The sequence below is a fragment of the Roseibium sp. QJM3NY_11 genome (assembly GCF_056173175.1).
Genome location: NZ_CM149660.1, coordinates 1 through 115343, shown reverse-complemented (window position 1 = coordinate 115343; position 115343 = coordinate 1). Strand labels below are relative to the sequence as shown.

The 115343-nt window shown below is 61.9% G+C and carries 97 protein-coding genes and 1 tRNA gene (1 of these 98 running past the window's edge); 47 read left to right on the top strand and 51 right to left on the bottom strand.

Annotation, left to right across the window (positions count from 1 at the left end; all coding sequences use genetic code 11):
* The 6 genes from AC0VX3_RS00490 to AC0VX3_RS00465 all read right to left on the bottom strand — a co-directional run.
* Window positions 1-1114, bottom strand: the 5' portion of a protein-coding gene (locus tag AC0VX3_RS00490; protein ID WP_475523087.1) for a SulP family inorganic anion transporter. It extends 671 nt beyond the left edge of the window; 1114 of the gene's 1785 nt are visible here — the first part of the coding sequence; it begins with the start codon at window positions 1112-1114; its stop codon lies beyond the left edge, outside the window.
* A gap of 89 nt (window positions 1115-1203) precedes the next feature.
* On the bottom strand, window positions 1204-2874 hold the full coding sequence (locus tag AC0VX3_RS00485) for a bifunctional protein tyrosine phosphatase family protein/NAD(P)/FAD-dependent oxidoreductase (RefSeq protein ID WP_475523086.1): 1671 nt from the start codon (window positions 2872-2874) through the stop codon (window positions 1204-1206).
* 102 nt (window positions 2875-2976) lie between these two features.
* Window positions 2977-3870 (bottom strand): MBL fold metallo-hydrolase, encoded by an 894-nt coding sequence (locus tag AC0VX3_RS00480; protein WP_475523085.1) that lies wholly within the window; start codon window positions 3868-3870, stop codon window positions 2977-2979.
* A 39-nt stretch (window positions 3871-3909) separates the two neighbouring features.
* Window positions 3910-4344 carry a DUF6691 family protein gene (locus tag AC0VX3_RS00475; protein ID WP_475523084.1) on the bottom strand — a complete coding sequence of 145 codons (435 nt, stop codon included), beginning with the start codon at window positions 4342-4344 and terminating at the stop codon, window positions 3910-3912.
* Window positions 4345-4348: 4 nt separating this feature from the next.
* Window positions 4349-4777, bottom strand: coding sequence for a YeeE/YedE family protein (locus AC0VX3_RS00470; protein WP_475523083.1), 429 nt, complete (start codon window positions 4775-4777; stop codon window positions 4349-4351).
* Between the two features lie 256 nt (window positions 4778-5033).
* Window positions 5034-7091 (bottom strand): bifunctional DedA family/phosphatase PAP2 family protein, encoded by a 2058-nt coding sequence (locus AC0VX3_RS00465; protein ID WP_475523082.1) that lies wholly within the window; start codon window positions 7089-7091, stop codon window positions 5034-5036.
* Window positions 7092-7312: 221 nt separating this feature from the next.
* Here AC0VX3_RS00465 and pap point away from each other — a divergent pair, with 221 nt between their 5' ends.
* The 4 genes from pap to AC0VX3_RS00445 all read left to right on the top strand — a co-directional run bounded on the left by pap (window position 7313) and on the right by AC0VX3_RS00445 (window position 10585).
* Window positions 7313-8779 carry a polyphosphate:AMP phosphotransferase gene (pap, locus tag AC0VX3_RS00460; RefSeq protein ID WP_475523081.1) on the top strand — a complete coding sequence of 489 codons (1467 nt, stop codon included), beginning with the start codon at window positions 7313-7315 and terminating at the stop codon, window positions 8777-8779.
* A gap of 129 nt (window positions 8780-8908) precedes the next feature.
* The gene (locus AC0VX3_RS00455; RefSeq protein WP_475523080.1) at window positions 8909-9112 is read left to right on the top strand and encodes a ribbon-helix-helix domain-containing protein; all 204 of its coding nucleotides are present in this window, start codon (window positions 8909-8911) and stop codon (window positions 9110-9112) included.
* Window positions 9105-9365 carry a hypothetical protein gene (locus tag AC0VX3_RS00450; RefSeq protein WP_475523079.1) on the top strand — a complete coding sequence of 87 codons (261 nt, stop codon included), beginning with the start codon at window positions 9105-9107 and terminating at the stop codon, window positions 9363-9365. Before AC0VX3_RS00455 ends, AC0VX3_RS00450 begins: the two co-directional genes overlap by 8 nt.
* Window positions 9366-9466: 101 nt before the next feature.
* On the top strand, window positions 9467-10585 hold the full coding sequence (locus AC0VX3_RS00445; RefSeq protein ID WP_475523078.1) for a DNA-methyltransferase: 1119 nt from the start codon (window positions 9467-9469) through the stop codon (window positions 10583-10585).
* Between the two features lie 10 nt (window positions 10586-10595).
* Here the strand turns inward: AC0VX3_RS00445 and AC0VX3_RS00440 are convergent, their stop codons facing one another.
* Both AC0VX3_RS00440 and AC0VX3_RS00435 read right to left on the bottom strand, forming a co-directional pair.
* Complete coding sequence (locus AC0VX3_RS00440) at window positions 10596-11246, bottom strand: hypothetical protein (RefSeq protein ID WP_475523077.1); 651 nt, start codon at window positions 11244-11246, stop codon at window positions 10596-10598.
* 497 nt (window positions 11247-11743) lie between these two features.
* The gene (locus AC0VX3_RS00435) at window positions 11744-12922 is read right to left on the bottom strand and encodes a pyridoxal-phosphate-dependent aminotransferase family protein (RefSeq protein ID WP_475523076.1); all 1179 of its coding nucleotides are present in this window, start codon (window positions 12920-12922) and stop codon (window positions 11744-11746) included.
* 433 nt (window positions 12923-13355) lie between these two features.
* Here AC0VX3_RS00435 and AC0VX3_RS00430 point away from each other — a divergent pair, with 433 nt between their 5' ends.
* Window positions 13356-14294, top strand: coding sequence for an N-formylglutamate amidohydrolase (locus AC0VX3_RS00430; protein ID WP_475523075.1), 939 nt, complete (start codon window positions 13356-13358; stop codon window positions 14292-14294).
* Window positions 14295-14342: 48 nt separating this feature from the next.
* Here the strand turns inward: AC0VX3_RS00430 and AC0VX3_RS00425 are convergent, their stop codons facing one another.
* The gene (locus AC0VX3_RS00425; RefSeq protein WP_475523074.1) at window positions 14343-15524 is read right to left on the bottom strand and encodes an NAD(P)/FAD-dependent oxidoreductase; all 1182 of its coding nucleotides are present in this window, start codon (window positions 15522-15524) and stop codon (window positions 14343-14345) included.
* 116 nt (window positions 15525-15640) lie between these two features.
* The gene (locus tag AC0VX3_RS00420; RefSeq protein ID WP_475523073.1) at window positions 15641-16858 is read right to left on the bottom strand and encodes an acyl-CoA dehydrogenase; all 1218 of its coding nucleotides are present in this window, start codon (window positions 16856-16858) and stop codon (window positions 15641-15643) included.
* A 160-nt stretch (window positions 16859-17018) separates the two neighbouring features.
* On the opposite strand from AC0VX3_RS00420, the gene gcvA reads away from it, so the two are divergent.
* Both gcvA and yegS read left to right on the top strand, forming a co-directional pair.
* Window positions 17019-17942: a transcriptional regulator GcvA gene (gene gcvA / locus AC0VX3_RS00415; protein ID WP_342891858.1), complete on the top strand. Its 924-nt coding sequence runs from the start codon at window positions 17019-17021 to the stop codon at window positions 17940-17942.
* Between the two features lie 21 nt (window positions 17943-17963).
* Window positions 17964-18872, top strand: coding sequence for a lipid kinase YegS (gene yegS, locus AC0VX3_RS00410; protein WP_475523072.1), 909 nt, complete (start codon window positions 17964-17966; stop codon window positions 18870-18872).
* Window positions 18873-18909: 37 nt separating this feature from the next.
* Here yegS and AC0VX3_RS00405 read toward each other — a convergent pair whose 3' ends face one another.
* The 8 genes from AC0VX3_RS00405 to AC0VX3_RS00370 all read right to left on the bottom strand — a co-directional run bounded on the left by AC0VX3_RS00405 (window position 18910) and on the right by AC0VX3_RS00370 (window position 25562).
* Window positions 18910-19701 carry a cephalosporin hydroxylase family protein gene (locus AC0VX3_RS00405; RefSeq protein ID WP_475523071.1) on the bottom strand — a complete coding sequence of 264 codons (792 nt, stop codon included), beginning with the start codon at window positions 19699-19701 and terminating at the stop codon, window positions 18910-18912.
* Entirely contained in the window at window positions 19698-20528 is an 831-nt protein-coding gene (locus AC0VX3_RS00400; protein WP_475523070.1) for an NAD-dependent epimerase/dehydratase family protein, read from the bottom strand. Before AC0VX3_RS00400 ends, AC0VX3_RS00405 begins: the two co-directional genes overlap by 4 nt.
* A complete protein-coding gene (locus tag AC0VX3_RS00395; protein WP_348142817.1) occupies window positions 20525-21016 on the bottom strand; it encodes an acyltransferase in 492 nt (163 codons plus the stop codon). The genes AC0VX3_RS00400 and AC0VX3_RS00395 overlap by 4 nt, the downstream gene beginning before the upstream one ends.
* Window positions 21013-22254 carry a methyltransferase domain-containing protein gene (locus AC0VX3_RS00390; protein WP_475523069.1) on the bottom strand — a complete coding sequence of 414 codons (1242 nt, stop codon included), beginning with the start codon at window positions 22252-22254 and terminating at the stop codon, window positions 21013-21015. Before AC0VX3_RS00390 ends, AC0VX3_RS00395 begins: the two co-directional genes overlap by 4 nt.
* On the bottom strand, window positions 22251-22796 hold the full coding sequence (gene rfbC, locus AC0VX3_RS00385; protein ID WP_475523068.1) for a dTDP-4-dehydrorhamnose 3,5-epimerase: 546 nt from the start codon (window positions 22794-22796) through the stop codon (window positions 22251-22253). The genes AC0VX3_RS00390 and rfbC overlap by 4 nt, the downstream gene beginning before the upstream one ends.
* Window positions 22793-23839 (bottom strand): CDP-glucose 4,6-dehydratase, encoded by a 1047-nt coding sequence (rfbG, locus tag AC0VX3_RS00380; protein WP_475523067.1) that lies wholly within the window; start codon window positions 23837-23839, stop codon window positions 22793-22795. Before rfbG ends, rfbC begins: the two co-directional genes overlap by 4 nt.
* Window positions 23840-23843: 4 nt before the next feature.
* Window positions 23844-24608: a glucose-1-phosphate cytidylyltransferase gene (gene rfbF / locus AC0VX3_RS00375; protein ID WP_475523066.1), complete on the bottom strand. Its 765-nt coding sequence runs from the start codon at window positions 24606-24608 to the stop codon at window positions 23844-23846.
* Between the two features lie 102 nt (window positions 24609-24710).
* Window positions 24711-25562, bottom strand: a complete 852-nt coding sequence (locus AC0VX3_RS00370; protein WP_475523065.1) for a glycosyltransferase family 2 protein — start codon at window positions 25560-25562, stop codon at window positions 24711-24713.
* A 286-nt stretch (window positions 25563-25848) separates the two neighbouring features.
* Here AC0VX3_RS00370 and AC0VX3_RS00365 point away from each other — a divergent pair, with 286 nt between their 5' ends.
* The 3 genes from AC0VX3_RS00365 (at window position 25849) to AC0VX3_RS00355 (ending at window position 28681) form a co-directional block, all read left to right on the top strand.
* On the top strand, window positions 25849-26619 hold the full coding sequence (locus tag AC0VX3_RS00365) for a sulfotransferase family protein (RefSeq protein ID WP_475523064.1): 771 nt from the start codon (window positions 25849-25851) through the stop codon (window positions 26617-26619).
* Between the two features lie 164 nt (window positions 26620-26783).
* On the top strand, window positions 26784-27524 hold the full coding sequence (locus AC0VX3_RS00360; RefSeq protein ID WP_475523063.1) for a sulfotransferase family 2 domain-containing protein: 741 nt from the start codon (window positions 26784-26786) through the stop codon (window positions 27522-27524).
* Between the two features lie 38 nt (window positions 27525-27562).
* Entirely contained in the window at window positions 27563-28681 is a 1119-nt protein-coding gene (locus AC0VX3_RS00355) for a glycosyltransferase family 2 protein (protein ID WP_475523062.1), read from the top strand.
* 12 nt (window positions 28682-28693) lie between these two features.
* Here the strand turns inward: AC0VX3_RS00355 and AC0VX3_RS00350 are convergent, their stop codons facing one another.
* Together AC0VX3_RS00350 and AC0VX3_RS00345 are read right to left on the bottom strand one after the other, a co-directional pair.
* Complete coding sequence (locus AC0VX3_RS00350) at window positions 28694-29764, bottom strand: glycosyltransferase (RefSeq protein WP_475523061.1); 1071 nt, start codon at window positions 29762-29764, stop codon at window positions 28694-28696.
* A complete protein-coding gene (locus tag AC0VX3_RS00345; protein ID WP_475523060.1) occupies window positions 29754-30701 on the bottom strand; it encodes a glycosyltransferase family 2 protein in 948 nt (315 codons plus the stop codon). The genes AC0VX3_RS00350 and AC0VX3_RS00345 overlap by 11 nt, the downstream gene beginning before the upstream one ends.
* Window positions 30702-30898: 197 nt before the next feature.
* Between AC0VX3_RS00345 and AC0VX3_RS00340 the strand changes: the two genes are divergently transcribed.
* From AC0VX3_RS00340 to AC0VX3_RS00320, 5 genes are all read left to right on the top strand, one after another.
* Window positions 30899-32521 carry a long-chain fatty acid--CoA ligase gene (locus AC0VX3_RS00340; RefSeq protein WP_475523059.1) on the top strand — a complete coding sequence of 541 codons (1623 nt, stop codon included), beginning with the start codon at window positions 30899-30901 and terminating at the stop codon, window positions 32519-32521.
* Window positions 32518-33336 carry an SDR family NAD(P)-dependent oxidoreductase gene (locus AC0VX3_RS00335; RefSeq protein ID WP_475523058.1) on the top strand — a complete coding sequence of 273 codons (819 nt, stop codon included), beginning with the start codon at window positions 32518-32520 and terminating at the stop codon, window positions 33334-33336. The genes AC0VX3_RS00340 and AC0VX3_RS00335 overlap by 4 nt, the downstream gene beginning before the upstream one ends.
* Window positions 33337-33831 (top strand): MaoC family dehydratase, encoded by a 495-nt coding sequence (locus AC0VX3_RS00330; RefSeq protein WP_475523057.1) that lies wholly within the window; start codon window positions 33337-33339, stop codon window positions 33829-33831. It abuts the gene before it with no gap.
* Window positions 33832-33934: 103 nt separating this feature from the next.
* On the top strand, window positions 33935-35170 hold the full coding sequence (locus tag AC0VX3_RS00325; RefSeq protein ID WP_475523056.1) for an acyl-CoA dehydrogenase family protein: 1236 nt from the start codon (window positions 33935-33937) through the stop codon (window positions 35168-35170).
* Between the two features lie 40 nt (window positions 35171-35210).
* Window positions 35211-36242: a phosphotransferase family protein gene (locus tag AC0VX3_RS00320; RefSeq protein ID WP_475523055.1), complete on the top strand. Its 1032-nt coding sequence runs from the start codon at window positions 35211-35213 to the stop codon at window positions 36240-36242.
* A 29-nt stretch (window positions 36243-36271) separates the two neighbouring features.
* Here the strand turns inward: AC0VX3_RS00320 and AC0VX3_RS00315 are convergent, their stop codons facing one another.
* The 3 genes from AC0VX3_RS00315 to AC0VX3_RS00305 all read right to left on the bottom strand — a co-directional run bounded on the left by AC0VX3_RS00315 (window position 36272) and on the right by AC0VX3_RS00305 (window position 39941).
* On the bottom strand, window positions 36272-38386 hold the full coding sequence (locus AC0VX3_RS00315) for a 3-hydroxyacyl-CoA dehydrogenase NAD-binding domain-containing protein (protein ID WP_475523054.1): 2115 nt from the start codon (window positions 38384-38386) through the stop codon (window positions 36272-36274).
* A 183-nt stretch (window positions 38387-38569) separates the two neighbouring features.
* Window positions 38570-39034 carry a tRNA (N6-threonylcarbamoyladenosine(37)-N6)-methyltransferase TrmO gene (gene tsaA, locus AC0VX3_RS00310; protein ID WP_342891763.1) on the bottom strand — a complete coding sequence of 155 codons (465 nt, stop codon included), beginning with the start codon at window positions 39032-39034 and terminating at the stop codon, window positions 38570-38572.
* A gap of 31 nt (window positions 39035-39065) precedes the next feature.
* Complete coding sequence (locus tag AC0VX3_RS00305) at window positions 39066-39941, bottom strand: substrate-binding domain-containing protein (RefSeq protein WP_475523053.1); 876 nt, start codon at window positions 39939-39941, stop codon at window positions 39066-39068.
* Between the two features lie 439 nt (window positions 39942-40380).
* Between AC0VX3_RS00305 and AC0VX3_RS00300 the strand changes: the two genes are divergently transcribed.
* The 16 genes from AC0VX3_RS00300 (at window position 40381) to AC0VX3_RS00225 (ending at window position 59020) form a co-directional block, all read left to right on the top strand.
* A complete protein-coding gene (locus AC0VX3_RS00300) occupies window positions 40381-41475 on the top strand; it encodes an ABC transporter ATP-binding protein (RefSeq protein ID WP_342891761.1) in 1095 nt (364 codons plus the stop codon).
* A gap of 84 nt (window positions 41476-41559) precedes the next feature.
* Window positions 41560-42660, top strand: coding sequence for an extracellular solute-binding protein (locus tag AC0VX3_RS00295; protein WP_348142776.1), 1101 nt, complete (start codon window positions 41560-41562; stop codon window positions 42658-42660).
* 75 nt (window positions 42661-42735) lie between these two features.
* Window positions 42736-44001, top strand: a complete 1266-nt coding sequence (locus tag AC0VX3_RS00290; RefSeq protein WP_342891759.1) for an ABC transporter permease — start codon at window positions 42736-42738, stop codon at window positions 43999-44001.
* A gap of 8 nt (window positions 44002-44009) precedes the next feature.
* Window positions 44010-44864, top strand: a complete 855-nt coding sequence (locus AC0VX3_RS00285; RefSeq protein ID WP_475523052.1) for an ABC transporter permease — start codon at window positions 44010-44012, stop codon at window positions 44862-44864.
* Window positions 44865-45073: 209 nt separating this feature from the next.
* Complete coding sequence (locus tag AC0VX3_RS00280) at window positions 45074-46303, top strand: M24 family metallopeptidase (protein ID WP_475523051.1); 1230 nt, start codon at window positions 45074-45076, stop codon at window positions 46301-46303.
* 362 nt (window positions 46304-46665) lie between these two features.
* On the top strand, window positions 46666-49881 hold the full coding sequence (locus AC0VX3_RS00275) for a DUF2169 family type VI secretion system accessory protein (protein ID WP_475523050.1): 3216 nt from the start codon (window positions 46666-46668) through the stop codon (window positions 49879-49881).
* A complete protein-coding gene (locus AC0VX3_RS00270) occupies window positions 49871-50944 on the top strand; it encodes a pentapeptide repeat-containing protein (RefSeq protein ID WP_475523049.1) in 1074 nt (357 codons plus the stop codon). The genes AC0VX3_RS00275 and AC0VX3_RS00270 overlap by 11 nt, the downstream gene beginning before the upstream one ends.
* A 113-nt stretch (window positions 50945-51057) precedes the next feature.
* Complete coding sequence (locus AC0VX3_RS00265; RefSeq protein ID WP_475523048.1) at window positions 51058-51456, top strand: PAAR domain-containing protein; 399 nt, start codon at window positions 51058-51060, stop codon at window positions 51454-51456.
* A gap of 15 nt (window positions 51457-51471) precedes the next feature.
* Window positions 51472-52344, top strand: coding sequence for a hypothetical protein (locus AC0VX3_RS00260; protein WP_475523047.1), 873 nt, complete (start codon window positions 51472-51474; stop codon window positions 52342-52344).
* Between the two features lie 178 nt (window positions 52345-52522).
* The gene (locus AC0VX3_RS00255) at window positions 52523-53386 is read left to right on the top strand and encodes a hypothetical protein (protein ID WP_475523046.1); all 864 of its coding nucleotides are present in this window, start codon (window positions 52523-52525) and stop codon (window positions 53384-53386) included.
* Between the two features lie 11 nt (window positions 53387-53397).
* Window positions 53398-54240 carry a hypothetical protein gene (locus AC0VX3_RS00250; RefSeq protein WP_475523045.1) on the top strand — a complete coding sequence of 281 codons (843 nt, stop codon included), beginning with the start codon at window positions 53398-53400 and terminating at the stop codon, window positions 54238-54240.
* Between the two features lie 39 nt (window positions 54241-54279).
* A complete protein-coding gene (locus AC0VX3_RS00245) occupies window positions 54280-54894 on the top strand; it encodes a DUF3540 domain-containing protein (protein ID WP_475523044.1) in 615 nt (204 codons plus the stop codon).
* Window positions 54895-55040: 146 nt separating this feature from the next.
* Entirely contained in the window at window positions 55041-56876 is a 1836-nt protein-coding gene (locus AC0VX3_RS00240; protein WP_475523043.1) for a tetratricopeptide repeat protein, read from the top strand.
* 404 nt (window positions 56877-57280) lie between these two features.
* Window positions 57281-57664 (top strand): SH3 domain-containing protein, encoded by a 384-nt coding sequence (locus AC0VX3_RS00235; protein ID WP_475523042.1) that lies wholly within the window; start codon window positions 57281-57283, stop codon window positions 57662-57664.
* 133 nt (window positions 57665-57797) lie between these two features.
* Window positions 57798-58217, top strand: a complete 420-nt coding sequence (locus tag AC0VX3_RS00230) for a hypothetical protein (protein ID WP_475523041.1) — start codon at window positions 57798-57800, stop codon at window positions 58215-58217.
* A 29-nt stretch (window positions 58218-58246) separates the two neighbouring features.
* A complete protein-coding gene (locus AC0VX3_RS00225) occupies window positions 58247-59020 on the top strand; it encodes a MinD/ParA family ATP-binding protein (RefSeq protein ID WP_342891746.1) in 774 nt (257 codons plus the stop codon).
* 58 nt (window positions 59021-59078) lie between these two features.
* Here the strand turns inward: AC0VX3_RS00225 and AC0VX3_RS00220 are convergent, their stop codons facing one another.
* The 4 genes from AC0VX3_RS00220 to tssD all read right to left on the bottom strand — a co-directional run bounded on the left by AC0VX3_RS00220 (window position 59079) and on the right by tssD (window position 65898).
* Complete coding sequence (locus tag AC0VX3_RS00220; protein ID WP_475523040.1) at window positions 59079-60635, bottom strand: serine/threonine-protein kinase; 1557 nt, start codon at window positions 60633-60635, stop codon at window positions 59079-59081.
* Between the two features lie 56 nt (window positions 60636-60691).
* Window positions 60692-62317 (bottom strand): sigma-54-dependent Fis family transcriptional regulator, encoded by a 1626-nt coding sequence (locus AC0VX3_RS00215; protein ID WP_475523039.1) that lies wholly within the window; start codon window positions 62315-62317, stop codon window positions 60692-60694.
* A gap of 85 nt (window positions 62318-62402) precedes the next feature.
* Window positions 62403-65144, bottom strand: coding sequence for a type VI secretion system ATPase TssH (tssH, locus tag AC0VX3_RS00210; RefSeq protein WP_475523038.1), 2742 nt, complete (start codon window positions 65142-65144; stop codon window positions 62403-62405).
* Between the two features lie 163 nt (window positions 65145-65307).
* Entirely contained in the window at window positions 65308-65898 is a 591-nt protein-coding gene (gene tssD, locus AC0VX3_RS00205) for a type VI secretion system tube protein TssD (protein WP_475523037.1), read from the bottom strand.
* Between the two features lie 491 nt (window positions 65899-66389).
* On the opposite strand from tssD, the gene AC0VX3_RS00200 reads away from it, so the two are divergent.
* The 3 genes from AC0VX3_RS00200 (at window position 66390) to AC0VX3_RS00190 (ending at window position 70144) form a co-directional block, all read left to right on the top strand.
* Window positions 66390-67919 (top strand): type VI secretion system Vgr family protein, encoded by a 1530-nt coding sequence (locus AC0VX3_RS00200; protein ID WP_475523036.1) that lies wholly within the window; start codon window positions 66390-66392, stop codon window positions 67917-67919.
* Window positions 67920-68030: 111 nt separating this feature from the next.
* Complete coding sequence (locus tag AC0VX3_RS00195) at window positions 68031-68390, top strand: hypothetical protein (protein WP_475523035.1); 360 nt, start codon at window positions 68031-68033, stop codon at window positions 68388-68390.
* Window positions 68387-70144, top strand: coding sequence for a type VI secretion system contractile sheath small subunit (locus AC0VX3_RS00190; RefSeq protein WP_475523034.1), 1758 nt, complete (start codon window positions 68387-68389; stop codon window positions 70142-70144). Before AC0VX3_RS00195 ends, AC0VX3_RS00190 begins: the two co-directional genes overlap by 4 nt.
* 139 nt (window positions 70145-70283) lie before the next feature.
* On the opposite strand, the gene AC0VX3_RS00185 is transcribed toward AC0VX3_RS00190, so the two are convergent.
* The 14 genes from AC0VX3_RS00185 to tssA form a co-directional block, all read right to left on the bottom strand.
* Complete coding sequence (locus AC0VX3_RS00185) at window positions 70284-71414, bottom strand: serine/threonine-protein kinase (protein ID WP_475523033.1); 1131 nt, start codon at window positions 71412-71414, stop codon at window positions 70284-70286.
* Window positions 71398-72105 (bottom strand): PP2C family protein-serine/threonine phosphatase, encoded by a 708-nt coding sequence (locus AC0VX3_RS00180; RefSeq protein ID WP_475523032.1) that lies wholly within the window; start codon window positions 72103-72105, stop codon window positions 71398-71400. Before AC0VX3_RS00180 ends, AC0VX3_RS00185 begins: the two co-directional genes overlap by 17 nt.
* A 428-nt stretch (window positions 72106-72533) precedes the next feature.
* A complete protein-coding gene (gene tagF / locus AC0VX3_RS00175) occupies window positions 72534-73304 on the bottom strand; it encodes a type VI secretion system-associated protein TagF (RefSeq protein ID WP_475523031.1) in 771 nt (256 codons plus the stop codon).
* 23 nt (window positions 73305-73327) lie between these two features.
* Entirely contained in the window at window positions 73328-76918 is a 3591-nt protein-coding gene (gene tssM / locus AC0VX3_RS00170) for a type VI secretion system membrane subunit TssM (protein WP_475523030.1), read from the bottom strand.
* A 9-nt stretch (window positions 76919-76927) separates the two neighbouring features.
* Window positions 76928-77848 carry a type IVB secretion system protein IcmH/DotU gene (gene icmH / locus AC0VX3_RS00165; RefSeq protein WP_475523029.1) on the bottom strand — a complete coding sequence of 307 codons (921 nt, stop codon included), beginning with the start codon at window positions 77846-77848 and terminating at the stop codon, window positions 76928-76930.
* A gap of 11 nt (window positions 77849-77859) precedes the next feature.
* The gene (gene tssK, locus AC0VX3_RS00160) at window positions 77860-79194 is read right to left on the bottom strand and encodes a type VI secretion system baseplate subunit TssK (RefSeq protein WP_475523028.1); all 1335 of its coding nucleotides are present in this window, start codon (window positions 79192-79194) and stop codon (window positions 77860-77862) included.
* 117 nt (window positions 79195-79311) lie between these two features.
* Window positions 79312-79803 (bottom strand): type VI secretion system lipoprotein TssJ, encoded by a 492-nt coding sequence (gene tssJ / locus AC0VX3_RS00155; RefSeq protein ID WP_342891732.1) that lies wholly within the window; start codon window positions 79801-79803, stop codon window positions 79312-79314.
* On the bottom strand, window positions 79800-81875 hold the full coding sequence (locus AC0VX3_RS00150; RefSeq protein ID WP_475523027.1) for a type VI secretion system-associated FHA domain protein: 2076 nt from the start codon (window positions 81873-81875) through the stop codon (window positions 79800-79802). The genes tssJ and AC0VX3_RS00150 overlap by 4 nt, the downstream gene beginning before the upstream one ends.
* Window positions 81872-82999 (bottom strand): type VI secretion system baseplate subunit TssG, encoded by a 1128-nt coding sequence (gene tssG / locus AC0VX3_RS00145; protein ID WP_475523026.1) that lies wholly within the window; start codon window positions 82997-82999, stop codon window positions 81872-81874. The genes AC0VX3_RS00150 and tssG overlap by 4 nt, the downstream gene beginning before the upstream one ends.
* The gene (gene tssF, locus AC0VX3_RS00140) at window positions 82996-84744 is read right to left on the bottom strand and encodes a type VI secretion system baseplate subunit TssF (protein ID WP_348142703.1); all 1749 of its coding nucleotides are present in this window, start codon (window positions 84742-84744) and stop codon (window positions 82996-82998) included. The genes tssG and tssF overlap by 4 nt, the downstream gene beginning before the upstream one ends.
* Before the next feature lie 35 nt (window positions 84745-84779).
* Window positions 84780-85193 carry a type VI secretion system baseplate subunit TssE gene (gene tssE, locus AC0VX3_RS00135; protein ID WP_342891728.1) on the bottom strand — a complete coding sequence of 138 codons (414 nt, stop codon included), beginning with the start codon at window positions 85191-85193 and terminating at the stop codon, window positions 84780-84782.
* 98 nt (window positions 85194-85291) lie between these two features.
* Window positions 85292-86770 carry a type VI secretion system contractile sheath large subunit gene (gene tssC, locus AC0VX3_RS00130; protein WP_342891727.1) on the bottom strand — a complete coding sequence of 493 codons (1479 nt, stop codon included), beginning with the start codon at window positions 86768-86770 and terminating at the stop codon, window positions 85292-85294.
* A gap of 66 nt (window positions 86771-86836) precedes the next feature.
* Window positions 86837-87358 (bottom strand): type VI secretion system contractile sheath small subunit, encoded by a 522-nt coding sequence (gene tssB / locus AC0VX3_RS00125; RefSeq protein WP_342891726.1) that lies wholly within the window; start codon window positions 87356-87358, stop codon window positions 86837-86839.
* A gap of 161 nt (window positions 87359-87519) precedes the next feature.
* Complete coding sequence (gene tssA, locus AC0VX3_RS00120; RefSeq protein ID WP_475523025.1) at window positions 87520-89229, bottom strand: type VI secretion system protein TssA; 1710 nt, start codon at window positions 89227-89229, stop codon at window positions 87520-87522.
* A 202-nt stretch (window positions 89230-89431) separates the two neighbouring features.
* Here tssA and AC0VX3_RS00115 point away from each other — a divergent pair, with 202 nt between their 5' ends.
* Complete coding sequence (locus tag AC0VX3_RS00115; protein WP_342891724.1) at window positions 89432-89797, top strand: STAS domain-containing protein; 366 nt, start codon at window positions 89432-89434, stop codon at window positions 89795-89797.
* Between the two features lie 52 nt (window positions 89798-89849).
* Window positions 89850-90287, top strand: coding sequence for an ATP-binding protein (locus AC0VX3_RS00110; RefSeq protein ID WP_475523024.1), 438 nt, complete (start codon window positions 89850-89852; stop codon window positions 90285-90287).
* A 125-nt stretch (window positions 90288-90412) separates the two neighbouring features.
* Here AC0VX3_RS00110 and AC0VX3_RS00105 read toward each other — a convergent pair whose 3' ends face one another.
* Window positions 90413-91339 (bottom strand): PP2C family protein-serine/threonine phosphatase, encoded by a 927-nt coding sequence (locus AC0VX3_RS00105; RefSeq protein ID WP_475523023.1) that lies wholly within the window; start codon window positions 91337-91339, stop codon window positions 90413-90415.
* Window positions 91340-91588: 249 nt separating this feature from the next.
* Here AC0VX3_RS00105 and AC0VX3_RS00100 point away from each other — a divergent pair, with 249 nt between their 5' ends.
* The 7 genes from AC0VX3_RS00100 (at window position 91589) to AC0VX3_RS00070 (ending at window position 97582) form a co-directional block, all read left to right on the top strand.
* On the top strand, window positions 91589-92110 hold the full coding sequence (locus AC0VX3_RS00100) for a ubiquinone biosynthesis methyltransferase UbiE (protein WP_475523022.1): 522 nt from the start codon (window positions 91589-91591) through the stop codon (window positions 92108-92110).
* Entirely contained in the window at window positions 92107-93285 is a 1179-nt protein-coding gene (locus AC0VX3_RS00095; protein ID WP_475523021.1) for a class I SAM-dependent methyltransferase, read from the top strand. Before AC0VX3_RS00100 ends, AC0VX3_RS00095 begins: the two co-directional genes overlap by 4 nt.
* The gene (locus AC0VX3_RS00090; RefSeq protein WP_475523020.1) at window positions 93282-95690 is read left to right on the top strand and encodes a SpoIIE family protein phosphatase; all 2409 of its coding nucleotides are present in this window, start codon (window positions 93282-93284) and stop codon (window positions 95688-95690) included. Before AC0VX3_RS00095 ends, AC0VX3_RS00090 begins: the two co-directional genes overlap by 4 nt.
* Window positions 95691-95762: 72 nt before the next feature.
* Window positions 95763-96239: a slr1658 superfamily regulator gene (locus AC0VX3_RS00085; protein ID WP_475523019.1), complete on the top strand. Its 477-nt coding sequence runs from the start codon at window positions 95763-95765 to the stop codon at window positions 96237-96239.
* A 31-nt stretch (window positions 96240-96270) separates the two neighbouring features.
* Window positions 96271-96609, top strand: coding sequence for a slr1659 superfamily regulator (locus tag AC0VX3_RS00080; protein ID WP_475523018.1), 339 nt, complete (start codon window positions 96271-96273; stop codon window positions 96607-96609).
* A 104-nt stretch (window positions 96610-96713) separates the two neighbouring features.
* Window positions 96714-97184 (top strand): hypothetical protein, encoded by a 471-nt coding sequence (locus tag AC0VX3_RS00075; RefSeq protein ID WP_475523017.1) that lies wholly within the window; start codon window positions 96714-96716, stop codon window positions 97182-97184.
* Between the two features lie 245 nt (window positions 97185-97429).
* Window positions 97430-97582, top strand: coding sequence for a hypothetical protein (locus AC0VX3_RS00070; protein WP_475525256.1), 153 nt, complete (start codon window positions 97430-97432; stop codon window positions 97580-97582).
* Window positions 97583-97652: 70 nt separating this feature from the next.
* Here AC0VX3_RS00070 and AC0VX3_RS00065 read toward each other — a convergent pair.
* Window positions 97653-97729: transfer RNA gene (locus AC0VX3_RS00065), tRNA-Arg, on the bottom strand.
* A 260-nt stretch (window positions 97730-97989) separates the two neighbouring features.
* Here AC0VX3_RS00065 and AC0VX3_RS00060 point away from each other — a divergent pair.
* Window positions 97990-99546, top strand: a complete 1557-nt coding sequence (locus tag AC0VX3_RS00060; protein ID WP_475523016.1) for a cryptochrome/photolyase family protein — start codon at window positions 97990-97992, stop codon at window positions 99544-99546.
* Between the two features lie 395 nt (window positions 99547-99941).
* On the opposite strand, the gene AC0VX3_RS00055 is transcribed toward AC0VX3_RS00060, so the two are convergent.
* Window positions 99942-100346, bottom strand: coding sequence for a septal ring lytic transglycosylase RlpA family protein (locus tag AC0VX3_RS00055; RefSeq protein WP_475523015.1), 405 nt, complete (start codon window positions 100344-100346; stop codon window positions 99942-99944).
* Between the two features lie 354 nt (window positions 100347-100700).
* Here AC0VX3_RS00055 and AC0VX3_RS00050 point away from each other — a divergent pair, with 354 nt between their 5' ends.
* Entirely contained in the window at window positions 100701-102884 is a 2184-nt protein-coding gene (locus AC0VX3_RS00050) for an EAL domain-containing protein (RefSeq protein ID WP_475523014.1), read from the top strand.
* 181 nt (window positions 102885-103065) lie between these two features.
* Here the strand turns inward: AC0VX3_RS00050 and AC0VX3_RS00045 are convergent, their stop codons facing one another.
* Window positions 103066-104385: a glycoside hydrolase family 18 protein gene (locus tag AC0VX3_RS00045; RefSeq protein WP_475523013.1), complete on the bottom strand. Its 1320-nt coding sequence runs from the start codon at window positions 104383-104385 to the stop codon at window positions 103066-103068.
* A gap of 513 nt (window positions 104386-104898) precedes the next feature.
* Between AC0VX3_RS00045 and AC0VX3_RS00040 the strand changes: the two genes are divergently transcribed.
* Complete coding sequence (locus tag AC0VX3_RS00040; protein WP_475523012.1) at window positions 104899-105165, top strand: hypothetical protein; 267 nt, start codon at window positions 104899-104901, stop codon at window positions 105163-105165.
* Between the two features lie 131 nt (window positions 105166-105296).
* Here AC0VX3_RS00040 and AC0VX3_RS00035 read toward each other — a convergent pair whose 3' ends face one another.
* On the bottom strand, window positions 105297-105887 hold the full coding sequence (locus AC0VX3_RS00035; RefSeq protein ID WP_475523011.1) for a TetR/AcrR family transcriptional regulator: 591 nt from the start codon (window positions 105885-105887) through the stop codon (window positions 105297-105299).
* A 52-nt stretch (window positions 105888-105939) separates the two neighbouring features.
* Between AC0VX3_RS00035 and AC0VX3_RS00030 the strand changes: the two genes are divergently transcribed.
* Window positions 105940-106635, top strand: coding sequence for a DUF4336 domain-containing protein (locus AC0VX3_RS00030; RefSeq protein WP_475523010.1), 696 nt, complete (start codon window positions 105940-105942; stop codon window positions 106633-106635).
* Window positions 106636-106825: 190 nt separating this feature from the next.
* On the opposite strand, the gene AC0VX3_RS00025 is transcribed toward AC0VX3_RS00030, so the two are convergent.
* From AC0VX3_RS00025 to dnaA, 5 genes are all read right to left on the bottom strand, one after another.
* Window positions 106826-108436, bottom strand: a complete 1611-nt coding sequence (locus AC0VX3_RS00025) for an ORC-CDC6 family AAA ATPase (RefSeq protein WP_475523009.1) — start codon at window positions 108434-108436, stop codon at window positions 106826-106828.
* Between the two features lie 296 nt (window positions 108437-108732).
* Complete coding sequence (gene gyrB, locus AC0VX3_RS00020; protein WP_475523008.1) at window positions 108733-111186, bottom strand: DNA topoisomerase (ATP-hydrolyzing) subunit B; 2454 nt, start codon at window positions 111184-111186, stop codon at window positions 108733-108735.
* A 132-nt stretch (window positions 111187-111318) separates the two neighbouring features.
* Entirely contained in the window at window positions 111319-112467 is a 1149-nt protein-coding gene (recF, locus tag AC0VX3_RS00015; RefSeq protein ID WP_475523007.1) for a DNA replication/repair protein RecF, read from the bottom strand.
* A 37-nt stretch (window positions 112468-112504) separates the two neighbouring features.
* Window positions 112505-113623: a DNA polymerase III subunit beta gene (dnaN, locus tag AC0VX3_RS00010; RefSeq protein ID WP_342891704.1), complete on the bottom strand. Its 1119-nt coding sequence runs from the start codon at window positions 113621-113623 to the stop codon at window positions 112505-112507.
* Between the two features lie 244 nt (window positions 113624-113867).
* On the bottom strand, window positions 113868-115343 hold the full coding sequence (gene dnaA, locus AC0VX3_RS00005; RefSeq protein ID WP_348142561.1) for a chromosomal replication initiator protein DnaA: 1476 nt from the start codon (window positions 115341-115343) through the stop codon (window positions 113868-113870).

Sequence of the window (115343 nt, the reverse complement as noted above, 5' to 3'; positions counted from 1 at the left end):
CAAGTGTCGCCTGCGGCAGAAAGGTCAGCAGCGGTGTCAGGAACAGGGTCGCCAGCGCGATGCCGACGGCGGTGAAGGCACCGGCTGCCGGCGTCGCCGCGCCCGCATCGAAGTTGACCACGGACCGGGCAAAGCCGCCGGTCACGGGATAGCCGCCGGAGACAGCCGAGGCGATGTTGGAGGCGCCTAGGCCGATCAGCTCCTGGTCGGGTTCGATGCGCTGGCGTTTCTTGGCCGCCAGGGTCTGCGCGACGGAGACCGATTCCACGAAGCCGATCACGGATATCAGCAGGGCGGGCCCGGCCAGGGCCAGCCACAAGTCGCTGTCGAAGGCGGGCAGGTGGGGCATCGGCAGGCCGGAGGGAATGTCGCCGACGATCCGCACACCCTTCTCGCCGAGATCGAAAGCAGCGGAAATCACGGTCGTGACCGCGACGGCGGCAACGGGGCCGGCCTTGGTCAGGATATCGGCCAGGAACGGCTTGAGACCCAGGGCAAGCAACCGTTTTTTCAAACCCTTGCGCACCCAGAAGAGAAAGCCGGTTGCTGCGGTGCCGATCGCAAGGGTGATCCAGTTGATCTCGGTCAGATGCGTGGCGATGGACAGCAGGATTTCATAAAGCGTGTGGCCATTGGCGGGCACGCCGAGAATATGCTTCAGCTGGCTGGAGGCGATGAGCAGGCCAGAGGCCGTGATGAAGCCGGAAATCACCGGATGACTGAGGAGATTGGCCAGAAAGCCGAGCCGGAACAGCCCCATGGCGACGAGCATCAGTCCGGACAGGAAGGCGAGCACGATGGCCGCGCCGAGATATTCCGGTGTGCCCTGCCGGGCGAATTCGCCGACGGCGGAGGCGGTCATCAGCGAGACCACGGCGACCGGACCGACTGCGAGCGCGCGGCTCGTGCCGAACAGGGCATAGGCCACCAGCGGCAGGATCGACGCATAAAGACCGACTTCGGGCGGCAGCCCGGCCAGCAGCGCATACGCAAGCGACTGCGGGATCAGCATGATTGTGACGATCACCGCGGCGACGAGATCGCTGGTCGCGGTTGTCTTGTCGTAGCTTCTGCCCCAGTCGAGAATGGGCAGGTAGCGCTGCAGCCGGATCATTGCATGACCTTTTGATCTGATTGGAACAACGCGAGCCGGGGGTCCGGCTCGCGTTTCAGGTACTGATGGCACCCTTTTTCAGGAAGTGCTTATGCCGCCGAGACTTTTTCCGGCTTGGCCAGCCACTCCTTGCCGCGCAGCATGGCGCGCCAGTAAACGGGCGGCAGGATCCGCTCCTTCAGCAGCCATGCAGTCCGCGTTGGCCTGGTCCCGTCCACCAGCCAACGCGGAAAGCTCGGCAACAGCGTTCCGCCATAGCCGAATTCCGCCAGAACGATCTTGCCACGCTCAACCGTGAGCGGGCAGGAGCCGTAGCCGTCATATTGCGCCGTCGCGCTGTGTCCGCGAATGTCGGAGACGATATTCTCGGCGACAACGGGCGCCTGTTTACGCGCCGCGGCGGCGGTCTTGGCGTTCGGGGCGTTCATCACGTCGCCGAGCGACCAGACATTGTCGTAAGTCGCGTGGCGCAGGGTCGCCTGGTCGACATCGACCCAGCCTGCGGCATCCGCCAGCGGCGAGACCCGGATGAAATCCGGCGCGGTCTGCGGCGGCGTCACGTGGATCATGTCGAATTCCGTTTCGACCCGGCGCACGTCCTTGTCCGGCTCCTTGACCTCGAACACGGCCTTTCTGGCCGGTCCGTCGATCGAAACCAGATTGTGGAAATAATTGAGATCGGCGTCGTAGCGCTTCACGTATTCCATCAGCGCGGGAACGTAATCCTTGACGCCGAACAGCACACCGCCGGCATTCATGAACTGAATGTCGATCTTGTCCAGGCGTCCGCTCCTGAACCAGTGATCCCCCGAAAGATACATCGCCTTTTGCGGCGCGCCGGCACATTTGATCGGCATCGGCGGCTGGGTGAACAGGGCCCTGCCTTCCCGCATGTTCTGAACCAGTTCCCAGGTATAGGGCGCCAGGTCGTAGCGGTAGTTGGAGGTCACACCGTTCTTGCCGAGCGTGTCGACCAGCCCTTCGACCCGGTGCCAGTCCAGTTTCAGGCCGGGGCAGACCACGAGCCGGTCGTATTTGACCACCCGGCATCCGTCCAGGATGACCGCGTTGTCCTTCGGCTCGAAGGCGGCAACGGCGGATCTGATCCAGTGCACGCCCCTGGGGATGAGCGAGCCCATGGTCTTGGCCGTGTCGGCGGCCTCGAAGATGCCGCCACCGACCATGGTCCAGCCCGGCTGGTAATAATGGACGTCCGCCGGATCGATGATGGCGATGTCGAGATCGCTGTCGCGTGACAACAGGCTGGAGGCCACGGAGATGCCGGCCGCGCCGCCACCTACGATCACCACGTCGAAACGCGCATCTTCGGCTGTTTCCGTCGGTGTGCGCCCGCCGTTGGCAATCCGGCGCACGACCCCGCTCATGTCGTATCCGGCGGCCCTGGACTGCGCCAGAATGTCGGACAGGGGCTGCTTGTCTGCCTGGGAGAGCGACCACAGCGTGGCTGACCGCGTTCCGGTCCGGCAATAGGCCAGCACCGGCTTCGGCAGGGTGTCCATCAGCTCACCGAAGGCGTCGGCATCCGCGTCGCGGACCTTGCCCGCGACGATGGGAAGATAGCGCACCTCGAGCCCGAGACGTTTCGCTGCCGCCTCGATTTCCTCGAACACGGGCTGGTCCGCACCTTCACCGTCCGGGCGGTTGCAGATCACGGACCGGAAGCCCTGCTGGGCATAGTCCGCCAGATCTTCGGGACGGATCTGCGGGGCCACCGAGATCTGCGAGTTGATTGCCTTCATGATTGTCTCCCGCCGCTTGCCGGCGCTGATGTGTTCCGGCCGGACCCGGCCGCGGTCCGTCCGCCGAGATGGCGGACGGACCGGTGGTTGCGTTCCGGTCTTCTAGAGGCCGTTGACCGGCACCTTCAGGAAGGTCTTGCCGCTGTCATCGGCGGGCGGCAGTTTCCCGGCGCGCATGTTCACCTGCAGCGACGGAATGATCAGCTTGGGCATGTCGAGCTGGGCATCGCGCTCGGTCCGGAACTTGACGAAGTCCTCCTTCGTCTTGCCGCCACCGACATGGATGTTGTGTTCCTTTTCCGCGCCGACTGTGGTTTCCCACTGGATGTCCCGGCCATTGGGGCCGTAGTCGTGGCACATGAACAGGCGCATGTCGTCCGGAAGGGAGAGCACCTTCTGGATCGAGTCGTACAGCGTTGCCGCGTCACCGCCCGGGAAATCGGCCCGGGCCGAGCCGCCGTCCGGCATGAACAGCGTATCGCCGACAAAGGCGGCATTGCCGATGACATGCACCATGCAGGCCGGCGTGTGGCCCGGCGTGTACATGGCGAAGGCCGTCATGCCGCCGATCTGGTACGTGTCGCCGTCCTGGAAAAGCTGGTCGAACTGGCTTCCGTCGCGCTGAAACTCGGTGCCTTCGTTGAAGACCTTTCCGAATGTGTCCTGCACCACGGTGATCTTGTCGCCGATGCCCAGCTTGCCGCCGAGTGCCCGCTGGATATAGGGCGCGGCCGACAGGTGGTCGGCATGGACATGGGTCTCGATCAGCCATTCCAGCTCCAGATCGTTGGAGCGGATGAAATCGATGATCTTGTCCGCGTGGTCATAGGTGATCCGCCCGGCCGCGTAGTCGATGTCCATGACACTGTCGACAACAGCGCAGGACTGCGAGGCCGGATCCTTGACCACGTAACTGATGGTGTTGGTTGCCGGATCGAAGAATGCGGTGACGTCCGGCTCGAGGGTCATGTCGACCGGGTAATTCGAACTGCTCATGTGAATCTCCCATGTATGTTGCCGGCGAAGGCCGTCTGTTCAGGCCTTGGCCGGGGTGTCGCGATAGGTCTGGGCCATCATCCAGCGGGCGGTCACGATGCCGGCGGCGATGGCAAAAGCCGTGATCAGGGGGTCCGTTCCAAGGCCGATCACCGGAATGAGGCCACCGGGACAGAAGCCGCTCAGGCCCCAGCCGATGCCGAACACTGCCGACCCGCCGACAAGTTTCAGGTCCAGGTCCGTCTTGGTCGGCAGGGTGAAAGCCTGTGCCAGCACCGGCTGGTTCATCCGGAACACCAGGCGGTAGCCGATGGCGGTGACGAGGAGGGCACCGCCCATCACGAAGGCAAGGCTCGGATCCCAGGTTCCGGCGATGTCGAAGAAATTCAGGACCTTGGCCGGATTGCCCATGCCGGAGATCAGGATGCCGCAGCCGAAAACGATGCCGAAGGCGAATGCTGTCAGGAATCTCATACCATTATCCTCCGAACACGTGGCGGGTGAGGAACACCGTCACGACGGCGGTTGCCATGAAGGTCAGGGTCGCGACGATCGAGCGCGCCGAGAGCCGCGACATGCCGCAGACACCGTGTCCGCTGGTGCAGCCGGAGCCGTAGGTCGTGCCGATGCCCGTCAGAAAACCGCCGACCAGCAGAAGCGCCGGCGAGGACGGAACGCTGATTTCCGGAAGCTGTCCTGTCAGTCCGAGCATGACCAGCGGGCTGACCATCATGCCGCCGAGAAAGGCGGCGCGCCAGGCCCAGTCCTGCTTGAACTGGGTTGTCAGGAAGCCGCTGACGATGCCGTTGATGCCGGCGATGCGTCCGTGAACGGCCATCAGGGCGACTGTCGCCAGGCCGATCAGCGTGCCTCCGAGGAAACTGAGTAGGGGTGTGAATTCGGTCATGCTGCGCTCTCAATTATTATATATTCGAATATATGAATATATGACCGGACTTTCAAGGGGCCTGTCCCGGGCGTCAAGCTGACAGGTTGGCAAAAAAGGTCAAGCTGGTGGCTTCACGTAATTTGCGGCCAATTTGATCCGGGCGACGGAAGGCTGGTGACGGGAGGCTGGTGACGGGAGGCTGGTGACGAGGCCGACAAGGTCGGCTCCAGGAGGAATTGCCATCGGGCCTCGCCGTGCCGTGCCTGGCTTCAGGTCATTGCTGATGTTTTCTCTGCGCCCGGGACCTTGGCTTGTCCGCTTCCGCCATCGGGACCGCTGACCGTGACCCGTGCGCCAGAACCACACGTGTTCCGTCCGCTCTTTCGCGCACGACGGCACCCGGCAGCAGCAGGGCCGGGTTGTCCTCCAGGTGGGGAACCTGAAGGTCCGTGCGCGGACCGGAAAATTCGCCCATCGGCCTGAGGATGTCCTCATGGACGACACTGCCGAGATAGAGCGCCCGCAACCTGCCGGTATCCAGGATCTGGTAGCGGCTCGGCCAGAGCCTGAGCACCCAGCGCCCGCCTGCCTCGTCCTTGCGGATCAGGACCAGGTCCGGCTGGCGGCCGTTCTGGCTGCGCGGCAGGATCGGCAGCGAGTCGGGCGGTGTCTTGCCCTCGACAAAGCCGCCCGCGGTGGACAGCGACCATTTCGGCGGCCGTTGCCAGCCGGCCTTTTCGGCGGTGCCGGCAAACCCGTCGAGTGAGCCGCTGTACTGGACCACCAGCGGTTCTTCCCGGTCGCCGTTCAATTCGATCCTCCGGGCCGGCAGTGCCTGCCAGGCGCCGTTCAGCCAGCCGGAGCCGGTGAGCACTTCCTTGTCCGAACGTGGCTCGTAGGTCTGCAGTGCCTTGTCATAGGTGCCGGACAGATGCCAGCCGCCGAAGACGGCAAGCGTTACGACGACAATGGCGGCCAATGTCCTTCGGCCGACTTTCTCGTTGTGGATCGGGCCGAACACGAAGGCGAAAGCCGAGACCATGGCCGTGCCGAACAGAAGACCGGCCAGCACGTCCGACATCCAGTGGGCCCCCAGATAGATGCGGGAAAATCCGATCGTGATCACATAGGCCGCCGTGACGGTGAAGACACTGGCCTTGGCCCACCGGCTGAGGTCGTGGACGATGAGCACTGCGCAGATGCCGAACAGCACCGCGTTCAGCGTCGCGTGGCCGCTCGGGAAACTGTAGGCATGCGCGTCAGAATAAAGCTCCAGCGGACGTGAGCGGTGCAACAGCAGCTTGAACAGCGGCACGAACAGCGCCGTGCCCGCCATGGCGATGATGAAACCGGTGGCGCGCCGCCAGGCCTTGCGCGCGAACAGATAGGCCCCGACGACAAGGGTCACGGCGGTGACCACGATCCCGTCGCCGAGCGAGGTCACGAACACCATGATCCGGTCGCCGGCCGGCGTGCGCAGGCTGTCGAACAGGTTGAGGATGGCCAGATCCGCCCGCACCATCGTTTCGCCCGGGGCAACTTCGCCCATGAGCCAGAAGAAGCTCGGCATGGTGATCAGCAGCAGCAGCGCGGAGGCGAGCATGCCGCTGGACCGCGGGTGCGCCGGATCGAAATTGCGCGCGATCAACTGCGAAATCCGGCCCTGGCGTCTGGCGAAGCCCTTGACGATGGCCGCGTGGGCGTTGGGAAACAGCGGCAGGATGATCAGGATCAGCCAGCGGCCCAGCATCACGATCAGGAAGATGACCAGGAGCAGGGCGCCCAGAACCAGTGCCAGCCGGCCGCTGATCTGGCCGATGGCGCCGAGCGCCGACCCGGCGATGATCCCCGGTCCCATATGGGCGATGGTCCAGGCGATGGCCGAGGTGACATTGACCACCGAAAAACGTGTGAAATTCATGCCCGCCATGCCGGCGATGCCCGGGACGACCGATTTGACGCCCGGCACGAACCTGCCGATGAAAACGCTCTTGCCGCCGTGGCGCTTGAAGAAGGCTTCGCCGCTTTCCACCATGTGGGCATACCGTTTGAGCGGCCACATGTTCTTGAGCTTGTCCTTGAACGTGTAGCCGACCCAGTAGGAAATGGCATCGCCGGCGGTCGCGCCGAGCGTCGTCCAGATGAAGATCGGCACCACATCGAGCTTGCCGAGACCGACCAGCGTTCCCGCGCCGACGAGCACGACCGTGCTCGGGACAAAAAGGCCGACAAGAAAGAGCGCCTCGCCCATGGCGGCAAGAAAACAGATCAGGCCCGCGAGCGACGGGTTGTCCGCGATGAAGGTCAGAACGGGATCTAGAAATTCGGTCACGGATGTCGGTCGGGTTCGGTCTCGAATGCGTTGAACAAGGAACACTGGCCGGGTCGCGGCCCTGCGGTCTGATTCGGGTATCGTTTCATATAGGCGCGCGCTCTTCCATCCAACAGCGAAAAATCCGGTTCTCCCGGATTAGCGCGATGCCGTTCGAGAGATGGTTTTTTAAGCGCGCCTGGGTCAGGATGCATTCAGCGCGTCTTTTACAGGAGATCTTCGTGTTCGAATCCGCCCGCCTGCCGCAGAAGATGACCAAGAAAACCTTCAAGAAGCTTGAACCTGAGCTTCGCGAGGCCTTGCTTGGCGCGCAGCTGCCGGTCATCGAGAAGCAGCCGTTTTCGACCGTGATCCTCGTGGACGGCCTCGACGGCGCGGGCAAGGGCGAAGCGGTCGCCCGGCTCTACGGCTGGATGGACGCGCGCCACCTGGTCTGCAATGCCTATGGCGATCCGATGGACGAGGCCCGCCTGCGCCCGCCGCTGTGGCGCTACTGGCGCGACCTGCCGCCCAAGGGCGAGACCGCGATCGTGTTCGGGAGCTGGTACCAGAGAATTCTCAGGGACCGGATCTACAACAAGATCGACGAGGACGCCTTCGAGAGGGAACTCGCGCGTATCCTGCGGTTCGAGGAAATGCTGGCCAACGAGGATGTGCTGATTCTCAAGTTCTGGTTCTTCCTGCCCAAGCAGGTCCAGAAGGAACGGCTGAAAAAGATCGAGAAGAAAAACGCCGCCCGCCACGTTCTGGCGGACTGGGCGGCGCTCAAGCATCACAAGAAGGCGAGCGAGACCGGCGAGAAGATCATCCTGGAAACCAGCAAGGGGCACGCCCCCTGGTTCGTGATCCCGTCCCAGGACCCGGAATACCGCGACGCCGCGCTGGCCCAGACGGTGGCGAACGCCATGAAGCTGAAACTGAAGGACGGCGAACCGAGATCGGTTGCCGCTCCGCCGGTCATCGGCGGCCTGAAACGCGAAACCGCTGTCGACATGATCGACCTCTCGGAGAAGCTGGACAAGGCCGACTACGAGGAGCAGCGTGACAGGTATCAGCAGCAGTTGTCCGATCTGTCGGACCGCAAGGCGATGTCGAAGACCGGCGTCGTTCTGCTGTTTCAGGGCAACGACGCGGCCGGCAAGGGCGGCGCCATCCGGCGGGTGATCCGTCCGCTCGATCCGCGCATCTACAAGGTCCATCCGATTTCCGCGCCGAGCGACGAGGAAAAGGCCCGGCCCTATCTGTGGCGCTTCTGGCGCCGGGTGCCGCGCAAGGGGCACTTCGCGATTTTCGACCGGTCCTGGTACGAACGGGTTCTGGTGGAACGGGTCGAGGGCTATGCCGGTCACGACGACTGGCTGAGGGCCTACAACGAGATCAACGAGTTTGAGCAGGAACTCACCAACTTCGGCTACATCGTCTGCAAATTCTGGCTGGCGATCTCCGAGGAGGAACAGCTGCGCCGGTTCAAGGCCCGCGAGGACACGGCCTACAAGCAGCACAAGATCACCGACGACGACTGGCGCAACCGCCTGAAATGGGATCAATACGCCATCGCCGCCGGCGACATGGTCGACCGCACCTCCACCCGCTACGCCCCCTGGACGCTCGTCTCCGCCGAAAACAAGAAACACGCGCGCATCAAGGTGCTGAAGACGATTTGCGAGAAGCTTGAGGAGCGGCTGTGAGGGGGAGGGGGGCTCATAGTTTTTGTGAGAAATTGTTAGAAGTGTCATATTTCCGGAACGAAGACAAAACCGATGAAGACACTGACCGTGTCGCTTTCTTCGCACCAGCTGACGTAACTGCGAGAGGCGGTGAAATCGGGTTCCTATACCTCAAACAGCGAGGTGGTCCGGTATGCCTTGCGCCTTTGGGAGCAACGTGAGCAACTGCGGAGGCTCGAAATCGCAAACTTGAAATGCGCCTGTGACGAAGGCATGGCCAGCGGAGAAAGCCGGTCGGTCGACGCCGACACCCTTCTAGCGGAACTGAAAGCCGAAGCCGGGTCCCGTGGCTAGATACATTTCAAGTCTGCGCGCGGAGCAGGACATTCGCGGTATCTGGCACGATATTACAGCTGACAATGAAGCGGCGGCGGACGCTTTGCTGCGGCGCTGCTTGCTGGACAAGGTTGAACTGGCGGTTAGCCAGCCGGAGATACGTGCTTCCAGCCCGGAATTCAGTCTGACTGCCTGTGCACTCGGTGTAGATTGCGTTTCTCCCTACAACTGCAACTGTATTGCCAGCGCCTCCGTGACGCGCGGTCTGTAGGCAGGCGACTTACTATTCTTACTCTTGGAGCATCGAGGTAAAAAAATATTTGACGTCTAGACGTCAAATAGTGCAGATTGATCCAGAACAAAGGGTGAATCATGTCTCTTGCTGTTGGGTTAATTCGGGATTCTATCGTAGGCTTTTTGAGCGGCCTAGGAGGGGAGGCATCAACAGATGAAATCACGCGCGCGGTTTGTGCGCGGGTTGGTCAAGACGTTCCCCCTTCTTCTGTTCGTTCCTATCTAAGACTAAATTGCCCGGCAACATTTGAACGGACCGCAAGAGGCCGCTATCGCCTCGCGAACGCTCAAGTGCTCGCGAAAGTTCCGTCTAATTCTCGGTCTGTAACGGTTGGGCAGGCTAAGCTCTATCACGCTGATTGTTTCCAATGGCTGTCCCAGCAACCTGCACAATCCGTCCATGCCGTGGTAACAGATCCGCCCTACGGACTTGTTGAATATACCGACAAAGAAAAGACGAAGCTTCGACAAGGCAAGGGAGGCATTTGGCGGGTGCCGCCCTCATTTGATGGGCATCAGCGTGCGCCATTGCCTCGTTTCACCGTTCTCACAGACGAAGATCGGCGCGAACTCTACTACTTTTTCAAGAGGCTAGGCGTCCTTCTCAACCGTGTCGCCGTTCCGGGCGCAAACGTTGTCATTGCATCGAATCCGTTACTTACCCATATCGTTAGCTCCGCAATGGTCGAAGCAGGATTGGAACTCCGAGGGTACGTCGCGCGTCAGGTGATGACGATGCGTGGTGGAGATCGGCCAAAGAACGCTCACCATGAGTTCGATGAGGTGTCGGTTATGCCTCGCAGCCAATGGGAGCCGTGGATTGTCCTTCGCACTCTATTGGAAGGACGGGTACAGGACAACCTGCGCAAGTGGGGAACAGGCGGCTTCCGTCGTCCATCTCAAGATAGGCCATTCGGTGACCTAATTCGCTCACACCCAACGCCGACGGTAGAAAAGCGAATTGCACCGCACCCCTCGTTGAAACCGCAACATTTTATGCGACAGATCGCTAGGGCAGTCTTGCCTCTCGGCAAAGGGGTCGTGCTTGACCCGTTTATGGGAGCTGGCTCAACGATGGCCGCATGCAACGCAGTGGGTTATTCGAGCATTGGAATTGAATTAGACACCTCGTTCTTCGGCTTGGCAACAGAAGCCATTCCCAAACTCGCTGCACTGACCGTCAAGGACGATAAGTAAACTTAGGAAATTACTCTTTCCTCCTGCGTTTCTTAGCTGCTTTCTGTTTAGATCTGGCGGAATCGACCTTGTAAATCCAATGTGCTCTCAGCTTGGCAATACCATCCTTGTGTAAGGTAGCGGTTCTTGTGCCAAGGGTGGAGCGGGCATTATTGCGAAAATCATCTTCCTGTACTTCACCCAAATATACCTCGGTGAATCGCATCGGTTGACGATCGGACGCCGGTTCCGTCGTGTTGTCAACCTCATACACAAAAACGCACATCCATTGGTGTCGCGCTCCATGCGTATCGACTGCGCCGCCTGCTTTTCTAGTGCTCTTAATCTCAATCCCTAAAGTTCCTGATGCTATTGCATCGTTTGGATATTTCCCTCTCAGGATTAGGTCGGGATGGCCATTGAAATGTCTATTCTCTACCAGCGACCTAGAGAACTTTGCTAGCGACGCAGTAATCATGTCCGATATCATGCCGGAGAGGGCGGCCGGGCGCATCATGTCGTCGAGCCTGCGAAGCCCCTTTCCTGACAAAAGGACGTTTACGTCTTCGAAGAAATCGTAAACGTCCTGCATCGCGACTTCGAAGTCTGAGATACGAAGTTCAAACGGTAACTTGGCGTCAGGGTTGAATGCGCTCTTGTCAACGATAGCCTTTGTTGGCACTGATTCGGCTCCTTTTTGCCGAAGCATTATCGAAAAAATTCCAAGTTTTTCAACTATTCAGTGTATTTCAACAATGCTCTTCCTTTTTTAGAGAGAGGTTTCCTTCAGACCACCTACCCACCGACGCGTAATCGGTCTATCGGAAAAACTTAGAGGCATGATAGTCTCATTCCAAGATGGAAACTGAGGAATGTCGATAGTGGCAGAGACCACGTTGAACAGGAAATGGCTGGAGGGTCATAGAACTGCCACTTGAATACGGGGTGTGCGGCAAACTCGGTATCGCGCCCGAGCTGTGGGTGTCGAAAGAAGAGGAGAGCATCGTTCTCAACGGCAACTTGCTGAGAAATTACTGGAACGTGATCTGCGGCAACTCGGTCATGTTAAGAATTTTTACCGTCCCGGCGCCAACGGCGGCCTTGCTGGGACCGGGTGGTACTGCAAGTATGCGCAGTAAGCTGAAAAGTTCAGACGCATAGCCAGGATTCTCGTCAACCTCACAGCGCCTCCGCCAGATACTCCATCGCCGCCTGAACGCCTCCGTTTCCGTGCGGAATGTCCAGCTTCTTGAAGCCCAGTTCGATCGCCGACAGGGTTCCCAGCAGCATCACCGCGTTGACGTGGCCCATGTGGGCGATCCGGATGCCCTTGCCGGCGAGATCGCCGATGGTGCCGCCGATTGTGACACCGCAGATCTCCCTGGTGAAGGCGCGCAGCGCCGCCGCATCGCCCTCGTTGAAGCGCAGCACGGTGACGGAGTTGGAGCGGGCGTGCGGATCGGCGATGTTGAAATCGATCGCGCCCGCTTCGGCCCATACGGCAACGGCGTGCCGGGTGGCTTCGGCGAGAAGCGCATGGCGGTGCCACACCTGTTCCAGACCTTCCTCGAACAGCATCTCCAGCGCCTTTTGGAAAGCGTAGAGCAGATGCTCCGGCGGTGTGCCGCAATATTTCTGATAGTGCTCGGAGCCCTGACGAAAGGTCCAGTCGGTGTAATTGGTCCTCAAGGTCGCGCTCTCATGCGCCTTGTCGGCCTTGGGACCGGCGGCGACGAAGGACAGTCCCGGCGGACACATCAGTCCCTTTTGCGACCCGGTCAGGGCGACATCGACACCCCAGGCGTCCATTTCGAACGGCATGCAGCCGAGCGAGGCGATGGTGTCGACCATGAAAAGCGCGGGATGTTGTGCGGCGTCGATCGCCTTGCGCAGGGCCGCGATGTCGTTCCAGACGCCCGACGCCGTGTCCACCTGCACCACCAGGATCGCCGCGATCTCGTGACCGGTGTCCTGCCGGAGCCGCTCTTCCAGACGCGCCGGATCGACGCCCCGGTCCCAGCTTCCCGGAAGGATTTCCACGTCGAGGCCGGCGATGTTCGCGGCCTCGCCCCACCCAAGCGCGAAACGGCCGGATTCCAGCGCCAGAACCTTGTCGCCGCGCTTCAGGGTGTTGCACAAGGCCGCGTCCCAGGCGCCATGGCCATTGGCGGCGTAGATATAGGTCCTGCCTTCTGTCCGGAACAGACGTTTCAGGCTGGACAGGCAAAAGTCGGTAGTCGCCAGCAGCGGCCCTTCGTAAATATCCACGGCGGGCCGGTGCATGGCTCTCAGAACTTCTTCCGGCACGTTGGTGGGGCCGGGGATCATCAGGAATTCCTTGCCATTGCGGAGCGTCATGGCGGGTCCTCGTATTGAAAATTCGGATCTTGGCGGTGATGGCGGATCGGTGGCGGGAGCAGAATGTATGTCCTGCAAGGTTGCCCGGCAGCGGGCATTCGTCAAGTGGAAGACGGCCCCGGGGAGCCATTGAAGCTGGCGGTGGAGGCAGCAATGAAATGGGGCCTGAAGGGACCGCGCCCGGAAGTGGTGGACCCGTTGAAATGGGGGCTTGCGCATACATTGTGCGCGTGAGACACCACGGCCTTGCCTGGTCAGGCTGGACGTTCCTGTCCGGCAATTCGCCGGAAGGCAAGGCGTTTTCTGAGTATTTTCTTGTCGATGTCGGGTTCGATATCTTGGAATTGTAAAGAAAATGTCTTGTTTCCGCTAAGTAAATTATCCAAGCTGGAATCCGTTTCGTGATTTTTGGAAGTGCTCCGGGCGCTACAGCATGATCCTTGTTGAAGAAGGTCAAAGTCCCCTCATTCTCTGTCTGCCTCACAGCGGCACGGCGATCCCCGATGCTATCGAGAAACGTCTCAATGCAACGGGTCGGCTGCAGGTGGATCTGGGCTGGCGGCTGGAGCGCATTTTCGATCTGCATGACGACCTCGACGTGACGGTTCTGCGATCCTCGATATCCCGCTATGTCATCGACGTGGACACGGATCACACCGCGCCGGCTACAGATCCCGCGCGCGCGCTCTGCCCGACAACCACGCTCGACGGCAAGCGCATCTATCAGGAGGGCGAGGAGCCCGGGCCGACGGAGGCCGAGCAGCGCACGCTGCTGTTTTACGCGCCGTTTCACAAGGCCTTGCGCGCCCAGATCGACAGGCTGTTGCGCCGCCACGGCAAGGTCATCGTACTCGACTGCCAGTCGATGCGCTCCCACATCAAGGGTGTCACGGACAAGGGCCTGCCGCTGGTCAGCATCGGCACCGGCGGTGGCGTCTCCTGCGACCCGGACCTGCGGGATCTGCTGGTCGGGTCCTTCAGCGGGCAGGAGGGTTTTACGGTCAGTGTCGACGAACAGACGCAGGGCGGGTTCATCACCAGCACCTTCGGCCGGCCGGAGCAGGGCCTGCATGTGATGACGCTGCTGCTCGCGCAGCGGTCCTACCTGCGTCATGAATCGCCGCCCTTCGAGCCGGACAAGACGCGGACCGGTCGGCTCCGCGCTATCGTGACGGACACCGTGTCCCGCCTTCTCGACTGGGCCGCGATGCCCGCCCGGCAAGCCGCCGCAACCGAACCTGCCGCCGATGTGCAAGAGACCGGCAGCCCCGAGGTCAACCCGGTCGATCCTCCAGCGCTTCCCAGAGTGGGCAGGGCCACGACCGCCCAGGTCGAGGACAAGCCGGTGACGTTGGTGCTTGTGGCCGAATAATGCCGGCACAGGGGACGGCGAAGGGAATTGAAGCGGCCGCCGGGCGCTTCACACGACGTTGATCTCCACGATCGGTCTGTTGTCCGCCAGCCGGTCGATCGCCAGCGGCGACAGGTCGAGCGTCCTGTAGGATCCCGTCGTGATCAGTTCGGCCAGGCCGCGTCCGACCGCCGGCGCCTGCTGCAGGCCGTGGCCTGAAAAGCCGAGCGCGAGAAAAAATCCGTCGAGACCGGGTACGGCGCCCACGAAGGCGTTGTGGTCGAACAGGTTCATGTCATAGCTGCCGGCCCAGGCCGCCCCCGGCCTGATCGTTTCGAACGCGGGTACGCGGGCCGCCAGTGTCGGCCAGATATGCTCCTCGAACAGTCCATGATCGACGTCGAAATCGGTGCACTCCGGATCCGCATCCGCCGCGGGCGCCGATCCGCAGATATAGCCGCTGCCTTCCGGGCGGACATAGGTGCCCGACGGATCGACCAGCAGCGGAAACCGCTCGAGCGGTGCCTTGCAGTCGAAGGTGAAGACACAGCGCTTTTTGGAGACGACCGGCACGTCCAGTCCTGCCTGGCGGCAGAGCCGGGTGCCGCCTGACGCTCCGGCGCAATTGACGACGACGGGCGTGGACACCGTTTCGCCCGTGGACAGGTGCACAAGCCAGCCGCCGCTGCCGTCGCCGCTCACTGTGGCGCCGGCGGAAACATAATCGACATCGAGAGAGCGGGCCTTCTTGCGAAAGGCCTGCATCAGACCGTACCCGTCGAACCAGCCTTCACCGGACAGCCCGTGGCAGCCGGCCGCGAGATCGGATGTTTCCAGCCAGGGAAACCGCGTTTTCAGGCAAGTGGCATCGAGAAAGCGGATATCGGCGCCCAGGTCCTGCTGCAGACGGTGGTTTGACGTGAGGATGTCCAACTTGTCGGGCGTTGCCAGGAACAGATAGCCGCCCTCGTGAAGGTCGATTTCGGGCCTGTCGCCGTTGACCGCGAGCCGGACGCCGATTTCCCTGAGGAAACGGATCCCGTACAGCGAGATGTCGATATTGACCGCGCAGGAAAACTGTTGCCGGATCGAGGCGGCGGAGCGGGCGGAGGCGCAGACCCCATAGGACGGATCCGCCTCGGCGACGACGACGCGTCCGTTGAAATCGGGGCTCATGGCCAGGTGGCAGGCGACGGAAGATCCCATCACGGCTCCGCCGACGATCACGACATCCGCAGTCTGGTCCGTCATGAAACCTCCCTTGGTCCTGTGATCGGGTGGCGCCGGCGCCGCGCCGGATTCGCTGTTGAGTGCAAGACGGGACGGGCGGCCGTGCCGCCCGCCGGTGAGGACGTGCCGGAGGCGTTCTAGAAAAACGCCTGCAGGCCGGTCTGGGCGCGGCCGAGGATCAGCGCATGGACGTCGTGGGTGCCCTCGTAGGTGTTGACGGTTTCCAGGTTCTGGGCGTGCCGCATGACATGATACTCCTCCTGGATGCCGTTGCCGCCGTGCATGTCGCGGGCCTGCCGGGCGATGTCCAGGGCCTTGCCGCAATTGTTGCGCTTGATCATCGAGATCATTTCAGGTGCCGCCTTGCCGGCGTCGAACAGCTGTCCGACCCGGAGCGCCGCCTGCAGGCCGAGCGTGATGTCGGTCTGCATGTCGGCAAGTTTCTTCTGAAACAACTGGGTCTGGGCCAGCGGGCGGCCGAACTGTTCCCGGTCGAGGCCGTATTGGCGGGACCGCATCCAGCAGTCCTCCGCGGCACCCATGGCGCCCCAGGCGATGCCGTAGCGCGCCCGGTTGAGGCAGCCGAACGGGCCTTTCAGGCCGGACACGTTCGGCAGCAGCGCGTCCTCTCCCACTTCGACGCGGTCCATCACGATCTCTCCCGTGATCGAGGCGCGCAGCGACAGCTTGCCACCAATCTTCGGGGCCGTGAGACCCTTCATGCCCTTGTCGAGCACAAAACCGCGGATGGCCCCGTCATGGGCTTCCGATTTCGCCCAGACCACGAACACGTCCGCAATCGGCGAGTTGGAAATCCACATTTTCGAGCCGGTGAGCCGGTAGCCGCCGTCGATCTTTTCCGCGCGGGTGCGCATGCCCGCCGGATCGGAGCCGGCATCCGGTTCGGTGAGGCCGAAGCAGCCGACAAATTCTCCGCTTGCCAGTTTCGGCAGGTATTTCGTCCGCTGCTCTTCCGAGCCGTAGGCATGGATCGGATACATCACCAGCGAGGACTGCACGCTCATCATGGAGCGGTAGCCGCTGTCGATCCGCTCGATCTCGCGGGCCACCACACCATAGGAAACGTAGGAAGCACCGGCGCAACCATAATCTTCCGGCAGGGTGATGCCCAAAAGGCCGAGTTCGCCCATCTCGTTGAAGATCGTCCGGTCGGTCTTTTCCTCGCGGTATGCGTCGATGACGCGCGGCAGCAGCTTGTCGCGCGCATAGGCGCGGGCGGTGTCCTGGATGAGCTGTTCGTCTTCCTGCAACTGGTCGCGCAGATGGAACGGATCCTGCCAGTCGAACGTGCCGCCGCCTGCGGGCGAGGATTTGATTTTCGCGGGTGCGTTCATGATCGTGTCTCCCGAAGCCTTCTGAATCCAGGCCCTTGGATCGCAGCCGTATCTGGCTGCCAGTCATTCTGTTTTCTCCAGTCTTGCCGGAATTTCATTTGCGGAAAAGCGAAAGCTCCGCCATCGTTCATGCCAAATTGGAATGAACTGGATGGAAAACATGCGCCGCGCCTTTGTCCCGCCTGCCGATACTCTGATCGCTTTCGAATGTGCCGCTCGGCACCTGAGTTTCACGCGCGCGGCGGAAGAACTGCACCTGACGCAAGGCGCGGTCTCCAAGCAGGTCCGCCATCTGGAGGACCGGCTCGGGGTCGAGCTGTTCCGCCGCGTCCGTCAGCGCATCGTCCTGACCGACGCAGGGCGGATCTATCTGCACGACATCCGGGGCGCGCTGGAGCAGATGACCTCGGCGACCCGCCAGGTCATGTCCTACGCCGGCAGTGCCGATGTCCTGAACCTGGCCGTGCTGCCGACCTTCGGCACCCGCTGGCTGGCGCCCAGGCTTGCCGATTTCGCGCGCCGGTTTCCGGATGCCGGCCTGAACCTGAGCGTGCGCCTGCAGCCCTTCGACTTTGACGAGGAACCCTTCGACGGCGCCATTCACCATGGCGATCCGGTCTGGGCGGGCGCGATCGCCGAACGCCTGTTCGACGAGGAGGTCATCCCGGTGGCGTCGCGTGCGTTCCGGGACCGGCACCAGATACGCAAGCCGGCCGATCTTGCGCGGGTGCCCCGTCTTCAGCTCGCAACGAGGCCGCTCTCCTGGCGCCAATGGTTCGATCTGGCGGGCGTCGAAACGGATGCGGCTTTTCAGGGCGCGCGCTTTGAACAGTTCGTCATGATCTCGGAAGCCGCGATCCACCATGCGGGCGCGGCGTTGATCCCGCGCTTCTTTGTGGAGGCTGAACTCGCCTCGGGCCGCCTGGTCAGACTATTTGATCTGTCCCTTGCGCAACAGACTGCCTATTATTTCGTTTACCCGGAAGGACGGACCATGAGGCCCGTCGTGTCGGCCTTTCGAAAGTGGCTGATGGAAGAGGCAAGATCCGCCCGCGCCGGCCGTGAAACCATGCTGCCGGGCTGATCTGCAACAAGGACGAAGGTATTGGAAAAACAGCACTTGCGCCTGATCCTGAATGGCAAGTCCTCCGACAGGAAGGATGTCCGCACAGCCGTTGCGGCGGTCCGCGACATGGGCCATGACGTGTCCGTCCGGGTGACCTATGAAGCCGGTGACGTTGCCCGGCTCGCCGCAGAAGCCCTGGCCGACCATGCTGACACCAGGATCGACACGCTGGTCGCCGCCGGCGGCGACGGCACCGTGCACGAGGTGGTCGACGAAGTCCTGCGCCTGATGCCAGGTGCTGAAAAACCGCCTTTTGCCTTTGCCGTGCTGCCGCTCGGCACCGCCAATGATTTTGCCCATCACATCAAGCTTGATCCCTCGGACATTCCCGGGTGTCTGCGCTTTGCCGCAAGGGCATCGGCGAAACCGACGGATGTGGGCGAGGTCAACGGCCAGGTTTTCGTCAACATGGCAACGGGCGGTTTCGGAACAAAGGTGACCGCGCAGACCGATCCGAATCTCAAGCGCGTGCTTGGCGGGGCCGCCTATCTGTTCACCGGACTGCACCGGTTTTCCGAACTGGCCGCGTGTGAAGCGCGGGTGGAAGCGGAGGATTTCGAATGGGAGGGGTCCTTCCTGGCCCTTGCCATCGGCAACGGCCGGCGGGCCGGCGGCGGCATCCGGCTCTGCCCCCGTGCCAAGCTCGACGACGGTTTTCTCGACCTGACCATCGTTCCATACGCCGCCAGCGAAACGGTGCTCGACCTTCTGTCGACGCTTCTGGAGAACGGGGTCGAAGGCCTGGAAGCAGGGCTGGTCCAGCGGCGTGTCCGCAACATCACCATCGAAACCTCCGAACCGGTGCAGTTCAACCTGGACGGCGAGCCGATGACCGGCACGTCCTGGCAGATCGGCATCCGCCAAAACCAGATCGACCTCAGGCGCTGACTTCGGCCGGGATTGTCCGGCGGGCAGGGGCAGGCGGTTATTTAACCCGCTTCAGCCAGCCGTCGGGAGCGGCGGAAATCAGCAGCTTGTTGTTGATCTCCTGATCGATCTCGAATTCCGGATGGGTCTTCAGGAATTCATGCACGGCGGTCTTGGCATTGTTGCCCGGTGCCCAGGGCCGGTCTGGGAAGGTCCCTTCCGGCAGATCCTCGATCACGGTGTCGAAGACGAGGCAGTAGCTGTCCCGGGAGGCGAGTGACGCATAGGCGTTCAATTCGGCCAGCACATGATCGTGGGTGTGGTTGCTGTCCAGGCAGACCAGCACGCGTTCGAAGGTGCGCGCGTGGTCATGGACCCGGCGGATCATGGGTTCTTCGATCGAGGACCCTTCGAACATGTCGATCTTGGTGGACATCGGGTGGGCCTTGATGGCCTGCCTGTTGTGCGCCCGGATGTCGATGTCGATCCCGAGAACACGCCGCCCGGCGGTCTTCGGGTCGACCACGCCGCCGCTTTCCACCGCGTCGCAATAGTCGAGCATGGCCAGCAGCGAAGCGCTCATCACCAGCGACCCGCCATGGGCGATGCCGGTCTCGATGATCAGGTCCGGCCTGGTGGCCCAGACGATTTCCTGAAACACGGCCATGTCGGTCGGCAACTGGATGATCGGCCGTCCGCCCCAGGCGAAATTGTACATGTACTTCCGGTCGAACGCGGTCTTCAGCCAGTCCAGGGACGAGGCCTGCCAGCCGCGCTGGTCGCCATAGGCGGAAATCCGGTCCGTTCGTTCCGCCTCGAAGCCGCGGATCGGGTCGCTTGTGTCGTTCATGTGTGTGCCTCTGAATTGGCCGCGTTGTGTCCGGCCGCGCGCAGCAATGCCGGCAGGTCGTCGAGCACGGAACGCGGCGAGAATGCGAATTCGTTCTGGAGCCTGGTGATGTTGATCGCCGGAAAGGTCCTGCAGGCACCGCCCGGTGCGAATGTGCAGGAGACGCCCGCAGCGCCGGCGGCCTCGGCAAGGTCGATATGCCGGACCGGCTGCCCGCTTGCCAAATTGTAGGTCCGGTGGCGGCCGTCGCGCGCGATCCTTTCCGCGAGGGTGACGACATCGGAAATGGATACATAGTCCTTTGAGGAGTCCGGAGCTTCGCGGATCACCGCGTGCCCGGTCCTGGCAAGGTCCTCGACAAGCGAGCCCAGGAAGGTGGCCTTGCTCTGGTCCGGACCGTAGACGTTGGACAGCCGGATCACCTTGACGGCGGGCTGTTCAAGCGACATGCAGAGCGCTTCGCCCAGCAGCTTGGACAGGTCGTAGGTGGTGTCGGCCGATGGCTGCACCTGGATCGGGGCATCTTCGATTGTCTCCTCCGGACCGGCCTGCGCGTAGATCCGCGTGCTGGAAAAATAGATGAACGAACTGAACTCGGCACGCTCCAGCAGCCTGGCCAGCAGTCCGGCGTGGGCTTCGACGGTGGCAAGGGGTCTGTCACGGAAGTTGCCGGTCATGCCGATGCAGTAGAAGACGTGACCCAGATGGCCGTGCGGATCGCCGAGTGCTTCGCGGTCGGGGGTGGCGACCACGTAACCGATGTCACGGAGATGGGCGGCAAGGTTGCGACCTATGAAGCCGCTTGAGCCCAAGACCGTGGCCTTCATGACCGGGTTCCGATCCTGCGCAGGGGATTACCGGCCATGACCGAATAGGCCGGTACCTCTTCTTTCACCACGCTTCCCGCGGCGATGACGCAACCGGTGTTGACGACGGCGCCGTCCAGGAAAACACAGTTCGCACCGATCCAGACATCGTCACCGATGAGGATGCCGCCCCGGCTGGGCTGGAAGCCCTGCTCCCTGATCAGCCGGTGCCGGTCCTGAAACGCATGGTTGACCGGGGCGAACGTGCAGTTCGCCGCGATGGCGACATTGTCGCCGATTGTCAGGCCGTGTCCGGTGTAGATCACGCAGCCCGAATTGAGCGTGACGTCGGCGCCGATGACAACATCGCCGGATCCGCCCGCCGGCTTGATCTTGACGAAACTGTCGATGACCGAGCGTGCACCGATGCGAATGAGCGTACCGCGCACACTGTCTTCGATGTCGGCCAGCTTTGAAATACGCGCGGTTGCGTCGAACTCCAGGGTCATGCGGGATCGCCCAGGACACGGGTTTCGGGAATGAAGGTTACGAACTGTGTGCCCTTCTCGGCAAGCTCCGCATTCTGCCTGCGGATCTCGTCGGCGATGTTCCAGGGCAGAATGATCAGATAGTCCGGTCTGTGGTCCTTGAGGGTCTCGGGCGGCAAGACCGGAATATGGCTGCCGGGCAGGAATTTTCCCTGTTTCGACAGCGCGGCGTCACAGACAAAGGGCAGCAGGTCGGGCCGCACACCGGAAAAGTTCAGCAGCGTGTTGCCTTTGGCCGCAGCGCCATAGCCGGCGATGGTCTTGCCGTCCCTGCGGGCTTCCAGAAGAAACGCCAGGAACCGGTTCTTGACCTCTTCGGCGCGGCGCTGGAAACCGGCGTAATAGGCCGTGGTTTCCATGCCCCGGCGCTTTTCCTCGGTCAGCAGGCCGATGACCGCAGGGGTTTCCTCGTGACCGGACGCCTTCAGACAGCCATAGATCCTCAGGCTGCCGCCATGGGTCGCCAGTTCCTCCACGTCGAAGATCCTGAGGCCGGCGGCGTCGAACAGACGGACCACGGTGCCGAAGGAAAGATAGGAAAAATGCTCGTGATAGACCGTGTCGAACTGGCAGAATTCGACCAGGCGCATCAGATGCGGAAACTCCAGGGTAATCACGCCTTCCGGCTTCAGCAGCCCGGCGAGGCCGTTGGTGAAGTCGTTGATGTCCGGGACATGGGCATAGACGTTGTTGCCGACGATCAGATCGGCTGATTTTCCCGCAGCCGACAGCGAGTCCGCCAGACGATGCCCGAAAAACGCCTGCTCCACGGGAATGCCGAGTGTTCTGGCGGCTTCGGCGGTGGAGGCCGTCGGTTCGATGCCGAGACAGGGGATGCCGGCCGCAGCGAAATTCTTCAGGAGATAGCCGTCGTTGGAGGCCACTTCGACCACGTGGCTCGCGCCGGTCAGGTTCAGGCGCTGCGAAATCATGTCCGCATAGGCGGCAGCATGGGCCAGCCAGCTCTTCGACGTCGAGGAGAAATAGGCATAGTCCTTGTCGAACAGGCTGCCCGCGTCTGCATAATCCTGTGTCTGGACCAGAAAACAGGTCTCACAGACCATCAGGCGCAGCGGGTAGGTCACTTCGGGTGCCGACAGGTCCTCCGGAGAGAGATAGGCGTTCGACGGAGGCGCGTAGCCGAGGTCCAGGAATTGCCGGGTCAGGGTGTTTCCGCAATGGCGGCAGGTTTGAGTCATGAGATCGGCTCCACCTCGGCAAGGGGCGGGAGGCTCCGGTCGCGGTCCGATATGCTGGTGACCTCCAGTGGCCAGGTGATGCCGATATCGGGATCGCTGAAAAGGAGGCCGCCTTCGCATTCAGGGCCGTAGCTGTGCGAATGAAAATAGAGCAGCTCGGCGTTGTCGGTGAGCGTCTGGAAGCCGTGGGCAAAGCCGGCGGGGATGTAGATCATCTCGCCGTTTTCAGCGCTGAGGGTCTGGGAGGTCCAGCGTCCGAAGGTGTCCGACCCGGCACGGAGATCGACAATCGCATCGAAGACCGCACCGGCCATGCATTTCACCAGCTTGGCATCGGCTTTCGGAGGCCGCTGGAAATGCAGGCCGCGCAGCGTGCCTTTCCGGACACTGTGAGAGACATTGCACTGGGACCAGATCTCGTTCAGGCCGAACTGGTGGAACTCTTCGCGGCAGAACATGCGGGCGAACGAACCGCGGCTGTCGCCGCGCCGTTCCAGATCGATCCGGAAGGCACCGGTCAGGGGAAGCGGCGTGAATTTCATGCGGCGGCCTCGAAAGCGGCGATCTGGTCGCGGGTTAGCCGGGCGGGATCGGCGCCGCCATCGACAAGGCGGTACCAGTCGATTGTTTTTTCCACCGCGTCCTCGAACCGCCAGACGGGTGCCCAGCCAAGGTCGCAGCGCGCCTTGTCGATCGAGAGCGACAGTCGTCCGGCCTCATGTACGGCATCCGGATCGGAGGCGTCGGTCCAGCTTCCCGGCCAATGTTTGAGGATCGTCTCGGCAAGGGTGCCGACCGAATGCACATCGGCGGGTTCCGGCCCGAAATTGTAGCCGGACTGGAACCGGCCGTCCGAACCCGTGTGCATCTGTTCGGCGAGTGTCAGATAACCGTGCAGCGGATCAAGCACGTGCTGCCACGGCCGGATCGACGCCGGGTTGCGGATCTCGACGGATCTGCCCGACCCGAGCGCCCGGATGATGTCCGGGACCAGGCGGTCTTCGGCCCAATCGCCGCCCCCGATAACATTGCCCGCCCGCGCTGTGGCGATCTTGAACTGCGCGTTGCCGAAGGAACGCCGCCAGCTTGCGGCGGCAAGCTCGCACGCCGCTTTGGAGGCGGAATAGGGATCGTGGCCACCCAGAGGATCGTTTTCCCGGTAGGCATAGGCCCATTCGTTGTTCTCGTAGACCTTGTCCGTGGTGACGATCACGGCCGTCACCGGGCGCTCGAGCCTGCGCAGGGCATCGAGCAGATGCACGGTTCCCATGACATTGGTGGCCCAGGTGCCCGCCGGGTCCCGGTACGAGCGGCGCACCAGCGCCTGCGCGGCGAGATGCAGGACGAAGTCGGGCGAAAAGTCCGTGACCGCGCGTTCCAGGGCAGCAGCGTCCCGGATGTCGAGGAACGTTCCCGCCATCCTGGTGTCGAGGGAAAGCTGCGTAAACAGGCTGTTCTTGCCTTCCGGGGGGAGCGCAATGCCGCAAACCTCGGCTTCCCGGCCGATCAGCAGTTCGCTTAGCCACGCGCCCTTGAAGCCGGTGTGGCCTGTGATCAGGACCTTCTTGTCTTTCCAGAAGCTCATCCGCCTACCAGACCTTCCACGGCGCGTCGCCGGATTGCCAAAGGCGCTCGAGCTGGTTCTTGTCGCGGAGCGTGTCCATGGCCGCCCAGAAACCGGCATGCCGGTAAACCCCCAGCTGACCGTCCCGGGCGAGGCTTTCCAGCGGTCCGGCTTCCCAGGGGATCTCGTCGCCGGCGATCCGCGACAGGACGGACGGTTCGCAGACGAAGAAACCGCCGTTGATCCATTGGCCATCTCCCTGTGGTTTTTCCAGGAACCGGGTGACGCGGTCGTCGTCGATCGCGAGGGCACCGAAACGGCCGGGCGGCTGGATCGCGGTGACGGTGGCTTCAAGGCCGCCCGCCCTGTGCCGGGCCACCAGCTCGCCGATGTCGATATCGGCGACGCCGTCGCCATAGGTCAGGCAGAACGTGTCGTCGATATGATCCGCCACCCGTTTGACGCGGCCACCCGTCATCGTGGCCTCGCCGGTATCGACAAGCGTGACCTTCCACGGTTCGGCCAGGTGGCGGTGAACCTCCATCCGGTTCTCGTCCATGTGGAAGGTCACGTCGGACATGTGCAGGAAATAGTTGGCGAAATATTCCTTGATCACATAGCCCTTGTAACCGCAGCAGATGACAAAATCGGAGATCCCGTTCGCGGCAAAGATCTTCATGATGTGCCAGAGGATGGGCCGGCCGCCGATCTCGATCATCGGCTTGGGTTTCAGATGCGATTCCTCGCTGATCCGTGTGCCAAGTCCGCCTGCAAGAATGACCGCCTTCATGTGTCCCCCGGTTCGGTCGCAATGGTGCGGACGGCACCAGACCTGATTGTTCGGTGACGGGCTTGCCCGAAGCGTGCCTTGAGTGGAGGTGTCATCATGATGCTACCGTCTCAGCCTCAGGACCCGGAGCAGATGGTCTTCCAGGTCGTAGCGGGTCTTCATACGGGAATCGCGCCACAGCCGCCGGAACAGCTTGAACCGCGTTGACAGGGAAACCCCCGGCAGCTTTTCGACAACCCGGTAACAGCCGAGACTGTAGGCGAGACGCTGACGGAGCTTGCCGAGGAAGGTCCTGGCACCGTACTTCTCGAACGACCCGGACCCTTCCATGAAGACGAATTCGGCGTCCTCGACCCAGACCGCGAGGTCGCGCATCACGAATTCCGAGACGACGTAAGACGCCACGCACCAGGCATAGGGGTATTCGCTCCAGCGCCGGATCAGGATTTCCGCGCCACCTTCCGAGCGGACGAGGCCGTAACACCACTCCGAGGGGAAGGCGAGGCTGCGTGGAACAATGCCCCTTCGCAGCGTTGCGGGGTATCCGAAGATGATCGGATCCGGGTGCAGCACCCGCTCCTTGCCGTTGTTCACCCGCCGCACCGTGGGAGCGGCCAGAAGCTTGTCCGGATGGTTGTCCAGCGCCCCGACAAGGGCCGACAGGTAGTTCAGGCTCGAAAAGTCGTCGCAGGCCCGCAGGCAGAAGTAGTCCGCATGGTCCCGTCCGTATCTCATGCAGAAGATGAAATTGTCCACGGCGGATAGATGCACGTCCTGGGTGAGGACCTCGAACCTGTCGTCCATCTCGCAATAATTTCGGGCAATATCGCCGGTGCGATCTGTCGATTTGTTGTCGACGATCACCGTCTTGAAATTTTTGAAATCCTGATTGGCGATACAGTCGAGACTTTTTGTCATCGTTGCTTCGCCATTATAAATAGGGAAAAGAATCAATACGTTACGATTAATCAATTGAAAAGCCTCTTGGCTGAATTTGTGTGAATCGTGATTTGGATTCCCTTTCGAAATGAGTCTCTTTTTACTTTGGTCAGTCTCCGTGCGTCCGTCAACGGCTGAATTCCGGGGCACAATCGGCCCCGGCCAATCGCGGCGGTGAGGCGGAGCGGCGGCGTGGACCGGGCGCTGGGGGATTGCGGCCGGCCGGAGGGTTGACGCCTGAGGTAGAGCGTGAAAAGGCAGTATCCGTTCAAGTGTTCCGGGCGAAAGAGGGTGCTGCCAGATGCTGCCGGTTTCCAAGGCGACACGGCGAAGGATCAAGGTCTCGCTTTCCAAGCGGGTGATCTTTGCCGGCCAGGGCTACAACACCAAGAATTTCTTCCACCGGGACAGCGTTGCCGTTTTTCCGGAACTGAAGCTGTCTTTCAATCGCATCAAGAAATCCGGCAACTCGAGCATCTGCCTGTATTTCGCGAAACTGTGCGGCTATGGCGACTTCGACACGCCGGAGGATTTGAAGGACAGGCTGCTCAGGCCGGGCCTCATGTCCCTTCCCCAACTCGTCGAGTTGAGGTCGTACCATTCCCTCGTCGTCGTCAGGGATCCGTTCGAACGCGCGCTTTCGGCTTTTCTGGACAAGGTCGGTGGCGGCGTCGTGCCACGCTTTGCCGGATACGCCGGTTATGGGCAGGCCAATCCGGACGGGTTTGTGCATTTCCTGCGGCAGGTCGCCGAAAACCGGGAGGACCTGAACCGGCATTTCTGGCCGCAGACGCGGTTGATGTACAAGCCGGTAAAGTCTTTTTCTCTGGTTGCCAGGCTGGAAAACCTGCCGGAAGAGCTGCCGCCGTTCATCGGAAAAATCAGCGGAATCCAGGTCGACGGCGAAAGCTTCAAGAGCCCTCATCCCGTCGAGCGCAGGCAGAAGAACAAGATAACGGCGGCAAAGGAAAAACTGAACATGTTCTATGACCCGGCAGCTGTCGATCTCGTGCGCCGGATCTATCAGAACGACTTCGCCCAGCTGGGATATTCGAACGATCTGACCGGATGATGAGATCGAACTGGAGGCCCGCAGTCCTGGTTCGCCGGGAGAGCGCCGGCCGGTACGGCGTATCTTTGCGGGCACCGGCGAGCCGCCGATTGGACAGGCCGAAAGGTTTCGGTTAAGGCACCTGCGGACCGCCGGTGGGCGATGCTGTGTGCGGACTGGAAAGCATGGACGAATATCAGATCAGGAACTTTCTCAAGTTCGCGCCGGCGCGGCTTGGCCTTGCGCCCAGGAAACATCTGTTCATTCACATCCCCAAGAATGGCGGCATGGCAATCCGGGAAGCCCCCCAGTTGCAGGGCCGGCTGGTGATCGCCAACCGGCGCCGGCTCAGGAGCAAGGCCTATGCGGACGGCCTCAAGCAGCATATGGGCGGAACAGGCCGCAACCCGGGCTACGAGCACGCCAGGCTGCGCGATGTCGACATGTCGGTCCGCAAGGCCACGAATGCATTCGCGATTGTCCGCAATCCCTGGTCGCGCACGGTCTCGCGCTTCAAGTTCGCCCTGCAGACGCGGCCCTACCAGGATGCAAGGCCGGACTGTTCGCCCGCCGAATTCGAGCTCTTCCTGGAAGAACGCTTCAAATGGGCGGGGGAACCCTATTTCTGGCACCGGGCCGTCTCCGGCTGGTACCCGCAGACGGATTATGTGACCGATGAGACGGGCGGCATCGCCGTCGACATCCTGAGGCAGGAGCGGCTCAGTTCGGAAATGCAGACCTATCTCGGTTTTTCCGGCGCGCTGGAACGGCGCAATACCAGCACCAGTTCGCGCGCGGATTACCGCGACCTCTACACTGACAGGACCATCCGGATCGTTGCCGACTGGTATGCGGCGGACATCGAGCGGTTCGGTTTCGACTTCGACACACCGGCGTCGAAGAACGTGTTTTTTGCGGATACCTGAATGGGACCCAACCTCGAACCGAAGGCGGCGTGGCGGTGATGACGCTCAGTGAACAGATCACCGAAGCATTCGGCACCCGCGCCGCGGACCGGTTGACCCTGCCGGGAGACGGCGTCGTCGCGGTCATCCTGGCTTACAACGAAGCCTTGCGGTTTCCTCATTTCCTGAAGCACTACAGGGCTTTGGGGGTGCGGCACTTCATCGTGGTCGACAACATGTCAAACGACGGCACCGCCGCGCTGCTGGATGGGCAGGCCGACATCAGCGTCATAAGGACGGCCAACCCCTACAGGGACTACAAGTCCGTCTGGCGGCAACTGATCTGCGACCGCTATCTTCAGGACCGCTGGGTGGTCTTCCCCGATGTCGACGAACTGCTCGTCTATCCGGGCTGGCCGGAGCTGTCGATCGACGCGCTCGCCGGATATCTGGACCAGAGCGGCTACCGGGCGTTGTTCACGCCGATGGTGGACATGTATCCGGAGGGGCCGCTGAAGGATCTGTCCTACCGGGCGGGCGACAGTTTTGAGGACGCCTGTCCGTGGTTCGACGGTGACGGCTATCGCTACAATCCCTTGAAAGGCAGTCACGGCAAGCGCTACAGGACACCGGCAAGGCATGTCTTTGGCGGCACGCGCGAGCGCCTGTTTCACCAGCAGGCCAAGCGGCCGGCAAACGCGCTGGACCGGCTGCTCCTGTCGACCGTGTTTTCACTGCACGCCAGGGCGCCCGAAACCCGGCCGGGCCGCAAGCGCGACCATCTCCTGTTCAAGCTGGTCAAGAACGCGCTGCCGAGCCCGGCCGCGGTCCAGAGCAAGGTCCCGCTGCTGAAGTGGCAGGGCGGCACCGTGTTTTCCGGCGGCGTTCACGGCATCGACAGGCAAGTCATGGTGGCGCCGGACTGGGGCGTGCTGCTCCATTTCAAGTATCTCGACGATTTCAGGAGCAAGGTGACCGAGGCGCTCGCGCGCAAGCAGCATACCGACAATGCCGGTCATTATCTCGATTACAACTCCCGGATGGACGGGCTGATGGAAGAGGGGCTGCGCTATCCGGGCAGTGTCCGGTTCACCGGTGCGGATGCACTGATCGCCTGCGGCTTGATGCGCGAGAGCGAGGCCATGAAGCGCTGGCGCAAGCTGGCAGCGCGGACCTGAAAGCAGCCTGCTTCAGGTCCGCGCCGGTCCGGCAAGGAGCCTGTCATAGGCCGCCACGACGCCGGCCTCCGAGTAATGCTCTCTCAGCTTGGCCTGTCCGCCGCGCGCCAGCGTTGACCGCAATTCCTGCGAGCCGAGAACACGGCCGATAGAGGCCGCCAGGGCCTCGGCATCGCCGCAGGGCGACAGCAGGCCGTTCTTGCCGTCGTCAATCAGCCAGCTCGGGCCGGGGGAGGCGGTCGCCACCACGGGCAGCCCGGCGTTCCAGCCTTCCAGCACGATGTTTCCGAGCGGTTCGGCGTCGGTCGGGCAAAGCAATATGTCGGCGGCTTTCAGGAAGGGCGCGGGATCGCGCTGCCAGCCGAGAAAATGCACCCGGCTTTCAACACCTTCGGCCCTCGCGAGTGCCTTCATGTCGTCCAGGAGGTCGCCGTCGCCGATCAGCCAGGCATGCACATGCTCAGGCAGACGCGCGATTGTCCGGATGGCCAGATCGAAGCGCTTGCGCTGAACGAAACGGCCCAGATGGATCAGCACGGTGGCGTCTTCCGGCGTATTGTAATCCGCGCGCGACACCGGCCCGGGCTCCGCCGGCAGCGGGTCGACGAAATTGCTGATCACATGCGCCCGCGCCTCGGGCCAGCCCATCTCGACCGCCTGCCGGACGATCTCCGGCGTGTTGCCGATCAGGTCCTCGACATTGCCGTAGGTGTGAAAGCCGTCCGGCCAGTCACCCAGGCGCAGGAAGGTGCGCATGGAGGAGCCGGGCCTGGGCAGCCATTTGCTGGCCGGGCTCATCCAGCCGAGGGTCGCGGTGGCGCCGAAAGCGTGGATCTGCCGGGAAATACCCCAGCGCACGAAGTGACGCTTCAGATGCGACCGGCTGAACTTGAGCTCGCGGACCTCGCAATGCCGTGCGAGTTCGTCCCGCCAGGGCCGGTCCTTCCGGATAAAGGCGATCTGGTCGACGCCATTGCGAGCCAGCGCGCCGGAAAGCCGCACCAGAAACCGCTCCGCGCCGCCATCGACGCCCAGGTGGATATGGGCAAGTTTCTTCAGGTTCGCCGGCGGGTCAGTGGCCATCGATCACGTCGTAGTAGTTATGGGCCCGGCCCAGAAGCCCGCGCAGGTTGCCGGAGCCCTTCATCAGCCGGATGAGGCCGTAATAATAGAGCTTCTCGCCGCGTTTGCGGAAAAAGGGCTTGATCACGAAACCGGCGACGGTCGCCAGCAGGCCGAAGATCATCCGTCGCAGGCTCTTGGGAATGAAATGCAGGGCCGCCTTGAGACGGCCTTCCCGGAGCACGATGTTGAACGCGCCCGAGGTCGCGGCCATGTGCATGCGGCTGAGCAGGCGCCCGGTGGTCACCCGCGACGCCGGGATATCCTCTTCCACGAAAGCATCATCCACCCAGATCATCTTCGCGCCCGCCGCATGGGTGCGGCGGAAGAAGTCGATGTCCTCGCTGCCGAAGGTCAGGCGCTCGTCGAACCGGAGGCCAAGCCCGTCCTTCGCGACGATGCGCGCGCTCAGGAGGACGTTGTTGGTCGGGGCTTCGGTGATCACCGATCCGGTCGGTCGCGGTTTCAGAAGCTGGGATTTCCACCAGTGCGGCGCCGGCTGCTCGTAGATCCGCCGCACAGGTCCGTTGCCGACCTCGGCCCCGTGGGCCTTGCAGGCGTTCAGCAGCTTCTCGATCCAGTCCGGCTCGGCGCGCTCGTCGTCGTCGATCAGGGCGATCCAGTCCGGGGCGTGCTCCAGCGCGGCTTCCAGCGCGTGGTTCCGGGCGAACGGAATGCCCTTGCGGGGCTCGTGATGAAAGAAGACGGGAAGCGACAGCCGCTCTTTCAGCGCCGTGGCCGCCGTGCCGGTGAAATGCGGTTCGGCGTCGTTTTCCACAACGACGATCGCCATTTCCATCGCGTCGGGCCCGGTCAGCCTGTCGAGGCTTTCCAGGCACGCCTGCAGCATCTTGGGCCGTTGCGCGGTGCAAACGGCAATGACCAGTTTCTGGGTCATGCGGAGATCTCAATCGTTCCAGTCGGCCATTCCATCCGGCCATCCCATTCGGCTGGAGGCAGGGTTTGGCGCAAGAGCCGGTCCCTGTCAAAGGGTTTCCGGGAAATTGACCTTTCCACGCAGGGGTGCCCGCGCTAGGCTTTGCGTACAAGCCTTTGAAGGACCGCAACAAGCGGCCGTGTTCTGGGAGGAAACACATGAAGGGCATGATGATGCACCGTCCGCTGAAAATCGCGGATCTCATCACCTTTGCAGCCGACACCTATCCGGACGGGGAAATTGTCTCCGTGCGCACGGAAGGCGATATCCACCGCACCACCTACCGGGAGACCGCCGGGCGAGTCGCCCGGCTTGCCCACGGCCTGCGCGGTCTGGGTGTGGGCGACGGCGACCGGATCGCGACGCTGGCCTGGAACGGCTATCGTCATTTCGAGCTCTATTATGCGGTTTCCGGCATCGGCGCCGTCTGTCACACGATCAACCCGCGCCTGTCCGCGGAACAGATGATCTATATCGTCAACCATGCGCAGGACCGGCTCCTGTTCGCCGACCTGACCTTTGTTCCGGCTCTGGAAAAGCTGCGCCCGCATTTTCCGGCGGATCTGCGCATCGTGATCATGACCGACCGGGCGCATATGCCCGAGACCTCTCTTGAGGGTGTCTTGTGTTACGAGGACATTCTGGACGGCCAGCCTGCCGAAATCGACTGGCCCGACTTTCCGGAGGATCGGGCCGCGGGGCTCTGTTACACCTCCGGCACGACAGGCAATCCCAAGGGAACGCTTTATTCGCACCGGTCCACGGTGCTGCACGCGCTGGGCATGTGCGTGACCATTCCGCAGGCACTGAAGGAAGGCTCCCGGATCCTCCCGGTGGTGCCACTGTTTCATGTCAATGCCTGGGGACTGCCTTATGGCGCACCGCTGTCCGGAGCCAGCCTGATCTTTCCGGGCGCTGCGCTGGACGGCTCCAGCCTGTTCAAGTTGATGGACAGGGAAAAGGTGTTTTCCGCCTGGGGCGTGCCCACGGTCTGGATGGGCCTGATGAACGAGATCAGGCAGCGGGGCCGCCTGCCCGAAGGGTTCGGCGATATCGTCGTCGGCGGGTCGGCCGCATCACGCGCATTGATCGAGGCGTTCGAGACGGAGGGCGTCAATGTCTGCCACGCCTGGGGCATGACGGAAATGAGCCCGCTCGGCACCCAGTGCAATCTGCCGCCAGCCATGGCGGACCTTCCCCTGGGCAGGCGGATCGACCGGAAACAGAGCCAGGGACGGCGCGTCTTCGGTGTCGAGTTGAAGCTCGTCGACGACGCCGGCAAGCGTTTGCCCCATGACGGCGCCACGCCGGGACATCTTTATGTGCGGGGCAACACCGTCACCAGCGGCTATTACGAGGACCCGGAAGCGACCGAACCGGTGTTCGACGCCGAGGGCTGGTTCTGCACCGGTGACATTGCCACCATCGACCCGGACGGCTTTCTGGCGGTCACCGACCGGTCCAAGGATCTGATCAAGTCGGGCGGCGAATGGATCAGTTCGCTCGACCTTGAAAACATCGTGATGTCCCATCCGGGCGTCGCCAGTTGCGCGGTGATCGCCGTGCCCGATGCCAAATGGGAGGAACGCCCGCTTCTGATCGTTCAGGCGCGGGAGGATGCGCAGCCGCAAAAGGCGGAGATCCTCGGACTTCTTCAGGACCGGGTCGCCCGCTGGCAGGTGCCCGACGATGTCGTCTTTGTCGAGGCTCTGCCGATGACGGCAACGGGCAAGGTCTCGAAACTGATGCTCAGACAACAATACGCGGAGGACAGCGCGTGACACCGGAGACCCTGTTCGGTCTGGCCGGCAAGACCGCACTGGTCACGGGCGGGGCCACCGGCATCGGCCGTATGGCCGCCGAAGGCCTGATGGCGGCCGGTGCCCGGGTCCTGATCGCCAGCCGCAAGGACGCAGCCTGTCAGGCAGCCGCCGCGGACCTCAACGCGTTGGGCTGGTCCGGAAAGGCGGAAGGGTTTGCCGGCGACGTGTCGAGCGAGGACGGTGTCGCCGCGCTCGCGCGTGAAGTAGCCGACCGCACCGACAACCTTCCGATCCTGATGAACAATGCCGGGACCAGTTGGGGGGCACCGCTCGGTGAATTTCCCCATTCCGCGTGGGAGCGGGTGATGCGGGTCAACGTCACCGGGCTGTTCCAACTGACCCAGAGCCTGTTGCCGTTGCTGGATGCGGCAGCCGGTGACGACGATCCGGCGCGGGTCGTCAATGTCGGCTCGGTGATGGGGGAGACCGCCCATGGCGACCGGGCCTACAGCTACGCGGCCTCCAAGGCGGCGGTGCATCATCTGACCCGCATCCTTGCCAAGGAACTTGCGCACAAGCGGATTACCGTGAATGCGCTGGCCCCCGGCCCCTTCATCAGCAACATGACCGCCTTCGCGACGGCGGACGAGGACGTGCGCTCCCGCGTCGGGGCGCAGGTGCCGCTGGGCCGGGTCGGCCGTCCCGGGGACATCGCCGCGGCGATGCAATACCTGTGCGGTTGGGGCGGTGCCTATGTGACGGGCGCGATCCTGCCGATCAGCGGCGGCATCAATGTCGAGACGGGCCCCGACCTCTTCCAGGAGGCCTACTGAGTGACGGCGGATCTCCAGGCCGGACCGCTTCGTGTGGAAGACCTTGAGCCTCTGGTGGGGACGGAAGTCGGCGTGTCGTCCTGGCGAACGATCGATCAGGCGCGGATCGACGCGTTCGCGGAGGTCACCGGCGATCACCAGTTCATCCATGTCGATCCGCTCCGCGCTTCCCGAACACCGTTCGGGGGCACTATCGCGCATGGCTTTCTGACCCTGTCGCTGCTCTCGGCCATGGGCCAGGAAGCCCAGCCGGAAATCCGGGGTGCGGTGATGGCCGTGAATTACGGCTTCGACAAGGTGCGCTTTCTCGCACCGGTCGCGACCGGCGCCAGGGTGCGCGGGCGGTTTGTGCTGGCCGGTCTGACACGGCCGAATGACGGCGAAGTCGACATCACGTGGCGCTCGACAGTGGAGATCGAGGGAGAAAAGCGGCCGGCGCTGGTCGCCGATTGGCTGAACCGGTTCTATCTGGACAGCGCGACGGACCGGCCATGAGAAAGCCGCGCCCCTGTCCGGGAAACGGCCGTGTTCGGCTGTCCGCAAACCGTATGCCGTACCGCCGAAAGCGGATGCGTGACCAGATCTGTCAGGAGATAACATGGATCTAGGAGTAACCGACCGGGTTCGCCCGCTCATCGACCGGGTTCGCCGGATGGTGGAGACGGAAATCGCCCCCCTCGACAGGGAATATCATGAGGAAGTCGGCCGCCATCCGTCCGGTGACCGGTTCCGCATGACAGATCGTCAGCTGGAGATCCTGAACGGCCTCAAGGCGCAGGCCAGGGAGCGTGGCCTGTGGAACTTCTGGCTGACGGATAGTGAAGAGGGCTTCGGCCTGACCACGGTCGAATACGCCTATCTGGCGGAGGAAATGGGCAAGGTCGGGATCGCCGCGGAAGTGTTCAATTGCAATGCGCCCGACACCGGCAACATGGAGGTGCTGGAGCGCTACGGCACCGCGGCCCACAAGCAGCGCTGGCTGAAGCCTCTGCTGAACGGAGACATCCGGTCCGCCTATCTGATGAGCGAGCCGGAGGTGGCCTCCTCGGACGCCACCAACATTGCATTGACCGCCGTCAAGGACGGCGATGCCTGGATTCTGAACGGTGACAAATGGTGGGCGACCGGGGCGGGCGACCCGCGCTGCAAGCTCTACATCGTCATGGCCTGCACGGATCCGGACGCCCACAAGCACAGCCGCCATTCCATGTTTCTCATGCCTGCTGATGCCCCCGGCATCGAGGTGCTGCGGCCGATGCAGGTCTTTGGCGCCGACGACGCGCCGCACGGCCACATGCATATCCGCTTCACCAATGTCCGAGTGCCCGGCGAGGATCTGGTGCTTGGTGAGGGGCGGGGCTTCGAGGTCGCCCAGGGCCGTCTCGGCCCCGGCCGGATCCATCACTGCATGCGCGCCATCGGCCAGGCGGAAAAGGCACTGGAGCTGCTGTGCCGGCGGGCCATGGAGCGCGACGCCTTCGGCCGGAAACTGACGGATCTCGGCGCCAATCACGACATCATCGCCAATGCGCGCATGGAAATCGAAATGGCGCGCCTGCTCTGCCTGAAGGCCGCCTGGGTGATGGACACGCAAGGCACGCGTGCCGCCCAGCCCTGGATCAGCCAGATCAAGGTGGTCGCACCGCTGATGGCGCTGAAGGTGGTCGACGAGGCCATGCAGGTCCATGGCGCGGCGGGGATCTCCCAGGACTTTCCGCTCGCCGCCATGTGGACGCATTTGCGCACGCTGCGTTTTGCCGACGGCCCCGACGCCGTGCACCGCCGCCAGGTCGCCCGCGCTGAGCTGCGCAAATATGGCAACGGCAAGGTGTGACGGGGGTGTTCAGTTTGCCTTTCACACAGCGTGTCCCCGCATGACAACGGGCGCGGCGGATCCGGACCTTCCTGCACTCTGCGCCTGGCTCGAAACGCGCTTGCCCGGTTTCCAAGGCCCGCTGGAGGCGGAAAAGTTCGACCGCGGCCAGTCCAACCCGACCTACCGGCTGAGGGCGGCGTCCGGGGACTATGTCCTGCGCCGCAAGCCGCCCGGTGTGCTGTTGAAATCGGCTCATGCGGTCGACCGGGAATTCCGGGTGCAGAAAGCGCTGGCCGGGTCGGACGTGCCGGTCGCCACAATGCTGGCGCTGTGCGAGGACGAGAGCGTCATCGGGTCGGTTTTCTACATCATGGAGTTCGTGCGCGGCCGCAATTTCGACGATCCGCGACTGCCCGATGTCGATCCCGGGACACGGCGCGGCCTCTACGACGAGATGAACAGGGTGCTGGCGGGGATCCATTCGATTGATCTGGACGCATGCGGCCTGGCGGATTTCGGACCATCGGGAAACTATTACCGCCGCCAGATCGACCGCTGGACCCGGCAATACCGGGCGAGCGAAACAGAGACCATTCCGGCAATGGACGAGTTGATCGTCTGGCTGGGTGGCAACGTGCCGGAAGACGACGGCCGGCGCACGCTGGTGCACGGCGACTACCGGATCGACAACATGCTGTTTGCCGGGGAGGGGACGGCCTGCGTCGCGGTGCTCGACTGGGAACTGTCCACCATCGGCCACCCGTTTGCAGACCTTGCCGCGCTGATCATGCAGTGGCAGCGCCCGCCCGGCAGCGAGGGACGGGGCCTTGCGGGCGTCGATCGTGGCCCGCTCGGAATTCCCGCGGATCAGGCCTTCATCGACGCCTATTGCGCCCGCATGGGCCTCAGCGGCATTCCGGAATTCGGCTTCTATCTTGCCTTTGCCTTCTTCCGCATGGGTGCGATCCTGCAAGGTGTCGGAAAACGCGCCCTGGACGGCAATGCCTCCAACCCGGAGCTGGGTCTCAGGCTGGGGGCAACCGTGCCGGACTATGCCGCAGGTGGCCTGGACGCGGCGAAGGTTACCTGATCATCCGTGATCCGGGGCCGGCGGACCCGTCACCCCCGGTCATTCATTTCCGCGAAACTGCCACCGTTCTCCGCCAACTGCCGCAACAGGGTAGGCACCTGCCAGTACCAAGCGTCTTCCCGCGCATAGTCCTCGATCCGGCGGACAAGTTCAGCCGCGCCGATGGCATCGGCGGTGTGCATCGGGCCGCCGCGGAAACGTGGAAAGCCGTAACCGTTGAGGAACACCGCGTCGATGTCGATGGGCCTGAGCGCGATGCCTTCTTCCAGAACGCGGCTGCCTTCCAGGATCATCGCCGTCATGAAACGGCTGACGATCTCTTCCGCGGAGAAAGCGCGCGGCGCGATGCCGGCCTTGTCCCGTTCCGCATCGATGATCGCCAGCGCCTCCGGGTTCGGCCGGGACCCCGTGTCGTCGTAGATGTAGAACCCCTGGCCGGTCTTGCGTCCGAACCAGCCGTTTTCGCACAGACGGTCGGCGATCGGGATGTAGCGCTCTTCGGCGGGGCGAGTGGCGGCGCGGCGCTTGTTGGCCGCCCAGCTGATGTCGAGCCCGGCGAGATCGGCCACCTGGTAGGGACCCATGGCAAAACCGAAGCCGCGCATGGCCGTGTCGATCTCTTCCGGCGATGCGCCATCCATCATCATGTAGTCGGCGGCTTTCTTGTAGAAGGTCATGATCCGGTTGCCGATGAAGCCGTCGCAGACGCCCGAGCGGACCGCGATCTTTTTCAGCCGTTTGGCGAGGGCGAACCCGGTCGCCACCACATCGTCCGCCGTCTTGTCGGCGACGACCACTTCCAGAAGCCGCATGATATGGGCAGGCGAGAAGAAATGCAGGCCGATGACATCTGCGGGCCGGGAGGTGATCGCGGCGATGTCGTTGATGTCGAGATAGGAGGTGTTGGACGCCAGCACGGCGCCTTTCTTGCAGACCTTGTCGAGCGTTTCGAAGATCTCGCGCTTGACGCTCATCTCCTCGAAAACCGCCTCGATGATCAGATCCACTTCGGACAGCGCGCCCAGATCTGTGGAGGTCTTGAGTTTCGACGACAGAATGTCGTCGCGGGCGCTGGCGGTCAGCTTGCCGCGCTTGACCGCGCCGTCCAGATTGCCGGTGATTGTCGCAATGCCCCGGTCGAGCCCGGCCTGGTCGCGTTCGGTCAGGGTCACGGGCAGACCGGCCAGCAGCAGCGCCGTGGCGATGCCCGAGCCCATGGTGCCGCCGCCGATGACGCCGATTGCATCGATCGCGCGCGGTGTCGCGACCGCTTCCGGGATCTTCGAAACGGCCCGTTCGGAAAAGAACGCGTGGATCAGACCGGCGCGCTGCGGGCTCGCCATGCACTCTTCGTAAAGCCGGCGTTCCTCCTTCATGCCCTCCGTGACGGGCAGGCTTGAGGCGGCGACCGCATCGACGCATTTCTGCGGCGAGAACAGCAACGGCTGCGTCCGGTCCAGTTTCTTGCGCATCTCGTCAAGCGCCGCCGGATCGGGCTTCGTGTCCAGTGCACCTGTCCTGCGGTTGGGCAGGGTCCCGTCAAGCAGGTCTTGCGCGCTCTGGAGGGCCACTGCGCGGGGATCGCCCTCCGAAATCCGGTCGATCAGGCCGCTTGCAAGGGCGTCTTCGGCAGAGACCGGCTTGCCGCCGGTGATCATGTCGAGCGCGGTGCGGATGCCGGCAAGACGGGGCACGCGCTGGGTGCCGCCGGCACCGGGCAGGATGCCGAGCGTGACTTCCGGCAGGCCGACCCTGGTGCCTTTCAGCGCCACCCGGGCGTGGCAGGCCAGGGCGACTTCCAGGCCGCCCCCGAGGGTCGTTCCATGCAGAACGCAGACGATCGGTGTGTCTGAAGCTTCCAGAAAATTGCACAGCTCGGGCAGCCACGGGTCGAGCGGCGGCTTGCCGAATTCGCGGATGTCGGCACCGGCGATGAAGGTGCGGCCCTTGCCGTAAATCGCGATTACCTTGACCGCGGACATGTCCTGCAGGGCTTCGACAGCCTGCCGGATCCCGGTCCGGACCGCATGGGAAGCGGCGTTGACCGGGGGATTGTCGATGGCGATGAGGCCGGCCGCACCGGTCAGCTCGAAGGAGACGGCGTCATTGATGGAGGTCTCGCCGGTCAGAGGCTCAGGGTGCATGCAAATCTCCCGGGAGCTCGCCGGCGCGTTCGTTCGAACACGCCGGAAGGCGCCCACATTTGAAAAACGGTCAACTCATTGAAGCCCGGTCGAGCCGGGCCGCTCCGATCGGCGTGGTGGCGGCAGGATTGTCAATTCTGGGAAGGCCTTGTCAAGGTGTCCGAAAAGCGCAGCCGGCACTGATCAGGCTTTTGGCGAGGCCTTGGGGCTGAAGGAACAGCGGTCCGGCTTGAGGTCGACCAGCGGTGTTCCGTCGAGGCAGTCGAGCCCGCGCACGATCAGGTTGGGACCCTCCACCGAGACCAGTTTGACCAGCGACGTTCCGATCGGATTGGGGCGCACGGGCGAGCGCAGCGCAAAGGTGCCATATGTGGTTTCACTGTGTGCGGGGTTCTGGACGACAAGGTCCCGCCGGGCCTGGTCAAGCCAGTAGAGAACCTCGACCCGGTCATAGTCCTCGATGCCCTGGAGGGCGGGCACCCAGGGCTCGAAGATCTCGATCCGGCAGTCCGGGCCATCGTGCTTGCCCTGGCGCGGACACGCCTTGCGATCCGTCCAGGGCGTGTGGATCCTGCCGATGAAATAAAGTCTGGCGTCGTCCGGCTCCGAAACCGGGATCATGACCTCATGCGGGCGGATGTCGCTCATCGTGTCTCGTCCTGTATCTTTGGCGCCTGGGTCAATCGGACAGCCAGCGGACCACGCCATGATCGCTCAGGTCATAGCCGCCGAGCGCGGCGGCCCTGGTCTTGAAGTCGGCGCTGCGGGCAAATGTGAACAGGCGCTGCACCGGTTGCGAGAAGTAGGCCTTGCGGTCGATCAGCAGATCGAAATTCTCGTCGACCAGCGGAAGAAAGCCGAGCCGGAAGGGTTTTGCCATGGCCTCTATACCGAGCGCGGCATCGGCCTCGCCCGCGGCAACGGTGGCCGCGGCGTCGTTTTCCGAATGCGCCGGGGTCGGGGAACAGATCAGGTCCGCCTCGCTCAGCCCAGCGTCGCCGAGCAACCTGGCCAGCAACAGGGCCGCGCCCGCCCCGCTCTGGCGCAGGGCGACCCGCCTGCCCTTGAGGTCGGCAACGGATGTGATCGTGCCGACGGCGTTCTCCGCGATCAGGAGCCCGCGCCTGCGCCGGGCCCAGGCGATCAGGACCGCATCGCGCAGGCCCAGGCTGCCGACGGAGCCGACGTTCCAGCCGGTCTCCTCGGGAAGATGCAGCCCGGCCAGCGAGGCAGCGCCGTCCTGGAACTTGATCAGTCCGTCCGCGCTGCCGTTGCAGAGCATGGCCAGACCGCAGCCGGACGCATGTATCGCCCAGTCCAGAAGCGGGTCGTGGGAACCGGCAAGCACATCCGGCCGCTCCGGGCTGCCGTCCTTGCCCCCGATCCAGGCACGGATCTGGTCGGCGGGAAACAGGAGTTTGCCCGTGATCCGGCGGTGCGGGATCTCGTTCGCGGCGGCAAGGTCATAGACCTTGCGCTCCTTGACCCGCAACAGGTCGGCCACTTCCCGGGTGGTCAGAAACTGGGGTTGCCGGAGATCTGGGTGCTTCAACATGTTTCCTGCCGTTCGCGGCAAACTTAACGGAGGACCGGCGCCCGGCACAAGATCCCCGGGCACGTGCCGGTCCGGCAGGCGGCGAGGTTACCTGTTCGCGACGGCCGTTGGCAGTTGAAACCGGCCGCGGCGGTCCACTCTGTTTCCGGATTTGAAATGTGATCGAACCCTTGCACCACGGATACTGAGTGCAGTGCAAGATAAACTCTTTTCCCAAGTGTTTTCCTTGAGTAAAAATCCCCACCTTTTCGACGCTGCAAAATATTAGATCGATAGCTGATTAAAAAATATACATTTTTTTTGATCGACCCCTTTCCTTGTAGCGGCATTTTTGTTTTTCTATGCACAATTGCACTGACCGGCTGCTCGATGGGGTTCAGGCCTCCAGAGTCGCTTGAATTTGTGTGCTTGATAATAATGAACCGGACTTGGGGACACTATGGCGAATACACGGGGCGCTGCCGTTAAGTATGATGGCGTTCAAAAAAGCTATGACGGGGAAACCCTTGTCGTAAAGAACCTCAATCTCGACATCCCGCCTGGCGAATTCCTGACCATGCTGGGACCATCCGGGTCCGGCAAGACGACCTGCCTGATGATGCTGGCCGGCTTCGAGCCCGCCACCCACGGCGAGATCTACCTGAACGATCGTCCGATCAACAATGTGCCGCCGCACAAGCGCGGCATCGGCATGGTGTTCCAGAACTATGCGCTGTTTCCGCATATGACGGTGGCTGAAAACCTGGCGTTTCCACTTCAGGTCCGCAATGTCAGCAAGGCCGAACAGCAGGAAAAGGTCCAGCGCGCGCTGGACATGGTCGAGCTGGGGGCCTTCGGCAACCGGCGGCCGGCGCAGCTGTCAGGCGGACAGCAGCAGCGCGTGGCCGTGGCCCGTGCACTGGTGTTCGATCCCGAACTGGTTCTGATGGACGAACCCCTGGGTGCGCTCGACAAGCAGCTGCGTGAGCAGATGCAGTATGAAATCAAGCACATTCACGAGAATCTCGGGGTCACGGTGGTCTATGTGACCCATGACCAGACCGAAGCCCTGACCATGTCGGACCGGGTCGCCGTGTTCAACGACGGCATCATCCAGCAATTGTCCACGCCGGATGATCTTTACGAAGACCCGCAGAACTCGTTCGTGGCGCAATTCATCGGTGAAAACAACAAGCTGAACGGCAAGGTTGTCGAGATCCAGGGTGAGGAGTGCGCCGTTGAACTCGACGACGGCACCCGGCTCAAGGCGGACAAGGTCAATGTCGGCGCCGTCGGTGACAAGACCACGTTGTCCCTGCGCCCGGAGCGTGTCGAATTCGACACAGACGATTCGATGGACAATCTGGTCAGCGGCCGGATCGAGGAGCTCATTTACCTGGGCGACCATATCCGCGTCCGCATGAATGTGGCCGGCAACGACGAGTTCATCGTGAAAGTTCGCAATCGTGGAGAGAAGCGCAAGCTGAATGTCGGCGAGACAGTCCAGGTGGGCTGGGCGCTGAACGACTGCAAAGCGCTCGACGCGGTTGTCTGAAATCGCCCGGCGGCCGGCTCGCGGCCGCCAGCGACAACAACGGAAACAAATCCGTTAAATCCAACAAAGAGGGAGCTAACTCAAATGAAGCTCAAAACCGTAATCCTTGCAGGCACCGCAGTGGCTTTTGCCAGCAGCGCCGTGCTCGCCGACGACATGACAGTCGTTTCCTGGGGCGGTGCCTATCAGGCGTCCCAGAAAAACGCCTACACCGATCCGTACATGGCTGAAAACCCGGGCGTAAACGTGATCTGGGACGAGTCTTCGGCGGAAGCCGTGGCCAAGCTCCGTGCCATGAACGAAGCCGGCAATGTCACCTGGGACCTGGTTGACGTGGTTGCGTCCGACGCCATCCGTCTGTGCGACGAAGGCCTCGCCATCGAAATCGATCCGGACACCGACCTGGCCGCAGCGCCGGACGGAACGTCCGCTTCCGAGGACTTCGGCGATCTTCTCGTATCGGAGTGCTTCATTCCGCAGATCGTCTATTCCACCACCTTCGGTTACCGCACCGACGTCGCTGACTGGAACGGCAAGGAGCCGGATGACATCTGCGACGTGTTCGATCTGGAAACCTTCCCGGGCAAGCGCGCCCTGGAAAAGCGTCCGATCAACAACATGGAATGGGCCCTGCTGTGTGACGGCGTCGCCAAGGCGGACGTCTACGACGTTCTGGAGACCGAAGAAGGTCAGGACCGTGCGTTCGCCAAGCTCGCCACCATCAAGGACAACGTTGTCTGGTGGTCCGCGGGTGCGGAAACTCCGCAGCTTCTGGCCGACAGCGAAGTCGTGATCGGGTCCACCTACAACGGCCGCCTGTTTGCCCTCATCGAAGAGCAGAAGCAGCCGGTGAAGATGCTGTGGGACGCTCAGGTGTTCGACCTTGACGGCTGGATCATCCCGGCCGGCCTTCCGGACGACCGTCTTGCCGCGGTGAAGGAATTCGCCAAATACGCCACCGACACCCAGCGTCTGGCGGATCAGGCGAAGTACATCTCCTACGGCCCGGCCCGCAAGTCGTCGGCTCCGCTGGTCGGCAAGCACGCCGATCTCGGCATCGAAATGGCTCCGCACATGCCGACCGATCCGAACAACGCCAAGAACACCTTCCTCTATAACTACGAATGGTGGGCGGATTACCGCGACGACATCGACGCCAAATTCCAGGCGTGGCTGTCTCAGTAAGCCTTTTGGCACGCTCCGGACCGGGTGGGCACTGCCCCACCCGGTCCTCCTCCTTAAAATGCGGAAAACTGTTTCATGAGCGATATCCCGGCCGATCAGGTTCTCACGACGAAAGACGGCAAGCCGCTTAAGGCCTCGCTGGCCAAGGCGCTGCGCCGCGAAAAGCTGCGCGCCTTCCTGCTGGTTGCCCCTCTGCTGATTTTCGTGCTGGTCACCTTTGTCGCTCCCATCGCGGACATGCTGTTCCGCTCGGTAGAGAACGGCATCGTCGCCGAGACGCTTCCCCGGACTGTTGTGGCCCTCGCGGAATGGGATCCGGAATCCGGCGCCGTGCCGGACGAAGAGGTGTTTGTCGCGCTTCATGGCGACCTGGCCATCGCGGTCGGCCAGAAGACCCACACACGCCTGGGCTCAAGACTGAACTACGAGCAAAGCGGCATCTCCAGCCTGTTCCGCAAGACCGGACGGCGCATCAAGCGCATGGATGAGGATGCCCCCTTTAAGGCACAGTTCATCGATGCCGACGACAAATGGGGCGACGTTCAGACCTGGCAGGTGCTGAAACGGTTCTCGCCGCGCTACACGCCGGGCTACTTTCTGAATTCCTTCGATGCGAAACAGACCGCCAACGGCATCGAGCTGAAGCCGGAAGACGAACGGATCTACATGTTCCTGTTCGGCCGGACCCTGTTCCTGTCGATCGTCATCACAGTGTCCTGCCTGCTGCTCGGCTATCCGATCGCATTCCTGCTCGCGGCCCTGCCGCTGCGGTCGTCGAACCTGCTGATGATTCTGGTTCTGCTGCCCTTCTGGACATCGCTCCTGGTGCGCACATCCGCCTGGAAGGTGCTGCTGCAGCAACAGGGGGTGATCAACGATTTCCTGGTCTGGACCGGTCTGATCGGTGATGCCAGTCGTCTGGTGATGATCAACAACCAGACCGGCACGATCATCGCCATGACGCATATTCTGCTGCCGTTCATGATCCTGCCGCTCTATTCGGTGATGAAAACCATCTCGCCGACCTATGTGCGTGCGGCCAAGAGCCTTGGCGCCAATGACTGGACGGCCTTCTGGCGGGTCTATTTCCCGCAATCGGTGCCGGGGATCGGCGCGGGTGCCGTGCTCGTTTTCATCCTGTCGATCGGCTACTACATCACCCCGGAACTGGTGGGCGGCACATCGGGGATCTTCATCTCCAACCGGATTGCCTATCACATCTCGTCGTCCCTGAACTGGGGGCTGGCGGCAGCGCTCGGGACCCTGCTCCTCGTCGCCGTGATGGTTCTCTTTGTTGTCTACGACAAGATCGTCGGCATCGATAACGTGAAATTGGGCTAGGCACGATCATGAGCGCACTCCCCCCCTATGCATCCCCGTTGCAGCGGACCTGGTTCTATTCCTTCCGGGTCATCTGCGGGTTGATCTTCTTCTTCCTGATCTTCCCGATCCTGATCATCCTGCCGCTCAGCTTCAACGCGCAGGACTTCTTCACCTTCACCAAGGAAATGCTGGCGCTCGACCCGGCCGGCTATTCCTTCAAGCACTATCACGACTTCTTCACCAATCCGGACTGGCAGCAGGCGCTGACCAACTCGGTGATGATCGCGCCGGTCGCGACCATCCTGGCGACCGGTTTCGGCACCCTCGCGGCCATCGGCCTGTCCCAGTCCCATGTGCCCTACAAGCCGGCGATCATGGCGGTGCTGATCTCGCCGATGATCGTGCCGCTGATCATTTCCGCCGCCGGCATGTATTTCTTCTATTCGCGCATCGGCCTGCAGGGCACCTACTGGGGCGTCGTTCTGGCCCATGCCGCGCTCGGCACGCCGTTCGTGATCATCACGGTGACGGCGACGCTGGTCGGCTTCGACCGGTCGCTGGTGCGGGCCTCCGCGAGCCTGGGCGCGAACCCGGTCACGACCTTCTTCAAGGTGCAGATGCCCCTGATCATTCCCGGTGTCGTCTCCGGTGCCCTGTTCGCCTTCATCACCTCCTTCGACGAGGTGGTGGTGGTGCTGTTCCTGGGCTCCGCCGGCCAGAAGACCCTGCCCTGGCAGATGTTCACCGGCCTGCGCGAGCAGATCTCGCCGACCATTCTGGCGGTGGCCTCCCTGATGGTGGCGATTTCGGTCGTGCTCCTGACGGTTCTGGAGATGCTCCGACGCCGGTCGGAACGGCTGAGGGGACTGTCACCGGGCTGATCCGGAACGGGGTCTGAACCGCCCCGCTGCATTCCACGGGAGCCGGTGGCGGAACGCCAGTCACCGGGCGGAGGTCTGAAGACAGGATCTCCCGGCAGCAAACAATCTGATTTTGGGCCTGGCGGGCCGGCTTCTCCTGGGGAAGCCGGCCCGTTTTGCGTTTCAGGCCGGAAAAGACCGTGAACACCACAGACAGGAAGGAGCCTGGAATGAGCGACGACATGATCCGCATCTATGAAATGAACAATGGTGAAAAAGCCTTTTCGCCGTTCTCGCCGGACGAAATGGACCGCCGTCAGGACGGTCTCAGAAAGCTCATGGCGGCAAGAGGTATCGATGCCGCCCTGTTCACCTCCTATCACAACATCTGTTATTACTCCGGCTTCCTCTATTGCTATTTCGGCCGCAAGTACGGCTTCCTGGTCACGCCGGACAAGGCGACGACCATCGCCGCCGGGATCGACGGCGGCCAGCCCTGGCGCCGGACCCATGGCGACACGGTCATCTACACCGACTGGCGGCGGGACAATTATTTCCACGCCATCTCGTCGCTGCTGGATATGCCCAATCCGAAGATCCGGCGCATCGGCATCGAGTTCGATCACGTCTCCCTCGACCTGCTGAAGCTTCTGGAGGCGGCTCTGCCGGGGGTCGAATTCGTCGACATTGCCGCCGACGCCATGGGCCAGCGCACGATCAAGAGCGCCGAGGAACACACGCTGATCCGCGAGGGCGCGCGCATCTGCGATGTCGGCGGCGCGGCGCTGGTGGATGCGGTCCAGGCCGGTGTCCCGGAGCACGAAGTGGCCATCGCCTCCACCAACGCGATGATCCGCGAAATCGCGAAATCGTTTCCGTTCGTTGAGCTGATGGACACCTGGACCTGGTTCCAGTCCGGCATCAACACGGATGGCGCGCACAATCCGGTGACCAACAAACGTGTGGAAGCGGGCGACATCCTCAGCCTCAACTGCTTCCCGATGATCTTCGGCTATTACACCGCGCTGGAACGCACCCTGTTCTGCGAACACGCCTCCGACACGCATCTGCGGCACTGGCAGGTCAACTGCGATGTCCATCGAAAGGGCCTGGAACTGATCCGCCCGGGCGCGCGCTGCCGCGACATCGCAACGGAACTCAACGACATCTACCGCGGCCACGACCTGCTCAAATACCGCAGCTTCGGCTACGGCCATTCCTTCGGCGTGCTCAGCCACTACTATGGCCGCGAGGCCTCGGTGGAACTGCGTGAGGATGTCGACACCGTCCTGCAGCCGGGCATGGTCGTCTCCATGGAGCCCATGATCATGATCCCGGAAGGAGAGGCGGGCGCGGGCGGTTACCGCGAGCACGACATCCTGATCGTGACGGAAACCGGGGCGGAAAACATCACCGGTTTTCCTTTCGGCCCGGAGCACAACATCATTGCGAAACGCTGAGGCGAAAAATCGCCCGCCATCGCTGCTGCGGACCGGCGACCTGTCGCCGGTCCGCCCTCCGCCGCAACCGGGTCCGGGCCGCGTTTGGCTTCCGGCGGGGGGCGGCGCACCCGGTGGCCTCTCCAGCGTGAAAAATCGTCGAAATAAATAATAAAATCAATAATTTGAAATAGATTGACGCCTGAGGCACGGGCGGGCTGAGCGCCTTGACCCGCGCTGTGAAACGGTTTTGACGGCGGTCCCGGAACACACCGGAGACACCGGCCGCGGCGGCCGGTCGTCGCGGGCGCGGCCGGTATCGGGTGGTGTCATCCTGCTGAAACAAAAAGGACTTCTATATTGTCGGAATTGCGGGGACCGACATGCCTGATCTGTACAAGCCGTTTCGACTTTCCTGCATCCAGAACATGCAGGCCATTGGTGGCCGGAACTACCTTTATGCGACCGTGTTCTACGGCTTTGACCTGACCGATCCCGAGGCGGTCCTGAGCGAGGCGGTCTACACGGAAATCGCCATGTCGAACCTGCCCATGGGCGGTTTCCTCGACACCGGATTCCCGAAATCGGGCCCGGAAGTCCTGATCGCGGGCGAGTCGCGCGCACCTGAGGGAACCAGGGTCCAGGGACAGGAGGTCGGGGTCGCGCTCGGCCCTGTCAGGAAGCGGGCGACGGTCTTCGGCGACCGCCACTGGGTCAGGGACAATGACGCGGTCAAGATGTCCTATGCCGCCCCTTACGAGACCATGCCGCTGACACCGGACCGGGCATTCGGAAGTGAGAGCCATCCGGTCAACCCGGCTGGTAAAGGCTGCGATCCGCAATACATCCTGGATCATTTCGGCTATGCGCCCCTGCCGAACATCGAGAATCCGGACGCGCTCATCAAGACCATGACGGACCGACCGCAGCCGGTGCTGTTCGGTCCGCTCGAACATGATCATCCCTTGCGCAAATCGAAGGTGGGTCAGCCGAGCTGGGACTGGATCAGGACCTCGTTTCCGGAGCCGCCCCCGGGCTTCGACAGCGCGTATCACAACATGGCACCGGCGGACCAGCGCATCGGTGTTTCCCTGAAGGGGACCGAACCGTTGTCCGTCCGGGGCATGTCCGCGGCGCACCCGGTGATCACCTCCAGACTGCCGGGTCTGCGGATCCGCCTGTTCGCCGTTCACGACATGAAGGCCGAGCGCCTCACCGAGATTGGCACCCGGATCGAGACCGTCTGGGTCTTCGGCAGCTCGGAAATCGGCGGCATGTACCATCGCGGCATTCTCGAGGTCGCCGACGAAAAGGCCTCCGACGTGGTGGCCCTTATCTTCGGGGCAGAGCGGCTGAGCGACGCGCCGCGCCCCGGCTCCCATTACGCGGAAATCTACAGGCTGCGCACGCACCCGACCGAAGGGCCGATGCACACGCTCAACGACAGCCAGCTCATGCCGGACCTTCCGGAAACCGAAAAGCAGGCGATGGAAGCGCGGTCACAGGCCTATAGCGAGGAGGTCGCCCAGAAGTTCGAAAAGAAGATCCAGTTCGAACATGCGGAAATGATCAAGAACGCGAAGATGCCGGACATGATGCGTCCGGATACAAGCCTGCCGCCAATCCCGAGACTGCCGTTTCCGGCACCTGAGGATGTGATTTCGGGCAATGTCGATCTTGCGGGCATGTTCAAAAAGCTGTCAGCCGCCGCAGATGCGTATGAAACGGAGATCATGGCGGGGCCGGCCGCCGCAATCGCAAGGCACAAGGCTGACGGGATCGTGGTGCCTGACGAGGTGTTCGGGTTTCGCGACGCGATGAAAAGCGCGATGACATCAGGCGATCCCGGCGCGGCGAACATGCTGAAGACGGCTGCCAGGGGAAAGTCGGCAGCAGCCGACATCTCGAAAAATGCCAGGGCCGCGCTTGATATTGCCAACCGGAAGTCAGCCGGGCTGTCGCCGCCGGTCGAGGACGTCATTCCGGGAGCGGTGGACGAGGCACTTGCCAGGATCGATGCGATTGTCAGCAAGATCGACGGAGTGGCCGCGGCCGGCGACGACGACCTTTGGCCGCTCGTCAGGGCCAGAGCCCTGGCGCTGCCCGAAGCCGATCCGTTCTACCAGTTGAAACAGGATCTCGAAGACCTGGGCAGGGACCTGAAGGAAGCCGCCGATCGGCCCAGATCCGGCGAGATGGTCACGGTTGAAGAGGCGCTCGGCGATCCGAAGTTCAAGGACCCGAAACCCACCGACTTCGACGCGATCGTGGCCGAGCTTGCGACCATGCCGGACAAGAACAAGGCGAATCTGGAAAGGCTCGAGGCGATGCTTGCCGAAAAGCTGCCCAAGGCGGCCGGGCACGATTTGCCGCCCAGCCTGGCACTGGCCCGCGAGATCGAAAAGATCCCCCTTCCCGAATCGGACTTGAAATCCATCGACGACATCATCGCCAAGGCCGAAAACGCGATCTCCATGGACGCTGAAACATTTTTCGGCGATCTCGATGAGGAGGCCAAGGCGTTCATGCTGGACAAGGAGCATGCGCGCTCCGCGATGCTGGAGGCGGTTCACCCTCTGGAGACCTATACGCCGACGGTCCGCAAGAAACTCGGCGACCTTGTTGTCGAGCATATTCAAAACGGCGAAAGCTTTGCCCGGAGGGACATCGCGGACGCCGACCTTGCCGGAGCGGATCTCTCGCACCTGGATCTGAACGGCGTTTTCCTTGAAAAGGCGAACCTGGCCGGCGCCAGTTTGCAGCGCTCCGATGTCTCCGCCGCGGCCCTGACCGAAGCGGTGCTGACGGACGCGAACGCGACCGGAGCCGATTTCACGCGCTCGTCCCTTTCGGGCGTCAGCGGAGAGCGGGCGTGTCTGGACAAGGCCCGGTTCGCGGAACGCACATGGTCGAAATCGAACTTCGACGCCGCGACATTCCGGAATGCGGCCTTCGACACGGTGACCTTCCTGGAATGTTCCTTTTCCGGCGCCGATTTCGATGCGGCGCGCTTTGTGAACTGCCTGTTCCTGAAGTGCGATTTTACCGGTGCCGCGCTCCGGAATGCAAAATTCGAGAAGACGATGATCGTCGAGGGCGACCTGTCGAAATCCGATTGGTCGGGAGCGGATTTCGATCGGCAACTGATGACCAAGATCACGGCACAGGGCAGCCGCTGGAGCAACGCAAGTTTCAGCAAGTCGACCTTCGTCGGCCAATCCGACCTGAAGGGCAGTTTCTTCGACGGCCTGAAGGGGCACTATTCGAGCTTCCTGGAGGCCAATCTGGACGAGACCTGCTTCGTGCGGGCGGAAGTGCCTGACTGCCTGTTCCTGAATTGCGCGATGAACGGCGTGGATTTCCGGGTGGCGCGCGCGCGCAAGGCGGTCTTCAACGACTCCGCCCTGGTGCACTCGGACTTCTTCGCCGCCGATCTCATGGAAGCGCATTTCAGCCAGTGTGACACCAGATACACGAGTTTCCGAGACGCCAATCTCTACGCCGCGAACTTCATGAACACCGTGATGAAATGCGCCGATTTCAGCCAGGCCAATCTGGCTCAGACAATCCTGGAGCTTCCGACATCCAATGACACTTGACGAGATCCATCTGGCGATCGAGTACAGCCGGGCGATTTCCGATCAGGATTTCACCCGCCGAACGTTTGAAGACGCGACGTTCAAGGACGGGGACTTCGTCGTATGCAATTTCAGCGGCGCGCGGTTCGTCCGGTGCACCTTCGAAAAGAACACGCTGATACGCTGCGACTTTCGCGGTGCGCGCTTCGAGGGCTGCACCTTCCTGGACAGCCGCTTCATGATGGGCACGTTTGAAGGGTCGATCTTTTCGGAGTGCGACTTCGATACGGTCGGGTTTCTGGAGGCAAAGCTGCAAGGCGCGGATTTCTCGCGCACGTCACATGTCGATGTCGGCTTTTTGTGCTGCGAGCTTTCGGATGCCAGGTTTTGCGGCGCGAATTTCGAAAGGGTCGGTCTTCTTGAAAACACTCTCGAACGGGTCAGTTTTGCCGGGGCTCATATCTACCGGACGATGATCTCCAGGGCGGATCTGCGTGCCGCCGAATTGACCGGCGCGAGCTTCCACCAGGTTCTGCTGGTCGATGGCAGCCTCGCCAACCGTGACCTCTCGGGCCAGACGTTCAAGGAATGCACCATGGTCGATGCCGACCTTCAGAAGGTGGTGTTCCGCGGATCGGAGATGACCCAGACCTCGTTTGTGAACTGCAACATGCGCCGCAGTGATTTTAGCGAGGCGAACATGCCGCTGGCCATGCTTGCCGGGTCCAATCTCGCCGGCTCCAAATTCGAGCGCACCAACCTGAACAACGGTGTCTTTGCCAATGCGGATGTCTCGGCGGTCTCTTTTGCCGGGTCCCGAATGCAGATGGCCGTGTTCGACAACGCCAATTGCGGTGCCGCGCGTTTCGAGGGCTGCGACCTCAAGCACGGTGACTTCACCAACGCGGACTGCCAGGCGGCGAATTTCGTCAAGGCGTCGTTCGGGCTCACCAAGTTCCATGGGGCCAACCTGAAGGGCGCGCTTCTGGACGGCGCGTCGGGATCGACAGTGCCGACGGATGCAAAACGCCTCGTCGCGCAGGCCTATAACCCCAGGAATGTGATGCTCGACACAGACACGTAGGGTTTTGGCTCCTCGGCAAATATGACGAGGTCGAACTGTTGATTGTGACAATGACAATATGCACCGTGCGCATCACTCGACTTGAGAAACGACGGTAGCCGAAGGAAGAGACCATGCCCACAGTGAATGCCTCGGGACCAATTCCCAGCGTCGATCTTTCGCCCGTCGATCCGTTCATCATGCCGTCCGTGCCGCCGGTCCCGATGGTGATGCCTGCCGTCGGATTTCGGGCAACGACGATCCCGACGCAATTCACGTTCTATTCCATCGCTTTCTGGTTTCACACGATGCTGTCGATGATCCCGGTCTGCGTCGCGGGTCCCGGGCCGGGCGTCGTTTCCGGGATGCCGATGAGCGCAAGCAAATCGGGCAAGGGATCGGCCCGTCTTCTCATCCAGGGGCAGCCTGCCTGCAGGTCTCTCATGGATCCGCCGCTTGAGAACGGGCTGACCGTCAATTCCGTCGGCATCACGTCCCCGGGCCAGTGCACCCTGATCAATCCGGTCGGATAGCGGAGAGGGACTGTCATGGCGAAGACCAGAGCGCGCGCCGACGAGACCACGTCGAAACACATCTATTTTGCGGTTCCGCTGGCCAACAATCAGAACGAGTTCAGCGGGCAGTATCTGCGCCTGGAGGAGTATGCCGGTTCCGGCGAGAACAGCCACCTGCCCACGGGCGTCGATACGTCGGGGCTGACGGGAATCACGATGTCGGCCAAGGGCGTCTTCCTGCTCGATGCGGATCTCAAAATGGTCGAGACTTTCGGCGGTGCGCTGACTGAAAAGGTGCTGGGCGGCGACCACTCGGTCACGGTCGACAACGGTGACTGGAAACTCAAGGCGGAAGACGGCGCGATCACCATCGAGGCAAAACACACGTCATCGGACGCCAATATAAAGCTCGAGTCCGAAGGATCGGACATTCATGTGCACGCCTGGTGGGGCAAGAGCACCACTTCGGACAGCCGGGACATCAAGGATAGCACCTCGAAGAAGATCACCTACGTTCAGCTTTTCGAATACTCGTCCGTCATTGGCGGCTCCGTGACGGACCGGACGGCCTTCTCGTTCAGCCTGAATGTCGTGGGAGACACGTATTTCAAGCTGGCCGAAGCAAAGGCCACGATCACTTCGCTGAAGATCATCTTCGCCAAGTATTCCGGATATTATGTCAGTATAAATTTCTTTCAGTTTCTGTCGTTCAAGGCCGCTCAGAACTACAGAAAGACAATGGTTCTTTATAACAAGATGACGGTTTTCCAGATTTACGTCGAGATGCTGAAGAGTCAGAACGGCATCGTCAAGGAGCAGATCTCGGGCGGTGTCAGTGAAACCTATGCAGCGGAAATGCGCAAAAAGATGGCCGGCTGCGGGTTCTTCCAGCGGATAAAATTCTAGTGCTTGTTCAGGTGAGACGGAGCCGGTCGATGGAAACACATCAGTTCATGCCAGGGGCGCGGCGGGCGACGCGATGCGGTGCATCGGGCATTGGCCGTCACGACGCCGGTGCTCTGGTCCGCGCCGGGGACAGCGCCTGTTTGTTGAAAGGGCATGCGACGGACAGGAGGCGGAGCTTGTGACCAGTGTCTACATGGGCGTTTCACCGGCCGGCGATGCCACCCAGAGGATTGAAAAAGGCGTTTACATGCGCCTGGGTGCGCATGTCGGCGACCCCGCCGAGGTGGATGAAGCGAGCCGTTTTCCAGCCATCTATACCGGTGGAATTGCCGGCAGTGACGGCATATTCATCACCACGGCAGGGTCCTACCTCGTTGAGGCAAATGGCACCGCCAATATCGAGATCGGCGGCACCCTGACGCAGAAAGTCAAGACAGGCGATTGTACGACAACCGTCGAATCGGGCGATGTCGCGCTTGCACTGGACAGCAAGGGCTTCTCGCTCGCGGCGACCGACAACTCCAGCTTTCTGGTGGAGTCGCACCATGCCGGCGGGATCACCATCAAGGCGCCGGCCGGCAAGGTGTCCAGCAAGGGCCGCGCGATCTACAACCACACTTTTGGCGCGTACCTGAAGCAGGTTGTCGGCTCCCAGAAAAAAATCGTCGAAAAAACGAGCACCAATGTCAGCATTGCCTGGGTGATACCGCTCTATCTCTCAGGGGCCGTCAGCACGAAGTATTGTTCCATGTCCCTGAAGGTTGCCGATGCGAGTGAAACGGACCTGAAGGTCTCGGCCGGCGGCGTTAAAATCGGCTTCGTCTACCTCAGCAACAACGTGATAACCCACGATATGGGCTATTCGATCCTGTACTACAAAAAGCGCGGTATTCAGCTGGAATATGCCGCAAAGAGCAACAAGCTCGAGGGCTGGGGTGACCTCTTCAACACCGCGTCCATGAAAAGCGCTCTGGCCCAATCGGATTACAAGACAAGCATCGCCGCCCACATTGGCATCGAGTCCAAGATGCCAGGCGCTTAGCGGAGGATCGAATGGCTAACCTCTTTTACTGGAGTCCCGCCGGCGGCACGAACATTTTCACCGACGGTCACTATCTGCGTCTGGGTACCTATGAAAGCAGGTGGGAGCCGGGCAGTGCGGATATCAAGGATCCCGCCGGCGTCGCTCAGGGCATCTACTTTTATTCCGACGGAAACTACACGCTCAAGACGACTGCGACCGGGGATGTTTACCAGGAGATCGGTACCGGCGTTGAGCGGGCCGTCCAATCAGGCGGCTACAGCTATACAAACACGACAGGCAACCACACGGTCGCGCAAAAAAACGGTGACGTGCTGATCGAGGCTGAAGGCAAGGTTGTCCTGAGTTCAGCGCATGAGGGCATCGCAGACACCTCGATCCTGATCGATGCCAAAAGCAACGATCTGTATTACCAGCAGGCCGGATATGCAAAATTTGTCGATACCTACAAGGAAACGACCGTCAAGGGGTACACGCACAAGACAAACATCGGAGTTGTTCTGAAGTTCTATCTTGGCGGAAGTGTCGGAACGTATTCGCATATCGGACTGAGCATAAAAACAGCGACCTTCGGCATCAAGGAGATCACGGCCAGTGCAACGGGTGTGTCCCTGTCGATGAACGGCAACTCCTCGACGGACGTGCTGGGGTTGAAATTCGGATTCACGATTTTCGCGCTGCAGGTTGTCTGGCTGCACGAGGAATACGAATTCCTGAAGAACGAACTCCAAGTCTACAAGAGAATAACCAAGCTTGCGGCTTCTGACGCGCAGATTGTTGATGCCCAGGGTGCGGTGATCGGCACGCGGACCGCTGCGGCCGCGATGGATTCAGGCCTTGAAGTACAGTGTTGACCCCGGCTTTTCAGCCATCGGCGGATATGGATGGTAATCATGAGCGGACCCGGTAATTCAGATATTCAGGCTGAAGATCCTGCCCGGCCGGTGCGGCCCGGCGGCTTGCAGACACCTTCGCGGGTTTCCACCGTCGAAGTGTCTGAGGAGACCGGCCTTTTCCTTCGTGATCCCGGAGGTGACCGGGTCGCCGCCAGGTGCGCCGTCAGTTGCCTGATCTCGCCCGTGCCGGGCGACAGGGTTCTGACCGCTGAGGCCGATGGGCAGCTTTATGTGCTGGCCGTTCTGGAACGGCAAAATGTGGACGAGCCGCTGAAAATCGAAACGGCGGGTGGCCTTGTGCTGTCGGCCAGACGGATATCGATCAAGACCGGCGTTTTCGACATGGTGGCTGAAACGGCCAACCTTGTCGGCAATACCTTCAACAGCCTGTTCAGGACATCCAAACGCATTGCCGGGACGGACGAGACGGTCGCGCAGTCAACGTCGGTCAGTGCACATCAGCGTGTTTCGGTGATTGCCGGCTCCGACGTGCACAAGGCCGGTGTGTTCAGCCAGAACATCGAAAGCGCGATGGCCCAGAGCGCGCACACAGCCGTCGTTACCGCGAAGACCGACATCCGGCTGAACGCGGAACGGATCAATGTCGGCTGACGGTGGGTTTCGACAGCGTTGCTTCCGCGGACCGACAAGGACGGTCGTGTCTCCATTCGGACGCCGCTGCCCAATGCCGCTGCCCAATGCCCCTGCCCAACGACCCTGCCCAACGACCTTGACTGTATTTTTAGTGAACGGACACCATGGCGAACCTGAATGCCCTGCTCGACGCGGCCACCAAACATCTTGAAAACGGCGCGATCGAGGATGCCGAAGAGCTGTGCCGCCAGGCGCTCAGCCGGGCCCCGCGATCCATTCGGGCCCTGAAGACCTATGGCATGTGCCAACTTGCGTCAGGGGACCTGGACGCCGCAATCAGGAGTTTCGATTTCGTTCTTCAAATGAACCCCGAAGACGCGACTGCCTGTTACAATCTTGCGCTGGCTCAGAGCGCCCAGGGGAAAATGGACCTTGCGCAGCTCAATTTCGAAAGGGCGCTCAGTCTCGAGCCCCAAAACCCTTCTTTTCATGAAGCCATGGCGAGTGTGCACGCGCTCAGGGGCGAGCTTGAAAATGCCATGCGGTATCTTCTGATCGCACAGGAGCTCAAACCGGACGATCCCAACATCCTCGCCAATCTGGGGTCGCTGCTCGCGCAGATCGGCGCGTATTATGATGCGCGAAAATACTACGAGCAGGTTCTGGAGAAACAACCGGACAACGGTCCGGTCGCAATTCAGCTGGCGCATATTCTCCATGATCTGGGGGATCATGCCAGGGCCCTTGCACTGACCGAGGCCTTGTATCTGAAGCGCCCGCGCGATCCCATGATTCTCTCCGCTTTCGCGCATTCTCTGGCGCAGGTCGGGGAACTGGATCGGGCGGCCGAACTTGTTGAAATGGCACTGAAGATCGCGCCGGACATGGTCAACGCTCTTGAAGAATACGCAATGGTCTGCGCTTTCCGGGGCGAGCCCGACAAGGGCATTGCAAAACTGGCGGGTCTGCTGAAGACACAGAGGGACAATCCGCAAATTTGCCTGCTCATGGCGCAAGCGATGGCCAGAGCCGGAAAGCATGTGGAGAGTGTCACGCTGGCGCAACCGGCATTGCAGGACCTTGCAACCGGCGCAACAGGCGTGGCCCTGATCCGGCAGGGCTTGTTCCATGAGGGAAAGTTTGCCGAGGCGCGCAATCTCGTTGCCCGAATTGGACTTGAAGCCGGCGGGGTCGACAATGCTGTTCCAGGAGCGGTGGAAAGGGTGATCATCCCGCTTGAAACCAAGCCGTTGGAAGCGATCCTCTTTTCCCGTTTCCTGTCCGCAGGACCGGAGGAAGGTTATGACGCGGGCGACAGGGTGGTGTTTGCCCACGAGCCGTTTCTGCCGCTGCTGCAGCGCATGGACCTGGATTACCGCCTTGAATCGCTTCAGGGAAAGAACATGTTCGAGCTGGCCGAAACCGGAAGCTCCGTGTTCATGGCCGGCTTTGCCGCGCGGCCTGAAGTTGCCGACTATGACCCTGAACGGTTCAGGCCTTACCTCAAGGCGGATCCCGGGGCCGATGATTTCTGGCGCGGCTCGCTGCAACCGTGCAAGCGGCCGCTGTGCGGCATTGGATGGTCGAAATACCAGCCGGCTCCGCTTCTGAACGACGTGGACCGGGCGCTCACGGACTGGCCGGGAACTGTCGTGAGCCTGATGTGGGATGATCAGAGGTTCGAGCTTGAAGGCAACAAACGCATCATCGACGCCGGCGCGCATCTGAAATCGCTGGAAATGCTTGTCGATCTGATCGGCAAGCTTGATCTTGTCGTCGGCCCGGACAGTCTGGTGACCCATATCGCGGGCGCCATGGGGGTTCCGGCCATCGTTCTCGTGACGCCGGACAAGCCCTGGTACTGGTACGCGCCGGACGGCCGCTCCCACTGGTATCCGTCCGTCCGGGTCCTGGAACGGGCGTGGGAAGAGCCGATGGATCATTTTACGCAAAGGCTTGCCGAAATGTCTGCGGATCTCGCAGGCGTGGCGGTGGCATGACCGGCGGCGTGCGCAAGGGACACGACGACCGGCTGAATTGTCTGCGGGCCTTGGCCGCGTGATCGATTTTCCGATATTCTGAAAACCTGAGCGCAGGTCTTAACGGATCTTCGTCAGGCATGTGATATCGTAGCGCCGTCTTGTACCGAAGAGTGTAAATCATGTCTCATCTGTTGGCGTCTGGCCGAAGGGCCTTCAGACACGGTCTGATGGGTCACAATCAACACGCTTTGATACAAGCTCGAAATGCGGGCAGACGGAAGGAACGGACGTGATGTGTCATCCAGCCATTTTGTTCGGACGGGACCGGGCCGTGGACAGGACCCGTTTCACCGGATCCGGCCTTGCGGCACCAGCGCTTACGGAGGCGGCCCTGTGATGACTTCGAAACCGGAACATGACTGATGCCGAGGTTCTTTCCCTATGTGATCGTGGTCGGACTGTTTGTGCTGGCCCTTTTGTATCTCCAGTTCCGGGACCGTTCCTATCTGGAGGATATCGCGCGGGCGGCCTATCCGCCGCCACCGGCTTCCCGGGTGATCCTTCCGCCGCCGCAGGAGGCTCAGGGGCCGCTGCTGTATATCAGCGGCAATCGCGTTGCGTTCCGCTCGGCGCCGGGGCTGCAGAAACCCGTGATCGAACGGTTCGACAAGGGCCGCACCCTCCGGCAGACCGACGTCAGCGGCGACTGGGTGCATGTGCGCGACGTTGATACCGGGCGGATGGGCTGGGTTGCCGGCGAGTATCTGACGCCGACCAATCCCATGCAGGCGGCGTCCTCAAATTGAGTGCCGCCGGCAGTCCGGACCACGGCTCCAAAATCCGGCGCCGGAAGCACAAACCTCTTGGGTTGCAGGAAAATGCGTGGTTAATACAACCAAGGTAGACAGGAACCCATGTGACAGCATCCGGAGGCCGGCAATGAGTTCTTCTGACACCATGAAACCTGGACTGGCCAGTCTGGCAAGAACCTGCGAGGCCATTGCCCTCGGCCGCTTCGACGACGTTGAGGATCTGTATCAGGTGATCACGGACAACTCCGTGGAAGAAGACATCCGGGCACTGGCGGAAACGTTTTCGGGCATGGTTGTGCAGGTGGAGGCACGCGAGTTCCATTCCAGTCAGCTGATCGCCGAATTGACGGAAACCAAGCGTCAGCTTGAGGCCGCCGAAGCGAAACTGCGCAAGGAAAACGCGGAACTGAAGACCCGTCTGGACAAGTTCGACGTCACCTATGATCAGGAACAGGCCAAGATGGAGATCGAACAGGTCAGCGACACGGACTACTTCCGGTCTTTGCAATCGCGCGCCAAGGATCTCAGATCCAGATACAAATCCTGAAGTCTTGACCTCACGACCAGAGTTGATCCGTGACAAAAATCATTTCTACCCATTCCTATCGCGGCGGGACAGGCAAATCCAATGTCACCGCAAACCTTGCTTCTTCGCTGGCCCTGCGCGGACACCGGGTCGCCATTGTCGACACGGACATCCAGTCACCCGGCATCCACACGCTTTTCAAGGTTGACCTCAATGGCGTCACCCAGACCCTGAACAACTATCTGTGGGGGCATTGCGCCATCACCGATACCGCCATCGACGTGACGGCCAGTGTTGTCGATGCGCAGGGCCAGTCCACGGTGCCGGACGGCGGCAAGGTCTTTCTGGTGCCTTCCTCCATCAAGACGGGGGAAATCGCCCGGATCCTGAAGGAAAAATACGACGTTGAGGACCTCAACCGGGGCTTTGTCGATCTGTGCCGGGGGCTCGAGCTGGATTATCTCCTGATCGACACACATCCGGGGGTCAACGAGGAAACGCTGCTGTCCATCGCCATTTCGGACACGCTGCTGCTGATCCTCAGGCCCGACATCCAGGACTACCAGGGCACGGCCGTCACTCTTGAACTGGCGCGCAAACTGGAAGTGCCGCAGTTGTTCCTGATCGTCAACAAGGCGCTGGAGACCTTCGACTTCACCGAGCTTGCCCAGCGGATCTTCTCCAACTACCGCACGCCCGTGGCTGCTGTCCTGCCCCTGTCGACAGACCTCATCCAGATCGGCAGCACCGGCCTGATCCGCACGCTGCAGCCCGAACACATGTTCACAAGAGCCATCGAATCCATCGTCGACTCCATCGAATAAGAACCTGGCGGGTGAGGAGCGGGCGAGTGAGTTGACCTCCTGGCCGAACCCGCCGGTATCAGTCCTGATCCTCGAAAAGCCCCGCGAGGAAGCCGTCCACGGTGTCGAGGCGCTGCTCCCTGTCGAAGTCGAGTGCTTTTCGGACTGTCTCCCAGCCCTGCGGGTCGAGGCCTTCGATCGGTTCGGCCGCAACGCCCTCGCGGGCAATTTCGTCGATCGGTCGGGACAGGAACGGATGCCGGCCCGTCAGGAGCTGGTAGGCGATGCAGCCGAGTGCGAAGATATCGTCGCGCGGATCCCGCTCGGCTCTCCGGAACTGCTCGGGGCTGGCATAGGCCGCGGTGAGGCTGTCCTGGATCGGATGGTCGGAGCTGGCGCTGGCGGCCGCTGCGAGGCCGAAATCAAGCAGCTTGATGGTCCCGTCCTCAAGCTGGAAAATGTTCCCTGGCTTCAGATCGGAATGCACCACGCCACGGCTGTGGGCATGGGCAAGTCCTGCGCAGGTGCCTTTCAGGATGCGCGCGCATTCGCCGGGCGGCAACGGCTGGCCCATGGCCTGTCCCAGTCTGCGGTCGAGGCCGGAGCCCTTCAGCAGTTCCATGACAATGAAGACATCCGCCTTGTCGCGGTCGAAATCATAGACCGTGGTGATGTTGGGATGGGCGAGCGCCTGCGATTTGCGCGCTTCGGCTTCCAGCAGCCGCAGCGCTTCGGAGTCATTGTGAAAACTCTCGTTCAGAAGCTTCACGGCCACATAGGGCTGGTCATGACCGGCCTCCAGGCGCCGCCGGTCCACGGCCGAATAGACATATCCCATGCCGCCCCGGCCGATTTCCGAATCGAGAATGAAGCGGTCGCGCAGGATCGAGCCGACCCCGGCGCGTTTGTGCTGTGCCGCCGTCAGCGAATTGAGATCGAGGCCGTCCTTTTGGCCGCCGCTGGAAACCCGCCGTGCATCGGAGCGAAAGCGGGCGCTTCGGAAGTCGGTCAGGAACTTGTCGAGCTTGCCGCTGTCGGCATCGCCCGAGGCGGCCCCGTCCGGCACCGCGTCTGTCCTGCGGCTGCGGAAGTCCGTGTATCCGGAAACAAGCGAGGACAGGATGGCATCGTCGACCTTGCTGCGGGTGTCATCGCCGGCTTCGGTGGCCGGATGATCGAGAAAGGGCAGCGGCGGCAGTTTGACGGATTGCGCGGAAGCATCCGGCCGGGGCGCGGCCGGAGCGGAAACCGGCGGGTCGCCGGGATCTCCCGGCAAGGCCGCTGTCACCGCATGCGGCAGGGTCGGTTCGTCGAACTCCTCCGCACCGGCGGCCCCGGATGCAGGCGTGGCAAGCGGTTTGGTCGCGTCGGCTGACGTCATGGGGGACGCAGGCCCGCGATGCGCCGCGGCACCGTCATCGGCCGCGGGCAGCTGCCCCAGGAGAATTTGGCCCAGATCCGGTGGCAGACGGCCTTCCTCGACAAAATCCCGGATGGTCTGGCGCGTGGCCTGCAAAGCTTCCAGGGACTGCCGCGCCCCCTCCCTCAGGTCTTTGGACAGCCTGTCATAGGACAGCCGCCCGGACACGAAACCGGTAATCAGATCATGCGCGGCGGAAGACATGTCGGTCGGCAAGCCTGCGGGCCCCCAAGTTTAATCTCAGCCGATGGCTGTCGCAGCCCCAGACCGGATCAAGGACGTTCCAAACCAACAGGCCGCGTGATGTTGTACCGGTTGAGCTTGTCAATAATGGTCCGGCGGCTGACATTCAGTATGCGCGCTGCATTGGTTTTGTTCCAGTTCGCTTCGCGCATTTTCGCCTCGATTACCATCGCTTCGTACTGGCCGACAATGGTTTTCAGGTCGCCTTCCGGGATCAGGCCCGGAACACGGTTGCCGGTCTCGTGCCGGGCGCCCGCCAGTTCCGGCGGCAGATGCGACAGTTCGATCGGATATCCCTCCTCGGCCATCAGTCTGCCGCGGTCGAGAATATTCTTCAATTCCCGGACATTGCCCGGATAACCCCAGCACATCAGCGCATCGAGCGCGTCGGAGGCAATGACGGGCACCTGATGTCCCGACTTGGCCGCGGCCGAGCGCAGGAAGTGATCGATGAGCAGGGGGATATCCGACGGGCGTTCCCGCAAAGGCGGCAGATTGATCGGAAACACATTCAGCCGGTAGAACAGATCCTGGCGGAACTCCCCGCAGGCGATCTTTTCCTCGAGATTGATGTTGGTCGCGCCGACGATACGCACATCGACCTTTTCGGTCTTGGTCGAGCCCACCCGCCGGACTTCCCCTTCCTGAAGCAGGCGCAGGACCTTGGCCTGGAGGGCAAGCGGCATGTCGCCGATCTCGTCGAGGAACAGCGTTCCGCCATTGGCCTCATGGGCAAGGCCGAACTTGGTGGTGTTGGCACCCGTGAACGCGCCTTTCACATGGCCGAAGAGTTCGCTTTCCAGAAGCGCCTCGGGCAGCGCGGCGCAGTTCTGGACCACGAAGGGCTTGCCGGCCCGGTCGCTGGACATGTGGACGAAGCTGGCCATCATCTCCTTGCCGGTCCCGGTTTCGCCGCGCACCAGAATGGGCACATTGGACCAGGCTGCCTTGCCGACCAGCTTGATGGCGTGTTCGATCGGCGGGCTTTCGCCGATCAGCCCCTTGGGCCGCTTCAGCTCGGCTTCCTTTTTCGGTGGCGTCTTGCGGATCTGTTTTGGCAACTCCGCAAGGTGGCGGTCGAACTGGCGCTTCAGGCGGATGTTGTCCTCCACAAGACGCGAATTCCACATGTAGAGCGCGGCAAGCCCGGCAAGGCTTTGCAGTTCCTTCAGCACAGGGTCCGGCAGCGCCCGGATGGCGTGGCTGGACGAGCCCGGGTTGATCACCTGCAGGATGCCGATCGTCCGGTTGGACTGGATCGTCAGGGGCAGGATCACCAGGGCCCGGGTCGACAGCCCGCCCAGTTTGTCCTCCTCGCGGATGCGGTCGAAATCGTATCCGATGACCTTGTCGATATCCTCCAGATTGAGCATCGTTCCGGTGGACACGACAAAAGCGGCCGGCTCCTTCAGGTTCGGCATCATGTCGGCGCCGTACAGGATGACCTGCTTGCCGGTCGGCATTGCCTTGATGTAGCCGCGGTGCCGGGAACAGGCCCGGTGCAGCGTCTGGCCGAACGTGTCCAGGGTAAACAGGGACGCTTCTTCGGCACCGGTCAGGTCGAGAGCTGCCTCCACCACCTGGTCCATCACCGCTTCAACCTTGACACCCGCCGTCATGGCGCCGGCCAGCTCTATCAAATCGCCCAAAATCATCGCGTCCGCCGTCGTTTTTCGTGGACGTTACCCGAAAACCGGCCGGGTCCTGCGCCTGCCGTCTTCCGTTCGCGTTTCGTGCAGTTCAGGAGAGGACGTAGCAGAATGCGCCGCCTTCTCCCACACCGATGTCCACCTTGGAGAAATCGGCGTCTTCCGCACCCATCTTGGTCAGGAGCTCTGTAGACAGCTCCGGCAAGACCGTGCGGTTGATGATGTGATCGATGTTGCGCGCGCCGGTTTCGACTTCGGTACAGCGTGCGGCGATCGACCGGACCACCTCTTCGGAGTAGCCGAGTTCCAGCTTCTGGTTCTCGCGCAGGCGTTTGCCGATCTTGTTCAGCTTCAGCCGCACGATCTTCTCAAGCGGAGCGCCGATCAACGGATAGAACGGTACGATCTGCATGCGCGCCAGAAGGGCGGGCTTGAAATGCGCGCTCAGTGTCGGCCGGCAGCCGGCGATCAGTTCGTCGACCCCGGGTTGTTCCCGCAGGCTGCCCATCTCGGTAAGGACATCCGTTGCCAGGTTGCTGGTCAGGATGACGATGGTGTTCTTGAAGTCGATCTGACGGCCTTCACCATCCGACAGCACCCCTTTGTCGAACACCTGGTAGAACAGGTTCATGACCTCCAGGTCGGCTTTCTCGACCTCGTCCAGCAAAACCACCGAATAGGGCCGCTGGCGCACGGCTTCGGTCAGGACACCGCCTTCGCCATAACCCACATATCCCGGGGGCGAGCCCACAAGCTTGGAAACGGTGTGCTTTTCCTGGAACTCGGACATGTTGATCGAGATCAGGAACCGCTCGCCGCCGAACAACTGGTCGGCGATTGCGGTTGCAAGTTCCGTCTTGCCGACCCCGGACGGGCCGACAAACAGGAACACGCCCATGGGGGCGTCCGGGTTCTGGACCCCGGCCTTGGCAGTTCTGAGCGCCTGGTCGACCGCATCGATGGCGTGGTCCTGGCCGATAACCCGGCTCTTCAGCTGGGTGCCGAGCGACAGGATCGAATCCGCATCGTCCTGGACCATCCGTCCGAGCGGCACACCGGTCCAGTCGGCAATGACCTGCCCGACCGCTTCCTCGGTCACTTCGAATGAGATCAGCGGGTCGCCGGCCTGCACCGTTTTCAGGTCGGCCGCGATCCGGGAATAGTCTTCTGGAGAGATGTCGCCGCCTTCCGGGGCCTGCCCGGCGGGATCCGCTGCTTCATCAGAGCCGTCCGGATCCGCTGCCGCGCCGTCGGCTGCAGGAGCTTCCGTGTCCGGTGCCGGGTCGTCCTCAAGGCTGAGGCCAAGGTCGTGGCGAATCTTGAGGAGCTGATCAACCAGCGCCTTTTCCCGGCTCCAGCGGTCCGTCAGGTCCGCGATGGCGGTTTCCTCGTCGGATATTTCTTTCTCGATATCCGTGACTTCCAGATCCTGGGAGGAGAAATCGGCCTGATGATCCCGTTTCAGGGAATCGAGCTCGCGCCGCAATTCGCCGAGGCGCTTTTCCTTCAGCTCGATCACGAACGGCTTGGACGACAGGGACAGCTTCACGCGGGCGCAGGCGGTGTCGAGCACATCGACGGCCTTGTCAGGGAGCTGGCGGCCGGAAATGTAGCGGGCCGCCAGTTTGGCGGCCGCGACGACCGCGCCGTCACGGATATAAACTCCGTGGTTCTTCTCGTAGGCGCCGCGCAGGCCGCGCATGATCGTGATGGCCTGGTCCGGGCTCGGTTCGTCCAGCTTGATCAACTGGAAGCGGCGTTCGAGAGCCGGGTCCTTTTCGATGTATTTCTTGTATTCGCTCCAGGTGGTGGCCGCGATGGTGCGCAATTCACCCCGCGCGAGCGCCGGCTTCAGCAGGTTCGCGGCATCCGCGCCGCCCGCGGATCCACCCGCGCCGATCAGCATATGCGCCTCGTCGATGAACAGGATCACCGGTTTGGCGGACGCCTTGACCTCGTCGATGATGCCCTTCAGCCGGTTCTCGAACTCACCCTTGACGCCGGCACCTGCCTGCAGCATGCCGAGGTCCAGTCCGATCAGCTCGACATTCTTGAGCATGTCGGGAACATCGTTTTCAGCAATCTTGCAGGCCAGGCCCTCGACCACCGCGGTCTTGCCGACGCCCGGATCGCCGACGCAGATCGGATTGTTCTTCCGCCGCCGTCCGAGCACATCGATCATCTGCTGGATCTCGCGGTCCCGGCAGAACACCTGGTCGATCTTGCCGTCCCGGGCAAGCTGGGTGAAATTGGTGCAGAACCGGGCAAGGGCGCTGTCCGGATCCATTCCGGGAGCGACCGACCGGCCTTCCGCCGGCACATCGCCACCGGCCGGACGGGCGCTGAGGCCCGCGGTCGTTTCTTCCGACTGGCTGACGATGTCCTTGAAGTTCTTCTTCAGCTCGACAAAGGACATCGCCTCCAGATGGCTGAGCCAGCGGTCGTCACCGAATCGGTTCGGCTTGGCGAAAACGGTCGCCAGCAGGCTGCCCGAGCGAACCTGGTCCAGGTCCAGTTCCACGGAACTGACCAGCCAGGCATCCGAAATCCATTCGATCAGAAGCGGGGAGAAAGCCGGGCGGCCCTGATTGCCGCGCTTGAGGCTCTCAAGGGTCGAATCCAGGGCCTTTTTCAGGGGCGCCGGGTCAATCTCGAAATGACGGCAGGCGCTTTGCAGGTCGTGCTGGCTGTCTTCGGCAAAGACATGAAGCAGATGCTCGATCGTGACTTCGAAATGTCCGCGCGTGACGGCAAGTCCGGCGGCGCCTTCGAGCGATCGGCGGGAATAGGTGTTCAAACGGCCGATCAAACGGCGAAGATCGAGATCAATCAAGTGCCACCCCTATGACTGATTTTTGCCTGTCATCACGTGCCGAATATGAATTCATGACAGGAATACTATGCGGATTAAATCGATTCTGGCCCCTAAAAAATTGAAAGGGGGTAAAAAAGCCGCCCCGGGAAACCGGGACGGCCCTTGAGGCCTGGACCTTGGATTACAGGGCCCCGGATACAGGAGCCCCGGATACAGGAGCCCTGAACATAGGAGCCCTGGATATCCTGGCCGGACGGATCAGGTGACCGGAGCGCGGTAGTCGTCGGAAGCGCTGGTGCCGGCCTTTTCGTGGGTCCATTCCACCTTGCGGTAGGTGAAGGACCACTTGTCGGTGTCGCCGCGCGAGGCGTTCTTGTCGTCGGTGACGTTCCGGCAGGATCGTCTTGCCTTCCACCAGAACCGCGTCGGTGAACTTGATCGTGTAGTAGTGCTCCTGAACACCGGCCGTGGAGGTGCGCCAGAAGTGCACTTCGATCTCCAGAGCCTCACCGGTGGCCAATGCCTGCCACAACAGCGGGGTGGCCTTGTCGACCGGTTTCATGAAGGTGGTCGGCATGTGGCGGCGGGTGGCGATGATGGACCCGGACTGCGGGTCCCGCGGAACAACGGCGTTCTGCTCGAAGTGGTACACGAGGGACTGGCCCTCATGGCCTTCCTGCCACAGGTTGCCGATGCTGTCGGCGGTGGTCGCGTCGGCTGTCATGTCGCCCTGGGTTGCGCCCTTGACGGTGACGTATGCGATGTTGGACATGATATCCTCACTTGTAAGCTTCGAGAATTCCGACCTGCCGGTGCGTTCTGCCGCCGACTGCCCTGTCATTGGCAAGGGGTATGCCAGTTTGGCGAGTATTTTCATAAATCAATGGAAACAGAACTTTAGATGGTAAATGCCGCTGATTGTCAATTGTGACACTGTGCGAGAATCTTCACACTTTCTCCGGGAGTGCGCGAAATAATCCACGCGGAAGATGTGATCTGCGTCACAAATGCCGTGAAGAGCCGTCCGCAATCGTGCCGGTTCGACGCGAATTCGGCTGTTTTTCACTGCAAAACGACCTATTCCGTGACAGAAAAGAGCCTGCTGTGCAGAAACTGTGGAATTGACCGCACTGATGACCTCGCCCACCTATGCGGTATCAGGAGGACCGGAAGCCTGTTTTGCCGAAGCGTCACACTTCTCCGGCAAGATTGGCTAAACTGCCACCAGCAGGCCCGGTCAGGCCAGCCCAGGAGGAATTCTCGATGAGTGCTGATACATCTCAAGGTCATATGACGATCGAATTGCCGGGTGATCCCGGCGAGGAGATCTATGTCGAAAGCCTGGCGGGCAGGGAAGCCCTGGGACAGACCTACAGTTTCGAAGTCTCGCTTCTGTCGAAGAAGACGATCGACCTGGACGCCCTAATGGGAAAGACCGCGCGTCTTACCCTGGAGCGGGCAGGTGAATCCCTGGTCATCGCTGGCGTGGTGGGCGCAGCTCGCACCGGCGATCCGACGCCGAACCGGGAATTCAATTATTACGTGGTGCTCGAGCCGGAACTGGCGATGCTGCGGCACAGCGCCCAGAACCAGGTCTATGGCACCGACAAGGATGTCACGGTTGTCGACATCATCCAGGGGGAGTTGTCGGACGCCAACAAGTCCGGATCGAACACGTCGGCAAGCCGGGTGGCGCGGCAGATCCAGTCCGAGCTGCTCGTGACCGCATCGGACTATCCGAAGCTCGATTTTGTCTTCCAGTACTGCGAGACCGATCTGAACTTCCTGAGCCGTATGTGCGAGCGGTTCGGCATCTATTTCGCCTTCGATCATTCCGGCGACCGCGAGAAGGTCATTTTCGGCGACCGAAAGGAACACTTCACCAAACTGAGCGGCAACCGGATCACCGACGAGCTGCCCTATCGCAGCAAGAACCAGGTCATGGGCACCGACAATTTCGGGGTCTGGTCCTTCAATGCCGACTACAGCACCCGAAGCGGCACGATCGCGCTGCGCGAATACAACGAGGAAACACCCAAGGTGTCGCTGTCGGTCTCCGAAGACGCGTCCTTTGCCGGACAAGGGGTGACAACACTCTACGGCGAAAACTATCCTGCCGTGTCCGATGGCCAGTTCATTGCCAAGCGCAGGGTCGAGCAGGTCGAGGGCCAGCGTCTCCAGTTCGTCGGCGAGAGCAACGTTCCCAACGTGCGGCCCGGGCTGTTTTTCAAGCTCAAGGATCATCCGATCACGGATCTCGACGGCCTTTACATCGTCATTTCCGTTGAACATGCCTGCACCGTCTCGACGCCCATCGGCTTCAGCTCCTCCGGCAAGGAGCCGGCCCCCTATACCAACCGGTTCGTCTGCGTGCCGTTCGACAAGGGCTACCGCCCGCCCGTCGTGGCACCGAAGCCGGTCATCGCCGGCTACATGATCGCGTCCATTGACGGGGAATCGGATGGCAGCCGGGCGGAGCTGGACGATTTCGGCCGCTACAGGGTCAGGATCCTGGACGAGGAAAGCGGACTGCTCAACGGCAAGGCCAGTCATCATTTGCGCAAGATGGAGCCCTATGGCGGCGGTGACGGCTACGGCTCACATTCCACGCTGCTCAAGGGCACCGAGGTCTTGCTCGGTTTCCTTCAGGGGGATCCCGATCGTCCGGTTGTTCTGGGGGCGGTCTCCAACGGCGAGCAGATGAATCCGGTGACGTTGACCAACCAGAATGTCGCTCATCGCACGAAAAGCGCGTCGGGGATCGTGTTCCAGATCAGCGACGGATCACCCTGACGCCTGAAGCACGCGCGGGTCGCGGCTCCGGCGGCAGGTCTTCCGGAGCCGTTCGCCCGGCACAGTAACCGTTGACAGGACCACCGGGTCCTGGGATTGATGAGGACTTGAATGGCACCCTGGAAACCGGCTCAACGGGAACCTGACGCGCTGCGGAGCTGCGTTTACGACTATCTCAGAACGCGCTCGCCGCAGGTCTACAAGGAAGGCAACAACGCCCCCACACGGTTGGGCCGGACCCAGGAAACCATGTGCACCGGTGCCCCCCTGACGATCGATCTGGTGGTGACGCCGGTCGGTCTCGCATCGGTCAATGCGCGCAGTGCCCTGGTGTTTTCCGTCACCGGCCACGCGGCAGACACACGCATGGGCTACGAGGTGACCGGCCAGGTCGTGATCGACAGGGCCACGCTGGCGTTCCTGGCGATCGATGCAGACCTTACCGTGATCAACAGGGGAGGGACGGCATGAGCGGACAGGACGACGTCGCGGGGGGCATAGCAAGTTTCTCGATAGGTCTCGGAAATGCGGGCACACAGGCCAGGCCGGTGTCGCCGGCACCGCCGTTCCGGGTGCTGATGGCCGGCGACTTCGGCCTGCCCGCGCAGGCCGGGGCCCTGAATGTGACGGGGCTGGATGTCGCCGAAATCCTGGAAGCGAATGCCCCCGCCTTCAGTGTGAGCGCCGGGAACCTGCTTGGGTCTCATCCGTCCGACCTGGAGGAGCGGCTTGCATTCGCCGGTCTGAAGGACCTTCGGCCGGCAAGGATCGCGAGCCGGTTTCAGTTCGCCCGAGATCTGGATACTGCGGCCGGCGATCCGGACAGTCTCGCGTCCCAAGGCCAGCGCTACGACAAGGTGCTGGAGATGCTCCGCGCCACAAGATCTCCCGAGCAGGCGCCGCCGGTCGCACCTTCGGCCGCACCTTCCGACAGGGATGCGGCGTCGGCAGACAGTGCCGGCGCTGACAAGGATGGTCTTGACGCCCTGTTCTCCATGATCGAAACGCCCGGCAAGACGAGCCGGCCGTCCGACAGCGGCAGCCTGGCCAAGGCGGCTGTCGAGGCCTTCGTCCAGCAGACGATGCGCGAGGAACGGCAGGGAGAAGCGAAACCGACGCCGGCCGTCGCATCGCCCGTGACGGCATTGCAGGAGGCGCAGGCGCGCCGGTTCTTCGATCAGGGCAAGCTGCGCACGGTCCTGCAGAACTGGCACGGTCTCAAACTTCTGTTGAGCGAAATCCGGCTGGGCCTGCCGCTTGAAATGCACCTGCTGCAGCTTGATCATGACCTGACCGGCCCGGATCTGGCCGATGTTCTGGGAGGTTCCGACGGCGCGCTGCAGGCCGATCTTTACGACGTGGTGCTGTTCGCGAACCTCACCGGTCTCGCGGCGGCGGATGCGGATCTGGTCAAGACCCTTGCCCGGGAATGCGAGGACGCCGACACGGTCGGCCTGCTCGGTCTGGAAGCGGGGTTTTCCGGCGTGCCCGGCGCGGAACTCGCCTCCCTTGAAGCTGCGCATCAGCTCCTGGATCAGCCCGGTTACGAAGGGTTCAAGGGACTGCGGGACAGCGATGCCGCCTCCCATCTGGCGCTGTTCTGGAACGAGGCGCGTCTCGTCTCCGGGGGACCTGGACATCCGGCCGTGTTCGCGCCTGGTGCCTGGATCGCGCTCGCCCAGATCCTTGGCCAGTTGGGTTCGGAAGTGTTTCCGCGCCTTCCGGTTGGCGTGCCTGTCGACTTTGACGCCCTGGAAGTGGCCGAGGGCGAAGCTAAGGGACGCGCGGTGGCAACGGCGGCGCGGTATGTCGCGGGGCCGGGCACGGCCCCGTCGCTCGCCCAATGCGGGATCAACGTGCTGGAAGGTGTCGCCAATCGCACTGATCTCCTGTTCCGGAGGGGCGTCACCGTCAAGCCGGGCAAGGAAGGCCGCGGATCGCTGGATCAGGCGCTGCTGGTGTCCCGTCTGTTTTCGCTGTTTCAGGAAGCCCTTGGCGGCGCGGTGACCGGCGGACAGACTGCCCAGGACCGGGAAACGGCGGTCAGACGGAACCTGGACGATCTGAGCACGGCGCTGGCCGGTCAAGTCGTCTTCGAGGTCGCAAGGCAGACCGTTGAGGATCAGGACCTGATCGGCGTCTCGGCAACCGTCCGGGAGGGCTGGGCGACGGGACAGCAGCATTCGTTCTATTTGCCGGCTTCCGACGGCTCATACCACGGCTGATACCAATGGGCGTTGATCATGCCTCATCCGACCAAGTTTGGCGGCCCGGCGGCCAGACGCGTGTCGCAGGATTATCCGACAAGACGCGCCAAGCGATACGCCTCGCCGTCAGACGGAAATGGCCTCAGACGGGTCAGGATCAACCCTCTTTGGTTTGTGGACCGGCGGAAGTTTCCCGCTCCGGCGCCTGCTCTTCAGGCGTGCTGTCTGCTGTTTCCGGATTCTCTGTTTTCGGGTTTTCTGTTTCCTGGTTCTCTGGCTTCCGGTCTTCCAGCGCCGGATCTACCGGTTCGCCGGGTTCCGGCCTGCCGCCTTCCGGCGCGTTCAGAAACTCGCTGACCATGTGCCTCGCCAGTGTCAGCGGGGTCGGACGGCAGAATCCTTCTGCGAACCGCTGGACGGATGCGGTTCTGCCGTTGTCGTTCAGGCATAGCCCCGCCTTGAGGGCACGCCAGCGCATCCAGGAAAGCTGTTCGGGCCTGACAGGCGCAAGGCCCTCCCTCCGGGCGTCGAGCGCATTCGTCTTGCCGAAGGGCCGCGTTCCGCCGAAGGCGAGATAGGCGATCACCGCGAGCGAAAACACGTCGTCCGCTTCACAGGGCTCGGCCCCGGCCAGGCGTTGCGGCGAGGCGTAGGCCGGTGTCACCGCACCGAAGCGCGCAAGAATGACGATGGTGTCTTCCTCGCGGGTCTTGACCGGTCTGGCGATCGGATAGGCGATGTTGAAGTCGATCAGCTTGGTGCTGCCATTGTTGAGAATGAACACGTTTCCCGGTTTGAGGTCCGCGTGGATGACGCCGTTGGCATGGGCATGGCTGAGCGCGGTGGTCAGGTCGGCGAGCAGGCGGGAAAGCCGTGCGGGTTGAAGGCACCGGTCCGGAGATGCCCTGAGAAGCTGCGACAGCGTCTGGCCCTCAAGAAGCTCCATCACCATGAAGTGGATGTCACCTTCCCGGTCCATGTCGTAGACACGCACGATGTTGGGGTGAACAAGGTCCCTCAGGCGGCGGGCTTCCCGGTGCATGAGCGCAACGACATCCGGATCGACATTCTGATCCGCGCGCATGATCTTGATGGCCACATTCGGATCGGCAAGCCCGGCTTTCGCGGCCACCAGGTCGCGCGCCTTGTAGACGGTCGAAAGGCCTCCCTTGCCGATTTCCTTGAGCAGCAGAAACCGGTCCTTGAGGACGGTCCCGGCCCTGACCTCGCCGGCGGCCGGTGCGTGCGTCTCGGGGCGGTCGCCCCGCGCTTCACCCGGTTCTTCCATAGGTGTCCGCCCAGACTGTGATGACCGTGATATCGTCGGAGGAACCGCCGGCAACGGACCGCGCCACCAGTCGGTCGGCAAGCCCGAATGTGCCTTCGGCGGCCATGTTGACGAGCATGGTTTCATCCATGCCCTTCAACAGGCCGTCGGTGCATAGAATGAAGACGTCACCGGGCATCAGTTCCAGAGTCCTGCGACCGAAGGTGATGTTCTCGCCGATGCCGATGGCGGAGGTCAGCCGGCCGGCCGCGTCCGCGTGATCCTCGGAAATCAGGAACAGGTGTTGCTGGCGCAGCAGATAGAGGCGGGAGTCGCCGGCCCAGATGCAACTGGCATGTGTTCCGTCCACGATCAGGCTCAGGCTGGTGGCGCCGGAGACATCCTGTTCCGGAGCCGAAAGATAATCCGCGTACAACGCCTTGTTGACATGGGAAATCGCCGATTCCAGTGCAATCAGCCGGTTGTCGAGATCTGTTGCGGGAAGGCTGACCAACTGGGACACGGCCAGCACCGTCGCCTGGCTGGCGAGATCGCCATCTCGGTGGCCGCCCATGCCGTCGGCCACGGTGAACAGGCCGGTCGCGGGGTCGGAAAAATGGCTGTCCTGATTGACGGGATGGTTGGGCCCCTGTCGTGTGGCCGCCTCGGTCCGCAACAGCGGACCCGAGACGGATGTGGTGATCGTGTCCAAGCGTATTCTCCCTGACAGGGCTTAAACCAACCGCAATTGATAGAAACCCATTTGACCGCGTTTGGAGACTGTTCCGCAAGGAGCACGTCGCAGTGCGATGTGGATCATCGGCCAAGACGTGCGACGCGGCAGAACAGTCTCCAAACGTGGCCTCCGGTGGCTTGTTCCGGCCCGCCGGGCAGCGTTGCGCAGCTTGAACGGCCAACCAGGCCGCCCTGCGCAGCGCTCCTGGTCGGCGAACCGGGACAATGCCATGAAACGGTTTCCTATCAAATGCGGCTGGTTTTACTCCAACCGGTGCCGATTACGGCCCGATTGAGCGGCGTATCGAATGCATGCGTGCAAGGGGCGCTCGGCCCGATGCCGGACCCGGTGTGATATACGGCGCGGTGAAACAGCAATCCGCTTCGGGCCGGTTTTACATCGCGTCAGTTCCCCCTGGCCCATGGCCGAATTGGACTGCCCGGATCGACCTGGCCGCGCGTCCAGCCGAAGCGGGCCCACTCCCCGGAAAAGAACCCACCGGTTTCCCGCCCTCTTGGCAGGCCTTTCCAGATACACAGTTCCGGCGGCCGCGTGGCGCTGCCGTCCTGCCACCAGTAGGACAGGGGCAGGCCCGGCGTTGGCGGCCGCTCCAAGGAAAACACGAGCGCATCTTCGGCGATGATAGCGTCTGTGTCGGTGCGTGCAAAACGGATCCTGAGCGCTTGCTCCGCCGCGTCGAGAGGCACGGGGGGCCGCGATGGGGCAACGGGTGGAGGACCGCTCGACAGCAGGGCGGCCTGCTGCGCCAGGATCCCGGCGAAGGCCTTGCGCGATAGGGTCCCCTCGACAAAGTCCATTGTCCGGACCTCCAGGGCATCGAGGACCGCGTCCACGGCGCTCTCGAAGGCAAGGTGATCAACGGCTCCGGTCACAGGGATCAGGACGGTCAGGGGAAACGACCTGCCAAGGGCGTCGGCGGAGGCCAGCAGCAGGCCGCACCAGGAAGATGGTCCCAGCAGACCCGGTTCGATGGCAAATCGCCAGGCGGGAGCTTCGAAATATAGCCGCTGCCAGCTGTGCGGCAATTCGTTCTGTACGCTGTGCAGCCAGTCGGACATCACGCCGGCCCAGGCATCGGTCAGGCCCGCGCTCAGGCCATCGAAGACAAAATCCCGCTCGAGAGGCCGTTTTCCGAAGTACCCGCTGTTTTTCATGTCCGGCTCCCTGGGTCTGCAACCTAAAGCGAAGGCGGGCAGCGGAAGGCCGAATAAAGACCCAGGTTGAAGGGATTGGTGATGCTTCCGGCGTTGAGGGCGAAGCTGGCGCTCACCTTGTCCTTGGAGATCGAGAATACGAACTGGTCGCGGCCTCGCACGGAGGACAGGCCGGAAGCGGTCATCAGCCGGAAGATCGCCCAGGTGCCGGTTTTCTTCAAGACGTTGGTGGAATTGTCCAGCAGGGTCACGGACAGCTCGGCGCTACTGCCGTCGGCCTGGCTCGGCCAGGAAAAGTCCGTCGCGCGCACCGGTCCGTGGCGGTAGGTGATGATGGAATCATCGATTTTCAGGGTCGATTTGAGCGCACCGGGATCGAGCAGGCTCGGCCGGACGGTGAACTTGGCTTCCGGGCTGGATGCGTTCTTGGGAAAGAACGCGTCCCGGATGGTCTGTGCCGTGGCAAGCTGGGCCAGAGCATCCGGCGCCAGACCGAGATTGGACCCCTGGTTTTCGATTTCGATCAGCTGCCGCCCGCGTATGTTGACGAACGGCGAGACAAAATCGGTGAAAAAGCTGTCGACGACCCCGGCCGGGCCGAGAAGGTCGGTGAAGTCCTGCAGGGAAATGTCGTCGTCCGCTTCCTGGAAGAACGGGTAGCGGCCGGACATGATGCTGGTGCAGACCGGCAGGATTTCGTTCTGCCAGGTCCGGTTGATGTGGAGATAGGCCGACTTGTTGAGCAGGCCTCTTGTGCGGTTCACGATCGACATGACCAGGGCCCGCACCGGTTCCGGTTTGGTGGCAGCTTCAGCCCGCAGCGCGGTGAAGGAATCCGTTTGCGGGTTCTGGGCCCGCCCCTTGACATAGTCGAAGGCGGCCTTGTTCGGGTCGGGGGCCGACACGATGCCCGATATGTTGCCATAGAGATCGCCGAACAGCTGGAGCACCTTGTCGATGGAGTTCTGGCTGTTGGGATCGACGAGATTGTTGAGCGGCCGGAAGGCATCCTCGATGGCAACGCCGGGCCAGGGGCTGTCTCCGAAGGCGGCTTCCACCGCGGCCTTTGCGGAGGCCTCCTGTGCCGAAGCTACCAGTCCGCCCGCCGGATTTGCCGGCGCATTGGCGGCCTGGTCCGCCGCGCCGGCCGCCGCCGTGGCCGGATCTTCCTTGTCGCCCGGCAGCGGAAGCTGGGTATTGTCCCGCAGGATGTTGAGGATATTGGTAAGTGGCGAATCCGGTGCCGAAAGCTGTTCCAGAACCGTCTGCGCACGGCCGAGCGAGCCGATTTCCACCACGCGGATATAGGCGGTGCCTTCCCGCCAGGCCTTTATGTAGTCTTCCGTGTAAAGCTTGACGACCTGGTTGGCGACCTGGTTGTAGGTGGTCCGGTTCACGGTGTTGCCGAGCACCCAGTCGCTGCCCATGGAATTGCGGATGTATTCCGGCAGGCGCTCCAGGAAGAAATTGTAGAAGCCGTTCTTGGTGTAGAGGCCGGGGATAATCGACCGTCCGCCGGCCGTGGCGGTGTCGACATAAAGCGACGTGGAACCGAGCGTGCTCACGACATTGATCGGCGGCAGCCGGTAGCGCTGCGCGGCGTCCCGGACCATGCGGTTGTAGATGTCGCTGGCCTGCGGTGCTTTCTGTATCCGGTTGCGGGCCTGCTGCAGGATCGGCAGCTCGGAAGGCGAGGCCACGCCCTGAATCGGCAGCAGCTTCATCAGGTTGTCCATGTGGACCTGCATTTGCGCCCGGTCTTCCGGATTGAGCAGGAAGGTCGACTCGTTCTGGGCGCGCAGGGCGTTGCGCACCTTGGTGGCGTCGTAATTCTGGCCGGTCGTCAGCATCAGGTAGGTTTCGAGCTGGTCTCTCAGCAGGGCGCTGTTGCCGTTCGAGGCCGTCGAGATCAACTGGATCTGCGCTTCCAGCCGCGAATTGATCGATGGCAGCAGATAATCCGTCAGCAGGGTGTCGTAAGTGCGCTCGGCCGCCGGATAAAGCACGGACTGGGCCTCGACGCTGATCGGGGTCGCACTCACCCAGCTTGCCTTTTCGCTGATCTCGTCACGCATCTTCTGGGCCGCATTGAGCGTTGGAAGCAGGTTGATCAGAGACCGGTTCCGGTCCGCCTCGGTCTTCAGAAGGCGAACCTGGTCGGCGTTTTTCGTCGTTACCTCGGCAACATCAAGCCCCTGGCCGAGGCCGGCCACCCAGTACAGGGACAGGCACACCACAAAAGCTGCGAAGGCGGCGACGGCTCCGCCGTAGAGCGCGGCCAGCCGGCGTTCGAGGCGCCTGTTCTTGCCGACGAGATTCTGTTCGGGGAAGACAATGTCGGTCAGGAGTTTCTTGATGAAAAAGGCTTTTGACTGGCCACTCAACGCGGGCTGCTGGCTGGCGGACAGCGAGAAGCTGCGTCCCATGGCGCCGAGCAGGCGGTCGAACGGCGTGCCTTCCTGCGTGCCGGAAGTGAAATAGACCCCGCGCAGCAGGGGCTGGGCTTCGTAGCGGGTCGGCCGGAAGACATCGGTGACAAAGTCCCGCAACACATTGCCCAGGCTGCCGAATTCATGCGGAAATCCGAAGATGCGGCAGCGCCGGCCGTTGTTGCGCTCCTCGGCCAGTTTCTCCGGCAGGTGCCGTTCCAGGCGGGCGACCAGATCGACAAAGCCGGTTTCGAAGCCGGGTCCGACCGTGATCTGCTGTTCGTCATACGGGAAGGTCACGCCCCAGACCTGCTGACGATCGGCTTCCCGCAAGGTGTCGAAATATTCGTCGAAACCGGCAATCAGATCGCATTTCGTGAACAGCAGATAGACCGGGAGGCGCAGGCCGAAAGCCCGGTGCAATTCGCGCAGGCGCTGCCGCAGGATCTCCGCCTGCTGCTTGCGCTCGGCCTCGCCGGCAAGCGCGACTTCCTCGATGCTGACGGCCAGAAGAACGCCGTTGATCGGCCGGCGCTGACGGTGTTTGACCAGCAGTTCGAGAAAGCCGTTCCAGGCGGCGGAATCGATGCCCTTGTTGACATCCTGGGTGGTGTAGCGCCCGGCGGTGTCGATCAGAACGGAATCGTTCGAGATCCACCAGTCGCAGTTTCGGGTGCCGCCGATGCCCTGGATGGCCTCGTGTCCACCTTCGGCCAGCGGAAAATCGAGCCCCGAATTGCGCAGGATCGTGGTCTTGCCCGTGCCCGGAGGGCCGATGATGACGTACCAGGGCAGTTCGAACAGGTAGTTCTTCGGTCCGGAGCCTTCGACCGGATTGTCCCGCAATGTCGTCAGGGCGCTTTCGAACCGTTCCCGGATCAGCTCGACCTCGTCCGCCGACATGTCGTTGCCCATGGAGACGAGTTCGTCGTTCGCCAGCATGGAATTGATGAGCCTCGCATTGGCCCTGCGGGTCAGGAGGTGGCGCACGAAGGTGAGCAGGAAAAAGCCCAGCAGCAGCGCGACCGCCACGATGACCCGTGGCGCTGTCTCCGCGAACGGGGTTACGCCGGCAACCGTGATGATGCCGCCCCAGATCAGCACGAGCGCCGAAATGACGATCAGGATCAGCAGCACGAGCAGGCTTGCGGGTCGCAACAGGGAGGCGAGATAAGTTCGAAGCATCTCTTTCCCCTACGGCCTGTTCAGTGATTCAATGGCGCCGAGCGTGGGCACCAGTTCACCGTCCAGAACGAAATCGCTGTAGCCGCGCACGACGATCAGCAGCAGAAACCCGATCGCCAGGAGGATCCAGAACGGCGGCAGGGTGCTGACATTCTTGCCCTTCTGCGCGCCCTTGGCGTTTTTGGACAGCGGTTCGTCCGGCTGCAGGTTGCTGTTGCGCCTGATAAGGCGCGACAGTTCGTTTCTGAGATCTTCCAGCTGGTTCCGGCCGCCTTCCAGCACCCGGTAGCGGCCTTCGAAGCCGAGCATCAGGCAGGTGTGCACGAGCACGAGCAGCGGCAGTTTCGCCTTGGCGTCACCGCGGATGCGGTCGAGAATGCTGAACACCTTCTCACCGCCCCAGGTTTCGTTGTGATACTGGTTGAGCAGGCTGTTGGAGCTCCATTCGCTGCGGCTCCCCCACGGGGTCATCAGCACGGTTTCGTCCAGCGTTGCGCACAGGATGTAGCGCGCCGCAATGATGTCTCCCGCCTGAACGCCGGTGCGCTGGGCAAGCTGTTCGAACCGGTCGATCTCGTCGACGACTTCCTGGCGCAGGGCATGCACGTCCGCCTGCTCGATCGAGTTGCGGATCTGGGAAATGATCAGGAGAATCGGTGTCGCCGCCCGCACGATGACCCGTTCCGGGTCCGTTTCCAGCTGACGGACGATCGAGGAGGCCGACTGCAGCCCGCCCGGGCCGCCGCCCTCGGTCCTGACGCCGGGTGCCGGAGCGGAGGCGTGCGCCGGGCCTCCGGGCGACGAAACGAACGCGACCGTCGGTTCATCGTCCTCGTGACCGGCCGCGCTCTGGGACTCGGCCATCGAAGTCCGGGCTCTGGGGCTCAGTCTTTGAGCCACGGTCGGCTGATCGAGGTCATCATCCGTCATGATTCGGATTATTATCCCTTCTGAACGGCCCAGAGTTCAAGACCAAGACCTGGATAATCTCCGCTCAGATGCAACGCAAAAGCGGCGGTACTCTGCATTTGAGGCCAGAGTTCATTTTCGATGTCGAGCTCGAAATAGACGGCGTTTTGAACGTAGGGGATCTGCCGGGGCGCGACCGAGAGCGGCTTGATGGCGACGCCGGGAAGCTGCAGGTTGACAAGCTCGCGGATTTTTTCGACTGGACCGATCTTGATCTGGATCGGCATCTGCGTGCGCAGAACTTCCAGACTGACATTGGCATGGGCGATCAGGATGAAGGACCGGCCCTCCGAAAAGACCATCTTGTTGGTCGTTTCGCCAAGCCAGACGCCGTAGTCGCGCTTGGAAAGAGGAATGTTGACGGCGTTCTGCTGGACCACGAAACTCAGCAGGCTCTCCAGAATGCTCACCAGTCTCTGAAAGGTCAGGCGCAGGTCGAGATGATCGTAGGCGGGCAGTTCCGGCGGCCGCCGGTTGTCCGCTCCGAAGGCCGAGAAGGACCCGATCAGACCGATGAATTCCCGGTAGACGTGTTCCGGTGCGTGCCGCCCGGATACGGCGATGTGTCCGAACTGGACTTCGTAATGATTGGTGACGCTGAGCGCCATCAGATCGACGATACCGGAACGGGTGCTCTCGCCCTGGCCGGAGGTGTTGGAGGCGAGCATTTCACCGCGTTTGCGCAAAAGGCTGCGGACCTGATCGATCTGGGAGATCAGACGTGCGCTCGCCCCCGCCGACAGGACCGGCGGAATGAAACTTTCCGACAGCGTGACTTCACCCTGCGTGGAGACCGTGTCGATTTCCGCGATGGCAAGATGGGCCGTTTCGTCCAGGCTCTCGCCTTCCAGCACCAGCCGCGCCGTCAGTGCACCGACCGCGATGCTGGCCTCCGGCTTGTCGGCTTCGTTGGAATTGCGCACATTGGTCGCGCGCTTGAGGTAGCGGCGCATTTCCTGGTAGCTTTCGCCAAGCTCAAGCTGACCGGAAGATCTGAGCGGCAGCGCGAGATAGACCTTCTTGCCCTGATCGTCGACCGTGATTTGCCGGGCACTTGCGATCATGCCGTTCTTGGCGGTCGAGAACACACTGCCGTCCGGCAGGACGGCATCGGCGGCGGTCACCTGGAACTGTCCGACGGCCAGTGCGTCGGTATCGATTTCCACGCTGCGAAGTCCCCAGGAATACGGGCTCAGGTCGAGCACGCGCTGCTCAAGCGTGGTCTCGAACCAGCGGTCGTGCTGCTGCAGATGCTGCGGCCTGAGAAACATTCCCTCAAGCCAGAGTGGTTTCAGGCTTTCATTCAAGGCCCATCTCCGCCGGTTTCGCAAAAGACATCATTCAGGATCCACCGCAAACCACCAATTGCTTCGCAATAGGTAGCACAAATATCAATCATGCAGGCTGTTGTGAACGTAATGTTTTTAGAAAACGCCAAGCCGCCGATTTCTCAGTTTTTGTATTCGCACGGCAAGGCTTGTCAGATAGATGACAAACTCGTTTTTCTTTTCTTTCTGCAGTTCGATCGTATCGCGCCACTGGGCGGACTCAATGTCCCGGAAACTGGCAATCACGCCGATGTGGGTGGCTTCCGAAGAGACGTCCCTGTTGTAGTCCTGGCTTTTGCCGGGCGTCATTTCATATTCCTGGACACCGATCAGGTCGCCGCCGAGAACCTTCTTGTCGTTGTCGGCCAGATCGAAGAATTCCGCGTTCTGAAATGCGGTCACTTCCTTGAGCTGGTAGACGCGCACGACCACCGGCGACGGCTCCCCGTTTTCATTCGGATTGGTGAATTCGTCAGCCTGGAGCTCGACCTTGATCGGTGTCGGCGGAGGAACCCTTGAACAGGCGGCCAGTGCCGCAAACAGGCTCAGACCCGAAAATCCAAGAAATGTCCGCCGGGATGGTGTCATTTGTTTCTGTTCTCCCAGAATGTTTTTGACTGCTGGCGCGCCTGGTCTTCCTCGACCTGGACGAAGGCCTCGGCAATGGTCTGCCGGACCACGGCGTCGAAATCTCCGCGCAAACGGTCGTGACGTTCCTTCGCCGCATCCCATTTTCCCCGCCGCGAACCCAGGCCCCTGATGCGCAGGCCGCCGTCGTCTTCTTCTCCGGCGAGTGTTTCGGGCGACAGGCTCTCGAACAGGATCCGCATGGCTCTCTGGGTGGCTGCGACCGTCAGCATCGTATGGCTCTGCAGGTTCTTGAACGCCTCCTTCGCGGCCTCGGCCGGTGCCAGGAAACCGCCCTTGCGCGCGAACAGCATCTCGTCGATGGCGAGTTCCCCGACATTGAAATGCTTGAACGGATTGTTTTCCTCCGGCTGGATACGCGTTTCGTACATCCGGAATTCCGTCTTCAGGGACTTGCGCGCATCGAGCAGGGCAATCAGGCCGTTCGCCAGTTCCTGGACCATCTCGCCCGTCGCCCGCGCTATTTCGGCCTGCGCTTCCTTCGGCACGTCGGCATCGGCAAAGCCGAGACCGGCAAGCAGCGCCTGAAACACTTCCGGATCGAGACCGGAGCCCGATGCGGCGGCCGGCGTGGCCGTGTCCTGAACGGCAGGAGGCCGGGTGCCGGACGGCGGGCCGGAAAGAGGGCCAGACGGCGGGCCAGATGGCGGATTGGCAAGCGGGCTCGCAGGGGTCTGCGACGGCGTCGGCATTTGTCCGGTCCTGGCCGGCATTTGCGGTGCAACGCGTGTCTTTGCCTTTTGCGCCAGCTCCGCTTCCCGCTGGGCCCGGCGTTTCTTCAGCGCGTCGAGCGGATCCAGAGGCGCATCGGCACCGGCGGATGCAGGTGCCGGAGGTTCCGGCATGACACCACCGGGCATGACACCTGAGGACATGACATCTGGGGGCATGACTCCTGCTGGCATGGCCCCTGCAGGGGGGACGCCGGCCGGACCGGAGCCGGCTTGTGGGTGGGCCGTGTCCCCGGACGTGGGTGGCAAGGCAGGTGCAGGGCCGGAAGACATCCTGGCAGGCGGGTCTGCGGCAGGCGCCGGAGCCCCGAAACCGAAGTCGACATCTTCCGGAATCGTGCTTGTCTGCGCGAGGGGGGCCGCACCGCTGGCCGGCGCCTGCGCCGGCATCAGCGCTGCCAGGTCAGGCAGGCCCGGTTGTTGAAATCCCGGAGGGGCCGGCGTTGCCGGGGAGGCCAGGCCGGCCAGAAAGTCCTCTGGAATGGCAGGACGGGCGGAAACTGGCGCCGCCGGGCGCGTTGCCGGCGGAGGAGCCTGTGCCGGTGATGGCATCATCGGCTGGGCCGGAGCCTGTGCCGGCGGCTGCGCGGACCCGCCCATGTCGGCGGGCGACACCGGCAGTCCCGGAAGGGGGGAGGCCGGTGACGGATGAAAGGGGCCCGGCGCGGCAGCGGGCGGCGGGTCGAGTTGTGGCTGAACGGGCTGAAACCGGGTCGTTTCATGCGGCGAGGCCGGCACCAGCGGGGCGGAGAAGGCCACGGGCTCCGGGATGGCATTGACCGGAGCTTGCACCGAGGCGACCGGCTGCAGCATCTCGGTGCCGCCGCCGAGATGATCGAGCGGATCCAGGGAGGCGGTCTGCGGCAGGCTTGCTCCCGACGTATCGATCCTCAGGGGGGCCGCGGAGGGCGCTGGCCGTCCGGCGGTGTTGGCCTGCAAGCTGGCGAACGGATTGGTCTGGGTGGCCGGTCCGCTCTGGAGGCTCTCGACACGGATCTGGTAGGGGCCGGCGAGCAGGGTCATGCCCACGGACAGGCTGACGGCCTTGCCGCGGCCGATCGCAGCCTTTTGGCCGTCCAGAAAGGTTCCGTTGGTGCTTTCGTCCACGAGGACGAACGTATCGTTCTGATAGAGAACGCGCGCATGCACGGAAGACAAGTGCCTGTCCTGGTCCGGAAGCACCCAGTCACACTTGCGTGAACGACCGAACGCGCCCCCGCCCGGCCCGAACTGATGCCGGGAGCCGATCGTGTCACAAACAAGAACGAGAGAAGCAGTCATACCGGAACTGAAATCTTGTCTGAGGACGAGGCCTGATGAAAGGGGAAATCGCCGGCCGGCCCGTCCATTCCAGCCGGTGCGACAAATACATGGTGTTCGTCGCCAACGGTACCGCTTGGAGAGGCCGGCGCCAAGTGAACATTGTTTTCAAGCGCGCCGTCGTCGTCCCCTGAAAGCCAGAGGTTGTTGCCCAGCCTTGCCAGACCCAACTGCCCGGCCTGCATGGTGTCGGCCTGGTAGCAGAACTCGAGATCCCAATCGATCGGATCCCGCACGATCATGGCGAGCAGGTCGACCAGCACCGGATGTTTCGCGCCGCTGGGCAGGAAGTCCTGCAAGTCCTCGAAGGACGCGGGCCCGATCCTCAGCCGGAACTTGCCAAGATCGTCCTCCACCTGCTCACCCAGCACCAAATCGCCGCCCAGTAGCGTACTTGAAATGCCGAGTTCCATACGCGAGTCGGTGGGGATGTCCACGATCCGGGAGATGAATTCGATGATCTCGAATGGCAGGTCGAAAAAGCTGGACAGCATCGAGGCAATGGCGTCCGGCGAATTGGAATAGTGGGACATCAGGCCCACATGCGGCAGGATCGCGGTGCGCGGCACATTGCCCAGCTCGGCGCGGTCGTCGACCGGAAACCCGCACAGGGCCAGAAAACACTGTGAGGTCGCATCCAGGCCCTGGGCTTCGAAGCGCACGAAATGCCGGGACTTTTGCCACATTCCGTAGAGCAGAGAAATGAAGCGGTGGTTGAACAGGTCCAGCAGATCCTCGAGCGAGGACGGGGTCTCGTCCCGCTCGATGATGCGTTCCGTCACATAAGGCGGCAGCGGCGAAGCAGGGCCGTAAAGCCCGAAAAAGTTCACCCGGACGTCGTAGCGGCCGGTGCCCGCGTCGTAGTCGATGCTTGAAACGTCGCTGGGGCCAAAGCTGAGCGAGCGGGTGGAGCGGAAGCGCAGGACTTCATGCTCCGGATCCTGACCCGGGCCCATTTTGCGGATCTCGGGATGCAACAGGCTGATCAGGTAGAGCGCCTGGAAGAAGTGGGTGTGCGACAGCGTGCCGACAAGCGCTTCGTCGGGGATCGTCCGGTCCGGTTCTGGAGTTTCCTGATCGCTCATACCAGATGCGCATCCCCCGAGGATGGCTGCCAGCGATGGATGACATTGGCATCGGTGCCGATGACGGTCAGCTGGTGCAGGCTGTTGATGCTGGCATAGGACTTCAGGAAACGGTCGAGAACGGTTCCGAACAGATAGATCTCGGCTTCTCCACCCATCGCCGTTTCGGACAGGGACAGGCTGATTTCATAAGCGCGTGTCGGCCGTCCGTGACGGAATATGTCGACCGCCCGCCGTTCGAACTTGTGAAAATTCTGCAGCAGCAGCTCCCGCTGCAAGGCGGCCTGTTTGTCGACATAGGCTCTGAAGTCGTAGGCTCCGACCACGGTTTTCAGCGCTTCCACGTCAATCAGGGACGCATAATTGCGCGACAGATTGGCGATCAGCGTCCACAGCACCTGATTGTCCAGCGGCGGTGGGACTTCCGACAGGATCGGCGTGATGTTGCGGAACTCGAGTTTGGCGGGTGTGGACGAGGTTGCCTGGTTGACCGCTCCCAGACCGAACCGCGCGGCGTGGTCACCGTTCGAGCACAGCAGGCTGAGGGAGATTGTTTCCGTTGGTGGCAGGCCGTTCTCGTTCAGGCGGGTGACAAAGGAAATGTAGTGATCGACGCCGTTGCCGAGCACCGACGGACGGATCCCCGTCCGATAATAAAGCCTGTCCTCGTCCTGACTGGCGCTGTCGTGGGAAAACGATTCGAAGGCCTGATAATTGACCTTGCGGCTGCTGCCCTGCACCCAGCCGGTCACACCGGTCACGTGGTGGACGCTGAAGACGGACCGGTTTCCGGATGCCCGCACCGGATATTCGGTCCGGTCATGCGCCACGTGAAGGGCCTGTCCCTCCGTCTCGAACAGGTTGATCGCCGGCACGGTGTTCAAGGCGATGGCGTCGCGGGTAATGCGGTCCTGATTGGTGAATTTCTGCCGGAAATTGAAAATGATTTCGAACTCGTCGACGGGCTCGTCGGCAAAGGCCTCCAGGCCATGCAGACGCACATACATGAACTTGTCCGGGCAGGCGAAATACTCCTGCATGATGCGGAACCCGTCGAAGGAGCCATCCGGATAGGGCAGGGTTGCCTGGTCGCGGGCGAAGCCGATCGGTTCCACACGGACATCGGCCCGGACCGCGGGTTTCCTGGCCGGCACGAAATCCACGGAAGCCAGCCGGTTGCAAAGCTGAAGATAGAGCTGACGGGACAGATTGATGTCGTTGCTGGCGCCGAGGAACAGCTGCAGGGGCGCCTCTGCAAGGGCTTTCAGGTCGGCGCCGGCCGTCTTCTTGAACCCGAGGGTCAGTTTCGCGCTGTCCCGCCGGTTCTCCAGATCCGCAGCCGTCAGCATGAGCGGCAGCACGGTCAGGTCGCACCGGGTCTGGAACCGCACCGCGGTGCCCTCCAGAGGGGAGGTCTGGACAAAGGTTCCGCGCGGCACGGAGGTCGACAGGTCAGACGATTCCGCGACCGGCTTGAAGGCGATATGGGTGATCGGCGGAACGGGTCTCAGGTAATGCGGCCAGACGAGCTTGAGCAGGTTCAGCGCGACTTCCGGCATCTCCGCGTCGAGCCGCTGGCGCAGCCGGCCCACCAGAAACGCAAAGCCCTCCATGAGGCGTTCCACGTCCGGATCGATCGGGTCTTCCGACAGGAATTTCGACAGGCGCGGATTGGCCTTGGCGAACACCCGTCCCATTTCCTTCAGGTAGTTCAGTTCGTCGCGATAGTAGGAATTGATCGCCATGCCCGCGTTGTGTCCCTGGTGCCGTTCGGCCGTCTTTAAGCGGTGACCCGGATCTGTCCGCTGTTGTCGAGAATGGAATCAAACCGGATCCGCTTCCGGCTGCCTCCCAGATCGAGTTCCGCTTCCACGTTGAAAATGAAGTCGAGCGGCTTTTCGGGATCTTCGACCGCGCGCACGATCGGATTGCGCAGCCGCGGTTCGTAATCCCGGATCTGACGCTCGAGGTTCCGGCAGATTTCGGACGCCGTGTCCTTGTGGGACCTCGAGATCGAGTTGAAATCGGTCAGCCCGAAATCAGGACAGGTCTCGCAGCAGCCGGCAGTGCTGTTCAGCAATATTCTCAGGTCTTCCAGCACACTCTCCAGGACGGCGGCCTCGAACTGGTCCGCGTTCTGATAGTGCGCCCCTGTCGTATCGCTCTCGAGCCGCTGAAACAAACTCACAGCCATGCAGCGAAATTCCCCATCCTGACGAAACAGGTGCCGACCGCGAGACTGGTCTCAGGCCGGCACCTGTCGGGTCGTCATGTTGGTGATCCGGAACGGGATCAGGATTTGTCCAGCTTGCCCTTGAGAGACAGCGTGAAGTCGGCACCCATGTATTTGAAGTGCGGCTGCACGGCCATGGAGACGCTGTACCAGCCCGGTTCCCCCTCGACATCCGAAACGCTGATCTCGGCCTTGCGCAGCGGCCGGCGGGACCGCACGTCCGCGGACGGGTTGTCCTGGTCGGAAACATACTGCCGGATCCACTTGTTCAACTCGCCCTGAAGCTCGCCCCGGTCCTTCCAGCTGCCGATGTTCTCACGCTGAAGCACCTTGATGTAATGTGCCAGGCGGTTGATGATCATCATGTAGGGCAGTTGCGTTCCGAGCTTGTAGTTGAGCTCGGCATCCTTGCCTTCCGGCGAGTTGCCGAAGAACTTCGGTTTCTGCACGGAGTTGGCGGAGAAGAAGGCCGCATTGTCGCTGCCCTTGCGCATGGTGAGCGAAATGAAGCCCTGTTCGGCGAGCTCGTATTCCTTGCGGTCCGACACCAGCACTTCGGTCGGGATCTTGGTCTGCAACTGGCCCATGGCCTCGAAGCTGTGCACCGGCAGATCCTCGACGGCGCCACCGGATTGCGGACCGATGATGTTCGGGCACCAGCGGTATTTGGCGAAACTGTCCGTCAGTTTCGTCGCCAGCGCGAAGGACGCGTTGCCCCACAGGTAGTTGTCGCTGTCGCTGGAGGCTTCCTCTTCGTAGTTGAAGGCCTTGACCGGAGATGTTTCCGGACCGTATGGCGTGCGCAGCATGAACCGCGGCATTGCCAGGGCGAAATAGCGGGAATCCTCGGATTCGCGGAAAGAATTCCACTTGGCGTATTTCGGTCCCTCGAAGATGGATTCCATGTCCTTGAGGTTTGGAATTTCCTCGAAACTGTCGACACCGAACATGGACGGGGCCGCCGCCGCGATGAACGGCGCATGGGACATGGAGCCGACGCTGGCGCAATACTGTGCGAGCTTGATGTCCGGAGCGTTCGGTCCGAAGTCGTAGTTGCTGACGATCGCGCCGACCGGCTGGCCGCCGAACTGACCGTATTCAGCCGTGTAGATGTGCTTGTAGAGGCCGGATTTGACGACTTCCGGGCTGTCTTCGAAATCCTCCAGAAGCTCGTCCTTGGCGACGCTCATCATTTCCACCTTGATGTTCTGGCGGAAATCAGTCCGGTCGATCACGAATTTCAGGCTGCGCCAGGAAGACTCGAGCTTCTTGAATTCTTCATGGTGCAGGATCTGATCGGTCTGCTTGGACAGTTTCTGGTCAATCTCGGCGATCATCATGTCGACCGCGGCGCCGTTCACCTGGCCGCCGGCCTGCGGTTTCAGCAATTCGGAAATGAAGGCGGCGACACCCTTGCGGGCAACGTCATAGCCTTCGTCGGCGGGGGAGAGTTTCGTCTCCTGGAGGATCTGGTCCAGAAGAGACGAGTCGAGTTCCTCGGTCTGGGCCGCGCCTTGCTGTGCGTCAGTGTCTGTCATGATTCAATCTCGTCAGCTAGAAAATCGGAATTACGCTTGGGGCGGCCGGTCTGACGGCCGGACGGGTCACTCGGACTTGTCTTCGGAGGCCCCGGCCACGTTGGTCAATTCCGCCAGAAGTTTCTCGCGCGCCGCCTCGTCTCCCAGCACGCCCTGAATGGCCTTGCGGAAGGCCGGAACGTTGCCGAGCGGACCCTTGAGCGACACCAGCGCCTCGCGCAGTTCAAGCAACTGGTTGAGTTCCGGCGTCTGGCGGACGATCGATTCCGGAGTGAAGTCGTTGAGGTTCTGGAACTTCAGGGACACCGAGAGGTTTCCGGCGTCTTCCCCGTCTTCAGCGTCGACCAGCTTGTTTTCAGTGGCCAGATCCAGCGACAGATCATGGCTCTTCATGACCTCGTTGAAATTGTCCTTGTTGATGTTGATAAGCGTCCGGTCTTCGATCGGCGTATCATCGGGACGCTGCGTGTAGTCGCCAAGCATCACCATTTTCAGCGGCAGTTCGACTTCTTCCTTGGCGTCGCCGGTGGCCGGCTTGTACTTGATATTCACCCGTTCCTTGGGTGCGACCGAAGATTCTTTTGACATGATGTTCCCCGTAGTCTGAGCAGCCATCGGGCACGGAACGACGCGGTCCGGCACCGGTTTTCCTCTAGATCTGTTTATTCCTGTTCAGTTCCTAGTTTGACTATGTGTCAGTTCTATTGAGCGGACTGAAAAATTGATTTTCGACATTCACATAAGCAATACTACTTCCGGCCCGTCAACTCCGCTGCAGCGCCGACATCCAGCAGCGAAAGTGTTTCCATGACGCTGGTGCGAACCTGAACGGCGTCGGCATCCGGCAGGAACTGCTTGATGTTCTTGTGCCCGAGGCTCTGCCAGGACAACCGCGCGAGGGCGACGGCAAGCTCCGGGTCCCAGTGTGCCAGATCGCGTTCGGCAGCGATAGTGCGCAGCGAGCTCAGCAGCGCGAAAAGCGGTTGCATCAGCTCGAATCGAAGGCAGAATTCACCAATCTTGAGTTGCGTTCGGAACCAGTCCCGGCCGGACCCGCGGGTTGCCAGATGCTGTTTCAGGGACGCAAGACCTTCCATGGTCTTGCCGGCAAGGGCAAGTTGCATGGCTTCGGAAGAGACCCGGTCCAGCTCGGAACTCGTGGCGCCGCCACCTGCGCCGCCAGCCTGCACTTCCTGGGCGATCCAGTCTCCGGTTTCAACGCTGGCAAACGGTGTGCCGTCACTGAAGGCCAGTCCGGGAAGATCGGGAAACCTTTGAAGAAAACCGGCGAGCTCGCCGATCACCAGGCGGCGGGCCGCGTCATAGGCGCTGCCTGCGTCCTGCATGGCGGCCGCAAGCTGGCACTGGGTGTCCAGCCAGAACGGCGACGCGACAAAGGCGGATTCCGCGGATTTGATGAGGCCCTCATGGTTTCCCGCGCCCCTGAGCGCGGCCAGTTCCGCAATCTTGGCCTTTTGCGGCGGCGGCAGCGCGGTCTTGCCATCCTTGCTGGGCGGCAGGGCCTCGATCCGGCCCCACAGGGCGAACCGCGCCGCATAATAGCCCCTCGCATCGGCCGGTGCCTGCTGGCGGATGGCGCTGGCGGCCTTGGTCGCGGCATTGAAAACCGCCTGGATGGCACCGGTTACGCTGGAGGTGTCCACCGCGATTTCAGCGGCCGGAGCCGACGCGGGTGGTGCAGCCGGTGTGGGCGCCGGTTGCGACGCCGGCGGCGCGGAAGGCGGAGTGGAAGCGGGTGCCGCCGGTGCGCTTGTGCCTGCTGCCGGGGCAGGCCCCGCGTCCGGCGGGGTTGCAGCGGGAGAAGCTTCGGGTTCCGGTGGCGGCGCGGCAGCGGCTTCGGCGGCCTTGCGCTCCGCCTCCAGGGCGCTGCTGGCTTCCTTTGCCAAGGGCCGCAGGGCCCGGACCAGAGGGCCCAGAGCGACCTGCGACTTGGTCATCTTCTGCTCCAGGGCGGTGTCCAGCTCCAGCAGCGCCTCGTGTGCAATGTAGACTTCGGCGTTGAATTTGCCTTCCGGGGCCTGTGCCTCGACCATCGGCGCCAGCTTTTCGGCCAGCCAGTCATAGGCACCGGCCCGGCCGCGTTCCCGGCGCACCGGCGGCACCATGGTGTCCCAGTGGGCCTCCGACAGGTCCCGCAGGATGACAAGGCCCGTGGCCAGTCCCGGATAGCCTTCTTCGGCGAAGAGCCCGAAGACCAGACGCGTCGCGAGCACCAGATCCTTGGAATTCGACTGAAGGACCTTGACCGTTTCCTCGTTGAGCTGCTTCCAGTTCACCGCGTTCGGGCCGCCGGTTTCCATCTTGCGGAATTCGGATTCCAGTTCTTCGAATTCCGGCGTCTCGCGAAAGTCTTCCTGCGTTGCCGGATTTTCCAGCGCTGCAAGGCCCACCCCGGCGCGAGGATCGTCAAGTGTTGCCAATGGATCTTCGCCGGCCATTCGGGACTCCGGATCAAGGGGACAGGCTTCGCAGGTTCCAAAACCTAAACTGATTCGTAAATTCGTAGCGTTTCAGGTGTTACATCTTTATAAAATTTACAAGGTTCCGGTCGAAATTGGCAGTGAGCGCCCGATTCGGGCCACGACACATGCACGGGCCTTTCGAGAAACCGTTCCGCCTGTGCGCATCCGGGAACAGGCAATGACCGCAGAAGCCGCTGAAATTACCATCGAGCATGAAACAGACGGCGGGGTCACCGTCGTCAGACCCGCCGGCAAGCTGGACACCTTGAGTGCCAGGACCTTCGAGGCCTATCTGAAGGGCCTTGCCGACGCCAATGCAGGTCCGCTGCTGATCGACATGGAAAAGGTCGACTACGTCACCAGCTTCGGATTGAGGTCCCTCCTCATCATCGCCAAGCTGCTGGCGCCGTCCGGTGGCAAGCTGGTTCTTTTCCAGGTGAACCCGTCCGTGATCGAAGTTCTCAAGATTTCCGGATTTCTGAAAATCCTGACAGTTGCTGACACATTGGCCTCGGCAAAAGAGTTGGCTGGACAGCCGCGCTGATCAGCGTGCTCACCATCAACCGGCAACGCAGCGACTGGCAAGGCAGCAAATTGTGGCAAATGTCGAAACAGTAAGCGTTCGAAACGATCTGGCGGAACTGCCGGAGGTCTATGCTGCGCTCGAGGCGTTCTGCGCGGGCGGTGGCCTGCCGGAAACCGTCCGCCGGAGCCTGCTGCTGATTATCGAGGAACTGTTCAGCAACACGGTCTCCTACGGATATGCAAACGGACAGGCGGACCGGATCTCGGTCACCGCTTCCCTGGGATCCGACCATGTCGAACTGACCATGGAGGACAGGGCGGCTCCCTTCGACGGCAGTGTCGCGCCCGACGGGCCGGATACGCAGGAAACTGTCGACCTCAAGACAATTGGCGGCCTGGGCCTGTTTCTCGTGCATCAGCTTGCCGAGGAGGTTTGTTATGAACGCATCGAGGACATCAACCGCATTACCGTCCTTGTCTCCCGCGCGGCGGCCGATACCGCGGACTGAAACCTCGGACTGGCAATTGGAGGTCGGAAGGCCTGCCTGCGATCACGGGCCGGGCCCGAGACGCCGTTCAGGGTGTTGCCGGGGTGTTCAGCGTGGGCGTTCGGCCCAGGTGTTCAACTCGGGTGTCAAAAGGTGAATTCCATCATGGAAAAGTCATCCGGAAGCGGCGAGTCGGCCTGAAAGGCGGCCAGCCAGTCATAGACGGCTTGGGGCGCTGGGCCGGTCACGGTCCGGGTCTTGTCGGCCAGCTGGGACCACGACAGGGTCGCGCCGGTATCATCCTCGATTTCATAGGTGCCGTCGCTGATGACGAGCAGCCGGTCCCCCGGCTGCATCCGGAACGAACCGCCATCGAAGGGCATGTCGGCAATCGCGCCGATGACCATGCCTTCCGGCGTGCCGAGCCCGGTGACCTCGTAGCCGTCCGCTCCGGTTCTCAGGTGAATGGCGGCGGGATGGCCGCCGGAGGCAAAGGACAGCAGTCGGCTCGAGCGCTGGTAGATGCCGTACCAGATGGTGAAGAACATGTTGTTCTGACGTTCCATCGGGAAGGCATTGTTGAGCTTTGCCAGAACATCCGACGGATCGCGGAAATCGGTATCCGCAAGCGTGTTCGCCCGCAGCACGTTGATGATGGCGACGGACAGGAGGGCCGCGCCGACGCCGTGCCCGCAGACATCGATCAGGTAGATCGCGAAATGATCCGCGTCGAGGTCGTGATAGCCGAATGAATCGCCGCCGAGTTCGGTTGACGGGACAAGCAGCCAGTCCGCACCGGGGAACGCCGACCGTTTTTCCGGCAGCATGGAGTAGACGTAGTTGCCCGCGTCGCGCAGTTCCGATTCAAGCCGTTCCTGGGTTCTGGTCAGCAGGATGTTGTATTCGGCCAGTTGATCTTCCACGGCCTCGCCATGCTCGATCGTGCCCTCGTAGAGCAGTTTGAGATCGTCATGCTCCGCGCGCAATTCCTCAAGTTCCTTGCGCACGAGGGCAAGCTCCTGCTCAAGGCTTTGCGGCGGCACTGTGGCGCTGACTGTGTTGCTGCTGGTCATGGTATATCCATCATGCCTTCATGCGCGTGCGGAGGAAACCCGAAGTTCTGACCGGTCCCGGTTAACAGTTTGGGCAGACATCATTGGTACAATCACTGTTGATATATTCTTGGCAATGAGCGACACCGTATTGTTAAATAGATGAATTATCGATGACGCGAGTGATACCGACCGCATTTTCCGCATTTCTTTCAAGTCTACACGGCGCCATGACCAGCTGCGACGAACTACGCCAACGGGGGAATAACCATGCAAGCACCTGCTGAAGGCTTGTCAGCGGTTTCGGAATTGCCGCAGATGATTCACCTCGATCTGGATATCCGGGACTTTTGTTCCGATTGGGGGCATTGCGATCTCGTGTCCGGGTATCTTGCCCGCATGGTCAGCCACAACCGGCTGGATTCGCTGCTGTTTTCAAATCTCTATTCATCCGCGCTCAACGAGTTGCTCGAGGCCGTTTACCGCACCCATGGGGACAGCGGCAAGCTGGACTGCGCCGTCCACCGCCACGGCAATCTGGACCGGATCGTGCTGACCTTTCCCGCGGATGACGCGACCTTCAGCATCTATCAGGAGACAATCCGGAAGGTTGTCAGCGACGATGCCGAAGCCCTCTATCTGGAGGCCCTGTTCGCCGATGACGAGCCGGGTGCAAGTCTCGGGCTTCTGGAACTGGGTGTCGACTACGGGGCCCGATTTGCCATTGAAAGATGTGAAGACGGACGGATGCGTCTGAGTGCCGACCTCACGCTGGAGGACAACCAGGAATGATCGTCGACAACATGGCCCAGGCCTGCCAGTGGAACTACAACGAGAACGATCAGGAGTTCTCCCTGCATGGCAGCCTGAGGCCGCAGCGGGTGGAAGATCTGAACACTTGCATTTCCGCGCTCGAAAAATCCGTGTCGAACGTGAACGGCCTGTTCTACGTCAATGTCCGCCGGCTGGTGCGCATGAACAATGTTGCCTTCCATGCTCTCGGCTGCAAGATTCTCGATCTCGTGCGCTCGCGCAGCGATCTGAAGGTTCACGTCACCACGTCGAGCGTGGTCGGCTGGGCCACGCGAAAATTCGCCGTCCTGGAATCCATGTCGGACAAGATCACCGTCAGCGAATACGACAACGAGTTTTATCCCGGACAGTCCTTCCTGGAGGAAGGCGGCTTCATTCCGATCCTGCGTACCCAGACCAAGCTGACATGGCATCACGAACGCGACATGCTCGCGCGGCACGGCCTGAAAGCCGGCATGCAGGTGGCGGACATCTGTTGCGGGATTGGCGATTTCGCCGTCCTCATGCAGAAAGAATACCAGCCTGACCGGATCGTGGCGCTCGATCACAGCCTCTCCAGCCTGGATTATGCGCGCAAGGTCGCGGCCGATTTCGGCGTGCGCGGCATCGATTATGTGTTCGGGGATGCCTCGGACATGCTGCTGGAGAGCGACCAGTTCGATTTCGTGACATGCCGCCATTCCCTGCAGGTGTTCGACCGGCCGGAGCTGATCCTCAGGGAACTGCTGCGGATCTGCAAACCGGGCGGCAGGGTCTACATCACCAACGAGAAGAATTCCCATTGCCTGGGCGAGCCGCGCTCGGAGACGATCCAGCGGACCTACACGGAAGTGGCCCGGCTGTGGGCGCATTTCAACATGGACATCGAACTGGGCCCGAAAAGCCGCCGTTATCTGGTGGATTCGGGCTTTGAAGACATCCGCATGGAATCGTTCATGGTCACCAACCTGGACGGCGATCCCCAGGACTTCGCGGACATCGTCCAGTCCTGGGAAGATGTCTATGCCGGCAAGATGGCCGTTGAGCGCGGCGACAGCGAAGAGCAGATCAGCGAGTTCCGGAAAGGCTTTCAGGATCATATCTTCGCGGCCCTGCATCCCAAGGGCTATGCGGGCTGGCCGGTCTGGGTCGCGTCGGGACGGAAACCGAAATGAGCGTGACACAGGTAAATGCCGAGCCGCCGCGCAAGAGCGAGCCGGAACACATCGGCGGCTTTTCAAGGCACAGTTTCCGCGCGAAGTTCATCGCGGTTGTCAGTGCGGCGGTCCTGTTCGACCTGATGCTGGCCGGCGGTGTCGCCATCTGGAACGTGCAGCGCCTGTCCGATGACGCCACCGAGAAGGTTCAGACGGGCCTGTCCGATGCGACGGACGAATATCTGCGGACCTATATCGACACGACGGCGCTGCGCACCGAATTGCTTCTGGATCAGGTGTATTCGGAAGTCGAGGCGCTGGGCGCGGCGATGCAGACCCTCATCGACAATCCGGAGACCGGCACCGCCGTTGGCCTGACGGTGGAGGAAGACCCGAAACTCGGCGACAAGCTGGTCTACAACGCCGACGCCGGCTGGGCACAGAACGAGCCGGGCGAGTCGGTGGTCAGCGTCTGGGGCTATCTTCTCGACGACGACGGCAATCCGCTGCCCGAGGTCGCCGACCAGATCGCGGACAGCTCTGCGTTCAATCTCGTCGCTCCGGGCATGATGAAAACGGGATCGCCCAAGCTGCAGCTTTATTATGTCGGTCCGAAGGACCGGCCGATCATGCGCACGACACCCCATACCGGGCAGGCGCAGACCTTCGACGAACTTTATCCCGGCCACAACGACAACAATTTCTGGGACTTCTTCTTTCCCGGCGTCTACGAGGGCTGGCAGGGCTGGCTCGAGGATGCGTCCACCCGGCCGGTGCCGCGCGATATCGTGGGCACGGCGCCCTATATCGACGCCATCACCGGCGCCCGCATCGTCAGTTTCTTCTCGCCGCTGTGGAATGCGGAGCGCACCGATGTGGCCGGCATGACCGCCGTCGACATCACGCTCGATCAGCTCTCCAGTCTGGTCGAGAACGTCAAGATCGCGGAAACCGGCTTTGGTTTCCTGACGTCCTCCTCGGGCAACGTGCTTGCGGTCAGCGACGCCGGCGCGCTCACGCTGGGTCTTGTGTCTGTGGGCGGCGAGGGCCAGGGCGTGACCGGCATCAACCGCTTCCTCAACCAGAGCCGTTATCCCGAACTCGCCAACCTGCAACTGCCCCACGATGCCGGCACGGTGGTCGATACCATCACGCTCGGCAGCGAGGAACATTTCGCCTCCCGGGAGGGCGAAAGCTACATTGTCGTTCTCAAGGAACTGGCTCCTATCAATCTGTGGGACGGCGAAAAGATCGTCTCCGAGAACCTGACCCTGGGCTTCATGGTGGCGACGGACGAGATCTATGCGCCCCTGGAAGAGGTGCGAACCCAGCTGGCCGAAGCGACCGAACGGATCGTGACCTGGCAGATCGCCGCGCTGCTCGTCAGCCTGCTGATCGTGACCCTGGCTGTCTATGCGGTGTCCGGCAGGATCACCAAGGGCCTGTCCGAACTGGCCAATGCCGCCAGGTCGCTGCAGAACAAGGACTATTCGGTCCGTGTCGCCATCCCGACCCGGGACGAGGTGGCCGCTGTGGGCCTCGCCTTCAACAACATGGCCGAGGAAATCAGCTATCATACCGAGAACCTGGAAAACCTGGTCGAGGAACGGACCCGGAAGCTGGAAACGGCGAATGGCGAGATCGTCGCGCTCAACCAGCGCCTGAAATCGGAGAACTTGCGGCTCGGGGCCGAACTGGACGTGGCCAAGCGCATTCAGGAAATGGTGCTGCCGCGCCTGAGCGAGCTGGAAGGCATTCCCCAGGTCGAGATCGCGGCCTTCATGGAGCCGGCCGACGAGGTTGGCGGCGACTATTACGATGTCCTGTTCGACGGCAGCCGCATCAAGGTCGGCATCGGCGATGTCACCGGGCATGGTCTGGAAAGCGGCGTCCTGATGCTGATGGTGCAGTCGGTGGCGCGCGCCCTGCAGGAAAAGGGAGACCGGGACCCGGTCGCCTTCCTCGATGTCCTGAACCGCGCGGTCTACAAGAACATCACCCGCACCAGGTCCGACAAGCACCTGACACTGGCCTTCGTGGATTACGAGGACGGCAAGGTGACGCTGTCCGGACAGCATGAGGAAGTCCTGATCATCCGGGCCACCGGCGAAACCGAGCGCATCGACACGATGGATCTCGGTTTTCCCGTCGGCCTGGAAGCCGACATTCTGCCCTTCGTCGCGACACTGGACCTGGACTTCGGTCCGGACGACATTCTCGTCCTGCACACGGACGGCATCACCGAGGCGGAGAATGCCGCGGGCGAGATGTACGGTCTCGACCGGCTCAGCCAGAGCGCGCATGACAACCGCGGTCAATCCGCCAAGGGCATTGCCGAAGCCGTGATAAAGGACGTCAAGTCGCATATCGGCGACTACAAGGTATTTGACGATATTACACTGGTCGTGTTGAAGCATAGGTAGGGCATGGTCGAGGATTTTGGACAAACGGCTGCCTCGAATGGCGGTGATGCAACCCGGTTCCGCCTGAAGCTGATGGCAGAACCGCTGGACCTGAGCTGGCATCATTGCGGGATCACGTCGGATTTCATCGGCGAGTATTTCAGCCGGGCCTGCGGCGGCCAGATCGATGACGTCGATGCGCGCCACTCCATCAGCTACATGATCAACGAGATCCTGGAAAATGCGGTCAAGTTCCGCCACGGCGGCAACATTGAGATCCACAGCAGTCTCCAGGCCGACACCTTCGAGATCCAGATCACGAACTGTGTTGATCGGCAAACCGCGACGCGGTTCCAGGAACTGCTGACGGAATTGCTGCGACGCGAGCCCGGGGAACTGTTGCTGGAACGCATTGAAGAAAATGCGCTTGACCCGGATTCTTCCGGATCGGGCCTCGGGCTGCTCACCCTGATGAGTGACTACGGGGCCGAATTGGGCTGGTCTTTCGCGTCGGAGCGTGTAAGTGAAGGCCTTGAGTTGACGACATTTGCTTCTTTGCGACTTTCCTGATCGCCGATATATTCCAAAGGAAGAAATCACAATGGAAATCAGCACGAACGATTACCGCGTTTGGACTGAGGGCACCGCCATCCACTATGAGGGGACGATGCGGCTGTCCGGCACCGATGCCTATGCGCCCATTCTCGAGATCATGAATTCCATTCTGGACGCCAAGCCGGAACTCATCACGCTGGATCTGACCGGTCTCGAATTCCTGAACAGTTCCGGGATCAACCTGCTTGCGAAATTCACCATCGAAATCAGGAAAAAGCCGGAAGTCGGTGTCCGGGTGCTGGGGTCCAAGTCGATCCCCTGGCAATCCAAGTCGCTTCGCAACCTGCAGCGTCTGCATCCGGCGCTGGAACTGACGATTTCCTGACCGCAGAGGCTGACACGGAAAGTCGCGGCCCGGAAAGTCTTGGCAAGGAAAGGCTTGGCAAGGAAGATCCGCAAGGAAGGCTGGCAACACATGAGCCGAAGCGCATGCTCGGGAAATCCGCGCTGAAGAGTTGCATTGATGTCCTTTCGGCAGGCGCCGGCAGAAGCCGGTTCCCGCGCACCGCCCTGCTGCCTGCGGTTCTGGCAGCGGTCCTGGCCGTCGCCGGCTGCCAGTCGACCAGCCAGTCGCCTCAACTGGAAAGCGACTATGTCGGCCGGAGTTCGGCTGCCTTCTTCGAAGCCTACGGTCCGCCCGATCAGGTGATCGGCCTGGATCAGGCGCTGAAAAAGGACGCAACCGGCAAGATCGTCACGCAGGACGATCCCAAGCAGCTTGTCTACTACTGGTCCTCCACCAACCCGAAAACCTATTCCAAGGTGCCCAAACCGGCCGGTGACAGCTGCACGCTCGCCATTCTGACCAGCGCCGGCGGCACCATCCTCAGGATCGAGGTGCAGGACGACACCGGCAATATCGCCGCCGTCAAGGCCAGGTGCGAAGCCGTTATCCAGTAAGGCCGCGCCCGATCGACCGCCGCTCCCCGCCAGACGCCGTCGGAAACGGGAGCGGGACACTGCCCGGCAGAAGACGGTCGTGCCTGTCTGGGCCCTCAGTCTGGGGCCCGTCACGTGCCTGTCTGGAGCCAGCCTCGTCCCATGAAAGAAGACCAATGGCCCGCACATCCGCGCAAGCTTGGCATCGTCCACGCGACGGTCATTTGCCTTCTTGAGAAGGGTATCACCAGACTGGCGAACGCGACATCGCGCGCCAGGCGGGCGTCAGCCTCGGCAACCTCTACAGCCACTTCATGAACATGGAAGGCGTTCTGGCGTGCGTTGCCGACATCGAGGGCGCGAAGTCGTCACCGTTCATCGACTTGCCAGGGGATCCTGGCGACCCGCGGGCCGCATAGGAGCGATATGATGATTGGCCTACGGCAGTATCAGCCGACAATCCAGCGATCAGCAACTATTTGAAAAAAATGGCGCACCCGACAGGATTCGAACCTGTGACCTCTGCCTTCGGAGGGCAGCGCTCTATCCAGCTGAGCTACGGGTGCTCTTCGCGCGCGCAAGAGCTGCGCGGCGGATAGAGGGGTCTGATACTAGATCGGGCGGCCCTGAGCAATGGCTTTGTGAGATTTTGGACAAGATTGCAGGCGGTGGCCGAAAGAGCCGGGACGTGCGGCCGGTCGTCGGTCCGGCGAGACGCCGGCGCGCGCCTGGCGGTCAGGTTTTTTGCAAAAAAAATGCCTCCGGAGTGATAGGGCGGCAGGGCGGCTGCGTAGAGAGGACATCTGACACGGACACGGAAGGCCCCATGAGCGATCCGCAGCCCTGCCGCAACCTGGTCGTCGTTCTCGGCGATCAGCTTTCACCGGACCTTTCCAGCCTCAAGCGCGCGGACCCCGCATCCGACCGGGTGCTGATGGCCGAGGTGTGGCGGGAGGCGACCTATGTGCGCCATCACAAGAAGAAGATCGCCTTCCTGTTTGCCGCCATGCGCCACTTTGCCGAAGAGCTGCGCGCGGCCGGCTGGCAGGTCGACTACGTCACGCTCGACGCGGACGGCAACACCGGCAGCTTTCAGGGCGAGGTCGCCCGGGCCGCGGCACGCCATCGTCCGGAAAGGGTCCTGGTGACCGAGCCCGGCGAATGGCGGGTGTTGGAGGACATGCGCGCCTGGCCGTCCGCCCTGGGTGTGCCGGTGGACATCGTCACCGACACGCGGTTCCAGTGTTCCGTGTCGGAGTTCCGCGCCTGGGCGTCCGGCCGCAGGCAACGGCGGATGGAGCATTTCTACCGCCAGATGCGGCGCAAGACGGGGCTGCTGATGGAGGGCGGCAAGCCCGCCGGCGGCAAATGGAACTTCGACGCCGACAACCGCAAGCCGGCGAAGGCGGATCTGTTCATGCCGGCGCCGCAACGGTTCGAACCCGACCGGATCACCCGGGAGGTGCTGGAACTGGTCGCCAGGCGGTTCGGTGATCATATCGGCGATCTGGAACCGTTCTGGTTTGCGGTGACCCGGGATCAGGCGCAGGAGGCGCTCGATCATTTCCTTCAAGAGGCGCTGGCCGGGTTCGGAACCTATCAGGACGCGATGCTGCGCGGCGAGAAATTCCTGTTCCACTCGATGCTGTCGGTCTATCTGAATGCCGGGCTGCTGGACCCGATGGACCTGTGCCGCAAGGTCGAGGCCGCTTACAGGAACGGCCAGGTGCCGCTCAACGCCGCGGAAGGCTACATCCGCCAGATCCTCGGCTGGCGCGAATATGTGCGCGGTATCTACTGGATGGAAATGCCGGACTATGGCGACAGCAATGCGCTGAACGCCTTTGCGCCGTTGCCGGACTTCTACTGGACCGCGCAAACGCGCATGCGGTGCATGCGCGAGGCCATCTCCCAGACGATCGAGGAGGCCTATGCGCATCATATCCAGAGACTGATGATCACCGGCAATTTCGCGCTGCTCACCGGGGTCCGGCCGCAGGAGGTCCACGCATGGTATCTTGCGGTCTATGCGGACGCCTATGAGTGGGTCGAGCTGCCGAACACGCTCGGCATGAGCCAGTTCGCCGATGGCGGCCTGCTGGGCTCCAAGCCCTACATGTCCGGGGGCAACTACATCAACAAGATGTCGGACTACTGCAAGGGCTGCGATTATGACGTGCGCCGGCGCACCGGCAAGGGCGCCTGTCCCTTCAACGCGCTCTATTGGGATTTCCTCGACCGCAACGCGGATGTGCTGAAAGGCAATCCGCGCCTCAACCGGCCCTATGCCACCTGGGCGGCCATGGACGCCGACACACGCAAGGCCCTGAAAGCGCATGCGGGAGAGGTGCTGGAGCAACTGGCCGGGGGCAGGCCGGTCTGAGGCCGGGCGTGCCGGTTCGGACCGGGCGGTCAACGAAAGACCGGAGCGGGACCAATACGGACCTGCCGGGAGATTGGTTTGGGGGCGCCTTTTTCGGTGCTGTTAATTCGGACGGCAAAAAAAACGCGCAGCCGGTTAAGACTGCGCGAATAAAGTTACTGTGCACGTGGCCCCATCGACCACGGCGGCAACTTTACCGGCATCTTTCGAGAATGTCATTACCGTAAAATATTTTATTTTTTGATTCACTTTAATGCGACTGATCGTTATTCATGTTGAGTCATTCCGGGACCAATTAAAATACAAAATAATCTATTTATATCAATAACTTAAATTGCCTGCTTCGATGAATTTCCGTGCTGTTTCGCAGCGGTTTTGTCTCTTTTTACGCGTATTTATCGGCAAAACTGCTTATGCTTGTCCGCGTGTAGCACGCCGCTGCCCGTGACCTCGACCCGGGTCACACCCTTGCGGACAAAGCCGAGTTCCCTGGCGGCGGCCAAGGTCACATCGATGACCCGGTCCTTCGCATAGGGGCCCCGGTCGTTGATACGGACGGTCACGGTCTTGCCGTTCGACAGATTGGTCACATCCACGAGCGTGCCGAAGGGGAGCGTCCTGTGAGCGGCGGTCAGTCCGGCGGGGTCCGCTTGTTCTCCGCTGGCTGTCGTGCCGCGCAGCTTGTACCAGGAGGCCTTGCCGCATTGCTGGATCGCGGACGCCTGGGCCGGTGCGGCGGCGCCGGCGGCCAGGACCATGAGAGTGCCGGTGAGGGCACGCAGGAGATGCGTTCTGGGCATGATTCGCCTCATGAGAGTTGTCCGGCCGCGACTTTGTCCACACATGCTGAAATCGGCCCGGGTCAGCGGCGCTCTCCATAGCAGGTCGCCAAGGCGTCTTTAAGTCAGTGGCATGATGAAAATATGGCGTGATATCAGAGTGAAAGTGAATCTTGAATAGTAGTTGAATAAAATTTTAATTATATTTTATTCAGATACCAAAAAACTTTGTTTACTATAATAATCCTAAGATTTGTGGGTATTTTTTCGGCGCCGAAATTGCGAACTGAACTGTGCTAGTTATTTTGATCTTGGGGCGGCGCAGTGTGTGTTTGAGTATGCGCCTTTTAAACGGCAATTTTTTGAAAGGGCGGTATGGTGCAAGTCAGCCATCGGCTCATTGACGGCCGGCTGGATCAGACCGGTCGTGCGGACAGCGATATACTTTCGGATTTCCATGCGTCCCTGCTGGAAGTGCTGCCGAACGCGGCGGCCTTTGTCACGCAGGACGGCAGCATTCTCGTTCACAACACCCGCCTGAAAACGGTGTGTGCGGACAGGGGCGTCTTGCAGGTTCCTGCTCGCCTGAAGGACCTTCTGGCCGAGAGCAGCAGGAACCGCTGCGAGGCGGTCCTGGCGGCCGCCTTCGCGGGCGTGCCGGCGCAGGCCAGCGGCACGATCCTGCTGCGATCCGGCGAGGTTTTCTGCCGTCACTTGATCTGCACGACATTCATTGCGCTGACAGCCGCACGCCGCGCGGTGCTGGTCCAGTTCGACCTGGCGGACAGCGCAAAGGACGAAATCGCAACGCCCCCGGTGGGGCAGACGGCATCCCCCCGGCTGCTGGCCGCCGAGGAATTCCTGGCGCAATTTCCGGATGACATCGTGATTTTCAACGGGACGGAGAGCGCCGGCGAGAAGGCGGCCGTGCTGCTGGACGCAATTAGCAGCAACCATGATGCCGACCTGTTCGCTGAAACGCTGGAAGGTCTGGATGCGGGCAGGACACAGAGCCTTTACGTGCCCGAAACCCGCAGCTTCGAGACCGCCGCGTTTACCGATGAACGGCAGATGTGCGAGATTCGCGTCGTTCCCATTCCCGCTCCGGTCGACGGCACGGGGCACAGCCTGACGGCCGCTGCAGGGGCGTCCCGCATCGGGGCGTCGATGGCGATCATCCGGCGTAACGTCGACTGCCCTCGTGAAACCGCCGAAAACAGGCGGCTGGCCTATCTCGATCCCCTGACGGGTCTGGAAAACCGGAGGGCGTTCACGCGCGCGCTGAAGCGGAAACTGTGCCGCCTAGCGGGTGACGGGGCCGGAGGCGTGGCCGCCGGAGAAGCAGGTGGAGAGGCAGGAGATCAGGATAGGGACCGGACCGCGGGCGACGGGCTTGCCGTCTTCTATATCGATCTGGACGAATTCAAGAAGGTCAACGATCTCGGCGGTCACGATGTCGGCGACGACATGCTGCTGCGGGTGGCGGCCTGTCTGCGCGCGACGCTGGGTGAAGTCGGCACGGCGGCGCGGATCGGCGGCGACGAGTTCGCCGGCATGGTTCCGGCCGCCAGCGAGGAAGCGGCGCTCGAACTCGCCGGAAAAATCCTCGACGGCTTCGACCGGATCCGTCTGGAGGTCGGCGACCGCGTGTTCACCATCGGCGGCTCGATCGGCGTTGCCTTCGTCGGCGACGGACTGCCGCTTGGCGCCACCGATGCGGCGCTCATTCTGGGTCTGGCCGACAGGGCCTGTCTGCGTGGCAAGCGCTTCGGCGGCCGCTCGGTGCAGATCCACACTGTCGCCCCGGCCGAATGCCGGACCCAGGACGCCGGCCGTGCGGAGCTTCCCGAGCCGGGCAGCTTCCGGGGCAACGAATTGACCCTGTTCGCGATGCCGATCATCCGTCTGAAGGACCAGCAGGTCTTCGGATCCGAGATTCTCCTGCGCCTTCAGGGCGACCGCGCCGCGGGGCTTTCCTCCAGGGCCTGGATTTCGGCCGCTGAACGGTCGGGCGTCATTGCAAAGGTGGATGCCTGGACCCTCGACAAGGTGCTGGACGCTGCCGAGTGCAACACGGGACGGGCCATCCTGACGATGAACGTTTCGGTGGAATCCGCCCGGGACCCGGGGTTCCGCGACGGTCTGTATCACCGCCTGTCGGCCAATCCGCTGCTCGCCTCCAAACTGTGCCTGGAAATCGGCGAAAAGGACTTCCTGCGCGAGCCGGCGGTTGTCGAAGCCTTCTTCAAGTTCGTCACCGATCTCGGCTGCCAGACGGCGGTCGACGATTTTGCCGGACACTGGCCGGTGCTGTCCCGGCTGACGGGACTGCGGGTTGAATGGCTCAAGCTGGAAGCCGGCCTCACCCAGCAGGTGGTGGAGGCGCCCGGCAAGGCGGCGATCCTGGCGGGCCTGGTGCGCGCCGCTCACGAACTCGGCATCAAGGTGATTGCCAAACATGTGGAAACGGCCAGGGAAGCCAGACTGCTGGGCGAATTGAACATCGAAGCCGCCCAGGGCTATTATTTCGGCAAGCCGGTACCCTGGCCCGGACGTTGACGCCTGTCCCGAATGGCACATGTTCCGGCTGGACAGGACAGGACCTGTGGCGCGGGCCGGTCTCTTTCAGACGCCAACTTGCCGAGGTCTGCCGCCGAACTCTGTATTGCACGCGATGTGATGGAGCGCGTGCAATAGGCGCTCGTCCCGCCACGAGGCTCGCGATGGGCTCGCGATGGGACTAGTTGTTCGCAGCCGCGCCGTTGACAAGCCCGTCGTTGATCTGCGCGGCGTAGGTCGCAATGTCGTTGACGCTGCTCAGGTCGTTGTTCAGGTCATAGGCGCCCACCCCCGCTATGTTCGGCTCCGCTTTGACGATGGCCGAGGCGAACTGCGCGCAGGGCGCGGTGATCGCGCCCACCGGGAACTGGCAGTTCGGGTTGTGCGCGAGGGGCAGGTTCACCCCCAGCAGCGGGTTCAGCTGCGCGGCGCTGATCTGATGGGTCGGGCCGCCGGAACTGCACTGGAACTTCGTTTGCAGCTCTTTCTTGACCGCGCTGACCACGGATGCGGGCGTGTGACCCGCGGAGCCGCCGTCATAGTATTGCCGGTTCACCAGCACCTTGCTGGCGTCACCCTGCGCTTCCAGGAACATGCAGTACTGCCACTGCGTCGAATAGATGTCGGCATTCGCGCCCGAGACGTTCCCCTGCTGGGTTCGATAGGGTGCCATCGACCAGTTGATCGCCGGGTCGCCTGCTGTTGCCGTGGCCTGCGCGTTCAACGCCGTGATGAAGGTCACCATCCCGGTTTTGCAACGCTCGATATCGGAGTCGCAAAGACCGGTGCCGTCTGTGAGTGGCTCAAAGTCGATGTCGACCCCGGTGAAGCCATAGGCTTTGAAGAAGGTATGGAATTCCTTGGCCGCGGCGGTCACGGTGGTGCTGTCGGTGGAGCCGAACAGATACCAGGTCTCGGGGTTCCAGGCCGCTCCGACCGAGATGTACAGCTCCTTGCCCGTGGCGGCCAGGGTCTGTATTGCCTCGGCCGCGCCTGCATTGGTGGCGCCGTTGTAAAAGGCCGGGTTGACGTTCCACACCGCGATCGGGTCGTCGGTGGGCTGGTTGCCATACTGCCCGCAGGTGTCCCTTGTGCAGATATTGCCGAAGCCGAACACGATATGGGTGAAGTCGGAACTGCCAAGCGCGGTCATCTGGTCGCTCGTGATGGTCCCGATCACAGGCTGATCGCCGGTGTTGGGCGCGTCGATGTAGTAGGCGAGGTTGATCTTGCCGGAGGCGGGCACGCCGCTGCACCCGCAGACCGAGGTGCTGAAGGCGCAGCCCGCGTTGCCGACAGTCGCCGGGTCGCTGGTCCAGGAGCCGGAGAAGCTGCCGCCCGCATTGCTGCAGACGCCGGGGCATTTTGCCTGCGCTTCCGTGTTGCCGCTCAAGGGGCCGCCGAAGCAAATGTCGTCAGCGCGGACCGATTGGCCCGCCAGGGCGGCGAAAACGGCCAAAAAGGCGCCTGCCAGCACAGATCTCAACAAATGTCGGGTCATCGAACAAACCACCTCCCGGGAATTTTGACGCGGATTTACGCCCGGCCGAGCTTAGCCTGTGCCTGCCGGAAGTTCAATCGAGGATTGAATTAAAATAGAATACACTATCATCGCTGACGACGTTTTCGAATGGCCCGGGCGGCCCAAATGGCCCGAGCGAGTGGCCGCGCGCGATACTGTTTCCTGGCGCTGGCGCGCCGGGACGGCTGCGTGAATTCCTCTCAATGCAGCCGCGCGTTCAACTTCATCTACGGGCAAGTCACCCGGGCAATGGCGCGAAGCCCGGCACCTTCCGATGGATGTTGCTGGCGCGCGCGTCGGCGGGCCCGGGAAGAGCGGGAGGAGATTGTCGGTTCTGAAAGCGATGTCGCTAAAGCGGACACACCGTGGCTTTCGGCCCGGAGCTGTCATTTAGCATCTATGGCAATGTTGCTAGGCAGCATCCGCATTGCGGACGTTGGCTTTTGCACTCAACGACCCTATAAAGCTGTAGCAAGCCAGCGAGGCATTCAGATGGAACGTGAACCCAATCTTGTCATATCAAGCGCCTCTAAGCGCATCATTGAGGATGGGGTTCCGTTAAAGGTGGAAATCTACAAACTGGAAGGTGGCGACGGCTGGTCGCTGGAAGTTGTGACCGAAGATGGAACATCCATTGTTTGGGATGATCTCTTCGACGACGACCAAACAGCGTTTGATGAGGCACTTACAACCATTCGCACTGAAGGTGCCGTTGCATTTGCCAATGGCGGGTCAAACGTCGTTCCCTTCAAGCAGTAGCTGAAGCTAGTTCGGCCCGAAGCCGCCGTTCGTCCGACACCATGTAGCTGCGGCGCAGCAAGTCGAAGAAGACATTCGCGGCAACTGCCAAACCAGGTCACTCGGTGAAATTGGCAGTGCAAACTTAGCGGTTACTGCGGTTTAAGGGAAACACCATCGCCGATCCCTTCCACCGCTAAACGCACAATCTTCCGGATGTCAGTCGCGGGAACCTCTCCTGTCTGGAGCGCGCTTAGGATCGCCTGTCCAAAAACCCCCAGCACAAGCAATGCCATGAATTCTGCTGCTTCATCTTTCCTTATGCGCCCCTGTTTCTGGCCGAGCGCCAGTATGTCTCGTACAAGGCCTTGAAATGAGGGGCGGTGCGGCGGCGGCGCAAGTGATGGCCTCTCGGATGGGGCTAGAGCGAGCTTTGCCAGCGTGGGATTGGCAAGACACCAGTGTGCGCTGTCGATCAGAACGGTTTCGAGAAGCGCCACGGCATCTTGCTCCTCGGTGATGCGGTCGCGATAGCCAGTGTCCTGGGCCTCCGCCCGTGCGATGAGACTGTGTGCGATTTCTTCCTTTGAGCCGAAAAGGTTGTAGACAGTCTTGCGCGTCAGGCCAGCACGGCTGGCAATCTCCTTAACCGAGACTCGGTCGAAGCCCAATTCTCGGAACGCGACCTCCGCTGCGTCGAGGATAAGAGTTCGTGAGCGCTCTTTGCGTTTCGGACTTGCCATAATTACACAGTAGGGTAAATTTACACATGTGTAAATATTGGAGTGCCGAGCTATGCTCGAAGAGTTCGGACCAAGTATCTGGATCTCTAATGGCCCTACGGTGACAGCCGCCGCCGGGTTTCACTATCCCACCCGCATGGCCATCATCCGCCTAAACAACGGCGAACTCGTGCTGTGGTCTCCCGTAGCGCTTTCACCAGAGCTGTGCGCATCCGTCGATGCCTTAGGCATAGTACGATATCTGATTCCACCTAACACTTTACACGACAGCTTCATCAGCGATTGGCAGAGTGCTTATCCGGACGCGTGGATCTTCGCTCCTCCAGGTTTGCGCGAAAACCGACCGGATCTAGCCATAGCCGGCGAGATAGGAGATCTCACCACTTCTGGCTGGGAAGGGCAAATTGAAGTTGTGGTGGTTAGAGGCAACAGGATCACCACTGAGTCCGTCCTCTTTCACCGTGCCAGCCGCACAGTCCTCTTCGCGGATCTGTTGCAGCAGTTTCCATCAGGCTGGTTCAAGGGTTGGCGCGGGGTCGTGGCCCGCCTTGATCTGATGGTTGCACGGGAACCGTCTGTTCCACGAAAATTCAGGCTTGCCTTCACTGACCGTACCACCGCCCGCGCAGCGCTCCGTCGCATTCTGGCTTGGCCCAGTGAAAAAGTCCTTATCGCCCATGGGGCACCGATTACCGAGAACGGACAGGTATTCCTGCGCGGCGCCTTTCGCTGGCTGCTCCCATCCTGACGATTTCGGTGACGGCAAACTTCCGGAACGCGCTCCAGGCAGCCTTGAGGCGCTCCAGCCCTGACTTTGGCAGATGCCTGGCCGACACAAACGGCCCGGAGCGGCCTTTCAACAACTATTGGTTCAACGACAGCTACGCGCCGCCATTTTGGTCGTTCAGCGCTTCATATACAGTTCCTAGAAACGGACGCTAAGCGGACTTCGCCTCAGATGAGATCAGTGCATCTGGATCTAGTATGGCACGCCGTATTGAGCGGTAATCATCATGAGGTACTTCTGTAAACTCCTCATCGTCCATTTGGAATAGGCCTGCCGGCGCCTTCGTTGTATTTATTAAATCAACATAACAACCGTAGTCGATCTTATATACATCATATCGTTGACCTGGATCATCATGAGATGAAACGTTTTTTTTCAGAATGTGAAGCAGTCTAGAATCAAATAGTTTTTCGACACCATTGTGCCTTGACTTGGATGATAAGAGAAATGCTCGAGCACGACGAGTGCCAATAACTTCGGCTATGATATGCTGTAGCAGATCGGCCAAGAGCGTATCATTTCTGATCACGGCCGCCTTGTCCTGATTGTACCAGTCGCGCGCTCCTGCCCGGACATCGTTCATGGCGATCTGCCTACCGAAAGCTTTCGTGACGACTTTGGCGATCAAATTCAGTGCATCACGAGGTACACCTTCCACGGCGCGCACAAACTCTTCAAAAACTGGCCGTTGCGTGAATATCGCCGCGACTAAATGACTTGGATCGGTGAAGGAAGGATGGTCGTCCGGCGAAGATTGATAGTGTCTAAATATCAAGTCTGAAATAAATTCAGTAGCTTTTTCCTGATTATTGTCAAACACTAGAAAATCATCAAGATTTAAGTCGGCCGATACATCTGCGCCAAGTTCGAGCCCAATGTACTCTCCACGATCTTTAAGGATCGCAAAATTAGTGCGATGTTCAATCGCGGCGATTTTAACTGTAATTTCGTTGACAGGAAGAACAACACGCCGAAGAAGATCTGCTAGGTATGGCTGCAGGTCGATCGGTACTTCACTCCACTCATCGATCAAAAACCATACTCGGCGGCCACCCAAAATTGCGACCATGTCGGCAAGGGCACCAGCAATGGATCCGAACGTTAGATGAAGTCTCTCGCTTCCAGCCCGTGAAACGATGCGTTGATCGATTTTCTCTCTAGAGTTCGAGCTACCCAATTCGCTTTCAAGCGTTGGCTTGGCCGACACCAACGCGGTCATCTTGCCCGAAGTCGCGGATTGGTCTTTTTGTGCACTTGTCGTTTCTTCACTGACATCGCCAGTGATCTTAATAGTGGTTATTGATTCTTGGAGTGAATCTAACCGTCGGGTGACCTCACCTGGGTGGGGGTGGCCTTCAATCGCGGTCAGAGCAATTGAGTAAAATTCATTCAAAAGACCGGAAAGCGCGTCACCCAACAAAGTTGATGCGCGTTCTGCGAGCGATCGCGATCCATCTGTGTAGATTGAGCCGTTCGAACCAATCGTGCGCATGTCTAAAAAAACAGGAATGGCGTTGAACTTTTGCTCTACATGCTCCGCAAGTACCTTGAGTGCGTGCGTCTTTCCTGTTCCGCGGCGACCATAGATCACTTGATTGTTCTGTGTCGCTAGAAGAGCGAACAGCGGCGCAGTGTCAACGAATGTCTCCACTAAGCTTTCTTCACTCGCCTTCTCAGCGCGTTTTGTGAAGCCAATAAGGGTGGTGTGAACGCTATCTAGTTCAATTGCATCTGCCATGTCGCCATTTTGCCATGCACGCAATGGATGCTCCAGTCCTGAGCCGCTTCATAAAACACTTTCCTTTCCGGGTATGTTCGGAAGTTCGCCGCTGGTACTCAAGCCATGAAAAATGACAGCTATCCTCGGTTCAGTATTCAAGACTAAACCGGCCCCTTTCGGCCCCATTTCAGTCGTTCGTTCACATCGCAACGAAAGCCCGCCTCCCGCCCTTCTCAGACCTTTGTTCGTCGAGCAATGGACGGCAGCTGTAATTCATCAAATCGATCCGAAGCGAAGCAACGGCCCGGGGAAGCTTTATGCGCTTCCCTGCAACGATCTCAGATGTCGAGATTGGCGACGGCCAGGGCGTTGTCCTGGATGAACTCGCGGCGCGGTTCGACCTCGTCGCCCATCAGCTTGGTGAAGATGTCGTCGGCGTCGTCCGCCTCCTTCACCTTGACCTGCAGCAGCGAGCGGACATTCGGGTCCAGCGTGGTTTCCCAGAGCTGTTCCGGGTTCATTTCGCCCAAGCCCTTGTAGCGCTGCAGGGAAATGCCCTTCTGGCCGAAGGCATAGATCTGGGTGAGCAGGGCGCGGGGGCCGCGGATTTCCATGGGCACGTCCTTGCGCCGGAGCACGGCGGCCTTGCCGTAGATCTCGTTCAGATGGGCCGCGTGGGCGGCAAGGCGCCGCGCGTCCGTGGACCCGAGCAGCGCCGGGTCGATCGTCGCCGCTTCCTCCACGCCGCGAACCGTGCGCCGGAACACCAGGCTGCCGTCTTCGCGTGCTTCACCGGTCCAGCCGCGCTCGAATTCATCTGCCAGAATGTCCATGCGGCGGGCGATATAGGCCGCCACCTCTTCCGCCTTGGACGGATCTTCGAGCGTGTCGGTATTGAGGGCGCCGGCGATCGCGGCCTGTTCGACCACATCCCGGTTGTAACGCGAATGCAGACCGTCGAAGATATCGGAAATGGTCCGGGCGGTGTCCAGGACGGTCCGCAGGTCCTGACCGGTGCGGACCTCGCCGTTTGCGAGCGTGAGCGAGGTCTCGTCGAGGCCCTGTGCGATCAGATAGTCTTCCAGCGCCGCCTGGTCCTTCAGATACTGTTCGGACTGGCCGCGCTTGACCTTGTAGAGCGGCGGCTGGGCGATGTAGATGTAGCCGTTTTCAATCAGCGACGGCATCTGGCGGAAGAAGAACGTCAGCAGCAACGTGCGAATATGGGCACCGTCCACGTCCGCATCGGTCATGATGATGATCTTGTGGTAGCGCAGTTTCTCGATGTTGAACTCTTCCATGCCGATCCCGGTGCCGAGCGCCGTGATCAGCGTGCCGATTTCGTTGGAGGACAGCATCTTGTCGAAGCGCGCGCGCTCCACGTTGAGGATCTTGCCGCGCAGCGGCAGAACGGCCTGGTTTTCGCGGTGCCGGCCCTGCTTGGCCGAGCCGCCGGCGGAATCGCCCTCCACCAGGAACAGTTCGGCCTTGGAGGCGTCGCGTTCCTGACAATCGGCCAGCTTGCCGGGCAGGGAGGCGATGTCGAGAGCGCCCTTGCGCCGGGTCAGCTCGCGCGCCTTGCGCGCGGCCTCGCGCGCGGATGCGGCCTCCACCACCTTGGACACGATCGTCTTCGCCGGTGCGGGGTTTTCCTCGAGCCATTCGCTCAAGGTCTGTGAAATCAGGTTCTCGACGGCCGGACGCACCTCGGAGGACACCAGCTTGTCCTTGGTCTGCGAGGAGAATTTCGGATCAGGCACCTTGACGGAAAGAACGCAGGTCAGGCCTTCGCGGCAATCGTCGCCGGTCAGGGAGACCTTTTCCTTCTTCATCAGTCCGGTCGATTCCGCGTAGCCGGTGACCTGGCGGGTCAGGGCGGCGCGGAAGCCGGCCAGGTGGGTGCCGCCGTCCCGCTGCGGAATGTTGTTGGTGAAACACAGCACGTGCTCGTGGTAGCTGTCGTTCCACCACATGGCCGCCTCGACGGTGATGCCGTCCTTTTCCGCGCTCACGACGACCGGGTCTTCGATCAGCGGATGCTTGGCGCGGTCGAGATAGCGGACAAAGGCCTCGAGCCCACCTTCGTAGTAGAGTTCTTCGGTCACCTCTTCCACACCGCGCTTGTCGGTGAGGGTGATGCGGACACCGGAATTCAGGAAGGCAAGTTCGCGCAGGCGGTGTTCCAGCGTGCCGAAGTCGAATTCGATCCTGGTGAAGGTTTCCGGAGACGGCAGGAACGTGACTTCCGTGCCCTTTCTGCCGTTGGCCGGACCGACGACCTTGAGCGGCTCCTGGGCGTCGCCGTGGGAGAAGGTCATCCGGTGTTCCTGGTCGTTGCGCCAGATCCGCAGCTCCAGCAGCGTCGACAGGGCGTTCACCACGGACACGCCCACACCGTGCAGGCCGCCGGACACCTTGTAGGAGTTCTGGTCGAACTTTCCGCCGGCATGAAGCTGGGTCATGATGACCTCGGCAGCCGATACGCCTTCTTCCGAGTGCACGTCGGTCGGTATGCCGCGCCCGTTGTCGGACACGGTGACGGACCCGTCCGCGTTGAGGGCCACCGTCACCAGATCCGCGTGACCGGCCAGCGCCTCGTCGATGGCGTTGTCGACCACCTCGTAGACCATGTGATGCAGACCGGAGCCATCATCCGTGTCGCCGATATACATGCCTGGCCGTTTGCGGACGGCGTCGAGGCCCTTCAGGACCTTGATGCTGTCGGCGCCGTATTCGGCGTTGCCTTCTGTTTCCGGGGTCGGCTGTGGCTCGGACGTGGACGTGTCGCTCATGCGAATCAATCACCAATCGGGTTGTCTTTTCTAACCCCGTTATACGGGGTTCCGGCGGGGGTTCAACCACGCCGGAGCCGCTGGCAAGCCAGCGAAGGGATTATGGTGGAAAACCACAAGATTCAGGCGGTTTTAAGAGCCGGAAGCTGCCCTGATCAGGCGGCTTTGACGGTCCCTGATCTCGAACATCTCCGCGGCCGGCGGCAGGGCCTCGAACAGGGCCTCGTCGGTTCCCGTCATGAACACCTGTCCGCCCAGGCTGTGCAGCCTGGAAAACAGGGCCGCGCGCCGGTCCGGATCGAGATGGGCGGCGACTTCGTCGAGCAGCAGGACCGGTGTCATTCCCGACACTTTGGACGTCAGATCCGCATGCGCGAGCACGAGGCCGATCAGGAGCGCCTTCTGTTCGCCGGTGGAGGACTGGCCCGCCGGCATCGCCTTGGCCGCATGCAGGACCTTCAGGTCGCTCAGATGCGGCCCGCTCAGGGTCCGGCCGGCGGCGCGGTCCCGTGGACGCCCGTCCCGCAGCATGCGCCTGTAGGCGTCTTCACGGTCCGAAGCGCCAAGACCGAGCGTCTCGGCCTCGAAGGCGCCCTCCAGCGCAAGCGCGGCATGGGGAAAGGGGAGATCCTGCTCCGCCTGCTCGAAGATCATTCGCCCGAGCAGGCCGACGGTTTCGCCACGGGCAATGGAAACAGCCGTTCCCAGTTCGGCGACCTGCTGCTCCAGGGCCCCGAGATACGCATCGGATCCGCCCTGGTCGAGCAGGCGGTTGCGCTGGCGCAGCGCATTTTCAAAGTCGCTGACCCTGCGCCCGTGGGCGGGGTCGAGCGCGAGCGTCAACCGGTCCAGGAAACGCCGCCGGTCGGATGCGGGGCCGGTGAACAGCCCGTCCATCGCCGGAACCAGCCAGAGCACCCGCATGTAGTCTAGGAGGCTCTCCGAACCGCGCACGTCCTCGCCGTCGATCCGCACCTTGCGGCCCGAGGTGCCGGGCGCCAGCCCCGTGCCGATTTTCGTTTCCATGCCGTCCAGCAGCACGGTGGCGGCAACACTCCAGCTGCCGTCCCCCTGCCTGTCCGCGATATCGGAGAGCGTTGCCCTGCGCAGACCGCGCCCGGCTGTCAGGAAGGAGATTGCTTCCAGAATGTTGGTCTTGCCGGCGCCATTGGGGCCGACAAGCGCGACCAGTCTTGCGGAAAGGGTCAGCGACAGGGTGGCATGATTGCGAAAGCCGGTCAGGGACAGACGGGTCAGCTGCGCCGTCCGGAAGTCTGTCATGTCCCTGCGTCCACCTGCCTGAAAATGCCGGTCCGGATCACACCCGCATCGGCATCAGAACGAACAGGCAGTCGTCGACCGTGTTGTCCTGGATCAGCGTCGGCGAGCCGGAATCGGCCAGGCGGAACAAGGCCGTGTCGCTGCTGAGCTGGTTGGCGATGTCGAGCAGGTAACGCGAGTTGAAGCCGATTTCCATCGCATCCGCGTCATATTCGACGGCCAGTTCCTCGGTCGCGCTGCCTGAATCCGGATTGTTCACGGTCAGCACCATCCGGCCCTCGGTCAGGGACAGCTTGACGGCGCGGCCGCGCTCGGAGGAGATCGTCGACACGCGATCGACGGCTTCCTTGAATTCGTCCCGGTCGACGCGCATTTCCTTGTCGTTGCCCTGGGGGATCACCCGGCCGTAGTCGGGGAAGGTGCCGTCGATGAGTTTCGAGGTCAGCACCACGGAGCCGGTGGTGATGCGGATCTTGGTATCCGACAGTTCGATCTGCACGTTGGCTTCCGGATCTTCCAGGAGCTTCTGCATTTCGCCGACGGTCTTGCGCGGCACGATGATGCCCGGCATGCCTGCGGAGCCGGCCGGGGCCGGCACTTCGGCCTGGGCCAGCCGGTGACCGTCCGTGGCGACCGCGCGGAACAATTGCCCGGACGGCGTGTCCACCGTGTGCAGATAGATGCCGTTGAGATAATACCGGGTCTCTTCCATCGAAATGGCGAATTGCGTCGTGTCGATCAGCTTGCGAACGTCTGCGCCGGTCAGCGAGAAGCCGTGGCTGAAGTCGCCGGCGGTCAGGTCCGGAAAATCCGTTTCAGGCAGCATCTGCAGCGTGAACCGCGACCGGCCCGCCCGGATTTCAAGCGTCGCATTGTCGCTGGTTGTCTCCAGGACCACCTGGGAGCCGTCCGGCAGCTTGCGCACGATGTCATAGAACATGTGCGCGGGCACCGTGGTCGCGCCAGGCAACTCGATCATGGCCGGGACGGATTCGACGATTTCCAGGTCGAGGTCGGTGGCCTTGAGATTGATCGCGCCGCCATCGGCGCGCAACAGCACGTTCGACAGGATGGGAATGGTATTCCGGCGTTCGACCACCCGGTGAACATGGGTCAAGGACTTGAGGAGGTCGGTCCGCTCGAGGGTGGCTTTCATACGCTCGTTCCGTAACTCGTGAAAGGCCGGGTGGAAATCCCGGCTGAACTGACAGGGGCTCCGGTGAGGAGCGGGGTAAGACCCTGCCCTTAACCGGCTGCAAAATCAAGGGGGCGTCCGATCGGAACGCCCCCAAAAATTGGTCGGCAATCGTGCAGGTCCCGCACCCGAAACGCTCACGCTCCGGTCCCGGAACGCCCCGCGTTCAAACGCGCGCCGTCAGACGGCTCCGACATCGGCGGACCTAGGCGTCGAGCATGCGCTTCAGCAGTTCCAGTTCCTGTGCAAGCGCGTAGTCGGCACGGGCCAGTTCCTCGATCTTGCGCACCGCGTGGAGCACCGTTGTGTGATCCCTGTTGCCGAACCGGCGGCCGATTTCCGGCAGCGAGCGCGGTGTCATGACCTTCGCAAGATACATGGCGATCTGGCGCGGGCGCACGATCGTCCTGGTCCGCCGGGCCGACAGCAAGTCCGCCTTGGTGACGTTGTAGTGTTTGGAGACCACCCGCTGGATGTCCTCGATCTTGACCCGGCGCGGTTCGCTGGAGCGCACCAGATCGCGCAAGGTCAGTTCCGCCATCTCCTGGGTGATCGGATGATTGGTCAGCTGATTGTGGGCGATCAGGCGGTTGAGGGCGCCTTCAAGATCTCGGCCGGAGGAGGCCACATGGCGGGCGACGTAATCGAGCACGCCTTCCGGAACATCGAATTGCGGATAGGCTCTGCGGGCCGCTTCGACACGGGATTCCAGAATGTTGCGCCTGAGGGCAAAGTCCGGTTCCTGAATGCCGACGACCAGGCCGCCGGAAAGGCGCGAGCGCACGCGGTCGTCCAGGGTGTCCAGTTCCGAGGGGGCCCGGTCGGCTGCCACGATCACCTGGCGCGCGCCGTCGATCAGGGCGTTCAGCGTATGACAGAATTCCTGCTGCACCTGCTTGCCATGCAGGAATTGCATGTCGTCGATGAGCAGGAGATCGATCGTGCGCAAGTTCTCCTTGAACGCAAGGGCGGACTGGGATTTCAGCGCGGTCACGAACTTGTACATGAAATGCTCGGCCGTCAGGTAGAGCACCTTGCGGCCGCCGGCCCGGGCCTTGGCGGCAACAGCCTGCATCAGGTGGGTCTTGCCCAGGCCCACGGAGGCATGCAGATAAAGCGGGTTGAAAGTGACCGCTCCGCCGCCGGCAACCTGACGGGCCGCGGCCAGCGCCAGATTGTTGGATTCTCCTTCAACGAAGGTTTCGAACGTGTATTTCGGATCGAGCGAGGCTCCCTGCAGCACGTCCCGGGTGTTGTCCGGGCCGGTGTCGCCGCGGCCGAGCGCGGCGGTTGCCGCCTGGGCGCGGGTGACCTGCGCTGCATCGGCCAGGCCCTCGCCGCGGCCATCGGTGCCGGCTGCCTGCGTGCCCTGCGGCGCCGCGAGGCTCGGTTTCGCCACAACCACCTGGCGCGGCCGGATCGCCCCCCGGACCGTCAGTTCGATACGGTGGACGTTGTCACATTCCCGCTGCCACAGCCCCATCAGCTGATCATTGTAGTTGTTCTGAATCCACTGCTTCAAAAACCGGGTGGGAACGGACAGCCGCACAGTGCCGTCCTGATGTTCTTCAAGGTCAACGCGCGCGAACCAGCTGGTGAACACATCGTCCCCCAGCTCGGCCCGTAGCTGCTTCTTGACCCGTTTCCACTGTTCGGAGCCGCCTGCCTCCTGAACCTGCAT

Coding starts and splice junctions, on each gene's coding strand:
- tssC (WP_342891727.1), bottom strand. CDS start 86,770: ATGACAGACACTGACGCACAGCAAGGCGCGGCCCAGACCGAGGAACTC.
- AC0VX3_RS00265 (WP_475523048.1), top strand. CDS start 51,058: ATGCCCACAGTGAATGCCTCGGGACCAATTCCCAGCGTCGATCTTTCG.
- AC0VX3_RS00075 (WP_475523017.1), top strand. CDS start 96,714: ATGCTCGGGAAATCCGCGCTGAAGAGTTGCATTGATGTCCTTTCGGCA.
- AC0VX3_RS00485 (WP_475523086.1), bottom strand. CDS start 2,874: ATGAAGGCAATCAACTCGCAGATCTCGGTGGCCCCGCAGATCCGTCCC.
- AC0VX3_RS00425 (WP_475523074.1), bottom strand. CDS start 15,524: ATGACGGACCAGACTGCGGATGTCGTGATCGTCGGCGGAGCCGTGATG.
- AC0VX3_RS00320 (WP_475523055.1), top strand. CDS start 35,211: ATGACAACGGGCGCGGCGGATCCGGACCTTCCTGCACTCTGCGCCTGG.
- AC0VX3_RS00100 (WP_475523022.1), top strand. CDS start 91,589: ATGCAAGCACCTGCTGAAGGCTTGTCAGCGGTTTCGGAATTGCCGCAG.
- AC0VX3_RS00365 (WP_475523064.1), top strand. CDS start 25,849: ATGCTGCCGGTTTCCAAGGCGACACGGCGAAGGATCAAGGTCTCGCTT.
- AC0VX3_RS00050 (WP_475523014.1), top strand. CDS start 100,701: ATGGTGCAAGTCAGCCATCGGCTCATTGACGGCCGGCTGGATCAGACC.
- gyrB (WP_475523008.1), bottom strand. CDS start 111,186: ATGAGCGACACGTCCACGTCCGAGCCACAGCCGACCCCGGAAACAGAA.
- AC0VX3_RS00480 (WP_475523085.1), bottom strand. CDS start 3,870: ATGAGCAGTTCGAATTACCCGGTCGACATGACCCTCGAGCCGGACGTC.
- tssB (WP_342891726.1), bottom strand. CDS start 87,358: ATGTCAAAAGAATCTTCGGTCGCACCCAAGGAACGGGTGAATATCAAG.
- tssA (WP_475523025.1), bottom strand. CDS start 89,229: ATGGCCGGCGAAGATCCATTGGCAACACTTGACGATCCTCGCGCCGGG.
- AC0VX3_RS00045 (WP_475523013.1), bottom strand. CDS start 104,385: ATGACCCGACATTTGTTGAGATCTGTGCTGGCAGGCGCCTTTTTGGCC.
- rfbC (WP_475523068.1), bottom strand. CDS start 22,796: ATGAAATTCACGCCGCTTCCCCTGACCGGTGCCTTCCGGATCGATCTG.
- AC0VX3_RS00090 (WP_475523020.1), top strand. CDS start 93,282: ATGAGCGTGACACAGGTAAATGCCGAGCCGCCGCGCAAGAGCGAGCCG.
- AC0VX3_RS00030 (WP_475523010.1), top strand. CDS start 105,940: ATGCTCGAAGAGTTCGGACCAAGTATCTGGATCTCTAATGGCCCTACG.
- AC0VX3_RS00080 (WP_475523018.1), top strand. CDS start 96,271: ATGGAAATCAGCACGAACGATTACCGCGTTTGGACTGAGGGCACCGCC.
- AC0VX3_RS00445 (WP_475523078.1), top strand. CDS start 9,467: ATGTCTCTTGCTGTTGGGTTAATTCGGGATTCTATCGTAGGCTTTTTG.
- AC0VX3_RS00185 (WP_475523033.1), bottom strand. CDS start 71,414: ATGGAAGAACCGGGTGAAGCGCGGGGCGACCGCCCCGAGACGCACGCA.
- tsaA (WP_342891763.1), bottom strand. CDS start 39,034: ATGAGCGACATCCGCCCGCATGAGGTCATGATCCCGGTTTCGGAGCCG.
- AC0VX3_RS00035 (WP_475523011.1), bottom strand. CDS start 105,887: ATGGCAAGTCCGAAACGCAAAGAGCGCTCACGAACTCTTATCCTCGAC.
- tssE (WP_342891728.1), bottom strand. CDS start 85,193: ATGGCTGTGAGTTTGTTTCAGCGGCTCGAGAGCGATACGACAGGGGCG.
- AC0VX3_RS00040 (WP_475523012.1), top strand. CDS start 104,899: ATGGAACGTGAACCCAATCTTGTCATATCAAGCGCCTCTAAGCGCATC.
- AC0VX3_RS00275 (WP_475523050.1), top strand. CDS start 46,666: ATGCCTGATCTGTACAAGCCGTTTCGACTTTCCTGCATCCAGAACATG.
- tssJ (WP_342891732.1), bottom strand. CDS start 79,803: ATGACACCATCCCGGCGGACATTTCTTGGATTTTCGGGTCTGAGCCTG.
- AC0VX3_RS00280 (WP_475523051.1), top strand. CDS start 45,074: ATGAGCGACGACATGATCCGCATCTATGAAATGAACAATGGTGAAAAA.
- AC0VX3_RS00350 (WP_475523061.1), bottom strand. CDS start 29,764: ATGGCCACTGACCCGCCGGCGAACCTGAAGAAACTTGCCCATATCCAC.
- recF (WP_475523007.1), bottom strand. CDS start 112,467: ATGACAGACTTCCGGACGGCGCAGCTGACCCGTCTGTCCCTGACCGGC.
- AC0VX3_RS00295 (WP_348142776.1), top strand. CDS start 41,560: ATGAAGCTCAAAACCGTAATCCTTGCAGGCACCGCAGTGGCTTTTGCC.
- AC0VX3_RS00290 (WP_342891759.1), top strand. CDS start 42,736: ATGAGCGATATCCCGGCCGATCAGGTTCTCACGACGAAAGACGGCAAG.
- AC0VX3_RS00150 (WP_475523027.1), bottom strand. CDS start 81,875: ATGACTGCTTCTCTCGTTCTTGTTTGTGACACGATCGGCTCCCGGCAT.
- AC0VX3_RS00300 (WP_342891761.1), top strand. CDS start 40,381: ATGGCGAATACACGGGGCGCTGCCGTTAAGTATGATGGCGTTCAAAAA.
- AC0VX3_RS00270 (WP_475523049.1), top strand. CDS start 49,871: ATGACACTTGACGAGATCCATCTGGCGATCGAGTACAGCCGGGCGATT.
- dnaN (WP_342891704.1), bottom strand. CDS start 113,623: ATGAAAGCCACCCTCGAGCGGACCGACCTCCTCAAGTCCTTGACCCAT.
- AC0VX3_RS00360 (WP_475523063.1), top strand. CDS start 26,784: ATGGACGAATATCAGATCAGGAACTTTCTCAAGTTCGCGCCGGCGCGG.
- gcvA (WP_342891858.1), top strand. CDS start 17,019: ATGCGCCGCGCCTTTGTCCCGCCTGCCGATACTCTGATCGCTTTCGAA.
- AC0VX3_RS00060 (WP_475523016.1), top strand. CDS start 97,990: ATGAGCGATCCGCAGCCCTGCCGCAACCTGGTCGTCGTTCTCGGCGAT.
- AC0VX3_RS00250 (WP_475523045.1), top strand. CDS start 53,398: ATGGCTAACCTCTTTTACTGGAGTCCCGCCGGCGGCACGAACATTTTC.
- AC0VX3_RS00355 (WP_475523062.1), top strand. CDS start 27,563: ATGACGCTCAGTGAACAGATCACCGAAGCATTCGGCACCCGCGCCGCG.
- AC0VX3_RS00260 (WP_475523047.1), top strand. CDS start 51,472: ATGGCGAAGACCAGAGCGCGCGCCGACGAGACCACGTCGAAACACATC.
- AC0VX3_RS00190 (WP_475523034.1), top strand. CDS start 68,387: ATGAGCGGACAGGACGACGTCGCGGGGGGCATAGCAAGTTTCTCGATA.
- AC0VX3_RS00055 (WP_475523015.1), bottom strand. CDS start 100,346: ATGCCCAGAACGCATCTCCTGCGTGCCCTCACCGGCACTCTCATGGTC.
- tagF (WP_475523031.1), bottom strand. CDS start 73,304: ATGAAAAACAGCGGGTACTTCGGAAAACGGCCTCTCGAGCGGGATTTT.
- AC0VX3_RS00470 (WP_475523083.1), bottom strand. CDS start 4,777: ATGACCGAATTCACACCCCTACTCAGTTTCCTCGGAGGCACGCTGATC.
- AC0VX3_RS00085 (WP_475523019.1), top strand. CDS start 95,763: ATGGCAGAACCGCTGGACCTGAGCTGGCATCATTGCGGGATCACGTCG.
- AC0VX3_RS00340 (WP_475523059.1), top strand. CDS start 30,899: ATGAAGGGCATGATGATGCACCGTCCGCTGAAAATCGCGGATCTCATC.
- AC0VX3_RS00245 (WP_475523044.1), top strand. CDS start 54,280: ATGAGCGGACCCGGTAATTCAGATATTCAGGCTGAAGATCCTGCCCGG.
- tssM (WP_475523030.1), bottom strand. CDS start 76,918: ATGCTTCGAACTTATCTCGCCTCCCTGTTGCGACCCGCAAGCCTGCTC.
- AC0VX3_RS00395 (WP_348142817.1), bottom strand. CDS start 21,016: ATGACCCTGGAGTTCGACGCAACCGCGCGTATTTCAAAGCTGGCCGAC.
- icmH (WP_475523029.1), bottom strand. CDS start 77,848: ATGACGGATGATGACCTCGATCAGCCGACCGTGGCTCAAAGACTGAGC.
- AC0VX3_RS00475 (WP_475523084.1), bottom strand. CDS start 4,344: ATGAGATTCCTGACAGCATTCGCCTTCGGCATCGTTTTCGGCTGCGGC.
- AC0VX3_RS00215 (WP_475523039.1), bottom strand. CDS start 62,317: ATGATTTTGGGCGATTTGATAGAGCTGGCCGGCGCCATGACGGCGGGT.
- AC0VX3_RS00420 (WP_475523073.1), bottom strand. CDS start 16,858: ATGAACGCACCCGCGAAAATCAAATCCTCGCCCGCAGGCGGCGGCACG.
- AC0VX3_RS00115 (WP_342891724.1), top strand. CDS start 89,432: ATGACCGCAGAAGCCGCTGAAATTACCATCGAGCATGAAACAGACGGC.
- AC0VX3_RS00285 (WP_475523052.1), top strand. CDS start 44,010: ATGAGCGCACTCCCCCCCTATGCATCCCCGTTGCAGCGGACCTGGTTC.
- AC0VX3_RS00345 (WP_475523060.1), bottom strand. CDS start 30,701: ATGACCCAGAAACTGGTCATTGCCGTTTGCACCGCGCAACGGCCCAAG.
- AC0VX3_RS00325 (WP_475523056.1), top strand. CDS start 33,935: ATGGATCTAGGAGTAACCGACCGGGTTCGCCCGCTCATCGACCGGGTT.
- dnaA (WP_348142561.1), bottom strand. CDS start 115,343: ATGCAGGTTCAGGAGGCAGGCGGCTCCGAACAGTGGAAACGGGTCAAG.
- tssF (WP_348142703.1), bottom strand. CDS start 84,744: ATGGCGATCAATTCCTACTATCGCGACGAACTGAACTACCTGAAGGAA.
- AC0VX3_RS00230 (WP_475523041.1), top strand. CDS start 57,798: ATGAGTTCTTCTGACACCATGAAACCTGGACTGGCCAGTCTGGCAAGA.
- AC0VX3_RS00195 (WP_475523035.1), top strand. CDS start 68,031: ATGGCACCCTGGAAACCGGCTCAACGGGAACCTGACGCGCTGCGGAGC.
- AC0VX3_RS00430 (WP_475523075.1), top strand. CDS start 13,356: ATGATCCTTGTTGAAGAAGGTCAAAGTCCCCTCATTCTCTGTCTGCCT.
- tssD (WP_475523037.1), bottom strand. CDS start 65,898: ATGTCCAACATCGCATACGTCACCGTCAAGGGCGCAACCCAGGGCGAC.
- AC0VX3_RS00105 (WP_475523023.1), bottom strand. CDS start 91,339: ATGACCAGCAGCAACACAGTCAGCGCCACAGTGCCGCCGCAAAGCCTT.
- AC0VX3_RS00390 (WP_475523069.1), bottom strand. CDS start 22,254: ATGACTCAAACCTGCCGCCATTGCGGAAACACCCTGACCCGGCAATTC.
- AC0VX3_RS00400 (WP_475523070.1), bottom strand. CDS start 20,528: ATGAAGGCCACGGTCTTGGGCTCAAGCGGCTTCATAGGTCGCAACCTT.
- AC0VX3_RS00315 (WP_475523054.1), bottom strand. CDS start 38,386: ATGCACCCTGAGCCTCTGACCGGCGAGACCTCCATCAATGACGCCGTC.
- AC0VX3_RS00405 (WP_475523071.1), bottom strand. CDS start 19,701: ATGAACGACACAAGCGACCCGATCCGCGGCTTCGAGGCGGAACGAACG.
- AC0VX3_RS00435 (WP_475523076.1), bottom strand. CDS start 12,922: ATGACGCTCCGCAATGGCAAGGAATTCCTGATGATCCCCGGCCCCACC.
- AC0VX3_RS00305 (WP_475523053.1), bottom strand. CDS start 39,941: ATGTTGAAGCACCCAGATCTCCGGCAACCCCAGTTTCTGACCACCCGG.
- rfbG (WP_475523067.1), bottom strand. CDS start 23,839: ATGAGCTTCTGGAAAGACAAGAAGGTCCTGATCACAGGCCACACCGGC.
- AC0VX3_RS00235 (WP_475523042.1), top strand. CDS start 57,281: ATGCCGAGGTTCTTTCCCTATGTGATCGTGGTCGGACTGTTTGTGCTG.
- tssG (WP_475523026.1), bottom strand. CDS start 82,999: ATGAGCGATCAGGAAACTCCAGAACCGGACCGGACGATCCCCGACGAA.
- AC0VX3_RS00240 (WP_475523043.1), top strand. CDS start 55,041: ATGGCGAACCTGAATGCCCTGCTCGACGCGGCCACCAAACATCTTGAA.
- rfbF (WP_475523066.1), bottom strand. CDS start 24,608: ATGAAGGCGGTCATTCTTGCAGGCGGACTTGGCACACGGATCAGCGAG.
- AC0VX3_RS00095 (WP_475523021.1), top strand. CDS start 92,107: ATGATCGTCGACAACATGGCCCAGGCCTGCCAGTGGAACTACAACGAG.
- AC0VX3_RS00200 (WP_475523036.1), top strand. CDS start 66,390: ATGAGTGCTGATACATCTCAAGGTCATATGACGATCGAATTGCCGGGT.